Genomic DNA, 115,343 nt, shown 5'->3' on the forward strand with positions numbered 1-115,343 from the left:
TGCCCGTGCCGGATTGGGGACAGTTGACCGCACAGCGGGAGTATATCGCTCCGCGTACCCCGACAGAAGAAATCGTGGCAAACATCTGGTCACAAGTGCTTTCGGTGGAACGGGTCGGCAGCTACGACGATTTCTTCGAGCTTGGCGGACATTCACTTCTGGCAACTCAAACGGTCTCCCGCCTGAAGGAAGCGTTTGGCGTAGAGATACCGCTCCGCACCCTTTTCGAGTTTTCGACGGTAAACAAGCTTAGCGAATGGATTGCGTCGGTCAGTGAAAACAAATCGGGTCTGTCCGACATTCCGCTCGTCCCTGTTGCCCGTGACCGGAACTTGCCGCTTTCCTATGCGCAGCAACGCCTGTGGTTTTTTGACCGCTTGATGCCCAATCATGCGCTGTACAACATCCCGACCGCTGTCCAGTTGCAGGGGAAACTTGACATCGACGCGTGGGAGCGCAGTCTCAAGCTGATAATCGACCGTCACGAGAGCTTGCGCACGACGTTTACGGATCAAAACGGAGAAGCCGTTCAGGTGATTCATCCAACGAGTGACTGGCGACTGGAGCGAATCGATCTTCGCGCACTTCCCGACGATGTGCGTCACGCAGAAGGACAGCGCCTGGCAAAAGAAGAGGCGAACAAGCCGTTTGACCTCGTCACAGGTCCGCTGATCCGCGCGACGATCATCCAGACCGGGGAAGAAAATTTCATTTTCCTGCTGAACGTTCACCATATCATCGCCGACGGCTGGTCAGCGGGAATTTTGCTGCGTGAGCTGTTCACCTGCTATCAGGCTTTTGTCCAAGGGGAGACACCAAAACTTGCAGAACTGCCAATCCAGTATGCAGATTATGCGGTTTGGCAGCGTGAGTGGCTCACGAGCGACGTGTTGGAAAAGCAACTGTCCTACTGGCGGGCAAAACTGGGCGGAGCAGAGCCGCTGCTTGCCTTGCCGACAGATCGGCCCCGACCTGCGGTGCAGACGTACGAAGGCAGTAGCATCACTGTCATGTTTGACGAAGAGTTGAAAGCGAGTCTCTTTGCCCTGAGCAAAAGGGAAGGGACGACTCTTTTCATGACGCTGCTCGCCGCCTTCCAGGTGTTTTTGTACCGCTATACAGGCCAGGACGACATTCTCGTCGGCACGCCGGAAGCGGGACGCAGCCGTCAGGAGACGGAAGGGTTGATCGGCTTTTTCATCAACACGCTTGTCATGCGAACAGACTTGTCCGGCGAGCCGAGCTTTAAAGAAGTGCTGGCGCGCGTGCGGGAGACGGCCCTTGGCGCGTATGCCCATCAGGACCTGCCCTTCGAAAAGCTGGTGGACGAGCTGCAACTGGAGCGCAGCCTGAGCTACTCCCCGCTGTTCCAGGTGATGTTCGTTCTGCAAAACATTCCGGTACAGGCAGAAGCGCTGGAAGGGATTCGCATCTTGCCGCTGGAGGGCGGTCAGCAGGTGGAGACTACCAAGTTTGATCTCACCTTGACGATGGCAGAAGCGCCCAGCGGTTTGGCGGCTACGTTTGAGTACAACACAGCGCTGTTTGACCGGAGCACGGTTGAACGGATGATCGGACACTTTGGCCGATTGCTCGAAGCAGTGGCAGCGAACCCCAACCAGGCGATCACGACCTTGCCGCTGATGAGCGAAGCCGAGCAGCAGCGAGTCGTGTCGGAATGGAACAACACAGCCGTAGCGTACTCCACCGAGCATTGCGTGCATGAGCTGGTCGCCCAAATCGCCCGCAAACTGCCAGATCAGCCCGCTGTCGTCACAAAGCAGCAATCCGTGACCTACGCCGAACTGGAAGCGAAAGCGAATCAGCTTGCCCATTATTTGCAAAAGCAGGGTGTTGGCCAGGGAAGTCTCGTCGGCATTTGCGTCGAACGGTCTATCGAGATGGTCATTGGACAGCTGGCGATCATCAAGGCCGGCGGTGCCTACGTGCCGATGGACCCGGCGTATCCAAAGGATCGTCTCGCCTTCATGGTGCAAGATGCGGGTATGGCGATTGTCCTGACGCAAGAACGTCTCACCGACAAACTGCCTGCAGGCGCGAGCCGCCTGATTTGCCTGGACGCAGACTGGGACGCGATCGCCAGGGAGCAGACGACGGCTCCAGCGAGTGCGGCTTCCGTAAACGATCTGGCCTATGTCATCTACACATCAGGTTCGACAGGCACGCCAAAAGGAGTCGAGATCGAGCACGCGGCTCTGCTTAATCTGATTTTCTGGCATCAGCGAGCCTATCAGGTCACAGCAAAAGACCGAGCCTCGCAAATTGCCGGGACGGCTTTTGACGCATCGGTATGGGAAATTTGGCCTTATTTGACAAAAGGAGCCACACTTTATTTGCCGGAGGAGGAAATTCGTCTCGTACCCGAAAAACTGCGTGATTGGCTGGTGGATTGCGGGATCACGATCAGCTTTTTGCCGACGCCCTTGACGGAGAGCATGCTCGCGCTTGAGTGGCCGGACCATATCGCGCTGCGCTACATGCTGACGGGCGGCGACAAGCTGCATCACTACCCGTCGGACAAGCTGCCGTTTACGTTGGTGAACCAATACGGGCCGACAGAAAATACGGTCGTGGCAACAGCTGGCATCGTCCCGAAAGAGGCCGGACAAGCAGCCGCCCCCACAATTGGCCGTCCGATTGACAATGTGCAAGTTTACGTACTCGATGCCCACATGCAGCCTGTTCCTGTCGGAGTGTCCGGTGAGCTGTACATCGGCGGAAGCTCTCTGGCGCGCGGTTACCTGAATCGTCCCGAGCTGACACAAGAGCGTTTTGTCGCCCATCCGTTTAGCGAAGCCGAAGGGGCGCGTCTCTACCGGACAGGCGACCTGGTGCGCTATCTGCCGGATGGCAGCCTTGAGTTCATCGGTCGTACCGACGATCAGACGAGCATTCGCGGCTTCCGCGTCGAACTGGGGGAAGTGGAGACGGCGATTGTCGCTCACCCTGCGGTCAAAGAAGCAGTCGTGACGGTTTGCACGGACAAGCAGGGAACGAAGCGGCTGGCTGCCTACCTCGTTTTGGAGGAAGGAACAGCGCTTGCCACCAACGACATCCGCAAAGCGCTCAAGGAAGCGTTGCCTGACTACATGGTTCCTGCGTTTTTCATCGAGATGCCGTATTTGCCGCTCACGCCAAACGGCAAGGTAGATCGCAAAAGCTTGCCCGCCCCTGATTTTCAGCGACCAGAGCTTGCGGGAGAGTTTGTTCCGCCGTCTACGGAAAAAGAGCAACGGCTTGCCGCCATTTGGAAAGACGTGCTCGGCATCGAGCAAATCGGGATTCACGACAATTTCTTCGAGCTGGGCGGGGACTCGATTCTCAGCATCCAGATCGTGTCCCGTGCGAACCAGGCAGGACTCACGCTTACGCCAAAGCAATTGTTCGAATACCAGACCATTGCCGAACTGGCGCAGGTCGTGGAGGAAAAAGCGGCAGTACAAGCGGAGCAAGGGCCGATCACGGGCGAAGTGCCACTTTTGCCGATTCAGAAATGGTTCTTTGTGCTTCCCTTGGAAAATCGGGACCACTGGAACCAGTCCGTCCTGCTTTCCATCCGGGCTGGCATCGACCAGGAGGCGCTCAGACAAGCTGTTGGCCTACTGCTCTCCCATCATGATGCACTCCGCATGCGCTATACCCAGACAGAAAATGGCTGGCTGCAACAAATGGACGCGCCGAGCGAGACGATTCCGTTCCGTGTCGAAGATTTGTCCCAGCTTGCGCAGAAGGAACAAGCCAGAGCCGTTGAAGCCATCGCCAACCAGACGCAGGCAAATCTGAGCCTGGCAGAAGGGCGAGTGGTTCAGACCGTTTACTTCCATCTGGGGAAAGACGTGCCGGGCCGCCTGCTGATCGTCGCCCACCACCTGGCAGTAGACGGGGTATCGTGGCGCATCATCCTCGAAGACTTGCAAAACGCCTACGAGCAAATTGCCGCAGGCAGGGAAGCAAAGCTGCCAGCGAAAACCACGTCCTACAAGCAATGGGCGCATGAGCTTGCTCGCTACGCGCAGTCGGATGCCCTGGAACATGAGAAAAGGTACTGGCTGTCCAAGTCCTCCGTCGATTCGGCCCGGCTGCCTGTGGATACGCCGGATGGCGGGGAGAACACAGAAGCGACGGCGAAGTCCGTCCAGCTGTCGTTGACCGTGGAGGAAACCAGAGCGCTGCTGCAGCATGTGCCGCAACTGTATCGCACGCAGATCAATGACGTCTTGCTGACCGCTTTGGCGAAGGCGCTGGGACGCTGGACAGGCAAACGTTCCGTGTTCGTCAACGTCGAAGGCCATGGTCGGGAAGAACTGGCTGAGACAATCGACCTGTCCCGTACCGTCGGCTGGTTCACCAGTATGTATCCGGTACATCTGCAATGGGACGAAACTTTTTCGGTGAAAAAAGCGCTTTTGACCACGAAAGAAGAACTGCGCGCCATTCCGAACAAAGGGCTTGGCTACGGCGTGCTCCGCTACCTCCATGCGGATCGGGAGGTGGCCGAGGCGCTGGACCGCATGCAGGCAGAAGTGCTGTTCAACTACATGGGCAAAATCGATCAGATTGTCGGCGCCGATTCCTTGTTTGGCTCAGCGCCGGAATCCAGCGGTGCGAACCTGAGTCCAGATGCCCAGTGGCACCATCTGATCGACGTAAACAGCGTCGTCGCAGGAGAGCAACTGCATGTGACCTGGCGATTCAGCGAGAAGCTTCATCGGGAGAGCACGATTGCAGCTGTTGCAACTGACTTCATGGCTGCCCTGCGGGAGATTGTCGCCCATTGCGCCACAGAGGAAGCAGGGGGGTATTCCCCATCCGATTTCCCGCTCGCTGTACTGGATCAGAAGAGCATCGACAAGCACATTGGCTCGGATCGGCACATCGAGGATGTGTATACCCTTTCGCCGCTCCAGCAAGGCATGCTGTTCCACTCCTTGTACAGCCAGGACAGCGGAGATTACGTCGTCCAGTTTGCGGTCACGTTCCACAACCTGGATGTGTCCGTTCTGGAAAAAGCATGGCAAAAAGTGCTGGATCGCCACTCCATTTTGCGGACGTACTTCGTCTGGGAAGGGCTGAATCAGCCGCACCAGGTTGTGCGCAAAGACGTGAAAGCTGTGATCCGCGAGGAAGATTGGCGCCATTTGCCAGCAGAGGTGCAGGAAGAGAAGTTTGCCGCTTTTCTTGCCCAAGACCGCAGACAAAGCTTCGACATCACGCAGGCTCCGCTGTCGCGCTGGGTAGTCTTCCGCACAGGAGAGGCGGAATATCGCTTCGTCTGGAGCTTCCACCACGTTTTGCTGGATGGCTGGAGCGTTCCGATTGTATTGAACGAACTGCTTGCCCACTACACCGCGATCAGCGAAGGACAGGAAGAAAAACGGAGACCTTCCCAGCCATTCTCCCACTACATCGCCTGGTTGAAGCGTCAGGACATGCAAAAAGCACGGCAGTTCTGGATGGAACAACTGAAAGGCTTCCACGAGCCGACTCCGCTCGGAATGGGCAAAGCCGCTGTTGCTTCCACACAGAAGCAATACAGGGAAAAAAGCGTCCTCTTGTCGGAGGAAGCGAGCGAGCAGTTGCACAGCTTCGTACGCGAGCATCAGTTGACGCTGAACACTTTGGTGCAAGGCGCGTGGGGCTGGATTTTGGGCAGCTACAGTGGCGAGGAGGAGGTGCTGTTCGGGGCGACAGGCTCAGGGCGGCCGGCAGATCTTGCCGGGGTTGAGACGATGGTTGGCTCTTTCATCAATACACTGCCTGTACGGATTTTCCTGCGGACGGACGCGACCGTGCTCGCCTGGCTGAAAGACCTGCAACGCAGGCAGCTGGAGATCCGGGAGTACGAATATACACCGTTGTTCGACATCCAAAGCTGGAGCGAACTGCCGCGCGGGTCTGCCCTGTTTGAGTCGATTCTCGTCTTTGAGAACTATCCGACCGTGCAAGGGGCGAAACGGGAAGAGGGCAATCCGGATTCTGCTGCGTCGGGCGTTTCGCTGGAAATTCACGATGTAACAGCCGTGGAACAAACCAACTACCCGCTTACGCTGGTCGCAGCCCCAGGCAAGCAAGTAGCGATCAAGCTGAAATACGATCAGGATCGCTTCGACGACGCCATGATCGACCGGGTGCTGCAACAGATGATCCGGCTCATGGTTCAGATGAGCGAAACACCAAAGCTGCGTCTTGCCGACATTACGCTGATGGACGACGAAGAGCGCAAACGGGTGCTCGTCGATTGGAACCGCACGGAAGCGGACTATCCGCGTGAGCTGTGCATCCATCAGGCATTTGAGCGGCAAGCCGAGAAAACGCCTGAACACGCAGCGCTCGAATATAAAGGGCAAACCTTGACCTATGCCGGGCTGAACCAGCGAGCCAACCAGCTCGCCCGCCTGCTGCTTGAAAAAGGCGCAAAGCCTGACACGACTGTGGCGATTTGCACGGAGCGCTCCATGGAGATGATCGTGGGCATTCTCGGGGTGTTAAAAGCCGGAGCGGCCTATGTGCCGATTGATCCGGCCCATCCAGAAGAGCGGATCGCCTACATGCTGGAGGATTCACAGGCGGTTGCTGTGCTGACGCAAGAGGGACTTGCGGACATGTTTTCCCAAACGGCGGCTTCGGTTATTTGCCTGGATGCCGAGTCGCTCTACACGGACATGCACAGTGAAAACGTTCATACCGATGTCCAATCGACCAATCTGGCCTATGTCATTTACACATCGGGCACTACCGGACAGCCCAAAGGGGTAGCCGTCGAGCATCGCAGCGTGATGAACATGGTGCACGCCTACATCGCGTATTTCGGCTTGAACGAATCCAGCCGTGTCCTGCAATTTACGTCATTCAGCTTTGATGTCTCGGTTTCCGAAATTTTCCAGACGTTGCTCTCAGGTGGAACGCTGGTCATCGAGGACCGCGAGTCGCTGTTGCCGGGTCCGGACCTCGTCCGCACCTTGCGCGAGCGGCGCATCAGCAAAGTATCGATGGCCTCCTCCGTGCTGGCTTCGCTTCCGGTTGCCGAATATCCGGATCTGACCGTGATCGAAGTCGGGGGAGATGCCTGCAGCCGCGAACTGGTTGCCCGCTATGCGGCCGGGCGGAAGTTTTTCAACTGCTACGGCCCGACGGAAGCGACGGTCGGTACGATTATCAAGCAGTTGAGTGATGCAGACGATGCGCCGACAATCGGCCGTCCGTTCCCGAATACGAAGCTGTATGTGCTGGACCGTCAGCTTCAACCAGTGCCTGTCGGCGTACCGGGTGAGCTGTACATTGGCGGCGAGTGCCTCGCTCGCGGCTATTGGAACCGTCCCGAACTGACGAAAGAGCGCTTCATTGCCAACCCGTTCGGTCAACCGGGCGAACGGCTTTATCGGACAGGCGACCTCGTGCGCTACTTGCCGGATGGCACGGTAGACTACCTTGGCCGTCTGGACGATCAGGTAAAAATTCGCGGCTATCGCATCGAGCTGGATGAAATCGCCGAAGCGCTCAGACAGCACCAAGCAGTCAAAGAAGCCGTCGTGCTCGCACGGAAAGCAAGACCTGGAGACAAGCGCCTGGCCGCTTATCTGACCAGCCATTCCGGGCAAGAGGTGTCCGCAGACGAAATCAAGCGCTGGCTGAAAGACAAACTGCCGGAGTACATGATCCCGGCGTGCTACACATGGCTTCCGGCGATCCCGCTTACGGTCAACGGAAAAGTGGATCGCAAAGCGCTGCCTGCTCCCGATTGGGGACAGCTTGCGAGCGAGTACGTCGTGCCGCGCAATCCGTTGGAGGAAATGGTTGCCAACGTCTTCGCAGAAGTTCTTGCCGCAGAAAAAGTGGGGATCAACGACAACTTTTTCGAATTGGGCGGCCACTCTCTGCTCGCGACGCAGACCGTCTCCCGTCTGCGCGAACTCGTCGGCGTGGAATTGCAGCTTCGCACCTTGTTTGAACACCCGACAGTTGCCGAGCTTGGCGAGCAGTTGGCGCTGCTTACCGCGCAAACATCCCGGGAACTCGCGCCACCAATCGTCCAGGTATCGCGCAAGGAGCCGCTTCCGCTGTCGTTTACCCAGCAGCGGCTGTGGTTTATGGAGCAGTTCACGCAAAACGGCTCGGTCAACAATATCCCGTCGTTTTTACGCATCCAGGGCGAGCTTGACGTCGCGGCATGGGAAGCGAGCTTTAGGGCGATCATCGAGCGCCACGAAAGCTTGCGGACCAACTTCGAGGTTCGCGACGGACGCCCCGTTCAGGTGATTCGCGACCATGGCGAATGGGCGATGAACCGAATCGACCTGCGGGAGATGGAGCCTGCAGAGCGGGAAGCGGAAGTCAAGCGTCTTGCCGAACAGGCCATCCTCCAGCCGTTTGACATGGCGAAAGGGCCGCTGCTTCGCGCCAGCCTCGTGCAGCAGGGAGAAAAAGACTTCGTGTTCCTGCTGGTGATGCACCATATCGTTTCCGACGGCTGGTCGATGGGAATTTTGCTCCGTGAACTTTTGGCCAACTACAAGGCGTTCAGCCAGGGAGAAGCATCCCCGCTTCCGCAGCTGCCGATCCAGTACGCCGATTTTGCCGTCTGGCAGCGGGAATGGCTGAGCGGAGAGGTACTGGCGGAACAGCTTCACTACTGGCGCGAAAAGCTCAAGGGCAGCGAGCCGCTTCTGCAATTGCCGACAGACCGTCCGCGCCCGCCGGTCCAGACGTACGAAGGGGAGAAGCTTTCTGTCCAGTTTGACGCAGAGCTTTTGGAGCAATTGCAGGCATTGAGCCGAAAAGAAGGCGCAACTCTCTTCATGACGCTTTTGGCCGCCTTCCAAACATTGCTGTACCGCTACTCGAACCAGGAGGACATCCTCGTCGGAACGCCGATTGCCGGACGCAACAAGCAGGAGACGGAGCAGCTGATTGGCTACTTCATCAACACGCTCGTTATGCGCACGGATATGGCGGGCCAACCGAGCTTCCGCGTGCTGCTGGCACGCGTGCGGGAAACGGCACTGGAAGCGTATGCGCACCAGGATGTGCCGTTTGAAAAACTGCTGGATGAGCTGCAATTGGAGCGCAGCATGAGCTACTCGCCGCTGTTCCAAGTGATGTTTATTTTGCAAAACATTCCGGTCGCGGTCGAGCCTGCCGGCGATATTCAACTGAGCAGCTTCGACATCGACATGGGAGCCGTCACTTCCAAGTTCGATCTGACGATGACAATGGTGGAAACCGCAGACGGACTGCTCGCTACCGTGGAGTACAACAAGGCGCTGTTTGACAAAGCCACAATCGCCCGCATGGTCAACCACTTCCACAAGCTGATGGAAGAGATCGTGGCGAACCCGGATCAGTCGATCACCTTGCTTCCGCTCATGCGCGAGGAAGAGGAACAGCTTTTGATTACAGAGTGGAACCGCACGGAAGTACCGTACTCGCGGGAAAAATGCGTCCACGAAATGATCGAGGAAATGGCAGCGAAAGCGCCGGACAGCGTCGCCCTGATCGTGGGCGAGCAACGGGTGACGTACGGCGAGCTGAACAAGCAGGCGAACAAGCTGGCGCATTATTTGCGCAAACAGGGTGTAGGCCCGGAAGTGCTCGTCGGCATTTGCGCAGAGCGCACCGTCGAGATGATGATCGGACTGCTCGCAATCTTGAAGGCGGGCGGCGCCTACGTGCCAATCGACCCGGCGTATCCGGCAGAACGGATCGCCTACATCATCGAGCATTCCCGGATTCCGCTTCTATTGACGCAAGAAAAGCTGCTGCCGACCTTGCCTGCGCATGAGGCCCAGGTCATTTGCCTGGACAGCGATTGGGAAGCCGTCGCGCATGAATCTGAGCAAAATCCGGGCAAGCTTGCGACTTCGGACAATCTGATCTACGTCATCTACACATCCGGTTCTACGGGCAATCCAAAAGGAGTGGCACTTGAGCATCGCAGCGTCATCTACTTCCTCCGCTGGGCACACGATACATTCACGCCGGAGGAAATGAGCGGCGTCCTGTTCTCCACGTCGATCTGCTTTGACTTGTCTGTCTATGAAATGTTCGCCACGCTGACGATGGGCGGCAAAGTCATCATGGCGGAAAATGCGCTGCACCTGCCAACCTTGCCGGCTGCCGACGAGGTCACGCTGATTAACACCGTGCCATCCGCAGCGGCCGAGCTTGTCCGGATGAAAGGCATTCCATCTTCGGTACGCGTCGTCAACCTATGCGGCGAGCCGCTTTCCAACAAACTGGCACAGGAGCTGTACACTTTTCCTCACGTGGAAAAAGTGGTGAATCTGTACGGACCGACGGAGGACACCGTTTACTCCACCCACGCCATTGTGGAAAAAGGGGCGACGAGCGAGCCGCTGATCGGCAGACCGCAGTTCAACACCCAGGTATTCGTGTTGGACCGCCATCGCAAGCCAGTGCCAGTAGGGGTGCCGGGAGAACTGTACCTGAGCGGTTCCGGCCTGGCGCGCGGCTACTTGCACCGTCCCGACCTGACCGCAGAGCGTTTTGTGCAAAATCCGTTCCGCGAGCCGGGAGTGAAAATGTACCGGACAGGCGATCTCGTGCGCTACTTGCCGGACGGAAACCTGCAATTTGTAGGGCGCGTCGACTATCAGGTCAAAATCCGCGGCTATCGCATCGAGCTGGGCGAAATCGAATCCGTCCTGAACCGCTTCCCTGGCGTCAAGGAAGTCGTGCTGCTCGCGCGCGAAGACAGGGAAGGCGACAAGTGCCTGGTAGCGTACGTCGTGTTCGAAGCCGATTGCACGAGCAAGATTCACGACCTGAACCGCTTTTTGGCTGACAAGCTGCCAGCGTATATGCTCCCGCAGCATTACATGATCCTCGACAGCCTGCCAAGGACGCCAAACGGCAAGCTGGATCGCAAGGCGCTGCCGAAGCCGGAATATGACCGGGCGGAAGCGGATGTCGAATACGTAGCGCCGCAAACCCCGGTGGAAATCATGCTGCACGCGCACTGGGCGGCGGTACTGGAAATGGACAAAATCGGCGTACACGACAACTTTTTCGAAATTGGTGGTCACTCGCTGCTGGCTACCCAGCTCATCTTCCGAGTACGCGAGGAACTTGCGCTGGAAGTACCGCTGCGCATCCTGTTCGAAAACCCGACGATTGCGGGTATGGCCAGGACGATCGAGGAAATCATCAAGCACGGTCTTTCTTCGGTTTCCGATGAAATCGACGCCAAGGATCTTCAGGACGAGGTTGTGCTCGATCCCGCGATCCAGGCCGAACAGCCGTACAAGGACGATCCGGCCCAGTTCCAGGCAGCACTGCTGACGGGAGCTACCGGGTTTTTGGGAGCCTTCCTGCTGCGAGATTTGTTGCGGATGACAGACGCCGACATTTACTGCCTCGTGCGCGCTGCCAACGCAGAAGAAGCGATGGCCCGCCTGCGCAAAACGTTGGAGCTGTACGAGCTGTGGGACGAGTACCAGGCACAGCGGATCATTCCGGTAGTAGGTGATCTGGCCCAGCCGCGACTCGGGCTTACTGACGAGCAATTTGCCGAACTGGCTGAAAAAGTGGATGTCGTTTACCATAACGGCGCACTGGTCAACTTCGTCTACCCGTACGCCGCCTTGAAAAAGGCAAACGTCAAAGGAACAGAAGAAATTCTCCGCCTTGCTGCCACGAACAAGACGAAGCCTGTCCACTTCGTATCGACGATCTTTACGTTCGCCGCAGAGGAAGGGGAAGAATCCGTAGCCGTTCGCGAGGAAGACATGCCGGAGAACAGCCGAATCCTCACCTCCGGCTATACGCAGAGCAAATGGGTGGCCGAGCATATCGTCAACCTCGCCCGTGAGCGCGGCATTCCAACGACGATTTACCGTTGCGGCCGGATGACAGGCGACAGCGAGACAGGGGCGTGCCAAAAAGACGACCTGATGTGGAGAATAGCCGCTGGCATCATCGACTTGGGCAAAGCTCCCGACATGAGCGGCGATCTGGACATGATGTCTGTCGATTTCGCAAGCAAAGGCATCGTACACCTATCCATGACCGAGCACAGCCACAATGCAAACTTCCACCTGCTCAACCCGAATGCCACCGATTACGACGACCTGCTTGCCGCCATTGAGAAGAAAGGCTTTACGCTGGAACGAGTCTCGATGGATGAATGGGTCGAAGCGGTGCAGGAGGATGCGAAGAGCAAGGGAATGGAGGCGAACTCGGCCGCTCCGCTCGGCAACCTGTTCTCAGACGGCCACAACAGCAGAGGCAGCGTAGTTTACGTCGGCAACAAAACGACCCGTCTCTTGCGCCAGGCCGACATCGAGTGCCCGGAAATTGACGAAGAGTTTTTCGACAAGGTTCTCGATTACTTCGTCAGAAGCGGACAATTGCAACTGCCAGAAAAAGCGTTGTCTTGACAAAAGCAAAGTTCACCCACCCGCCACTACCGTTCGCGGATGACGGGTGGGAAAAAACTTAAAAAAATGATAAACTTAAAAAAAATAGAAATAATTGGAGGTATTGCTTATGCCGGATATGCAACTTATTGCCCCGCTCATTGCCATTCAATTGCTTCTGATGATTATCGCCTTGGTTGACTTGATTCGACGTGATGCAGCCAGAGTCGCTGGTGGAAAAAAATGGCCGTGGGCTCTCGGCATCATCTTTATCAACACCCTGGGACCAATCGTGTATTTCTTCGTAGGCAGAAAAGACTAACCCACGACACGAAGAAAGGGTTGACATTCTTTGCGAGTAATCGAATGCGAAAGTCTCACGAAGGAATATAAAGACCATAAAGCGCTGAAGGACGTTTCCTTTACCATCGACGGCATCGGTTGCGTCGGCTTTCTCGGAGGAAACGGTGCCGGAAAAACGACCACGATCCGCATCCTTACAGGTCTGGCGGCACCGACTGCGGGAAAGGTGAAAGTGGTCGGCTACGACGTTGTCACCGAGCGCAACAAGGTCACCAGCGAAGTCGGCTATTGCCCGCAAATTCCCGCCTTTTACAACTACATGACAGCGACAGAGTGGATGCAATGGGTAGGCAAATTGTACGGGCTGGACAAGCGTACGGTGGAGGAGCGAACCGACGAACTGCTTGAGCTTTGCGGTATCAGCGAGGCGAGAAACCGCCCGATCGGCGGCTACAGCGGTGGGATGAAGCAGCGCCTGGGAATTGCCCAGGCGCTCATCCACAACCCGAAGCTGCTCGTGCTGGACGAGCCCGTCTCCGCTCTCGATCCGATGGGCAGGCATGACGTCCTGCTGCTGATCGAAAAGCTGAAACGGCACATGACTGTCTTCATGTCGACCCACATCCTCGACGACATCGAGAGGATCGCCGACCATATCATTATCATCAAGGATGGCACCGTGCTTTTGTCATCCAGTCTCGAAGAGTTGCGGGCCAGCCATGTAGAACCGATCATCGAGTTCAAGCTCGACCAGGAGGACATCGACTTGACAGATGTACTGGACGGGCTTGCGTGGATCAGGGAGTGGACCCGGGAAGGAGGCACTTACAAAGTTTTTGCGAGCGACTTGCAAACAGCCAAGGCAAACTTGCCGCACATTCTGTTGGAGTCCGGCGGGTCGCTTGCCTACTACCGTCTGTCGACATTGTCACTTCAGGATATTTTCCTAAAGGTTGTGAACGGATGACTTCCTACCCAATGATTCGAAAAGAATTTCAGGAATTGATGAAAACGTACAAAATTCTCATCGTTCCGATTGTGTTTATCGCGTTGATGATTACACAGCCGATTACGATGAAAATGCTGCCGGAAATTTTGGCCAATTCCACCGGACTGCCGAAAGGGACGGTTATCAACATTCCCACGCCGTCCGCTCCGGAAGTGCTCTCGACCGCGATCAGCAAATTCAGCTCGCTCGGCACGTTTGTGCTGATTCTCGTCGTCATGGGTACGATTGCCGGGGAAAAAGCGTCCGGGGTCGCATCCATGGTTTTTGTCAAGCCTGTCAGCCGGGCCAAGTATTATCTGGCCAAAGCCATTACCTACTACACCTTGACAATCGGAAGCATGCTGATCGGGATGGGGATCACCGCTTACTACACAGAGCTGCTTTTCGGAAAACTCGATTGGACGCATGTGTGGCTCGGTACATGGATGTACATACCGAATCTGTTGCTTGTCGTCACCACGACCCTTTGTGCCTCCAGCTTCTTTAACAACGCCGTCGGGGCCGGGGGAGCTTCACTTGTATTCAATATCGTGGTCTTTACCGTCCCCCAATTTCTCGGCAAGTTTTTGGACATGGTCTCCCCAGGCGGATTGACGAATGCGGCGATCATGATGATCCAGGAAAACTCGACACTGGCCGAAGCTGCCATTACAGGGCTGCCGGGGCTTGTGGGCGTCTTTGCGCTCAACATCGTGTTTTTCTTCATGGGCTGGTACTTCCTGGAGCGATCTGAAATCTAGGCGGGAGGCGTAGGTGTGGAACACTTTTGGCTCATCTGGCTGGTCAGTGTGCTTTGCGCCGCCTGCATCATTCCCGTTCAGTCCAGGACCATTCGCCGGCAAGTACAACGGCAAGCGGCCATGTATCCCGCTGCCAAAGTTCCGCCTGTCTCAGTCCTGGTTGCGCTCATGATGCTCCAGACCTGCATCTTTCTTGCTTTGGGGACTGCGGCAGGCTTGTGGCTGCTGCCTTCCACCGGACTTCGGCTTTGGTTCGTGGAGCACTGGTCGCAAAAAGCGACGCTGCCTTTTTCCCTTCCGGCATTTTGGGCTGTCTCCGTTGTCTCGGGAATCGTGGCAGGGGGCGTGGTCGCGCTCGTGGATCGTTCTTTTTTCCAGCAGCAAATGACTGTGAAGCGGAGGGAAGACCCGATTTCAAACCGATTCTTCGGTCTTCTCTCGTCGTTTTACGGAGGGGTTTGCGAGGAAGTGCTCATGCGACTCGGGGTGATGACCGTTGCCGTGTTTTTGGCGCAGAAGCTCGGACTGGGAGGCATTTCCTACTGGCTGGGCATCGCTGTCGCCGCCATCGCGTTCGCCTGCGCCCATCTTCCCGGGAATTACATGACATACGGAAAAAGCAGTGTCGTCACACGTTGGACGCTGCTGCTGAACGGAATGCTGGGCATCCTGTTTGGCTGTCTCTTTTGGCAATACGGCTTGGAAGCCGCCATCATCAGTCATTTTTGCGCAGACATCGTACTGCATGTGATCTTGAATAAAAACAGAAAGTAGGGAAGCATATGCTCGTTGTGACTACAGAAAACATTCCAGGCTATCGGATCGTGGAAGTGAAAGGAACAACATTCGGGTTGATCGTCCGGGCGCGCGGAATCGGGGGAGACATCATGGCTGGCCTGCGTTCCGTTGTCGGTGGGGAAATCAAGGAATACACCGTTTTGCTGGAGGATGCGCGCAAACAGGCGCTCGACCGCATGATTAAAAACGCGAACGCCATGGGGGCAAACGCTGTCGTCATGTTCCGCTTCGACTCGGGAAGCATGGGGAACATGGGCGAAGTTGTCGCCTACGGAACAGCCGTGGTCGTCGAACCGGTATAATCGATGGTCTATTTTCTGATCTACATCGCTTTTCAGGTCGTGCTCCTGGCCGTTCTGTTGATCTTGTCCAAAATCAAGGACAGGCGACTGCACGAAGACCATGGAGAAAAAGTCCCGCCCGGATTCGAGCCGACAAATGAAGTGAACATCGACCCGGTCACGCAGGAAAGGCGGCGTGTTTACTACAATCCGGCGACAGGGGACCGCTACTACCGGATTGAAAAAGAATAGCGCTGAACGCCAAAAATCCCCTTCTTCCTTGTGGAGAGGGGGATTTTTGGCTATCACAATGTTTCTCCTTGCATCGCTTCCTGTCAGGTTTGAAACGTCAAGAAAGAGTACATGCAACAGTGATTCGCATCTGTTACGAAACTTGTTTCTCCGAGATGATCGTTTCGCCGTCCTTGCCAAAAGCGGTAATGGAAAACAGCTTGCCTTGCTTGAGCGGAAGCTGTGCGTACCACAGGCGGAACGGGAACAGCTCGTTGTCGATAATCTCCGCCTGGAGTGTTTTTCCGGTCTTTTCGCTCACGACCTGGAGGCTGTCAATTTCAGGATCGAGAATGACGCCAAACAGCATCGGGAACGGGGAATCAAACGGGTTTTCTTTGCCGTTGGGAACGTATTTCGTGGAGAAGGCAGAATCATGCAGCGGGTGTTCGGATGCGAGGGGAATGCTGCCGCCGTTTCCCCACTTCCAGCCAAGAATGGTTCTCTTGGCGAATTCGGCGTCAATCATCTGGTCATCCTCGCGCACGAGGAAAAACAAAGTGCCTTTATCGGTGCTCGCTTCATGAAAAACGGTGCCGATGTCCTCCCGCATGCGTTCGATTGCCTCAAGCGCAGTGGGAGAGGAATCGTCGGTCAGAAAATAACTGAAGGTGAAAAGGGTGAGCAAACATAAAAAGAGGGCAATTCGTGTCATAGTGAACTCTCCTGTAAGTGTTTTTCCATGACAGAAAGCTGTTGCTACAGTATTATTTTACCAACAAAACATCATATAATCCATAGCTTATATATTGAATTTACTGTGAATGGATTTACGATTTCCTTTTCAGGCCAAACCGCTTTATAATAGAAAGGAATGCTTGTACGAGGGGAAGTTTTCATGGGACACGATCAAAAATCGAACAACAAATGGGTCATCATGGGCTTTGTCGGCTGTGTGCTGGCTTGTGCCATCTCCATGGTGATTTTCATTTACGTCATGAGAAGCTGACTTGCGCTGCACGCCAAAAACCGCTCCGACCTTGCGAGCGGTTTTTTTGGTTACGGCAAGCTTTTCAGCTTTTGCTCAATCTCTGCCCACGACAGTTGATGGAAGTCGGCAAAGCCGACACCTTGCAGGGCGATTGTTTTCCCTTGATAGATCGGGTACACGCCTTGCCACAATCCGGTGAGGCTGTGCAGCGAGGAACCCTTCACCTTGCGCAAAAACAAAAGGTAGTTTCCTTCTCCAAGCGGTCCCGGATACGTGAGGTTCAGCGGACTGGATGTCTCGGGGAGCGGCTCCACCCCTGTACTGAGCAAAGTCAGCAAGCGCGGCGATGCGCCCTTGAACACTTTTTTGACGTGCAAGGTTTGCGTGTAATTGACGATTTTGCCCTGGGGGATGCTTCGCCCTGTCGGATATGCTTTATGCGCGCTGTCGATCCAGCCGATGACGATGTAGTCGCTTTGCCGGACAAGCTCTTTGGCGTTTTGGACAGAGGTGATCGGTACATGAAGACGGCCGATGTTCGTTTCGGCAAAAACAGGCAGCATGACGGCGCACAGCAGGATGGTGAGGATCAGCAGTCGGTAACGCATGGATGAGTATCCCCTCGCTCTCCGTTGTCATGCCGATAGTATGGGCGATAGAGCCAGGATTCATCCTCTGTTTCCTTTTAATCGGATTAGTCGGATGGTAATATTCCGAAAAGTCCAAATAGGTGCTATCATGGGGGCGTACTGTGGAATTTGCGCAAATCGTCAAGACTAGGATAAGGAGGGTAACATGAATCAGTTGCTTGTCTTTCGACGTGTCTGTATGTGCTTTCTGCTTTTTGCGCTTGTACTGCAATTCGCGGCGTCTCCGGCATTTGCGCGGGAAGACACCGCTGTCAGAAGCGCGCTTGCCGATTCCATCGAAAAATACTTGACGGATTTGCAGCGCGACGAGAACAGCATGGGATTGTATGCGGGAATTGCCGTCTACGACCTGACGGACAATTCGTACGCGTATCGGCACAATGCCGAACGCCACTTCATTCCCGCCTCGAACATGAAGCTGCTCACCACTGTTGCTGGACTGGATACGCTTGGGCCGGACTACCAGTGGAAGACAGAGCTTTACCTGCAAGGAAAAGTCGGTCCGGACGGCGTTTTGCAGGGCGATCTGGTGTTGAAAGGCTACGGCGACCCAACCTTGACGCCAGCCGACTTGCAGCTGATGGCCAGCGCCTTGAAGCAGGCCGGAATCAAGCGGATCAGCGGCAATCTGCTGCTGGACGAGAGCTACTTTGATGATGCGCGCCTTGGCGTCGGCTGGATGTGGGATGATGAGCCGTATGGCTACAGCGCCCAACTCAGTGCGCTTTCCGTGCATAAAAATACGGTGACGCTGACCGTTACACCGGGAAAGGCTGTACATGCGCCGCCGACACTGACGATGGAGCCGGCTACTGCATACATAAAGGTAAACAACAAGGTGCAGACCGTGGCAGGCAGAGAAACCACTATCACGCTTGAGCGGCCGCGGGGAAAAAACGAGATCGTGCTGACGGGTACGATCGGGCTTGCCGCCAAGCCGTATGAGGAACACGTCACGCTGGAAGACCCGGCGCTGTTTGTCGGGGACGTCTGGAAGCAGCAACTGCTCGCACAAGGCATCGGGCTGAATCCGGGCGCAGCAGTGAAAAAGACGGTATTGCAATCCGGCGTGCCTTTTTATACCCATCTCTCCAAGCCGCTTGGCGAGGTCATCGTAGAGTTGAACAAGGAGAGCGACAACTTTTACGCCGAAATGCTGCTCAAGACGCTTGGCGCTGCGCAAAAAGGAGCGGGGAGCTTTGCAGCCGGAAGCGAAGCAGTAGCGGATGTCATGAAGCGAGCCGGCATCGAGAGCGGCTATCGCCAGGTCGACGGTTCGGGGCTGTCCCGTTTTAACCTGATTTCTCCCGAGCAGATGGTCAGGCTGTTGGCGTTTGCCCATGAGCAGAGCTACAGCGTGCAACTGGAAAAATCGTTGCCAGTGGCGGGCGTCGACGGCACATTGAAAAGCCGGATGCTGGGAACGGCCGCAGAGAAAAAGCTGATCGCCAAAACAGGCTCGATGAGCGGCGTCAACAGCCTGTCCGGCTATGTCACGGCGCAAAACGGCCATAAGCTGGCCTTTTCCATCCTGATAAACGGCATCTACAAGTCGAAGTACGCGCGCGACCTGCAAGACTACATCGGCACACTGCTCGCGACTTACCCAGAGATTGCCCCTGTGCAAGGGTATCAGCCGGAAAAGGAAAAAACATATGCGCTCTCTGCCCTGCTCGACCCGCTGTTTGAGCAGCCGCAGGCCGTGGGCGTGACCGCCGGGGTGCTCGTCAAGTCGCTGGACAAAACGGGAGACGAAGCCATTTTCTACGAAAAAAATGCAGATGCACTGTTCACGCCCGCGTCCAATCTCAAGCTGCTGACGACCGCAGCGGCGCTTATCCGGCTGGGAGAGGACTACACCTTCAAGACGGAGCTGTACGGAGATGCGCCCGTTGCCAAAAACGGTGTACAGCAGGGCAATCTGTATGTCAAAGGCTACGGCGATCCCTCCCTGCACACCGAGAACGCTCTCAAGGTGCAGGATGGCGTTTCCATCGAAAAAATTGCTGCCTGGATCAAGCAGCAAGGGATCAAGCGGATTCAGGGGAACCTGGTGCTCGACGAAAGCTACTTCGACACGCAGCGGCTCGGTCTGGGCTGGGCCTGGGATGACGAGAGCTACGATTACAATCCGACACTTGGCGCACTGGCCGTAAATCGCGGAACGGTCATGGTCGAGTACAAGCCTGCCGCGAAAGCCGGGGAGTCCGTTTCGTTCAACCTGCTGCCGAAAACCACATATGTGCAGATTGTCAACGAGTCGGAAACGGTAGAGGCTGGGCAGGAAAATACGTTTGCCATTGTGCGCGACCGCGGGACGAATACAATTCGCCTGACCGGAAACCTCCCGCTGGACCATCCCGGAGGCTACGAGCGTGTCCCTGTGGAAGAGCCAGCCAAGTACGTCGGAACAATCCTGAAAGAAGCGCTGGAGAGCGAGGGCGTCCAATTCGCCCCGGGGAGTCAATTGCTCGTCCAGCCTGTGCCCGCTACGGCGGTCAAGTGGAAGGAATTTGCATCGGAGCCGCTTGCCGAGATCGTTCCGTACGTGAACAAGAAAAGCGATAACTTTTACGCCGAAATGCTGTTAAAAACGTTGGGCGCCGTGGAAAAAGGCGAAGGCAGTGCAGCGGCAGGAGCGCAGGTCGTCCAGGAAGCCGTAGCTGCGCTGGGCGGCAAGACGAATTTTGACATGGTGGACGGCTCCGGTCTGACGCGCTACAACCTCATCTCGGTGCGCCACATCGCGGCTGTGCTGGAGGGCATGGCGAAGCAGCCGACTTTTTCAACGTACGAGGCGTCACTGCCTGTTGCAGGCGTGGACGGTACGCTGAAAAATCGCCTGGCGAAAACGGCCGCCGCTTCCCGCCTGCACGCCAAGACCGGGTCGATGACCGGAGTGAACAGCCTGTCTGGCTATCTCACGACGGAACGCGGTGAAAAGCTGGTCGTCTCGATCATCTTCAATGGCTTCGTCGAGGACGAGGACTTTTTTGTCAAGCTTCAGGATCAGATCGTTTCCCTGATCGCGACATACGAATAAGCAGCCAGTTACAAAAAGGGAGTTCTTTTTGCCGCAAAAGCAAAAGGGCTCCTCTTTTTTTGTTTGTCCCTGTGTCTGTGACTGCACTCCGTGGCTAACGGGTCAATGCCTGTGACGGTCGCTCAGAGGGCGACATATTTATATCCAGATGCAGAGCGAAAAGACGAAACGAAAAGTTCGGGGAGGGGGAAGCCAGGTTGAACCCTACACGCTTTCATTGGAAAGGGTTGGAGCAGGTCGCAGCACAAGTGCTTTCTTGCGCGGGTGCCCGAAGAGAAGACGCGCAGCTTGTGGCCCAGTCGCTCGTCCATGCGGATTTGCGCGGAGTCGAATCCCACGGATTGTCGCGGCTGCCGATCTACGTGCAGCGGATCGAGGCGGGCTTGATCGAGCTGTCGCTGCGGCCAGCGCTCATCGTTCGGCAAGGCGCGACCGCTCTTATCGACGGCAAAAATCAGTTCGGGGCTGTCGTCGGAGTAGCGGCCCTGGACGAGGCAAAGCAACTCGCTCGCCAAAACGGCATCGGATTTGTCGGGGTGCGGCACTCCAACCACTTTGGCTCCTGCTCGTACTACGCGGAGCAGGCCGTCGCGGAGGGGTTGATTTTACTCGTCTTGTCAAATGCCCCTGCTTCGATGGCGCCAACAGGAGGAATCGAGCCGTTTTTCGGTACGAATCCCATCGCGGTCGGCATTCCTGCCGGGGAAGAGCCGCCGTTTTTGCTGGACATGGCTACGAGCGTAGCTGCGCGGGGAAAAATTGCGCTGGCAGCGAAACAAGGAACACCGATCCCCGGCGATTGGGCGATTGACGCCGACGGCTTGCCCACTCGTGATCCGACGAAAGCCTTGCTCGGCTCGCTATTGCCGATCGGGGGAGCGAAAGGCTACGGACTTGCCATGTTCATTGATATTTTTTGCGGGCTGCTCACGGGCGCGGCAGTTGGCCCCGGCGTAAAAAGCTTGTACGGCAACTGGCAACACCCGCAAGACATCGGACACGTCTTTTTGTGTATAGACGTGCAGCGTTTTTTGCCGCTCGAAACATTCAGGAAAAGCATGGATGAATACATTCGCCAAATCAAAAGCGTCCCGACCGCTTGCGGTGTAGCGGAAATCTTGATTCCGGGAGAGATTGAGCAACGGACGATGACAGCCCGCAAGAAGGACGGCATTCCTTTGCCGCAAACGGTAGTGGAGGAGCTGACCAAGCTATGCTCCGCCTACGGAACCGATCTGTCACAGGCCGTCTGTACGGCATAAGCGACACCTTGGGCTGTCCGCGGTTTCCCGGACATTCTTTCGCACATAGACTGCTGGTAGCGGTTTGAAAAGGAGGCAATATCCGATGCAACGCCACATGTGCAAGGGCAAAATCCACAGGGCGACGGTGACGCAGGCCGAGCTGGACTACGTCGGAAGCATTACGATTGATCTTGCCCTGATGAAAGCAGCCAATATCAAGCCCTACGAGATTGTGCAAATTACCAGCCTGCGCAATGCGACGCGCTGGAAAACATACGCCCTCCCGGCAGCGGAAGGAAGCGGGAAAATTTGTCTGAACGGTCCGCCTGCCCATCTGTTTTCCCCAGGTGATTTGGTCATTATTTTAAGCATGGGCATGTACGACGAGAGCGAATGCGACCGATTGGTGCCCAAGGTCGTGTTTGTGGATGAGCACAATCGCATTACCAAAATCGAAGAGCATCATCTCATTACGAATGGGGAGACACTGCCATAAAAGCGCCAAACGTAGGGAAATGGGGCAAGCATCAGCACATGGTCAAGGATGAGCTGCTGCGGGAGCACCTGCCCAAAACCCGGTTGTTTTCTCCAGAAACGCTGTGGGAGTATGCGGAAAGCTACAAACGCGTGATCCTCAAGCCGTCAGGAGGCGGCGGCGGAGCAGGAATTATCCAGCTGACCGACTTGGGGGAAGATCGCTATCTCGTCCATAGCGGTGTTGTGCGGCGGACGATCGAAGGCAAGGAAAAAACCGTGCAATACGTTCGATCGTTGTTTCGTCCCAAAATATACCTGCTCCAGCCGCGTATTCCGCTCGGTAGAATCAACGGAAAGCCTTTTGACGTGCGCGTCATGCTGCAGCGCCGCGGCAAAGGCGCGCCCTGGCTCATAACGGGCTGGGTAGCTAAGCTTGCTGGACCAGGCTATGTCGTCACGAACGTGGCGCGCAGCAGGGGAAAAGTGCTGCCGCTGCGCACGGCCATTCGCCAATCCAACGTCGCGGCTGGACCAGGCTTGCTGCGCGAGATTAGAAGCATATCGCTCGCGGTAGGCCGCTGCCTGGGCAAGGCGTACCCGACGCTTAGGGAGATCGGCTTGGACATGGGAATCGACATTCACGGGAAGCCGTGGATTATCGAAGCGAATTTTCGCCCATCGCTGTCCTTGTTTCAAAAGCTTCCGGACCAGACTTTTTACAGACGCATCCTGTCCATGCGAAAAGGATGAGCGGATAACCACTTGTCGTGCGCTCTTGCCAAAAGCGACAGGTGGTTATCCTATCCCTTTTTTGTCTGGACAAGCAAATCTCCCGTTTTACATTCGCCTGTGCAAGCTGTCGCAATGCACTTGCTATTGCGAAAAAAAGAGAAGCTCTGGCATGTTCGTACAAAAGTTGGTAGAATGCCTCTCATTATGAAGGGAGGTTGGATGTTCGAACATGTCATCAATGTCTAAAAAAGAATGGATGCTCATCAGCTTCATGCTCTTTTCCATGTTTTTTGGAGCAGGCAACCTGATTTTTCCGCCTTTTCTCGGACAGGAGGCAGGCTCGCTTGTGTGGTCTTCGTTGCTCGGCTTTGTATTGTCGGCCGTCGGCTTGCCCATCCTTGGAGTAGTGGCGGTTGCCAAAGCTGGCAGTTTTCACAGCCTGGCGAGTCGGGTCCACCCGGCGTTTGCTCTTATTTTTCCGTTTTTGATTTACGTCTCGATTGGACCAGCACTCGCGATTCCGCGTGCCGGCAGTCTTGCCTTCGAGATGGGGATGGCTCCGTTTTTGTCGGAACAGCTGGCTGCCTCCAAAATCAGCCTGTTCGTGTACACGGTCGTCTTTTTTCTGATCGTCTTCTGGCTGAGCCTGTCTCCTTCCAAGTTGGTTGATCGCTTCGGAAAGCTGCTGACACCTGCTTTGCTTGCATTGATCGCCCTGATTTTTGTGAAAAGTCTGGTGACGCCGCTTGGTCCGATGGGATCACCAACGGGAAGATACGAAACGAATCCGGTAGTGCAAGGGTTTTTGGACGGGTATTTGACGATGGATGCGCTGGCTGCCCTTGTGTTTGGCATCGTCATCGCCAATACGCTGCGCGCCAAAGGGATTACCGACACGAAGAAGCTGTCGTCGAGCATGATTCGCGCCGGGATTGGAGCAGGGCTGTTGCTGACGGCGATCTACGTCATTTTGGGGGTCATGGGGGCTTCCGCCGCTTCGCTGGGCAAAGCGGAAAACGGCGCTCAGTTGCTCGCGACCATGATGAATCAACTGTTCGGCCCGAGCGGAACATTGATTCTCGGCGTTATTTTTACCGTCGCTTGCCTGTGTGTGTCGATTGGTCTCGTAACCTCGTGCAGCCAATATTTTCACGGGCTGTTCGGCGGCTTGTCGTACAAAGGATGGGTAACTGTCCTCAGCGTCCTGAGCATGATCGTGGCGAACATGGGGCTGACGCAAATTTTGACCGTATCCGTACCTGTTCTGGGCGCGATTTACCCGGTTGCGATCATGCTCATTTTGCTGGCACTTGCAGAACGGTTCATACCGGCTACTTCGCTGGTTTACATTACAGCCGTGGGGGTCGTCGCTCTGTTTGGACTCGCCGATCTGGTCAATGTTTTGTTCCTCGACCGAAAGTGGGATGACATGCTCACTGCCTTGCCGTTTTACAAGGAGGGCGCTGGCTGGCTCCTGCCTGCCATGATCGCGGTCATGATCGGCCTGGTCTTGGATTTGATGAAAAAAGCGTTGCGTGTACGCGGGAAAAGAGCTTCCCAACCCGAATAGCATAGGAGGCTATCCTTGTCGTGCTTGTGCTGACGACGTACCAAAACGTCCGGTTGATCCGGGCGTTTTTTCTTTTTTTCGCGCGAACGGCTTTGACCAGATGTCTGCAACCACACAGGATAAAAGTGGTATGAATGGGGCAAAATTCCCTTATGCCAGTTCAAAGCCTGGTCAAGACCGGCTGCTAAGAAGTCAGGAGGTGGGGATGTGAACCGGAACGCGCGAAAATGGTGGAGAGCGCACAAACAAAGAGTACAGCAGCAGGCGGTGCCTTCCCATACGCCTTTGCACAAGGAGCTTGCCGAAAACGAACAGCAACTGCGCGCTCTTTATGACAACTGCTCGGATGTGGTTTTTCGCTCTTTTCGCATCGGCGGATCGACGCGGGCGCTTGTGGTCTACATTGATGGCTTGACGAACACAGAGGAGCTGGAGCGCAACGTCCTGTCCGTGCTGATGAAGACGAAGATGCCGAAGGATTCCGCGATTGGCAAACTGCTGGACAACGTTGTGTCTGTGTCGCAAACAAACGAGCTGGCTACCTTCGAGGACTGTCTGGAATCTGTCGCAAACGGCTTTCCGACCCTGTTGATCGATCAGCAGGAGTGCGCTCTTTCCTTTGGCCTGGCGAAATGGGAAAAAAGGCCGGTCGAAGAGCCGATGGCCGAAGGAGTCGTCCGCGGCCCGCGCGAGGGGTTTACCGAATCGATTCAGGTCAATATGGCGCTGATTCGGCGGATCATCAAGACACCGGCATTGAAAATGGAGCAGATGCAGATTGGCGGGTACACGAAAACAAAGGTCGTGCTTGCGTATATTGACGGGATCGTGGACATGGATTTGGTCACAGAAGCCCGAGCGAGGTTAAACCGGATCGACATCGACGGTGTGCTGGAGAGCGGGTATATCGAGGAGCTGATCGAGGACCATCCTGCCTCGCCATTTCCGCAAATTTTGTCCACAGAGCGTCCGGATGTCACGTGCGGCAACCTGCTGGAAGGGAGGATTGCGATCATCGTGGACGGCACGCCGTTTGTGATGATTGCTCCGGCGACGCTGTTTTCCCTGCTGCAATCCAGCGAAGACTACTACCAGCGCTCCATTGTCAGTTCTGCGATTCGCTGGCTCCGCTTTCTGTTCACGGGAATTTCCTTTTTGCTGCCTTCACTCTACGTTGCCCTGATTACGTTTCACCAGGAAATGGTGCCCACGTCTCTTTTAATCAGCATGGCGGCGTCTCGCGAGGCTGTGCCTTTCCCCGCCCTGGTCGAAGCGCTATTGATGGAGGTTACGTTTGAAGCGCTGCGGGAAGCAGGTGTCCGGCTGCCCAAGCAGATCGGTGCCGCGATCAGTATCGTGGGGGCGCTCGTCATCGGTCAGGCTTCCGTACAGGCAGGGCTGGTTTCCGCGCCGATGGTCATTGTCGTCGCCATTACCGGGATCGCTTCCTTTATGATCCCGCACTACATTGCAGGTCTTGCGATTCGGCTGCTGCGTATTCCCATGATGTTTCTTGCGGGTTCGCTCGGTTTGCTGGGAATTATGCTCGGCATCATCGTCACCGTCATTCATTTAAGTACGATTCGCTCTTTGGGGGTTCCTTACTTGACGCCGATCGGGCCGATGAAGTTCGCGGAGTGGAAAGACACTCTCGTTCGCGCACCGTGGTGGATGATGAACGCACGACCGCATCTGACTGGCGATTATCAAAAAATAAGGCAAGGGGCCAATCAGAAGCCAGGTCCGGAAAAAGGGGGAGATCCTGCTTGAAATGGGTCCAGATTGTCGCGATGAGCGTCTTAGCCTGTATCCTGTTCGCGCTGGAATGGCCGCGTCTTTCGCGCTTGCCAAAGCGGGACAAGGCGGCCTTCATTACGCTATTGTTCGTGGCCTGGGTTTTGTCCATGCTGGATTTGCCGAATCTGCCGGGGCCGACAACCTTTATCAATGCGCTTTTCAGGCCATTGGGTCAATATCTGGAGTGAAAAAGGGTGGGGCGATTGCTGGAACAGGGAAAAATTTCTTCCTCTCAAATGAGCAAAATGTTGTTCTTGGTCATCGTGGCCTCAACTGTGATTTCAGTTCCGAGCCTTACGGGCAAGTACGCGCAAAACGACTTGTGGCTATCGCCCATACTGGCATCATTGATCGGATTTTTGACAGTGTTTATCGTCTTTTCATTAAACAGGCTGTATCCGCAGCAAACGGTTATCCAATACAGCCCAGACATCATTGGCAAGGTTCCGGGAAAAATTTTCGGACTGCTTCTGCTGTTTTTTTACCTTCACATCACGGGCCTCATCGTCCGCAATTATGCCGAGTTCATCATGGGAAACTTTTTGCCGCAGACGCCGATCAGCATCGTGATTTTCACGATGATCGCTGTGTGCGTATATGGAGTAAAAGCGGGGATTGAGACGATTGGGCGGACAGCACAGGTCTTTTTCTTTTTCTTCCTGTTTCCGTTGATCCTGATGCCGTTTTTGCTGCGCGACATGCACCTCGATTTCGTTTTCCCCATGTTTGAGCACGGCTTGCTGCCGGCGTTGAAGGGGGCGATAATCCCCCAAGCCTACTTTAGCGAGATGTTCCTGATGTCGTTTTTGCTCCCGTATGTAACCGATCCCGAAAAAGGCATGCGCGCAGGAATGCTCGCCACCCTTGGGGTCGCTGTGGTACTGACCGGTGTCAATATTTTTATCCTGCTCGTCTTCGGGAGACAGTCCTCGGATTACCTGTACCCTGTCATGGCTGCCTTTCGCTACATCAGCATAGCGGATTTCATTGAAAATCTGGACTCGGTGGTCATGACGGTCTGGATTTTGGGGATGTACGTCAAAATCAGCGTGTTTTACTACGCCACTGTACTGGGGACGAGCCAGTGGCTGGAGCTGTCTGACTATCGCCCGATTGTCATTCCGATCGGGATGCTTATTGCGGCGATCAGCTTCTGGTCGATGCCGAATATCAACGCGCCAGTTATCTCGTTCCCGTTTTACAGCCCGCTCATGCAGACGATTTGCCCGTTGCTGCTGCTTGGTGTCGCCTATTTGCGCAAAAAAGGCAAGCGGCAAAGCCAAGCCCAAACCGCCGCTGCGTCTGGCAGTGTCCATTCAGAAAAGCAAGAAGGATGAGGAACCATGCTCGAAACGGGAAAAATATCAGCCTTGCAGATTGGGATGTTGATCTATCCAGTCGTCATGTCCACAGCGATGCTTAGCGGACCAAGCCTCATGGCACAGCAAGCGCAAAACGACTTGTGGCTGTCTCCGCTATGGGCTTCTCTCGGCGGTTTTTTCAGTGTATGGATCGCGATCCAACTCAACAAGCGTTTTCCCGGCATGTCCATTATCGAGCTTGCGCGAGAAATCACCGGAAAAGCTCCTGCTGCTGTCCTGGGCTTCTTGTACTTGTACGTCTTGCTGCAAGCAAACGCCGTCATCGTGCGGGAGTATGCGGATTTTATCGCTTATTTCTTGCAGGAAACCCCGCTTGTCCTCATTATGGGCGCCCTGATCCTCGTCTGTTCGCTTGCGGTAAAAGGGGGCATCGAGGTGATGGGAAGGACGGCGCAAGTGTTTTTCCCGGCGTTTATTTTGCCGCTGCTCATGATGATCGGGCTTGTTTTCCCTGCGCTGGACCCCGGCAATCTTCTTCCGATTTTGGACAAAGGGCTGCTGCCGTCCGTAAAAGGAGCGTACATACCACTGGGCTGGTTTAGCGAGATGTTTCTGATTTCCTACTTGCTGCCTTCCCTGTCCGACCGCAAGTATGCCGCGACGTCGGCCTTTTTCGCAGTAGTCGGAGCCATGCTGACGATGGTGATCGTGAACATGGTTACGCTGTTTTTGATGGGGGACGCGCTCGACAACGTCTTGTTTCCGATTATGGATACGGCCCGGTATGTGAACGTTGCCGATTTTTTTGAGAATATGGATTCTGCCGTCATGGCGGTTTGGGTGATTGGCGTCTACGTCAAAGTCTCGATGTTTTACTATGCGACAGTGCTCGGCACCGCACAATGGCTGAATCTGACATCTTACCAGCCGCTTATTTTGCCGGTCGGCATGTTGATTTTGCTATTCTGCTTTTGGGGAGTCCCAAGCGTCTACATCGTGAAGGAAGCCGCAGCAGTAGCGATTCCGGCCTTGTTCGTGCTGTTCTTTTGTTTCATTCCGGCAGGGCTTTTGCTCTGGGCGATCGTGCGCGGGAAGCGTAACCGCACAGAGGAGGCAGAATCAGGGTGAGAACGTGGGGGAGCGTTTTGATTCTTGTTGTCTGTGCGCTGCTGCTTGGCGGCTGCTGGGACCGAACGGAAATCAACGACCTCGCGATTATTACCGCGGCTGCTGTGGACAAGGCGGAAGAGAGCGAGATTGTGTTGAGCATCCAGGTGTTCATCCCGAGAGCGGTGGGGGGACCTGGGCTGGGCGGACCGACAGGGAGCTCGGAACGCGCGCTTACGACCATCCTGAGTGCAAAGGGAGAGAATATTGCCGATGCGATGTCCAAGGTCCAGAGCAAGCTTCCCCGAAAAATTTTTTGGGGGCATTGCAAAGTTTACTTGTTTGGAGAAGCAGTGGCAAAGGACGGAATTGCCGGGCATATCGATTTTCTCGTACGCCATCCAGAGCCGCGCAACCGCGCCTACTTGTACGTTTCCAAAGGAAAAGCAGGGGAGCATCTCGGAAACAATAGCCTCCTGGAGCGTTCCACGGCGGAAGCGCTGCGGGAATTGGCGAGCCTGCATCTTGGCATGGCAGTTACCTTGATTGATTTTCGAAACATGCTCAATGGAGAATCCCGGGCAGTCGTTCTTCCTTATATTGAGGCAGGAAGCAAGCTGGAAAAGCCGGCGCAAATTCAGGAAAACACGCTGCTATTGGGAAGTGCGATCTTCCGCAAGGATAAAATGATTGGCGTTCTGTCGACAAAGGCAACAAGAGGCTTGCTCTGGCTGCGAGACGAGATTATCCGCGCTTCCATCAGCGTGCAGATTCCGGCAGGGCAAGGACGGGTATCCGTCATGCCGATTCGGGGTAAGACGAAGCTGATACCGGCAATTGAGGACGGAAAGTGGTCCATTCTGGTCAAAATCGAGGCAGAGGGAGACATCGTCGAAAACGGCACGAAGCTTGATATGATGGAGATGAGCAGCAACGCTCTTGTGCAAAAAGCAGTGGAAGACGACGTCCGCTCCCGCATCGAGCTGGCCTTGTATCATTTGCAAAAGGAACTGAATGCGGATGTGACCAACTTTGCCGCCGCTTTTCACCGGAAGTATCCGCAAAAATGGCATGAAGCCAAGCAAAATTGGGACAAAATTTATCCACAGATCGAGGTCAGTACGCAGATTCATATCACAGTCCGTCGTCCGGGACTGGTCACGGATTCGGTTGGACACCCGGGAAGCCACGACAAAAGGAAGTAGCGCACGACCAGCTATGCTTGTATGAACCAAAAGAGACGGGATCAGCAAGGCGCAGGAGGTGGATGAAATGAATGGGAGATGGATGGATTTTTTAATAGGCTCCTTTGTGGGAACGCTTGTTGCAGGCATCCTGTTTGTGCTATTGGCGTTTTTCACGTTTCGTCCCATGCTGCAGTGGATGCTCGGTCGCTTCATGAAACGCTTGATGTCGGACCGCTATCCGGAAAATATTTTCGAGATGGTGTCGGCTTTGACCAAGGTGAGTCCGCGCTATGTGTTGGAGAACAGCTTGCGGGTGACGACGGGGCAGGCCATTGAACGGCCATTTGGCAGTCCGCGCAAATTTCTCAACTTCGACGGGCTGATCTTTTCTCCGGCCCAACTGGCGGTGCTGCCAGCAAACGAGGACGCCGAGGTGGATATGAAGATCACGATTGGCCCTATGGCAAAACGGCCGCTGATCCTCGATATTCCTCTCATGCCTGGGGCGATGGGCTTCGGGATTGGCATCAGTGAGCCTGTCAAGATCGCGATGGCAAAAGGGGCGGCTGCTGCGGGCACCCTGAGCAATACGGGTGAAGGGCCGCTTTTGCCGGAGGAAAGAAAATACGCCAAGCATCTCATCATTCAGTACAATTCGGGAACGTGGTCCAAGGATGAGGAAACGCTGCGGCAGGCAGACGCGATTGAAATTCATTTCGGGCAGGGTGCGACAGCGGCGGCAGCCAGCTTTATCCCTTCTGAATTCATTACGGGCAAGGCAAGCCAGCTCATGGGCGTGGAGGGTGAGGAAATGGTTGTCATACCGTCGCGCCATGCAGAGGTCAACAGCCCGGAAGATTTGCGCAAGCTGGTGGACAAGCTGCGCACGATCACAGACGGCGTTCCGATTGGCGTGAAAATATGTGCAAGCGCCATACTGGAGCAGGATTTGGAAATTGCCATCCAGGCTGGCGTTGATTTCATCAGCATCGACGGCGGACAGGCCGGTACGAAGGGCGGCCCGCCTATCTTGGAGGACGATTTCGGCTTGCCGACGATTTACGCCTTGTGCCGTGCCGTCCAGTATTTGAAGGAGAGAGGGGTCAAGGAGCGCATCACGCTATTGTCTGGCGGCGGCTATACGACTCCCGGCGAGTGTCTCAAGGCGATTGCTCTGGGCGCAGACGGCATTTTTATGGGAACGGCCCTCCTGTGGGCAATGACCCACGATCAGGTGACAAAGGCGATCCCATGGGAGCCGCCGACAGAGCTGACGAATTACCCTGGGAAGTTGAAGGACAAATTTGACGCCGAACGGGCTGCCAAGCACTTGACGAATTTTTTCCTCTCGTTTGTAGACGAAATGGAGATTGCCATCCTTGCTTTGGGAAAAACTTCACTGCGTGATGTGACAGCAGACGATCTCGTAGCCCTTGATGAGTTGACGAGCAAAGTGACGAAAGTACCGCTTGCCTTCCAGTCTTCTGAGGGAAGCTGAACAAAACCGACGGCGGGCGACATTGGGGAGGGATTCGAATGAATCAGGGAATCATTCCGATACAGGAAAAACGACAATACAAAGGCTGGAGGATGACGCAGACGTGGGAACATTTGCTGTTCGCGCACTGGGCCGTTTCGCCCAAGGCACTGCGCGGACTGATTCCGGCAGGGCTGGAACTCGATACGCATGATGGGTTTGCCTGGATCAGCGTCATTCCGTTTCTGCTCACCAGAGTCCGTCTCCGTCACCTGTTTCCGGTCCCGTATGTCACGACCTTCCCCGAAATCAATGTACGAACCTATGTAAAGGCAGGTTCGACACGAGGCGTCTACTTTTTGTCATTGGATACCTCTCATTTGCTCGTGACGGGCATAGCTAAATATTGGTATCGCCTACCCTATTATCATGCGAGGATGGATTTTCGGCCCCACGCGACCCGCATCGATTTTCAATCGGAGCGACGGCCGGAAAAGACGCCTGCGTTTTGCGGCAGCTACTGGCCGGTGTCCGAGCCTGCTCTTGCCGGCGAAAACACGTTGGAGCACTGGCTGACCGAACGCTATACCCTTTTTTGTCAATGCAAGAAAACAAAAAGACTTTACTATGCCAACGTCTACCATGAGCCGTGGATGCTGCAGAGAGCCGATGCGCATATCCAGGCAAACTCCATGCTGTCACCGTTATCCCTGACTGTCAGTGAGAAGCCTGACCTGATGGTGTACGCTCGCGGGGTAGAAAGCTACATCTGGCCGCTGGAAAGACTCTCCCTGCCTGAAGGGGAACGGAGCCAATGAAGTGGCTTGTATGCTTGCTTTGCCTGTGCGCGTGCTTGCTTGGCGGGTGTTGGGACCGCGTTGAAATCAACGATATTGCACTCGTGACCGCAGCCGCCATCGACTTGTCTACACCCGACGTCATCGAGCTGTCTGTTCAGGTGTTTATCCCGCGTTCAGTCAGTGAAGGAAATGGTTCCCAGGAAGCGATGACGATCATTCGTACGGAAAAAGGCGACAATATTGCCGATGCGATGTCAAAAGTTCAGCTGAATGTGCCAAGGAAAGTGTTTTGGGGCCATTGCAGGGTGTATATTTACGGAGAAGCGCTGGCCAGGCACGGCTTGAACGATTTCGTCGACTTTTTTGCGCGTCACCCTGAGCCGCGCAACCGCGCCTATGTATTTGTGAGCAAAGGGAAAGCGCGCGATATTCTGCAGGTAATGCCGCCACTCGAACGATACCCCGCCGAAGTCGTTCGCAAGCTGTCGGACATGCATGTCGGGATTAACGTCACGCTGTTGGATCTGCAAAAAATGTTTGCTGCAGGCACAGATTCCATCGCCTTGCCGATGGTGGAGCTCATGAAGCCGCCCAATGAAGAGCGGCCCAAGGAAACAAACCCGTATTTATCGGGGACGGCTGTCTTCCGGAACGGCAAGATGATTGGCACCCTGTCCGCCCAGACGACGAAAGGGCTTATCTGGCTGAGGGACGAAGCCTTCCGCATGACCGTGACAGGCAAGATCACGCAGGAACGGGGCTTAGTGACGTTCAGGTCGATTCGGGAAAAGACCAGGCTGAAGCCCCGGATCGAAGACGGCAGATGGAAGATGCTCGTCGAAATCGACACAGTGGGATTCATCGTGCAAAACGGAACGAGACTGACTTTGGACACACCCGAGCAGATCGCGAAGACCGAAGCGGCCATGAGCAAAGAAATCGAATCAGAAGTTCGGCTCGCGCTCCAAGAGGTGCAAAAGGAGTTACAGGTAGATATACTGAATTTCGCCCGACAGTTTCATCGCAAATACCCGAAAGAGTTTGCGGCAGTACGGGAGAACTGGAATCAGGTGTTTTCCGAAATCGAAGTGGATTTCAAAGTGAAGGTCAACGTCAGACGGACGGGCCTGATTGCTGTGCCAGCTGGCTTGCCCAACTCCGATGTAAAGCGTTGATGAGGAAGCGAGCCAACAGAAAAAGGCAAGAACACAGGCTGATGCCGCGGCTTACGGCATCAGTCTTTTGGGCATGCAGACTTGCCTGCTGCAGGACGGATCGGTAAGATAGGAGAATGACACTTTTTCGATAAAACAGGGAGGATATGGTACTTGCTATGGGGCGAAAAGAACGAATAGCAGAGCTCGACCTCATTCGTGCCTTTGCCTTTCTCGCGGTCGTCTATCAGCATGTGATCGGCGTCTTTATCAGAGAGAAGGGCTTGAGTGAACAAACTGCTATCGTATACGGAATGTTGTTTCATTTGTTAAAATTCGCCGTTCCGGCATTTATTTTCATTACCGGACTGGTCTTGTTTTACAACTATTACGAAAAAGTCAACTACCTTGCTTTTATGCGCAAGCGGGTGACGGAAATTCTGGTTCCATATGGGATCTGGTCGGCCATCTACATGTCGTTGCAGACGAAGCCTCTGGGCGAGGGCAGCGCCTTTTTGTGGACAGTCGCCAAAAAACTCGTGACGGGAACGGCGTCCTATCACTTGTGGTTTGTCGTGATGATCTTCCAGTTTTATTTGCTTTATCCGCTGTGGCAAAAGCTGTTTCGATTTTTGTATCGCCTGGTCAGTAGCCGCATCCGTTTTCTTGTGCTCGGTGCGGTTGCTGCGTGCGTGTATGCGGGTCTGATGTGGTTTTCCGCCCGCTATATTCCGGCGCACCCTGGCGATTTTGACGGAGGCTGGTTGGAAGCGTACTTTATCAAGTACCGCGACCGCAACAGCTTCTATTACTTCTTCTACTTTTTGCTCGGCGGTGTGGCTGCCGTCGCCCTGCCGGCTTTCAGGGACAGCCTGCGCAAGCGCTGGCCGCTGATCGTGACGGCGTTTTGCCTGTTGTACGTCTGGATCGGCTACGAGCTGTTCCGCGACTCCAAGAGCGGCACGATCAATTTGAATGTCGCGACCTCCTTGAAGCCGTCCATGTTTTTCTACACCGTCGCTTCGCTTTTGGGCGTGTACGCCCTGGCGCTTTGGCTCGGGAAAAAGAAAGCGGCTTGGACACACTTGCTCGGGCTTGTCGGAAAGTATTCGTACGGCGCGTATTTGCTGCACGCATTGATTCTCACCTATTTGATGAAGGGGCTGCGCGCCGTTGAGCTGTTTCACACCGGGTTCGTCGGCAGCCTGGTCGTTTTTGTCCTTTGTGCGGCTGTCTCGTTTTTGCTGTCGTACGGGCTGGGCAAGCTGCCATTTGGCGCTCTGCTCGTGGGCGCAGCCGAGAAAAAACGGGTAAGCGCGCCTGCGCCAAAGCAACTGCAAAACGCCGGGTAACGTAAAAAAGGGAAGCTGTTTTGCGGTTCGCTGCCAGCCGTTTTCACGCTTTGACGGAAAACGGGCGAGAGATTTTATCGCAGAAAAAGGAATTGGGGCGTGGCGGATGGAAAAAAGTAGGAGCAAGAAGGGAGGATAAGATCACGCATGCTCTTCGCCTACATTCAGTTGGCCCTATCAATGGCATTGGTAGGCATGAACATTTCCATCGGGAAGGAAATTGTTTCACACGTCCCCGTCTTTTTGTTTTCCGAACTGCGCTTTTTAATCGCGATCATCATTTTGCTGCCGCTTTTGGCCTTGCGCGGCGAGTGGAAGACGTCGTGGAAAAAAGAAGAGGGAAGCGTTTTGTTCTGGCAGTCGTTTTTCGGGGTGTTTCTGTTCAGTATTTGCATGCTGTACGGCGTCCAATGGACTACCGCGACGGCAGCAGGGATCATTACCAGCACAGTTCCGGCCTGCATTGCGCTTTTTTCCTTTTGGCTTTTGAAGGAAAAGCTACAGGTGAACAATGTCGCAGCAATCGTCCTCTCGGTATGCGGCATCGCCCTGATTACATTTACGGGTGGATCAGGCGTACAGACGCTTGCGAGCATGTTCGGCAACCTGCTTGTCTTTTTGGCTGTCGTGAGTGAAGCGTTGTTCACGATTTTCGCCAAGCGGTTGTCGGGCAAAATCACGCCGTTCCAAATGACCGCCGCGATCAATGTCATCAGCTTCGTCATGTTTTTGCCGTTTGCCGCCTGGGAGGGGATTCGCTTTGACTGGGGACTGGTTCCCGCCCATATTTGGTGGCTGCTCGTCTACTATGCCGTGACGGCCAGCGTCCTGTCCTTCTTTTTATGGTACAACGGAGTCGCCAAGGTCGAGGCGTCCAAGGCCGGCTTGTTTACCGGGATGATGCCGATCAGCGCGGCGCTCGTCGCTGTGCTGTTTTTAGACGAAGCGTTCACCTGGCTGCACGGCATCGGCATGCTGCTCGTGCTTGCCTCCATTTTCATCGGTACACAGCAGCCAAGGCCAAAAGGGATCACCTTGGAACGGTAATCGCCACACCATGTACCTGCGGGTTTGGTCACGCTCTTTGGAAATAAGGAGCACCAACATGTCCATAGCAAAAAAGCGCTTTGGCTTCGGGGCCAAAACGCTTTTTTCTTACGCAAATTTTTTATTTCGCCAGGGCTTTTTCCAAATCTTTCACACCGCTGTAGATCAAATCGAACAGGTCGTCGATGTTGCCTTCCTCGATGCAAGAGAAGGCGATGCGCAGATCGGTCTGGCCGAGGGCGATTGTGCCTACGCCGTATTGATCCAAAAGATGCTGTCGGAGTGTTTCCGCATCGACGGTTTTCAGCTTGAGGCACATGAAGTAGCCGGAGTTGAACGGATAGTAGCTCCAGGCGTCGTCGTACTTTCCGCTGTCGAGCAGTTTTTTCACGCGGTTGGCGCGGCTTTTCATGATTTCGTACTTTTCCTGCTTCTGCGCCTTGAACTCCGGAGAGGTGAGGGCATGCAGAACGAATGTTTGCGATGGGTGCGCTCCGCTGGAGATGGTAGCGCGGATGACGCCCAACGTTTTTTGCTCCAGGGCGGCCAACAGGTCGCTGGAAGGAGCAGCGTAAGTGATGAAGCCTACGCGGAAGCCCCAGACGTACTCTTCCTTGGTCGCTCCGTCGACCTTTACAGGGAGGATGCGCGGATGCACGTTGTAGAGGCTTGGGAACAGCGACTCGTGCAAAGAGTCCTCGAAGAACAGGCCAAAGTACGCATCGTCTGTCACCGCAACGATGTTGATGCCAGCTTCTGCGCCTTCCTTGAGCGCTGCGACGATTTGACGGCCTTCTTCCGCGCCCGGCGTGTAGCCTGTCGGGTTGTTCGGGAAGTTCAGGACGACAATCGCTTTTCCTTTATCTTTTTGCGCCAGGATCGCATCGCGCAATCCGGTGGCATTAAATTTCATCTCGTCGTTATACAATGGATAGTAGACCATTTCGGCACCACGGCGGATGGAGAAGGTCAGTTCGTAGTTTTCCCAGTTTTTGTCCGGGATAATCACGCTGTCGCCGCTGTCAGCAAACAGGTCGGCCACGATGCTGAGCCCGTGTGTCAGAGCATTGGTGACGATCGGGTTGCTGAAGGAATAGTTTGCCAGAGCAGGTTGTTCCTCAATCATTTTTTGCCGCCATGCTGCGCGCAGCTCAGGTTTTCCGGCAGGAGGAGCGTATTCATACAAATCTTTCGGCTGGAAGGCAGACAGTTTGTCTTGAATGACCTTCAGATGCATAGGTTGTCCGTTTTCCAGCGCAATGCCGATGGTGGCGTTGTATTTTTTCGCTTTTGCTTTCGCTTCAGCCGATTGGCTCAGGATGCCCTCTTTTGGAAAGTAAATCAGCTTGCCGATGTTGGACAGCATGTCAAAAACGTGTGGATTTTCCCGCTGAATCGTGTCATTCAGCTGTGATGCCAGTGAATGCATGGTAGCCTCCCTCTTCCTTTGGAACATCTGTTTAACTTCATCTAACTTCATCAATAAAGATAGCGCATCTACATGCATTTGTCATCTAGCAGGCGGGGATTTTTCAGATTTTTACGGATTGCTTTGACAAGGAACGAAAACCTTTGCTACGGTGGAAGCACATAAAGGGGCAGGGGGGGAATTACGATGGCAGAACGGACAATCGTACGACTTGGTGATCCGATTTTGCGCGAAAGGTCAAAACGAATTTCATCCATGACTCCTCATATGGAAATGATCGCGGAAGACATGAAGCATACGCTTTACGCGAAAAAAGGGCGGGCCGGACTGTCGGCCGTTCAGATCGGCGTACCGCTGAGACTGGTCGTCATTGATGACGGCAACGGCCTGATCGAGCTGATAAACCCGGAAATAGTGGAAATGAGCGGCATGCAGGTCGGCCCGGAAGCTTGCCTGTCCATCCCCGGCGTAGTAGGGATCGTCAGCCGCTCGCGCTATGTAAAAGTGAAGGCGCAAAACCGCAGGGGCGAGCCGTTCGTTCTGGAAGCGGAAGATTTTCTTGCCCGCTGTGTGCAGCACGAGATCGACCATCTCGAAGGCATTTTGTTCATCGACCACGTCGAAGCGCTGTACTCTGCCAAAACAGGAAAGCCGCTCAGGCAAAAGGAAGCCAATGCCATTCTGGCCTACAAAAGAGAGACGTACCGCAAAGCATAAAAAAGCAGCGAAATCGTTTGGCGACAGCAAGGAGAATGACAAATGAAGCGTTGGAACATCGTACTGACAGGATTCGGAACAGTAGGCAAGCAAATTGTGCGACTTCTCGCACAGCGCCAGGACAGGTACCGCACGCTGTACCAGGCAGACGTCCGGCTGGTCGGAGTGGCCAGATCCAACGGGGCGATCTACAATCCTGATGGCCTTGCAAAAGAACAACTGGAAACGCTTGCGAAGTCCAGTCTGCCAGAGCTGCCGGAATGGGACGGGGAAAAGTGGCTGTCGAGCGTAGAAGCGGATGTGCTGATCGAGGCCGGACCGTCTGATGCAAAGACAGGAGGGCCGGGCCTTCGCTACATCCGTCAGGCGCTTGCGGGCGGCATGCACGCGATTGCTGTGTCCAAAGGCGCGCTCGTCGTCGACTACAGAGGCTTGTCGGCCCTGGCGCAAGCAAACGGCGTACAGTTGAAAATCAGCGGCGCAACAGCCGCTGCATTGCCTACGATCGACTTGTTCACCTACAATCTGGCGGGCTGTGAAATCAAGCACGTTGAGGGCATTTTTACGGGAACGACCAACTTTGTGTTAACGAGCGTCATGGAGGAAGGCATCACGAGCGAGGAAGCGATTCGCCGGGCGCAAAAAATGGGCATCGCCGAACCGGACCCGACCTACGACATCGACGGCTGGGATACCGCATCAAAAATCGCCATTTTGGCCAACGCCGTATTTGACGCAAAAGTCAACCTATCCGACATTCCGCGAGCGAGCGTGCGCGACTTGTCCCTGGAACAGATCGCGGGGTGGAAACGCGCTGGTCAAGTACCAAAACTGATTGGCACGATCAGACGGACAGCAGACGGCGTAAAGGCAGCAGTTGAGCTTGTCGCAGTTGAGGCCACGCACCCTTTTGCCAGGGTAAACCAAACGACAAAAGCCATCCGGGTAGAAACAGACGTCATGGGTGAACTGCTGGTAGTGGGAGGAAAGTCGGACCCTGTTGCAGCAGCGGCAGCAGCGTTGAAAGACCTGGAGCATTTGCTAGGCAGATAGCAGGGATGTTTGCACCGCCATCTGCCGCTTCCAGCGATCGGCAGGCATGATTCGGCTTTGTTTTCGCGCATACTAGAAACGTGCCACGCACAAATAGCAGCGAGGGGGACTATACGGATGAAGCAATCGTCTGATGTCAATGCCGAACTGCAACAAGTCTCTGCCTATCCAACCAAGCAGGAGATGAACCAAAAGGACGTCGCTCTGTTTGAGGAGCAGAAAGACTGCGGCTGTACCCTCAAAGCGAAAAACGCGGCAAATACGGAGCAAGGATAGCTCCACACGAAAAAGCCGGGCCTCTTTTTCGAAAAGAGATACCCGGCTTTCGTGTACGAGGCTACGCGATGCTTGGCGCAGCCATGTTTTTATCCGATGAATTCCTGAACCCAGTAACCGTTCGTGTAGCCGACACCAATCTTGGTGAATGCCGGGTTCATGATATTTTTGCGGTGGCCTTCACTGTTCATCCACTGGGTCATCACTTCTTGCGGAGTACGCTGACCCATGGCAATATTTTCTCCTGCTGTCATGAAGGAAATGCCGAATTGCTTCATCATGTCAAACGGAGAGCCGTACGTTGGGCTGTTGTGGTCAAAGTAGTTGTTGTTTGCCATGTCCGCTGCCTTGGCGAGCGCTACTTTGGACAGGGCCGCATCCATTGTCACAGGCGCAAGTCCTGCTTTGGCGCGTTCCTGGTTCACCAGATCAGCAACCTGCTTGGCGAAGTCGCCAGCTTGTACCTGTCCTGTCTGGTTCGCTGGAACAGTCGGCGTGACGTTCTGGGCCGGTTTGGCCGGAGCTTGCGGTGTTGGTTGCGCTTGTTTTTGCACTGGCTGCTTTTGCACAGGTGCAGGATTCACGGGTGAAACAGGCTGTTGTTGCTGCGCATTTGGTGCAAAAGGAAGCTGACCCATATATGGAATCCATTGATATTGGAATTGGTATTGCGTGCCAGTTGCTGGTACCGGGCAATTTGCCGCAGCGGATGCAGATGGGGTAAATCCAGTCAAAGCCAAGCCCAATCCCAGAGTCATCGCGATGGCAGCAGCTCCAATACGTTTCATATTCACATCGTCTCCTTTTTTTGGCCTACGAGGTTAGTTGTCGGATTCGGATTGAGGAAACAACCCTACGCTCCTTCGAGCGATTCACCCCTTAGTGGGCACGTGACCCACAAAAAGATCCCCCGCACTTCCATTCGCAGGAAGTTTCGGCTTGTTGGTTTGGCATGAACCAGAATATCAGACAATCCCGCCCGAAATAAAGGAGTAATATCTGCCAAACCGCTGGAAACGCTGGAACTACTAGGCTTATTCGTCCTCGTTCTCAGGCTCGTTCCACGCTGTCAATCCACCGAGCAGCGCTTTGGCTTCATATCCGTGCTGGCGCAATAGAGCAGCCGCTTTTTGCGCCTTGTTTCCCGACGTACAGACGGTAATGATCTGCGCGTTTTTCGCCACAGAATCTGTTTCTTCATCTAAGGGCTTGTCTTGTTCAAGCATGTGCACATAAGGAACGTTTTTGGTTGCGGCAAATTCGCTTGTGAGAGTGCCTGCCTGGAATTTTGCCTCGTCGCGGACGTCAAGGATAAGCACGGGTGTACGTTTTTCCAATAGCTCGATTACTTCTTGTTTCGTCCAGGTGTCTTTTTGCATTTGTCATCCCTCCCGCTTGTATTGTAGCAGTTCCTTTTCTCGTAGAGTAGCAGGGAATGGTTGATTTTTACGTTCTGGATATGTTATAGTGAAATTGCTACTTGAGTAATGGAGCCTTATCCTTCGAGGTGAATGCTGATGGATCACGCTTTTGAATTCCCGATTCACACTGGCGCGGTCATCGGAGCCGCAAGGATGGAAGAGAGGAAGGGCTTTCGTCGTTTTAGGTTTTCAAAACGTTTTGGTTTTTGCACGGCAGTTCCGTCTTGTGATATTTTCATTTTTTCGAAGTAGATCAACTTCACATATCATCAAGGCATATCGCGCTTTGCCATGGGGTATTTCTTCATGATATGTGAACTTTATTTGCTTCGGTAAATATGACTAGCATATTCAAATTGAATTTTGGAGGTTTTCTCATGCAAGTGATCGGAACAGTAAAATGGTTTAACGCAGAAAAAGGTTACGGTTTCATTCAAGTAGAAGGCGGAGACGATGTATTCGTACATTACAGCGCAATCCAAGGTGAAGGCTTCAAAACTTTGGAAGAAGGCCAACGCGTTGAGTTCAACATTGTAACTGGCAACCGTGGTCCTCAAGCGGAGAACGTAGTAAAACTGTAAGTCTCCTTAAGAAAAAGAAACTGTCCGTCAGCGGGCAGTTTTTTTCTTTTCTCCACATTGTTTTAACCGAAACGGATGGGTAACTGGTCGTGAACCAAGATGATTGGGCTTCGGGTTGACGCGCGGAGCTTGTCATTGACGGCAACTGGACTGTCCGCTAAAATTTTGTAGACGTCGGAAAATTTTTCCTGGCGTCTTTTTTTCTACTGGATGCTGTTTACATCAAATAGAGCGGAGGAGTGAACGAGGTGGAAGAGTGGTTGTTGCCATTACAGCAAACGGTTCCGTTGTTGCAACAGGCCGAAAGCGTCGCCGAAATCAGAAAAGGACATTCAACGGATCGGAAGTATCGCGTCGACTTGGCGGAAGGCGGTTCGGTTGTCCTGCGAATGGCCCGTTACGAGCAGGCGGAGCAAAAAGAAAAGGAGTTTGCTGTATTGCAGTACATGCAGTCTTTTGGGGTCAGAGCTTCCAAGCCGCTTGACTTTGGCGTGCGCAAACAACTGGGGATTTGCTACATGATCGTCTCGTACATCGAAGGCGAGGAAGCGCGGGAGGTATTGCCGACTCTCACAGACAGCGAGCAGCAAGAGATCGGTTTCCAGGCGGGGCGTGATTTGGCCCGGATGCACCAGCTCGCAGCGCCTGCGACAATATCGGCTTGGGCTGTGCGTTGTGTGGAGAAACATCAAAGGTATGCAGAAGCATACAGGTCCTCTGCTGTGCAGTTCAAAGATGACGAACGCATTTTGGCATTCATTGAACGGCACTTGTCAGAGCTCGCGGGACGGCCGAACGGCTTTTTGCATGACGATTTTCACGTTGGAAACCTGATCGTTCACAACCACAGCTACGCGGCCGTGATCGACTTTAATCGCTACGACTGGGGCGACCCGGTGCATGAGTTCGTCAAGCTCGCTTTTTACAGCAAAGAAGCAAGTATTCCGTTTTGCAATGGGCAACTGGCAGGCTATTGGAATCAGCAAGAGATTCCCGACTCTTTCTGGACGCTTTACAACGTGTACACGGCGATGGCTATATTTTCCTCGCTCATCTGGACAGAGCGGACAATCCCCGAGCTGTTGCCGGACATGATGAAGCGGATTGAGACTATTGTTGAAGAACACGATGCGTTTACGAGACTCATCCCGCGCTGGTATAGCTGGATCAAATAAGAAAAAAAAGAACTATGGAAGCGAATCCATAGTTCTTTGTAGAGGGGAAGCGAGAATTACAGACAGCCGTCGATTTCTACAGTGAGCAGCTGGCTGGGCAGAACAGACAGACCGTTGACTTGACCACCGCCGATGGAAGTACGGCCGTATGTGGTCAGCAGTACATTTTCACGGTTGCCGTTGCGGCCGACAATCAGGCGCACTTCGTAGTGGTTCGTCGCAGTAACTGCCGCATTGAGTGCAGTCCGTGTGTTGGCGGCGAGAGTTTGGGTGACGTCAAGCAGTGTACCGAGCGGGTTTGTTTGTGTAACGGCTGTGCCCCAGTTCAGAACCTGCACACGCACTTCAACCGGTTCGTCATTGAGGTTGACCAAATCGATGTGCGCAGTGAGAGTAGTGTTAAGGTTGTTTTGCAGGATACCGGTAGTGCGGACGGTCGTTCTTCTTGGTCGTTCTCCCCCGAAATTGTTGGTGCTTTCGAACTCCATTTCAGACATCCCAGATCACTCCATTTCTTGTTGTTTAAATAGTGGGACAATACTACAATATTGAGTCTCGTCTCCATTTGAAACGGCGAACGTAATGGGACGAGGAACCATTTCTGATAGAAAGCGGTGAAATCGGATAAGCGAGGCTTCTACGACGGATTAAGCGGCTACCAGCTATCCTGCGAAGCGCAAATGGCGGTCGCCGCATTCCGGGCGGCCCATGAGCAGCTTGCACAAAAAGAGTTGAATTGTTTGGAATATTGTAACATTCTTGGACAGCATATGGCTAATGATGAAAGGGAAATGTTGAAACATGTCGAATGTGTAAACATGACAACTTGGCATGAGTCCAAAATTTTTGGTTCAGGCAGCAAAGGAGTTTAGTGGAATGGATCATTTCTCTCATCTTTCGCAGAACGATTGCCATTCATGCAGCAAATCTTCGATTCCACAAAACGATGATTCTCCCGGCATCTCTTTGAAAGGAAATCCAGAAGTTTTGGCTCAAATGAACATGATTAATTTGACGCAAAAAGACCTGGAGCTGATTGCAGAGCTTCGCCCGGTGGTAGTGGCACAAATTGAGCAGATCACAGCGTCGTTCTATGAATCGATTCTGCATGTGGATTCGTTAAAGGAAATTATTACGAGCCATACAACGGTCAACCACCTGCGTCAAACATTGTCCCACCACCTCATGGAAATGTTCAACGGGCGCATCGATGAAGCTTTTATCGAAAAACGGATGCGCATTGCCACGGTGCACAAAAAGATCGGGTTGCCCTCGAAGTGGTACATGGGCGCGTTTCAAAACCTGCTGAGCACGCTGCTTCGCATCGTCGACGGATTGCAAGGCATTCGCCCGGATTGCTCCGCTCTTGCCCAGGCTGTCACCAAGCTGCTCAGCCTTGAACAGCAGTTGGTGCTGGAAGCCTACGAGATTCAGACGCGGATGGAAGAGCAACGATCGAAAGCGATTATTGAATACCACGCGCTTCACGATGACTTGACTGGCTTGCCAAACCGGAGGATGCTGCATCAGACGCTGCAGAAGACGATTGAACAAAGCGCGGAGGATGATTCCCGTTTTGCTGTGCTCGTGGTGGACATTGATCGGTTCAAACTGATTAACGATTCGCTTGGACACACGTACGGAGATCGTTTTTTGCAAGAGGTCAGCAACCGCATTCGCAAAAGCACGGAAGGCTTTGACGTCACGATTGCGCGAATGGGCGGGGACGAGTTTACGCTGATTTGCAAAAACGTGTCCTCCGACCGGAATTTTACGGAACTGGCGGAGCAGGCCGTCAAGGAGATTGAGGTTCCGTACCGACTGCAGAGCATCGATTATTATGTCTCAGCCAGCATCGGTATAGCCATTTATCCCGATCACGGCACAACTGTCGAAGAATTGCTGAAAAATGCTGACGCAGCCATGTACGAGGTAAAGAAAAACGGCAAGAACGGCTACCAGTTGTTCTCCAACGAGCTGGACAATCAACTGCTGCTGCGCTTCGAGATGGAAAGCGACTTGCGCAAGGCGATCAAGGAGAATGAGCTCACGCTGCATTACCAGCCGCAGGTACAGGCGCTCAGCAATGAAGTAATCGGCGTGGAAGCGCTTGTTCGCTGGAATCACCCGACAAAAGGGATGCTTTCGCCCGGCCTTTTTATTCCGCTGGCGGAGGAAACCGGGCTTATCTACGACATCGGAACATGGGCACTGCGGGAAGCTTGCCGACAGATGAAAGAATGGCACGATGCAGGCGGCCCGCTCATCCCAGTATCTGTCAACTTGTCCTCGCGGCAGTTCCACCAGGCGAATCTGGTTGAATCCATTCGCGACATCCTGGAGGAAACCGGACTGGAAGCGAAATATCTGGAACTGGAAATTACCGAGAGCATGATGATGGACCCGGATCTGTCCACGGAAATTCTCAACAAGCTGAACGATTTTGGGGTAAGAATCAGTCTCGACGATTTTGGGACCGGATACAGTTCTTTGAGCTATCTCAAGCAACTGCCCATTCACAGGCTGAAAATTGATCGCTCCTTCATCACCGATATTACGCAAAATGCGAGTGACCAGGCGATTGTGGCGACGATCATCGCCATGGCGAAGCATCTGAATATGGAAGTGATCGCGGAAGGAATCGAAACACAGGGTCAGCTCGATTTCTTGACAGAAAACGCCTGCAAGGAAATTCAGGGCTATTATTTCAGCCGACCGCTGCCAGCAACAGAAGTAGAAGAGACTTTTTTTGTCCCGTACAGACAGTCCCGATCTATTCTGCGAGAGTGAGAGCGGATGTATGGAATGGAATCATCTTGCAATTCCTGATACAATAAAGAGAGTCCCTTCGGGGGCTTATTTTTCTAAGGAGGTATTTTCATTGGAAAACAAGGCGTTTATCAAACTCGTCCATGAAAAACAACTGGGGGGTGACATTTATTATGAACCATAGTGTTTTGCAAGGGACGAGAAAGCATCTGATTAACCAGCTTGTATTTTTTGATGAGCAATATTCGCTCTTTTTCGATCATTATGTCCGCGATTATGGAAGAGAGAAACAAACGATTGATGAAATGATCCAGCGCTACAAGCAGACGCTGGAACAGTTGCTTGCCCAAGACGACAGCGCTTTGCTTGCATCGCTGAAATCAGTGACTTTGCTTGGCAGCAGCGTGAAGGTGCGATTTGAAGAGGATGGCTTTGAGGAATCATTTACGGTGGTGTACCCCACTGATATTGATCCGGATAACAACAGAATTTCATTCTTGTCGCCCATCGGCAGACAACTGCTGCTGACTGCTCCGAACGATTTGCTTGATCTGGAGAGTCCGGTCGGCAGGCAGCAGGTGCAGGTGCGGGAGATAAGCTTTACATATATGGGCGATTTTTCAATGTAATCGTCATGGGAAAGGAAAAAAGGTGCTAACAGTCCGGTTAGTGCCTTTTCTTTTCCCAACAAAATGTTGGCGTGACTGGCAACCAAAAAAGACAGAGGACATCATCCTCTGTCTACTTGGCATTTTGCCCATCGCCGCAATTGAATTGCCACTCAATGCCGAACTTGTCGACGAGGCTGCCGTAGGCTTTGCTCCAGAAAGTTTCTTGCAACTCCATGCGGACCGTCCCGCCTTCTTTCAGTTTATCAAAGTAGCCTTTCAACTCGTCGTGATTGTCGCTGATGACCGCCAGGCTGAAATTCGTTCCCGCTGAATACGGCATTCCGGGAAACGCATCGGAAAACATGACCGGGCTTCCGCTGATGAGAAGCCGTGTGTGCATGACGAGATTTTTCGCTTCTTCCGGCAGCGGATAATTCGGGTCTTGCGGCGCCTCGCCATAGGTCATGATCTGCGGTGCTTCCGTCTGGAATACTTGCGCGTAAAACTGGACCGCTTCCCGGCAATTGCCGTTGAAGGTGAGGTAGGCGTGGACAGGCATGTACGTTCCTCCTTGTCGGTGATGTTTTTTGATCTCTCCTATGATGGAAATATTTCCTGGTAAATATACGTGACAGGCTGTTGAAAGGAACAGTCAGGACAAAACGCTAGGGAATGAGGTTGCCAGCCGCTTTGTAGATGCGGTACCATTCCTCACGGGTCAAGGTCAGGTCGGCCCCTTTGCAAGCGTCCTTGAGCCGATGCACATTGGTCGTTCCGAGCACCACCTGAATATTCGCCGGATGGCGGGTGATCCAGGCAACGGCGATGGCGGTGCTTGTTACTCCGTATTTTTCTGCGATGCTGTCGATCACCTTGTTCAGCTCAGGAAAATGGATCAAATCGCCGAGAAACGGGCCTTTGAACACGCCGTGCTGGAACGGCGACCACGCTTGCAGCGTGATGTCGTGCAAGCGGCAGTATTCCAGAATGCTGCTGTCGCGGTTGAGCGATTGGTCTGTTTTCATGTTCAGCGTGATGCCGGAATCGATCACGGGTGTGTGCACGATACTGAACTGGATTTGATTGATGACGAGCTTTTGCGGCAGGAACTTTTGCAGCAGCGCAATTTGCGCCGGGTTATGGTTGGACACTCCGAAATAGTTGACCTTGCCCTGTTCTTGCAATTTCTGAAAAGCCTCCGCGACTTCCTCCGGCTCCATCAACGGATCGGGGCGATGGAGCAGCAGAATATCCAAATATTCTGTTTTCAACCGTTTCAATATCCCGTCGACCGAGGCGAGAATATGCTCCTTGGAAAAATCGTAGTAGTTTTCCTTGGCGCGAATGCCGCACTTGCTCTGCAAAATCATTTTTTCGCGTATCGCAGGGCTCATTTGGATGGCTGCGGCAAAGTGCTCCTCACAGCGGCCATCCCCGTAAATATCTGCATGGTCAAACAGATTGATTCCTTCTTCAAGCGCCGTGCGAATCAATTTTTCCGCTTCCGTAAGGGAAAGCTGGGTGAGGCGCATGTTGCCCATAATCATGTTGGAAGCATGTAGTTCAGTGTTTTTGATCGAAAAATACTTCACGTCCATTCCTCCATCCACTTTTTGCTCCATGATTGTTTCGGCAATCGCGATTGTTCTCCCTGCCGCTATTTGATTCCAAGCCCGCGCTTTTTGCGCACAAGCGTCGAGATATTGACGCCGAGCTTGTCGGCACACTCCTGCATTGTGCTTGTTTCTTTCAATACGCGCTGAATGTATTCCCGCTCGAACCTTTCGACCGCTTCCTTGAGCGTGATCGGCTGCTCCAGCTTGGCCAGGTGAAGCGGAAGTGAGCTGTGCTGCGAGCTGCGAATCGAGGCGGGAAGCTGGTCGTACGTGATGCGGCCGTTTTCGCACATGTGGTAGGAACGTTCCACGACGTTTTTCAGCTCGCGGACGTTTCCCGGCCAGTCGTAGTCGACGAGTGCTTCGAGCGCGTCGGTTTCGAGCCGCATTTCCTGCTGGTATTTCCACTCCAGCTTTTTTAAATAGTAGAAAATGAGCGCCGGAATATCCTCGCGCCGTTCGCGCAGCGGCGGGATGGTCAGCGACAGCACGTTCAGCCGGTAATACAAGTCCTGACGAAACTGTTTTTGCTCGACCATCGCTTCCAGGTTGCTGTTGGTGGCGGCGATGATGCGCATGTTTACCTGGCGCGACGTTTTTCCGCCCAGCCGTCTGATTTTTCCGTCCTGCAAAACATTCAGGAGCTTGACCTGCAAAGGAAACGGCAAATCGCCAATCTCGTCGAGAAAGATCGTACCGCTGTGCGCCAGCTCAAACAAACCCTCCTTCGCCTGGCTCGCTCCGGTGAACGCGCCTTTTTCGTAGCCGAACAGTTCCGATTCCAGCAGATGATCGGGGATGGCCCCGCAGTTGATTTTGATAAACTCGCCCGAGCGCCCGCTCTGCGCGTGAATGTAATTGGCCAAAACGTCCTTGCCGACCCCGGACTCGCCGAGCAGCAAAATCGGGGAATCGTTGGCCGCAAAGCGATTGGCCAGCGAGACGATCCGGTGCATCAGGCTGCTGCGGTAGATGATCTGGCCCCCGGAGTCGATGTCGTTTTGAATCTGCTCCAGGGCGCGTTGGAAGGTTGAATTGATCTGCCGCGTTTCCTCCAGCTCCTGCTGCAGCTTGTTCAGCTCGGTAATATCGCGGACATTGCCGACGACAAACAGCAGTTCCCCGTTTTGGTCGAGCAGGGGTGTCGCCGTATTGATCGCCGTCCGGCCGTTGGCGTAATGAATCACGACGCTGTGCGTCTGCTTGGTCGCGATCGCTCTTGCGGCAGAGGAGTCGGGAACGATGTGCATTTCTTTTTGTTCAATATAGCTGAAGTTGTTCAGAATATCAGCTGGAATTCCGGTTATGCTCAAATATGCGTCGTTGTACAGGAGTACATAGCCGTTGCGATCACAGATCGCCAGGCCGTCGTGCGAGGTTTTGAAGATGGTCATAATCAGCTGGACGAGCTCCGTATTGTCGCTTCCTTGAAAAAACCTGGTCTGATACATGGTGTACCCCCTTGTTGCTTGTTTGCAAAATAATCAGAATTGAGCATCGATGCGCAAAAATGCATATGCAAAAATAATCAACGACAGCATCCGGTATGAAGAAACCGCTTTCAAGCGATTGGCACGCAGTTTGCTAATACTTATGGATAACTATGCGAAAAAGCGAGGGATGTTACATGTCTTCATTATATCAGGTATTGACTCCTGCGGGAGAGTTGACAGAGCCGATCAACGGGCGACTGGACGAATCTGTGATGATAAACATGTATGAACATATGGTGCGGGTGCGTCTGTTTGACCGCAAGTCGATTCATTTGCAGCGCCAGGGCCGGATGGGAACGTACGCTCCTTTCGAAGGACAGGAGGCTTCGCAGGTCGGCAGCGCGATGGCACTCAAGCCTGGTGACTGGCTGTTCCCCACTTACCGCGATCATGCAGCGGCGATTGTGCACGGACAATCCATGGCCCGCGTATTTTTGTACTGGATGGGCCATATGGAAGGGAGCATCAGCCCGGAAGGATTGAATATCATGCCGCCATGCGTACCGATTGCGACACAAATGGTGCATGCAGTGGGCACAGCATGGGCGAGCAAGTTGCAAAACGAAAAGCATGTCAGCCTGGCCTACTTCGGCGACGGGGCGACGTCGGAGGGCGACTTCCACGAAGCGCTCAACTTCGCAGGGGTGTTCCAGACGCCGACGATCTTCTTCTGTCAAAACAACGGCTATGCGATTAGCGTGCCTTTTTCCCAACAATCTGCTTCGAAAACGATTGCGCAACGTGCGGTCGCCTATGACATTCCGGGCGTGCGCATCGACGGCAACGATGTGTTCGCGGTCTGGCTAACCGTGAAAGAAGCGGTGGAACGGGCGTTGAACGGCCAGGGGCCAACCTTGATTGAAGCGGTGACATACCGGTACGGTGCTCATACGACCGCAGACGATCCGAAAAAGTACCGCGATCAGGAAAAACTGGCGGAAGAGTGGAGAAGCGAGCGCGATCCGATCCAGCGGCTGCACACATTCCTCGTCCGTCGCGGGCTGTGGAACGAGGCCAAGGAAGCGGAGCTGATCGCCCGGGCAAATGAACAGATCGATGCAGCACTGGTAGAAGCTGAGAGCTATCCGAAGTCCCGTCCAGAAGACATGTTCAAGCATGTGTACGCAGAGCCTGTCTGGATGGCAGTGGAGCAGGAAGGGGAGCTTGCAAAACCAGCGAAGAAGGAGGACATCCCGGCATGAGTCGCAAACTGACGATGATTCAGGCAATTACGGAAGCAATGGACCAAAAGATGGCAGAAGATTCGCGCGTCATGTTGCTCGGTGAGGACGTCGGTGTGAACGGAGGGGTTTTTCGCGCGACCGAAGATTTGATTCACAAATACGGGGCGAACCGCGTCGTCGATACGCCGCTGTCCGAGGCAGGCATCATCGGGGCAGCCATCGGGCTTGCCATGAACGGGCTGATTCCGGTTGTCGAGATTCAGTTTCTGGCCTTTATATATCCCGGCTTTGAGCAGATTGTGTCCCATGCTGCGCGGATGCGTTACCGGACACGCGGCCAGTACCATGTACCGATGGTCATTCGCACCCCATACGGAGCCGGCATTCGCGGGCCGGAACTGCACTCCGAGAGCGTCGAGACGTTTTTTGCCCACGTACCGGGGCTGAAGGTAGTCGCTCCGGGCACGCCGTATGATGCCAAAGGCTTGCTGATCGCGGCCATGGAAGATCCCGACCCGGTCATCTTTTTGGAGCCGACCAAGCTGTACCGGGCCTTCAAGGAAGAAGTTCCCGAAGAAATGTATCGCGTCCCAATCGGGAAAGCAAAAGTGGTACGGGAAGGAACGGATATTTCCATTTTTGCCTGGGGGGCCATGCTGCGCGTAGCGGAGGAAGCGGCAAAGCAGATGGAGCGTGAGCAGGGAGCAAGCTGTGAAGTCGTGGACTTGCGGACGATTTACCCGCTCGATCGCGACACGATTGTCCAATCGATCAAAAAGACCGGGCGCGCTGTCGTCGTCCACGAGGCGCACAAGACAGCAGGCATCGGAGCGGAAATCATCTCGATCATCAACGATGAGGCGCTGATTTACTTGAAGGCTCCGGTGAAACGGATTACAGGCTTTGACGTGCCTGTTCCGCAGTTTAGCATCGAGGACGATTATTTGCCGACGCCGGCACGCGTCAAGAGCGGCATTTTGGAAACGCTTACGTTTTAGCGCAAAGGAGCGAGGAACATGGTGGAGTTCAAACTCCCCGATGTGGGAGAAGGCATGCATGAAGGGGAAATCCTCAAAGTGCTGGTTCGCCCTGGCGAAAGAGTCGTCCAGGACCAGCCTGTCATTGAGGTCCAGACTGACAAAGTCAACGCAGAGCTGTCAGCTCCGGTAACCGGGGTCGTCCAGGAAATCCGCATTGCCGAGGGCGACACGGTCGAGGTGGGCACGGTACTTTTGGTGATCGACACAGGGGAAGCAAGCGGAGAGGGTGCGGAAGCAAAGCCGGCTTTTACACCTGCACCTGTGCCGGAAAAGCAATCGACCACTGCGGTACCGACTCGGCACGGGGCGCGCCGGGCCTTGGCGACGCCGTATGTGCGGCAGTTGGCGCGGGAAATGAAAATCGACATTGAACAGGTAAGCGGCACGGGGCCAGCCGGACGCGTCACGGAAGAAGATTTGCACAAGTTTGCCAGTGGTGGACAAAAGCGTGCGCTGCAAGAAGTATCAGCGACGGCTTTTGCTGCGGCTCCCGTGACCGAGCCTGCGGGTCCCGTAACGTCAGCAGCCGAACGCAAGACGGCAGAACCGGAAAAGCCAGGGCAAAAGCAAGCATCGTCCATGCCAGTAAGCGGGGGCGATCAGCTGATCGAGCGTCTGCCGCTGAAAGGCATCCGCAAAAAAATCGCGGAGCACATGGTCAAATCCGTAACGATCATCCCGCATGTTACCTCCGTCGACGAAATCGAAATGGATCAGCTTGTGGCCCTGCGGGAACAGTTGAAGCCGCATGCCGAGAAGAAGCAGGTCAAGCTGACGTTTTTGCCGTTTTTCATCAAGGCGCTGGTCATCGCCTTAAAGGAATATCCGGTCATGAACGCTTCCATCGACGATGCCACCAACGAAATTTTGCTGAAGCGCTTCTATCATATCGGGATCGCAACCGATACGCCGGACGGGCTGATTGTGCCCGTCATCAAGGATGCCGACCGCAAATCGATTTTTCAACTGGCAGCAGAGATCAAGCAGTTGTCGGAGCTTGCGCGCGAAGGCAAGCTGACACTCGATCAGATTACTGGCGGGACGTTTACGATCAGCAATGTCGGACCGATCGGCGGCCTGCAAGCGACACCCATCATCAACCATCCGGAGGTTGCGATTTTGGCCCTGCACAAAATGGAAAAGCGCTGGGTCGTGCGCGAAGACGAAGGCGTCATCCGGCAAATGATGAACATATCGCTGTCCTTTGACCACCGCCTGATCGACGGCGTGACGGCAGTGCGCTTTACCAACCGGATCAAGGAGCTGCTCGAAGATCCGAATCTATTGTTCGCGGAGATGGTCTAAATGGTAGTCGGAGAAATCGCAATCGAAACAGATGTTGTCGTCATCGGAGGCGGCCCCGGCGGATATGCAGCAGCCATTCGCCTTGGACAGTTGGGCCAATCGGTCGTCCTCGTGGAAAAAGAGGCGCTGGGCGGCGTGTGTCTCAACCGGGGCTGCATCCCCTCCAAAGCGTTGATTCATGCCGCAGGCGAGTACGAGAAGCTGGCTGGCCTTGGCAAGCTGGGGATCAGGCTGCCGGAGGGGAGCGCGGCGTTTCACATGCCGGACTGGCAGGCGTGGAAAACATCCGTCGTTACGCAATTGAGCCAGGGGGTGGAGCAGCTTTGCAAGGCAAACGGCGTGACAGTGGTCAAAGGCTCTGCCACGTTTCTGTCCGCCGACCGGATCGGTGTCGAGACGGGCGGCGATTTTGAAACGTACAAGTTCCGCCAGGCGATCATTGCCACTGGCTCCCGCCCTTTTGCGCCGAAAGCTTTGGCGCCGGACCACGAGCGTATTCTGGATTCCACGGACGTGCTGAACCTGCACGAGCTGCCGAAGTCGCTTGCGATCATCGGCGGCGGTTATATTGGGATGGAGCTGGGCATGGCGTTTGCCAAACTGGGAACGAGTGTGACTGTCGTGGAAGCAGCTCCAGGCATCCTGCCGCAGACGGCTCCACACTTGACGCAGGAAGTGCGCAAGCAGGCGAAAAAGCTGGGGATGACTATAAAAACGGCGACAAAAGTAGAGGAAATCTCGCACAACGCTGACCAGGTGGAACTGACCGTCTTCTCCGAGCCGCACGGACGCGAACAGATCACTGTTGACAAAGCATTGGTGACGATTGGCCGCGTGCCGAACACGGGCGACATCGGTCTGGGGCAGGCAGGCGTTGTGATCGATGAAAAAGGCTATATTCCTGTCGATGCCGCGTGCCGTACCAACCAGCCGCACATTTTTGCCATCGGGGATGTCACGCCCGGACCTGCACTGGCGCATCGCGCAGCGAAGCAGGGCATCGTGGCCGCCGAAGTCATCGCGGGCTTGCCAAGCAGCGTGGACTCGCCGTATGTGCCGTACGTCATTTTTACCGATCCGCCGATAGCTGGTGTCGGCCTGACGCGGGAAGAAGCGGAAGCACAGGGTTATCGGGTCATGGCGTCGTCGTTCCCGTACCGGGCAAACGGCAAGGCACTTGCCATCGACGAACGGGAAGGCTTTGCAGAAGTGATCGTCGAAGAGGAAACCCACCTCCTGCTTGGCATGCACGTAGTCGGTGCAGATGCGCCGAACCTCATCGGCGAAGGCGTACTGGCTCTGGAGCTTGCGGCCAGAGTCGAAGATTTGGCTCTTACCATCCACCCGCACCCGACCTTGAGCGAGGTGTGGCTGGAAGCAGCGGAAGCCGCACTTGGACACGCCATCCACATCGTCAATAAAAAATAAGCGTAAACCTCCTTGCTCGCGACTGGAACGCGAAAGGGGGTTTTTTCTTGTCTGTCCGAAAGTATATCTTTTCCAGCATGAAAGCAAACTAACTGGGAAATGGCACGTTCGGCTGCAACAAAGGAGAGGGAACGGTGGGAGACTGGGTGACGATCTGGATCGGAGCGAGTATCGGGACATTTCTGGCAATCGTGTTGCTTGCGACCATAGCGTTTTGCTTTTCGCGCGGATTCGTGCGCTGGGCGGTCGGCCACTTCGTCAAAATCGTGATGAACGACCGCTATCCGGAAAACATAGGGGAAATCGTCTCGGCACTGACGCGCGTCTCTCCGCAAAAGGTGCTGGAAAACAGCTTGCGCTCTGCGGAGGGCATCGCAATTGACAGGCCGTTCGGCAGCCCGCGAAAATTTTTGGATTACGACAGCCTGCTGTTTTCCCCCGCCCAATTGGCTGTGCTTCCTGCACCGGAAAGCGCGAAGGTTGAGATGCGCCTCACCATCGGTCCGATGGCAAAAAAACCGTTGACCCTGGAAATTCCGCTGTTGGCTGGCGCGATCGGTTTTGGCGTGGGGGTGACGGAAAAAGCCAAGATCGCCATTGCCAAAGGGACGGCTGCGGTCGGCACCGCCACGAATACGGGGGAAGGCGGCTTCTTGCGTGAAGAAAGAGAGAACGCAAAATATTTGATCTATCAATATCATTCCGCAGCATGGACAAAAAGCCCGGAGATTCTCAAGCAAGCCGATGCAATCGAAATCCGGATGGGACAAGGCGCAACCGCCGGTACTGCGACGTTTATCCCGCATCAGGAGCTTTGCGGCAAGGCCAGCCAAGTCATGAATGTGCCAGACCAGGAGTACATCGTCATCCCGGCCAGGCATAAGGAAGTCCAGCAGCCGGACGATCTGCGCAAGCTCGTCGACCAGCTCCGCGAGTTGACAGAGAGCGTACCGATTGGCGTCAAGATGTGCGCCAGCGCGAAGCTGGAAGCCGATCTGGAAGTGGCGATCATGGCTGGCGTCGATTTTATCAGTCTGGACGGGGGACAAGGCGGTTACAAGGGCAGCGCACCAATCCTGCAGGATGACTTCGGTTTGCCGACGATCTATGCCGTGTCACGAGCGGTGCGCTACTTGCAAAAGCGCGGAGTCAAGGAAAAAATAACGCTGCTGAGCGGAGGCGGGTACTATACGCCAGGCCATTGCCTGAAAGCGTTGGCACTGGGCGCGGATGGCGTCTATCTGGGTACAGCCATGCTCTGGGCGATGGCGCACGATCAGGTGACGAAGGCCATTCCGTGGGAGCCGCCCACCCAAATCCTGTTTTATAACGGACGCTTCACAAAAGAGTTTGACGAGCAGGAGGCAGCCAAGTGTTTGGAGCATTTTTTTCGCGCGTTCGTCCATGAAATGCGGATCGCTACGCTCGCCTTGGGAAAGACATCCATTCGCCAGGTCGGCGTCGCCGATTTGATCGCCACAGACAGCATGACCAGCAAGGTAACAAACATCCCGCTTGCTTACACCCCGCACAATCCGCAACGTCAGTCATGAGGGCAAAAAGCCGAATCGAGAAGCGAAGCTGATGTCGAGGTCTGTGAAAAAACGTTGAGACTGGAAGGACATCGGGCAATTACCTACCGAATTTAGCAGGTAAAAAATGGTGCATATCGAATTGGAAATAGGAAAGAGAGGCGCGGATGGTGAGCGCTTGGCCGGATTACATGATCCCGTATCCTTTCATCATCGTGGACAATTGCTTCTTATGTCCAATGAAAAATAGCTGTCCCGCAACCAGAAATGAGTGGGGAGCAAGAAGGAGGAACTCTGAAAGTGACGAAAGCCGAACGGCTGCAATTCTATTCAACGTATACTCCCAACACCGATCCCGGTGAATACGGCTATCTCTTTCAAGAGTTACCCCAAAACTTGCCGGAGCTGTGTCGATTAATCAAGTGCCAGCTAATCCACCCTGCGATGATAAAAAAAGGGAGGCATTTGCTGACCGACTATACGCGAAATGAGGACGAGACCTTTTACAGGATCACCGACATGCTGGAGGCGCTGGTCGAACGCAACGCGGACGGCCTCACCTACGACCGTCTGCCAAGCGAGCGGCTGCTTCTTTCCTGCCGCTTCCATTCGCTGCTGCTGATCTCCATGCTGCGTTCCCAGGGCATTCCGGTGCGCAGCCGGGTCGGCTTTGCCAGCTATTTGTCCGAGAACGGCCGGAAATATATCGATCACTGGATTTGCGAAGTGTGGGAAGAAGCCGGAAAGCGGTGGATCAGGGTCGATCCTGATCGGGAGATAGTAGATGTTCAGGGCGATGCGTTCCTGATGGCAGGGGATGCATGGCTGATGGCTCGCGACAACGAGATCAACCCGCAGTTGTTCGGCGTCAAAAAATCGTGGGGCATGCCCTATATCCGCAACAACTTGTGCTTTGACCTGAATGCCGTTCTCGGTAACGAACTGGGCTACCGGGACTTTCCGCCGCTTTGCCAAAAGGCGATGGACGAGCTGGACGTAGAAGAATGGCAACTACTCGATGAGATCGCCATTTATTTGCAGGACCCGGATGAACATTACGCGCAACTGCAAGCGCTGTTTTCGGAGCATGACTTCCTGCAATTCAAAGGATAGAACAGTGAAAAGGATCGAGCAGTTGTACGATAAAACGCGAAGCGGTCGTACGAAGATGGACCAGTACGTCAAGGAGCAGCGAACACCGATCAGCGGGAAGGAATGGAGAACGGGTGCACATTGAAGTCTACAATGCCAAGCTTCACAATCTGAAAAACATTACAACGAAAGTTCCCAAGCATCAGTTTATTGTGGTCACGGGAGTCAGCGGCTCGGGGAAGTCGAGCTTTATTTTCGATACCTTGCATCAGGAGGGACAGCGGATCTATTTGGAGGCGCTGGGGATTGCGCACGATGTCCAGCATTACGACTCGTTTGACATGATTTTGGGCCTGAGTCCGACGATTGCCGTACAGCAGCGCACCGTCAGCAATCTGAATCCACGCTCGGTCGTCGGCTCCGTCACCCGCATCCTGAACCTGCTGGCGATCATTTACGCCCAGGAGGGACAGCGGGCAGGGGAAAGCCAGCATCAACCGGACGAGTATGTACCGGGGCTGTTCATGTTCAACTCTCCACATGGTTCGTGCCCTGCTTGCGGGGGCAGGGGAAGTGTGGTCGAAGTGAACGTTGCAAAAATTTTGCCGCCGCCCAGTGAAACGATTGAACACTGGCATCAGTTCGCCTACCAATTCCCGCACGCGAAAAATGAGGAAAAAGAGTACGTGCACAAGCGTCTGGATAATTTTGTAAAACACTTTCAGGTGAGCACGGAAACGCCTTTTGCCGCATTGCCAGAGGAAGCCAGGGAAGCGTTTCTGAATTATCGGCCCAGGCGGACGCAGAGCAAAGGCCACCTGATTTTTTACGGTGTCCATGTCGTCATTGAGGAAAAGCTGAAAAAGCTGAATGTACAGCAATTCCCCGATCTCTTGACGACGCGGCTGTGCGCGCGATGTCAAGGGTTTCGTCTCGGTCCGGAAGCGCTTTCGATCACAATCGGCGACAAGCATATCGGCCAGCTTTGCCAGATGAATGTAAGCGAATTGGCGGCGTTTCTCCGCCATTACCAGACAGCGCGGCCGCACACCCCGTTTGTCGCCCATTTGCTCGCCGAGATTTTGCGCAAGCTGGACTGCCTTGAAACAGTAGGGTTGTCCTATTTGAACCTGTATCGCGAAATCCCGACGCTGAGCGGAGGGGAGACGCAGCGGCTGCACATCATGTCGCATTTGTCGGCAAAGGTAGATTCAATCATCTACATATTCGACGAGCCGACGGCCGGATTGCACGAACAGGAAAAAGAAAAAATCATCGAAAGCTTCCATCGGCTCAAGCAGCAAGGGAATACGGTGATTGTCGTGGAGCATGATGAAAGCGTCATTCGGCATGCCGATACCATCATGGACTTTGGCCCATTGGCTGGGCAGTTCGGCGGTTCCATCGTCTACCAGGGGAGCTACGCCGACTTTCTTACATCCCGCGAGTCGATCACGGCCCGGTATTTGCGCGAGAAAAAACACCCGCCAAAAAAATACGCAAGCAGGATGGGTGCGTCTTTTCCCAAGCTGTCGCTCCGAAACGCGCGAACCCATCATTTGAAAAATATCGACGTCGATCTTCCGCTTGGGGCCATCGTCGGGATCTGCGGGCTGTCTGGCAGCGGCAAAAGCTCGCTGGTAATCGATACGCTTATTCCCAAGCTCCAGTCATCGTTCAAGGCCAAAGCGGGCAAGCAAAGGCCGCTTGTCGAAGAGGAAGAAGAGCGCGAAGGCGATTCTGCCTATACACAAGCCGATGCCAGGCTGGAAGGCGCAGAAAACATTGACGGCTGTGTCGTCGTCACGCAAAAGCTGGCCCGACGCCATGAAAACTCGTGCGTCGCCACATTTTTGGGCGTATGGGACCATATCCGGTACATTTTTTCCATGCAGGAAGAGGCCATTGCCCTGCAGTTTACGCGCAGCTCTTTTTCTTTCAACTCGACAGGCTCGTGCCCGGCTTGCAACGGAAACGGACACATCAAAAGATGGCTGGGCCAGCAGACCTTTTACGACCCGTGCCCTTCCTGCCAAGGCAAGCGATTCAAGCGGGAGGTCCTGCAGGTTCGCTACAAGGAGCGCACGATCTCCGATGTTCTGGAGATGTCGGTCACGGAAGCGTGTGAATTTTTCCGCGATCACGGCAAAATCAGCAAGCTGCTGGGCACGATCGAAGAGTTGGGCATGGGCTACATCCTTCTCGGACAAAGCCTTACGACATTGAGCGGCGGAGAAGCCCAGCGGCTGAAACTGGCCCGCGAGCTGGGGAAAAACACAAAAGGGAGCTATCTGTACATATTGGATGAGCCGACTGTCGGGCTCAGCTACTATGACACCGAAAAATTGCTGATATTACTCGGCAAGCTGATCGCAAGCGGGCATTCCGTCCTGCTCATTGAACACGACCCGTATGTGCTCGCCTATTGCGACTATTTGATTGAGCTTGGGCCAGGCGCAGGCGACAAAGGCGGCGAGGTCATCGCCAAAGGAACGCCGGAAGAGATCAAGCAACAGGCCTGCTCGCTGACCGGACCATTTTTGCCGTAAACGACAGTGCTTGTCTGGAAAATTTGTCATAGCGCGAGTAGCTGCCCCAACTGGAAAAGCAAACTCGCACAGGAAAGGAACGGGAAAATGAATAGCAGCGCTCTGTTTCAGGAGTTTCCGGTATTGAAATCGGACGAATTGATCCTGCGGGAGATCGAAGAGTGTCACCTGCATGATTTGTATGAAATTTACAGCAACGAAAACGTTTTTACGTATTGCGGCATCATTCCCAGACAGAAGAAGGATACGGTCTTGAAGATGATCGGACATTTCAAACGGGATTACCTGAAAAAATCGAGAGTAAAGTGGGGCATTTTTCCCGCTCACAAGCACGAGAGCGACACATTAGTCGGCATCATCGAAGCCTTCGATTTTCATCAACGGGTGAACATGGCAACCATCGGCTACTTTTTGGCCGAAGCCCACTGGGGAAAAGGAATTGCTTCCAAGGCGGTCAATATGGTCGTCCGCTTCTTGATGGAAGAAGTCAAGCTCAACAGGATTCAGGCAGAAGTCATGCCGTCAAATGAAGCGTCCAAGCAAGTATTGCGCAAAAATGGCTTTATGATGGAAGGAACGCTCCGACAGGCCGCGCTCTGGACAGGCAAAGGAATTGTCGATCTGGAGATTTACGGTCTGTTGCAGGAAGACTATCAAAAGCTGATGAGATAACCGCCTTGTCCAACAGCCAGACGTCCCGCTGGAAACAGCTGAACAAAAAGGTTTCATCCCGGAAGCAAGCAGGGGATGAAACCTTTTTCTTGTCCTTTATGCCCAATCAATTGCTGTGAAAATACGCAATCAAGGAATCCAGCGGTACGACGTCCACCTTTTCGCCGAACGACTCTGTTTGGGCACAAGCCGTTAGTGCGTAATCGTCATCCAGCGCGTACGTCTTGAAAAACCAATCCCCTTGTTCATATTCGCGCCACCCCTCGACACTTCCCTCTTTGACAGTGGAGAAGCTGTCCAGCGGGAGGAACAGCCCCTTGCCGATTGCTTTGATATAGCTTTCCTTGGCTGTCCAGACATGGAAAAAGCGTTCCAGTCGTCGCTTGCTATCCGCTTCTTCCTCGATAAACGCGCATTCCTCTTTCGCGAAAAACTGGCTGGCAATTTGCAAATCTATCGCCTGTTTTTTTTCAATATCAATGCCGACAGGATGCTCGGCGGTGATGCAGACCACCCAGCTGCCTGCGTGGGAAAGATTGAAGTGCAAACGACTGCACGGGTCAAGCAGCGACGGTTTGCCATAGGCATTCGTGCCAAACAGGATGCTTTTTGCAGGAACCGCGAACCTTTCTGCGGCGATTTTCCGAATCAACAGATCGGCCAACAGGCCGCGGACGAGATCGTCACGGTGATAGAATGCCAAAAGCCGCTGTTTCTTTTCGGCGGTCACAATAGACAACAGGCGGGGAACGGTTTCCTCAGGAAAATCGGTGATCGAGACCGCGTAAATATGCACCATGTTGAACCTCCATTCTCGTAGTCGACAAGCTTTGCGTAGACTGGCGCAAGCGATCTTGTCCATGCGCGGGCATCGGCTGACGGCACACCCGGCGCAATCCATTCAGTTCCAGACATCAGTATGTATAGTAAAAAATTACCTGTTTATCCAGTATAAATCATGAATTGCCTGGTGAACATAGCAAAATTCTCTGTTTGAAAAATTTTAACAACAAACCGTTTCGCTGTGAAAATGGTGCGTTTGCCAACGAACGGCGATCCCCTTTATTTTGGAAAAAAGCCTTGTCCGTAAAGAGGCTGTAAAGAGCCACCCCGAATTTTTTAACAAAATGTCCCTATTTTTTTACCAATTTCCAATTTTTCTCTGCTATAATGATCTTCAACGTCAACAACCTAGTGCTTTTAGCCTGTCAATTGCTGTCGCTGGCGTTTTCCCAAAGGGTGAGGGAGAAGGGGCGCACACAGGTCAAACGAACTTTTGGCAAACGGCAAGCAGACCGATCCGCGCTGCAGCGCCTGTGTTTCCTTGTCGAATCATGATTGGTAACGTGACTTTTTTCCCAAAATCATCTCCCATAAACAGGAAATTTTCCTGATTGTTAAATTTCCCCAAATGAAGGAGAATGATGATCTGGGAATGGAGTCATCCAATTGTTTTGTGAAATGGTTTATTATTACAGTAGAGGTATTATCATCCTATTTATTCATTACATTCGGCCCTTTCTCAGCGCAAGGTATGTTCTGCACCCAAGAAAATTCGTCTTTATTCGATCCTCATTCTAACTGCCCAGCACATTGACGCAGCTGTCACTTGTTGGCCACGGTTTTGACACACTTCATGATGAGCAATAGCAATTTCGTTATCGGAGGGGACACATGTTAGCAAATCAGGCCAATCTTATCGACATCGAGTGGGAAATGAAGCACCGTCCGCAGGTTCCTTTTGCACAGGATAAGACGATTCATCAATTGTTCGAGGAGCAGGCAGAGGCTTTTTCGGACCATGTTGCTCTTGTCTATGAAAACAAAAGGCTCACTTACCGGGAACTGAACCGAAAAGCCAATCAGTTGGCGAGAGTCTTGCTGGAAAAAGGCGTGCAAACAGACAGCATCATCGGTGTGATGATGGAAAAATCCATCGAGAACATCGTCGCGATTTTGGCCGTTCTCAAAGCAGGCGGGGCGTATGTGCCCATCGACATCGAATATCCCCGCGATCGCATCCAGTACATTTTGCAGGACAGTCAAACCAAAATCGTGCTCACCCAAAAAAGCGTCAGCCAGCTCGTTCACGACGTCGGCTACAGCGGGCTCGTGGTTGCCGTTGACGAACAAAACATGGACGCTTACGAAGATACCAATCTGAACCGCCCAAGCAAGCCCACGGATCTTGCCTATGTCATTTACACCTCGGGGACGACGGGCAAACCGAAAGGCACCATGCTGGAGCATAAAGGCATCGCCAACTTGCAATCGTTTTTCAAAAACGCGTTTGGCGTCACGGAGCAAGACCGGATCGGCCTTTTTGCCAGCATGTCGTTTGACGCCTCCGTCTGGGAAATGTTCATGGCGTTGCTAAACGGCGCGAGCCTTTACATTCTTTCCCGGCAAACGATTCATGATTTCGTTACGTTTGAAAACTATTTGAGTGAAAATGAATTGTCGATCATCACGTTGCCGCCGACCTATTTGACACATCTTACTCCTGAACGCATTACTTCCCTGCGCATCATGATAACGGCAGGTTCCGCTGCCTCTGCTCCTTTGGTAAACAAATGGAAAAACAAACTCCGGTACATAAACGCATACGGCCCCACGGAAACGAGCATTTGCGCGACGATCTGGGAAGCGCCGTCCGATCAGCTCCCCGTGCAGACGGTTCCGATTGGCAAGCCGATTCAAAATACACACGTTTACATTGTCGATGAAGATTTGCAGCTGTTGCCGCCCGGCAGCGAAGGCGAACTGTGCATAGGCGGGGTCGGCCTGGCAAGAGGCTATTGGAATCGCCCTGATTTGACCGCAGAAAAATTTGTTGATAATCCGTTTGTGCCCGGTGAAAAAATGTACCGGACAGGTGATCTGGCGAAATGGTTGCCGGATGGAACCATCGAGTTTCTCGGCAGAATCGACCATCAGGTGAAAATCAGAGGCCATCGGATTGAGCTTGGCGAAATCGAGTCCGTTTTGTTGTCACATGACCAGGTCAAAGAGGCTGTCGTCATGGCCAGAGAAGACAACCAGGGCGGGCAGTACCTGTGCGCCTATTATATTTCTAGCTGCGAAGTAAATCCTGCACAGCTCAGAGACTACGCAGCCCAAAAGCTTCCGGCCTACATGCTGCCTTCCTATTTCGTCAAGTTGGACAAAATGCCGCTTACGCCCAATGACAAGATCGACCGCAAAGCTTTGCCGGAGCCCGATTTTTCGGCGAACGCAAACGGCGATTCCTACGTTCCGCCGAGAAACGAGACAGAGTCGATTCTCGCAGCGATCTGGCAGGATGTTTTGGGAATCGAGAGGATCGGGATTCGCGACAATTTTTATGCACTCGGTGGCGATTCGATCCAGGCGATCCAGGTCGTCGCGCGTCTGCATGCCTATCAACGCAAGCTAGAGACGAAAGATTTGCTGAATTACCCGACAATCGAGCAGGTCGCTCCCTATGTGAAACATACCACCAGAAAAAGCGATCAGGGCATCATCGAGGGGAACGTGCCGCTTACGCCCATTCAAAAATGGTTTTTTGAGAAAAACTTCACGAATATGGAGCATTGGAACCAATCGTATATGCTCTACCGTCCGGAAGGATTCGACCGCGCCGCCCTTCAGCGTGCCATGGACAAAATCGTGGAGCACCACGACGCGCTTCGCATGGTCTATTCGCACGAGAACGGGAATGTGCTGCAACACAACCGCGGTTTGGGTGGCAACTTATACGACTTTTTCTTCTATGATCTGACAGCGCAAGTAGATGTCGAGCAGACAATCGAAGCCGAAACGCAGCGTTTGCACAGCAGCATGAATTTGCAGGAAGGGCCGCTGGTGAAAGTCGCGTTGTTCCATACGCTGCAAGGCGATCATTTGTTTTTGGTCATTCATCATCTGGTCATGGACGGAATTTCCTGGCGGATTTTGTTTGAGGACCTGTCTACCGCCTATGGGCAGGCAATTGCCGGGCAAGAGATTCGTCTGCCGGAAAAAACGGATTCTTTCAAAAAGTGGTCAGAATGGTTGAGTGAATACGCGAACCAGGACGATTTGCTTGGCGAGATTCCGTATTGGGAGAGCCTCGAATCCAAAGCGGCAAACGTATCCCTGCCCAAAGACTATGAAACGGCGGGCTGCACACAAAAGTCTGTGCGGCACATGCGGATACGGCTGGGGGCGCAAGAGACGGAGCAGTTGCTGAAGCAGGCCAATCAAGCCTATCAAACGGAAATCAACGATTTGCTGCTGGCGGCGCTTGGCCTGGCTTTTGCCGAGTGGCGCAAGCTAGAGCAGCTCGCCATCAATCTGGAAGGACACGGGCGCGAAGAGATCATCGAGCAGGCGAACGTGGCAAGAACAGTCGGATGGTTTACGTCCCAGTATCCAGTCTTGCTCGATTTGAGACAGACGGCGCCTTTGTCCGACTATATCAAACGCACAAAAGAAGAGTTGCGGAAGATCCCGAATAAAGGCATCGGTTACGACATCCTAAAGCATCTGACTCTTCCCGGAAAACGCGGTTCCTTGACCTTCAGCGTGCAGCCGGAAGTGACGTTCAATTACCTGGGGCAGTTTGATGCCGACTTGAAAACGGAACTGTTTACCCGTTCGTCGTACAGTGGCGGCAACACACTTGGCGCAGATGGCAAGAACAATCTCAGTCCTGAATCGGAAGTGTACACCGCTTTGAATATAACGGGATTGATCGAAGACGGAGAGCTTGTCTTCACATTCTCCTACAGCGCGGAGCAGTTCAAAGAAGAGTCCATCCAGCAGTTGAGCCAAAGCTATCAAACGCAGTTGCAACAGATTATCACGCATTGCGCTGGAAAAAAAGAAGTAGAACGGACTCCCAGCGATTTTAGCGTCAAAGGCCTTGAGATGGAGGAAATGGACGATATCTTCGAAATACTGGCAAATACACTGACGTAAAGCAGCTGTTGCCGACTTTTGCCGGGTCAGCGCGCTTTCCATTCCCATTTTCCTACAGATAAAACAAAAATTGATAGTTTGAGGTGCCGCAATGAGCGTATTTAGCAAAGAACAGGTCCAGGATATGTACGTTTTAACACCGATGCAAGAGGGAATGCTGTTTCACGCCTTGCTCGACCAGGAACAAAACTCGCATCTCGTACAGATGTCCATTTCGCTGCAAGGTGAGCTTGACGTCGGTTTGTTTGCAGATAGCCTGCGTGTGCTGGTAGAGAGATATGATGTATTCCGCACGTTGTTTCTCTATGAAAAGCTGAAGCAGCCGTTGCAGGTCGTATTGAAGGGACGTCCGATCCCCATTGAAATTCACGACTTGTCTGCCTGCGACGATTCCGAGAAGCATGCCCGCTACATGCAATACAAACGGGCCGATCAGGCGAAAACTTTTCATCTGGCCAAAGACCCATTGATGCGAGTGGCCATTTTTCAAATGTCTCCGCAAGACTATCAGGTCATCTGGAGCTTTCATCACATTCTTATGGACGGCTGGTGCTTCAGCATCATTTTTGATGACCTGCTTGCCATCTATTTATCTTTGCAAAACAAGACGCCGCTCTCGCTTGAGCCGGTTCAGCCGTACAGCCGCTTTATCAAATGGCTGGAAAAACAGGATAAACAGGCCGCGCTCCGCTATTGGAAAGACTATCTGGATCACTATGAACAAAAGACAGCCTTGCCGAAAAAGCAAAAGCCTGCTGCGAACGCTTTTCAGCCAACCCAATATCGCTTTGCTTTCGACCGTACCCTGACCCAACAGCTCGGGGCGATCGCCAGTCAAAATCAGGTGACGTTATCGACGGTGATTCAAACGATCTGGGGGATTCTCCTGCAAAAGTACAACGCTGCCGATGATGTGCTGTTCGGCTCCGTTGTGTCCGGACGCCCGACAGAGATCGTCGGAATCGACAAAATGGTCGGTCTGTTTATCAATACGATTCCATTCCGCGTGCAAGCGCAAGCCGACCAGACTTTTTCCGGCCTGCTGCAGGATGTGCACAAAAAGACGCTGCAATCCCGGCCGTACGAGCACGTGCCTTTGTACGACATTCAAAACTTGACGGATTTGAAGCAAGAGCTGATCGACCATCTTATGGTCATTGAAAACTATCCGCTGGTCGAGGCGCTGCAGCAAAAAGCGCAAACGCAGCCGATTGGCTTCACCATTACCGACGTTGAAATGTTCGAGCCTACCAATTACGACCTGACCGTCATGGTAATGCCGAAGGAAGAAATCGCCTTCCGCTTTGACTACAATGCGGCCTTGTTTGAGGAAGCAGTCGTGCAAAGAATGGCAGGACACATCCGGCAGATCGCCTCTTGCGTAGCGGCCAATCCGCATGTCGAGCTTCGCCGGATTTCGATGCTGACAGAAGCGGAAACGGTGCAGCTTTTGGCAAAACGGACGGAAACAGCGGCTGACTATCCTGCCGCCACCATTCACGAGCTTTTCGCCCGGCAGGCAGAAAAAACGCCCGAGCAAGTCGCCGTTGTTTTCGGTGACCAGCACCTGACGTATCGGGAGCTGGATGAAAAGTCCAACCAGCTCGCCCGTTTTTTACGCAAAAAAGGCATTGGCGCTGACAGCCTTGTCGGCACGATGCTGGAGCGGTCGCTGGAGATGATCGTCGGAATCCTGGGCGTCCTGAAAGCAGGCGGCGCATTTGTGCCGATTGACCCGGAGCTGCCTGCGGAACGAATCGCCTACATGCTTACGCATAGCGGCGTGCAGTTGATCGTGACGCAAGATCACCTGCTGGAAAAAGTGACCACTCCTACAGAAAAACTGGACATCCAGAAACCGGCAATCTGGCAAGAGGACAGCGCCCCAGTCGAGTCGGTCAACCAGCCGCATGACTTGTTTTACATCATCTATACGTCCGGCACGACAGGCAAACCGAAAGGCGTCATGCTGGAGCATCGGAACATGGCGAACCTGCTGCAATTTACTTTTGACAAAACGAATATCGCTTTTCAGGAAAAAGTGTTGCAGTACACGACATGCAGCTTTGACGTTTGCTACCAGGAAATTTTCTCCACGCTGCTAGCCGGGGGACAGCTTTACCTCATCACGAACGAGCTGAGACGACATGTGGAAAAGCTGTTTGCGTTCATCCAGGAAAAACAGATCAGCATTTTGTCTCTCCCCGTGTCTTTCCTGAAATTTATTTTTAACGAAAAAGACTACGCGCAAAGCTTCCCGCGTTGCGTCACGCACATCATCACCGCCGGAGAACAGCTCGTCGTCACACATGAGCTGCAAAAATACCTGCGCGACCATCACGTATTTTTGCACAATCACTACGGACCGTCGGAAACGCATGTCGTGACGACCTGCACGATGGACCCGCGCATGGAGATACCTGAGCTGCCGCCAATCGGCAAACCGATCAGCAATACGGGCATTTACATTTTGGATGAAGGGCTGCAGCTGAAGCCGGAGGGGATCGTCGGGGAGCTGTACATTTCCGGGGCAAACGTCGGAAGAGGGTACTTGCACCAGCCGGAGTTGACGGGAGAGAAGTTTCTCGAAAATCCGTACCAGCCTGGCGAACGGATGTATCGAACAGGTGATCTGGCCCGCTGGTTGCCGGATGGCCAGCTCGAATTTTTGGGGCGGATCGACCATCAGGTAAAAATCAGAGGACACCGCATCGAGCTGGGCGAGATCGAATCGCGCCTGCTTAACCATCCGGCGATCAAGGAAGCGGTAGTCATCGACATCGCAGACGAGACAGGCGGAAAGTCTTTGTGCGCCTACGTCGTTTTGCAAAGCGAAATTAGCGACGAAGACATGCGGACGTACTTGGCGCGCGCCCTGCCTGAATATATGATCCCTTCCTTTTTCGTGAAGCTGGAGCGGATTCCGGTGACACCGAACGGAAAAACAGACCGGAGAGCATTGCCGAAGCCGGAGGGACGTGCAGTGACGGGAGCGGAGTACGTCGCTCCGACAACCGAGCTGGAGCAAAAGCTGGTCGCGATCTGGGAGCAAATCCTTGGCGTGACGCCGATTGGCATTCTGGATGATTTTTTCACGCTGGGAGGCCATTCGCTAAAGGCGATTCAGCTTGTTTCCCGCATGCAAAAGGAATGCAAGGCAGATGTACCGCTGCGCGTGCTGTTTGACAAGCCGACGATTCAAGCGCTCGCCGCGTATGTGGACGGGGGAGCGGAAAGCGAGTATCAGGCCATTCCACAGGCTGAGCCGCAGGCGTATTATCCCGTATCCTCTGCGCAAAAGCGGATGCTCATTTTAAATCAGCTCGACCCCGACAGCACGGTTTACAACCTGCCAGTGGTCATGATTCTCGACGGAAAGCTCGATCAGGCGCGATTGGAGCAAGCCATTTCCGGCTTGGCGGCATGCCATGAGTCGATGCGTACATCGTTTCACACGATCAACGGCGAGCCGGTTCAGCGTATCCATGCCCAATGCGAGCTGCCGATTGTCTATCTGGAAGCGGCAGAAGAGCAATTGGACGAAGTGATCCTGTCGTTCATGCGTCCGTTTGACCTGGAAAAAGCACCGCTATGCCGGGTGGGACTGGTTAAGCTCCAGGAGAACCGCCATGTGCTCGTTATCGACATGCACCACATCATCTCGGACGGCGTATCCACGCAGCTTATCCTGCATGACTTCGCCCGTCTGTATCAGGACGAAGCCTTGCCAGAGCTGCGCATTCAGTATAAAGACTTCGCCGTTTGGGAAAAAGCGCGGACACAAACGAGCGAGTACGCCAAACAGGAAGCGTATTGGCTAGAGCGATTCGCAGGCGAAATTCCGGTTCTGAACCTGCCGCTCGATTACCCGCGCCCCTCTGTTCAAAGTTTCGAGGGCGAACGTTATTCCTTCCGGGCGGAAAAACAGTTGCTGGATCGCTTGCAGCGCGCAGCGAAAGAAACGGGCGCGACGTTGTACATGGTTCTTTTGGCCGCCTATCATGTGCTGCTCAGCAAATACTCCGGGCAGGACGACATGGTGATCGGCACCGTGACTGCCGGCAGAGCGCACCCTGATACGGAGAAGATTACGGGGATGTTCGTCAACACGCTGGCGATGCGCAACCAGTCTGCGCCGACGAAAACGTTCAAGCAATTTTTGCTGGAGGTCAAAGACAATACACTCGCCGCTTTTGAGCATGGGGAATATCCGTTCGAGGAGCTGGTTGAAAAGCTGGCGATTTCCCGGAACCGGAGCCGTAACCCGCTGTTCGACACGTTGTTCATTTTGCAAAACATGGATGCCGGTCTGATCGAGCTGGACGGCGTGACCGTGACCCCGTACGTGCCACAGGGGAACATGGCCAAATTCGACCTGTCCCTGGAAGCAAGTGAAAGCGAAGCAGGACTTTCCTTCTGCTTCGAATATGGCACGAAGCTGTTCAAGCGCGAGACGATTGAGCGCATGTCGCTTCATTACTTGCAAATCCTGCAGGCAATCGGTGAAAACATGGAGCAGCAACTGGCGAAAATCGAGATGCTGACCGACCGGGAGAAGCAGCAGTTGCTCGTCGACTTCAACGACACCGCAACGGTAAATCTGTCTGAAAGCACGCTCTCGGAATTGTTTGAAGAGCAAGTGCGTAAAACGCCTGAACAGACAGCCATCATACTGGGCGACAAACGATTGACGTACCGCGAGCTGAATGAGCGGGCCAACCGGCTCGCGCACACCTTGCGGGAAAAAGGCGTGCAGGCCGAGCAAAGCGTAGCGATTATGGCGCAAAGGTCGCTGGAAATGATCGTCGGCATTATCGCCGTTCTGAAAGCGGGCGGAGCGTATGTACCGATTGATCCGGATTATCCGGCGGAGCGCATTGCGTATATGCTGGAAGATTGCGAAGCCCGGCTGGTGCTTGCGCAAAAACATTTGCGCGAAAAGCTGACCGCAAATGTGGAGCTTTTGGATCTGGACGACGAGCAAGCCTACTCGCCGCATGCTGAAAACCTGGAGCCGACGCACACTGTGTCCGATCTCGCTTACATCATCTACACGTCCGGTACGACAGGCAAGCCAAAAGGCGTCATGGTGGAGCATCGGGGGATCGTCAACAGCGTCCTTTGGAACAGGGACGAATTTGCCCTTTCTGGTAAGGACAGGGGGACACTGGCTCTCTCCTTTGCCTTTGATGCCTTTGCCCTTACCTTCTTTACCCTGATTGTATCCGGCTCCACCGTCGTCCTGATGCCAGACGAGGAAGCCAAAGACCCGATCGCGCTGCGCAACCTGATTGCCACCTGGGAATGCAGCTACGTTGTTTTCGTACCGAGCATGTTCCAGGCGATATTGGAGTGCAGCCGTCCGGATGACATCCGTTCCATTCAGGCGGTCATGCTCGGCGGCGAAAAGCTGTCGCCGAAGCTCGTGCAAATGTGCAAAGAGATGCACCCGCAAATGCTTGTCATCAACGCATACGGCCCGACGGAATGCAGCGTCATCGCTACCTACCTGCGAGATACCCGGCCGGATAAACCGATCACCATCGGCCGTCCGGTTGCCAACACCAGCATTTACATCGTCGATCAGAACCATCAGCTGCTGCCTGTCGGCGTCGTCGGAGAAATATGCATCGGCGGCCGCGGCTTGGCACGGGGTTACTGGAAAAAGCCAGAGCTTACAGCAGAAAAATTTGTTGAAAATCCTGCTGTTCCGGGAGAACGCATGTACAAAACAGGCGATCTGGGCAGATGGCTTCCGGACGGAACAATTGATTTCGTAGGGCGGATCGACGAGCAGATCAAGGTGAGAGGATACCGGATTGAAATCGGGGAGATTGAAGCGGTTCTGCTCGCCCATGAAAAGACGAATGAAGCGGTCGTCGTCGCCTATCAGGACGAGCGCGGCGATTCCTACCTGGCTGCGTATTTCACGGGGAAAGCGCCGATTGCAGAATCCGAGCTTCGCGCGCATCTGTCCCGGGAGCTTCCGGCCTACATGGTCCCTGCCTATCTCATCCAACTGGACGCTCTTCCGCTTACGCCAAACGGGAAGGTAGACCGCAAAGCACTGCCCAAGCCGGATGGCAAGCCTGCGACTGCAGGAGCGGAGTATATCGCACCGGCTACAGAAGTGGAAGCGAAGCTGGCCGCGATCTGGGAAAACGTACTCGGCATTTCCGGCGTCGGCGTGATGGATAACTTTTTTGAGCTCGGCGGCCATTCCTTGAAAGCAATGGCGGTTGTAGCGCACGTGCATCGGGAGTTTCAAACCGATCTTTTGCTAAAACAGTTCTTCGCCGAGCCGACCATCCGCGGACTGTCCCGCCTGATCGAAAACACCGAACATGCAGCCGTGGCCGCGATTCAACCGGCAGCGCCGCAAGCGTACTATCCGGTATCGTCCGCGCAGCAGCGAATGTACTTGCTCCACCAGCTCGAAGGGGCCGGAATCAGCTACAACACACCGGGCATGATTATGCTGGAAGGCAAGCTGGACCGCGAGCAATTGGCGAATGCGCTGCAAGCACTGGTGGATCGTCACGACATCTTCCGGACTTCCTTTGAGATGGTGGGAGATGAGCTGGTGCAAAAGATTCATGAGCACGTGACTGTCGACCTGCCGTACGTGACGGCAGAGGAACAGCAGATCGACGAGCTTTTCCACTCGTTTGTCCGTCCGTTCGATCTGTCGGTCCCGCCGCTTTTGCGCATGAGTCTGGTGCAACTCGCAGATGAACGTCACCTGCTGCTGTACGACATGCACCATATCGCTGCCGATGCGGCATCCGTCACCATCGTGTTCGATGAACTGGCCGAATTGTACCAGGGCAAAGATTTGCCGAAGATGCACCTGCAGTACAAAGATTTTGCGGTCTGGCAAAAAGCGTTGTTCCAGTCGGATGTGTTCCAGAAGCAAGAAGCGTATTGGCTCGACACATTCGCCGGAAACATTGCCGCTGTCGATCTGCCGACAGATTTTCCGCGTCCAGCCGTGAAAAGCTTTGAAGGCGGGCAAGTCACCCTGTCCATGGACCAGCAGCTTCTCGATGCGTTGCGCGAACTGGCCGCGAAAACGAACACGACATTGTTCATGGTCTTGCTCGCGGCGTACAACGTACTGCTTGCGAAATACTCGGGACAGGATGACATCATCGTCGGAACGCCGATCTCCGGCAGACAGCGCGCCGAGCTTGCCCCTGTCGTCGGGATGTTTGTCAATACGCTTGCGATCCGCAACAAACCGACTGCGCACAAGAGCTTCACGCAATTTTTGCAGGAGGTCAAGCAAAATGCGCTGGACGCTTACGATCACCAGGACTACCCGTTTGAAACACTGGTAGAAAAGCTGGGCATTCCGCGCGATCCGGGCCGAAATCCGCTGTTTGATACGATGTTTATTTTGCAAAAGGACGACCTGTCTGAAAAAGCGCTGGATCAGCTCGTCTATCGCCATTACGAATCCGCAGGCGCGCTTCCTGTCGCGAAATTCGACTTGTCTTTCCACCTGACAGAGCGGGAGTCCGACCTGTTCTTGCGACTGGAATACGGCACGAAGCTGTTCAAACAGGAAACGGTAGAGCGCATGGCTGGTCACTACATGCAAATTTTGCGGGCCATCACGGCAAACCCAGACAGCGAGCTGCAAGAAATTGAGATGCTGACAGAGGCAGAAAAGCACATGCTGCTGGTGACGTTCAATGAAACAGAGGGCGAATACCGGGCAGAGCAAACGATCCAACAGCTCTTTGAAGAACGGGCACAAGCAGCGCCCGAGCAAACCGCCCTCGTATTCGAAGAAAAGCGAATGTCGTACCGGGAGCTGAATGAACGAGCGAACCAGCTCGCAGCCGTTTTGCGCGAAAAAGGAGTTGGGCCAGACAGCATTGTCGCCTTGCTCACAGAACGCTCCGCGGAGATGGTCATCGCCACGCTTGCCACGTTGAAGGCTGGCGGCGCGTTTTTGCCCGTCGATCCTGATTATCCCGAAGAACGAATCAGCTACATGTTGGCGGACAGTCAGGCAAAGCTTGTGCTGACGCATGCGCACCTGCTGCACAAAGTGAGCAGTCAGGTCGAAATCGTCGATGTGGACGACTGCAACCATTATGCGCCGCAGACAGAAAACCTGCCTTGCGTAAACAAGCCGTCCGATCTGGCTTATATCATCTACACGTCCGGAACAACCGGCAAGCCAAAAGGGGTCATGCTGGAACACAAAGGGGTAGCCAATCTGCAAAGCGTATTTGCCAATCAGCTTGGCATCACTCCGCAAGACCGGGTAGGGCACTTTGCCAGCATTTCGTTTGACGCATCGGTGTGGGAAATGTTTATGGCCTTGCTGACAGGCGCGACTTTGTACGTCTTGTCCCGAGACATCATCAACGATTTTCAGCAATTTGCCAAATACGTTCGCCAAAACGCGATCACCGTTCTCACCTTGCCGCCGACGTATGCCATTTATCTTGAGCCGGAGCAACTGTCGACTTTGCGCGTACTGATAACAGCCGGATCAGCTTCCTCTGCCGCACTGGTGGACAAATGGAAAGAAAAAGTGACCTATATCAACGGATACGGCCCGACAGAAAGCACCATTTGCGCGACGCTTTGGAAAGCCGCCCCGGATGAACAAACCGAGACGATTCCGATTGGCAAACCGATTCAAAACAGCAAGCTGTACATCGTGGATGAACAATTGCGTTTGAAAGCGCCTGGTCAGATCGGCGAATTGTGCATCGGCGGCGTGTCGCTGGCAAGAGGCTACTGGAACCGTCCGGAGCTGACCGCTGAGAAATTTGTCGACAATCCGTTCGTGCCCGGAGAAAAAATGTACCGGTCAGGTGATCTGGCAAGATGGCTGCCGGACGGAAATATCGAGTATGTGGGCCGAATCGACCACCAGGTGAAAATTCGCGGCCACCGGGTGGAGCTGGGCGAAGTAGAGAGTGTGCTCTTGCGGTATGAAACGGTCAAAGAAGCAGCCGTCATCACGCATACGGATGACCGCGGCCAGGCTTACTTGTGCGCTTACTACGTCGCAGACGGGGAAGTCACGCCTGCACAGCTTCGCGCGCATCTGGAAAAAGAGTTGCCGCAATACATGGTTCCTGCCTTCTTCATCCAGCTGGAGAAGATGCCGCTGACACCAAATGACAAGATTGACCGGAAAGCACTGCCGAAGCCAAGCAAGGACGAGAAGCGGGAGGAATATACCGCGCCGCAAACCGAGCTGGAACAACTGCTGGCTGACATTTGGGCAGACGTTTTGGGCGTCGGGCAAGTAGGAACAAAAGACAACTTCTTCGAGTTGGGCGGCGATTCCATCAAAGCGATCCAGGTATCCACACGCCTGAATGCAGCAGGGTGGACGCTTGCGATGAAAGAGCTGTTCCAATACCCGACCATCGAAGAAGTCGCCGTTCACGTCGTCCCGAACATGAGAGAGAGCGAACAGGGCGTTGTAGAAGGCGAGATTGCCCTGACACCGATCCAGCGATGGTTCTTCGAGCGCAATTTCACGGATCGCCATCACTGGAATCAGGCTGTCATGCTGTACAGCGCGGATGGTTTTGAGGAAAAACTTGTCCGGCAAGCGTTCCAAAAAATCGTCGAGCATCACGATGCGCTGCGCATGGTTTACAGGCAAGAGAACGGGACGATCAAGCAAATCAATCGCGGACTGATCGAGGAGGGCTTCCGCTTCTATTCCTACGATTTGCAGCAGCATGAAAACAGCGAGGCGCACATCCTCGAGCTGGCTGACCGCATCCAAAGCAGCATCGACCTGGAACAGGGCCCACTCGTCCATCTGGCTCTTTTCTCTACAAAAGAAGGCGATCATTTGCTGATTGCGATCCACCATCTGGTCGTGGATGGCGTCTCCTGGCGCATATTGTTCGAAGACTTTGCATCGGCCTATGCCCAGGCGCAAAAGCAGCAGGAAATCGTCTTGCCGAAAAAGACGGATTCCTTCAAGGACTGGGCAGCTCAATTGCAAAGGTACGCGGACAGCGACGAGCTGCTTCGGGAAGTGCCGTACTGGCACAACCTGGAAACGACAACCGCGCCTGCGGCATTGCCAACTGACTTTGACACCGCAGATCGCAAGCAAAAACATACGCGCTTGTGGTCGTTTGAACTGACAGACTTGCAGACGGAAAACCTGTTGCGCCATGTCCACCACGCCTACCACACCGAGATGAACGACCTGTTGCTTGCAGCCCTTGGCTTGGCCGTAAAAGACTGGGCGGATACGAACAGCGTCGTCATCAATCTGGAAGGCCACGGGCGCGAAGACATCCAGAACGAGATGAACGTCACACGGACGGTTGGCTGGTTCACTTCGCAATATCCAGTGGTGCTCGACATGGAAAAGGCCGAGGACTTGTCCTACCAGATCAAGCAAGTCAAAGAAAGCTTGCGCCGGATTCCGAAAAAAGGGATCGGCTACGAGATTTTGCGCACGATGACGACACGCGAGATCCAGCCGCCACTGTGGTTTGCGCTGCGGCCGGAAATCAGCTTTAACTACTTGGGCCAATTCGAGTCGGAGGGCAAGACCGGGGGATACACGTTCTCGCCGATTGGAACGGGCCAGTTGTTCAGCCCAGAATCGGAAAGAGTGTTCCTGCTGGACATTTCCGGCTTGATCGAGGCTGGCAAGCTTCGCATCAGCATCGGTTACAACAGCCTCCAGTACAAGGAAGAAACCATTGCAAGCCTGGCAGACCGCTATCGAAATCACTTGCTTGGCATCATCGAGCATTGCATGGCAAAAGAGGATAGCGAGTACACCCCGAGCGATCTGGGGGATGACGAACTGTCCATGGAAGAACTGGAGAACATCCTGGAACTGATTTGACCAGGCGACAGAAGAAGTGCTTTTTTCCTCCAATAAAAGCCGGGCACGCTGCGCTTTTATTGGAGGCCCCCCTCTTCAAACCGATAATTCACACAGTCGAGGTGCAAAATGAAAAAGCAGGAAAACATCGCAAAAATTTACCCGCTTACCCCATTGCAAGAGGGGATGTTGTTTCACGCAGTCAAAGACTCAGGCTCAAGCGCCTATTGCCTCCAGATGTCGGCGACCATCCAGGGCGATTTTCACCTGCCTCTTTTTGAACAGAGCCTAAACAAGCTCGTGGAAAACTACGAGGTACTGCGCACGGTGTTTGTGTACCAAAACTTGCAGCGTCCTCGGCAGGTTGTTTTCAAAGAAAGAAAGGTGACTGTTCCTTTCGAGAATATTTCTCATTTGCCAACGAAGGAGCAGGACGAGTACATAAAAGCGTACACGGATCAACACCATACGTTTGATCTGACAAAAGGCAGCCTGATGAAAGCCGCGATTTTTCAAACAGGCGAGAACAAGTACCGATTTGTCTGGGCGTTTCACCACATCGTCGTGGACGGCTGGTCACTCGGCGTATTGCTCCACAAGCTTTTGACCTATTACGCAGCGCTGCGAAAAGGCGAACCGCTTCCACGGGAAGCGACGAAGCCGTACAGCGACTATATCAAATGGCTGGATAAGCAAAACAAGGACGAAGCGCTCACCTACTGGCAGAACTATCTGGCAGGGTACGATCATCAGGCGGATTTTCCAAAACGGAAACATCTGGCCGAAGCCAGCCGCTACGAACACATCGAAAACATGTTCACCATCTCGTCTGAAAAGACCCAGCAGCTCATGCAAATCGCCAATCAACACCAGGCTACGATGAGCAGCGTGTTCCAGGCGCTCTGGGGCATTTTGGCCAGCAAGTACAAAAATACGGAGGACGTCGTTTTCGGCTCGGTCGTATCTGGCCGACCGCCGCAAATCCAGGGAATCGAGAGCATGGTTGGCTTGTTCATCAACACGATTCCCACTCGCGTGCAGACCAACAAGCAGCAAACGTTCAGCGAGCTGCTCCAAGCGGTGCAAAAGCAAGCCTTGGCTTCGGCTGCCTATGATTACGCACCGCTGTACGAGATTCAAAGCACGAACGTACTGAAACAGGAATTGATCGATCATTTGGTCACGTTTGAAAATTACCCGGACAACTCGATGAAGCATCTGGAAGAGGCATTAGGGTTTCAATTCACCGTCGAAAGCGGGGAAGAACAAACTTCCTATGATTTCAACGTGGTCGTGGCTCTCGCTCCGTCGAACGAGCTGTATGTAAAGCTAAGCTATAATGCCGCCGTTTATGAGCCGTCGTTCGTAAACCGGGTGGAAGGCCATCTTCGCACGGTCATCGACCAGGTGATTGACAATCCGCAAGTGAAACTGTCCGAGATCGGCATCATCACCGAAGCGGAAAAGCAGCAATTGCTTGTCAACTACAACGACACCGCTGCCGATTATCCGCGGGACAAAACAATCGTGGAGCTGATCGCAGAGCAAGCGGCGCGGACACCGGGGAAAACAGCAGTTGTTTGCGGCGATGACAGCTTGACCTATCAGGAGCTGATGGAGCGCTCCGCCCAGCTTGCCAGAGCCTTGCAGGCGAGAGGCATTGCCAAAGGCAGCATCGTCTCGATTATGGCCGAGCATTCGCTGGAGCTGGTTGTGGCAATCATGGCTGTCCTGCAGTCGGGGGGCGCCTACTTGCCGATTGATCCGGAGTATCCGCTGGATCGCATCCAGTATTTGCTCGATGACAGCCAGACTACGATTCTTTTAACCCAGTCGCATTTGCAGCAAAACATCCGGTTTTCCGGCAGCATTCTCGATCTGAACGATCCAGCCCTGTACACAGGCGACAGCTCGTACCTCGCTCCGGAATGCCAGCCGGATGATCTGGTCTACATGATCTATACTTCCGGCTCGACTGGCAATCCAAAAGGAGCCATGATTACCCATCAAGGTCTGGTCAACTACATTTGGTGGGCGAACAAGGTGTACGTCCAGGGGGAAGCGGTAGATTTTCCGCTGTACTCTTCCATTTCGTTCGATTTGACAGTCACCTCGATCTTCACGCCGCTTTTGTCTGGCAACACCATCTATGTGTACAAAGGCGCAGACAAGGTGCAGCTCATTTTGGACATCATCAAGGACAACAAAGTCGGCATCATCAAGCTGACGCCAACACACCTGAAGCTGATCGAAGAAATCGACGGAAGAACCAGCAGCATCCGACGGTTTATCGTCGGCGGCGAGAACTTGCCGACGAAGCTGGCGCAGCGCATTTACGACAACTTCGGGCAGGACGTGCGGATTTTCAACGAATACGGACCAACGGAAACGGTTGTCGGCTGCATGATTTATTTGTACGATCCGCAAAAAACGACCCAGGAATCGGTGCCAATCGGGATACCGGCTGACAACGTGCAGATTTACTTGCTCGATGCTTCCATGCAGCCTGTGCCTGTCGGTTCAATTGGCGAAATGTACATTGCCGGAGACGGCGTAGCCAAAGGGTATTTCAACCGACCGGAGCTGACCGCAGAAAAGTTTATCGACAACCCGTTCCGTCCGGGAACCAAGATGTATCGAACAGGCGACCTGGCCAAATGGCTGTCAGACGGAAACATGGAATACGTGGGCAGAATTGACCATCAAGTCAAAATTCGCGGACACCGGATCGAGATGGGCGAAATCGAAACACGCCTGACACAGCATGAATCGGTCAAGGAAGCGGTCGTGATCGCGGAAAAAGAAGAGAGCGGCCAAAATGTGTTGTACGCCTACTTCGTGTCCGAGCAGGAACTGCCTGTGGCGGAACTGAGAGCGTTTTTGGGCAGTACGCTTCCGTCTTACATGATCCCTTCCTACTTTATCCGTCTGGCGGAAATTCCGCTGACAGCAAATGGAAAAGTGGAACGGAAGAAATTGCCGAAGCCGGACGGTGCAATCGTTACAGGAACCGCGTATGTCGCTCCGCAAAATGAAACCGAGGCGAAGCTGGCCGAGATTTGGCAGCAGGTGCTGGGCGTAAGCCGGGTCGGGGTTCACGACAATTTCTTTGACTTGGGCGGACACTCGTTGAAGGCGATGAGCGTCATTTTCCAAATCTCCAAAGCGCTGGAAGTGGACGTACCTGTCAAGGCTCTGTTCGAGCATCCAACCGTATCGGAGCTGGCCGGATTCCTTAAGCAGTCGGAGAAAAGCGAGTACAGCGCGATTAAACCGGTGGACGTGCAGGAGTATTATCCGGTTTCGTCCGCGCAAAAAAGAATGTACATCCTCCAACAGTTCGAAGGAGAGGGAATCGGCTACAACATCTCCGGTGCCATCCTGTTGGAAGGAGAGCTGGATTACGCCCGGTTTGCCAGCGCGATTCAAAAGCTGGCCGAACGACACGAAGCATTGCGCACTTCGTTCCACACCATTGACGGTGAGCCTGTGCAAAAAGTACACGACGAGGTAGAAGTGCCGCTGTTCATGCTGGAGTCCAGCGAGGACCAGGCAGAAAAAATCATGCGCGAGTTTGTCCGACCCTTTGATCTTAGCGTCGCTCCACTCTTGCGAACAGGCTTGGTCAAGCTGGGGAACGAACGCCATTTGTTCCTGCTCGACATGCACCATATCATTGCGGACGGCGTCTCTTCGCAAATTTTGCTGCGTGAATTTGCCGAGCTGTACCAGGGAGCAGAGCTTTCGCCACTTCCGCTCCAGTACAAAGATTTCGCTGTTTGGCAAAATGAAATGTTCCAGACAGAAGCGTACAAAAAGCAGGAACAGCATTGGCTCGGCACGTTTGCCGATGAAATTCCGCTTTTGAACCTGCCGACCGACTATCCACGGCCGAGCCTGCAAAGCTTTGACGGCGATCTCGTCCTTTTTGACACCGGAAAAGAATTGCTGGAGCGGCTGCAGCAAGTAGCACAAGAGACAGGAACCACCTTGTACATGGTCTTGCTTGCCGCTTACAATGTGCTTTTGTCCAAGTACACCGGACAGGAAGACATCATTGTCGGTACCCCTGTCGCTGGACGTTCCCATGCTGATGTAGAGAACATCATGGGGATCTTCGTCAACACTTTGGCACTGCGGAACCAGCCAGTTGGCAGCAAAACGTTTGCGCAATTTTTGCAAGAAGTGAAGCAGAATGCGCTCGCAGCTTACGACCATCAGGACTACCCATTCGAAGAGCTTGTGGAAAAGCTTGCAATCCAGCGCGATATAAGCCGCAACCCGCTGTTTGACACGATGTTTTCTTTGGAAAGCGAGGGTCAGCAGTCGCTTGCGATTGGCGGGCTGAAAGTGTCGCCGTATGAGCTGTTCAACAAAATTTCCAAGTTCGATCTCGCTTTGAATGCGAGTGAATCGCCAGCCAACATTCAGTTCCAGCTCACCTTCGCAACGAAGCTGTTCAAAAAAGAGACTGTCGAGCGAATGGCCGGGCATTACCTGGAAATTTTGCGCGCGATCAGTGAGCAGCCGACAGCCAGACTGGCGGACATCGACATGATGACGGAAACTGAAAAACGTTCCCTTCTCCTGAACGTCAACGATACGTTCGTCGAGCGCTCCGGTGCCATGGCGCTGCATCAACTGGTGGAGGAACAGGCAGCACGCACGCCGGATGAAGCAGCGGTTGTGTACGAGGGACAGGTGCTGACCTATCGCGAGCTGAACGCCCGGGCGAACCAACTGGCTAGCTTGCTGCGCAGTCGCGGCACCAAACCGGATACATTGATTGGGATTATGGTAGACCGTTCGCCGGGCATGGTCGTCGGGATGCTGGCCGTACTCAAGGCCGGTGGTGCATACGTGCCAATCGATCCAAGCTATCCGCAAGAACGGATTCAGTACATGCTCAGCGACAGCCAGGCTCCGATCTTGCTCACGCAGCGTCATCTGCAGGAGATCGCAGCGTATGCAGGGGAGATCATCGATGTGGAAGACGAAGCGATTTACACCGGAGACGACAGCAATCTGGACAGCATCTCCGGCAGCGACGACCTCGCCTACGTGATCTACACCTCGGGATCGACGGGAAATCCGAAAGGCGTCATGATCTCCCATCAGGCGATCTGCAATCACATGCTCTGGATGCGTGAGACGTTCCCGTTGACAACAGCGGATGCCGTCCTGCAAAAAACGCCGTTTAGCTTCGACGCATCTGTCTGGGAGTTTTACTTGCCGCTGATTACAGGCGGACGGCTGGTACTCGCCAAGCCAGACGGACATCGTGACATCGCGTACATGACGCGCACGATTCGCGAACAAAAGATTACGACGTTGCAAATGGTTCCGTCCTTGCTCGACCTGACCATGACCGATCCGGGATGGAGCGCATGCACGAGCTTGCAGCGCGTGTTCTGCGGCGGAGAAGCATTGACGCCTGCACTTGTTTCGCGTTTTTACGCGACCCAACAAGCCCAGCTGATTAACCTGTACGGGCCTACCGAGACAACCATTGATGCGACCTACTGGATGTGCCCGCGCCAGCAGGAATACAGCGTCATTCCGATTGGCAAGCCGATTGACAACATCCGTCTGTACGTCGTCAATGCGAACAACCAGCTTCAGCCGGTTGGCGTTGCAGGGGAGCTGTGCATTGCCGGAGATGGCCTGGCCCGCGGCTACTGGAATCGCGAGGAGCTGACGCAGGCAAGCTTCGTCGATAACCCGTTTGAGCCGGGCGGCAGAATGTACCGCACCGGAGATTTGGTCCGGTATTTGCCCGATGGCCATATCGAGTACCTGGGCCGCATCGACCATCAGGTAAAAATCCGGGGGCACCGCATCGAGCTGGGAGAAATCGAAGCGAGACTGTTGCAGCATGAAGCGATCAAGGCAGCCGTCGTCACGGCCAGCCAGGATGACAAAGGGCAAAACAGCCTGTATGCCTATGTCGTGACAAAGCAGGACGTTCAAGCATCCGATCTGCGAGCATACCTTGGCTCCACGTTGCCAGCGTACATGGTGCCATCCGCTTTTGTTTTCATGGAACAATTGCCGCTTTCGGCAAATGGCAAAGTGGATCGCAAAGCCCTGCCAAAACCGGAGGCAACAGCAACAACCGCTGCCGCATATGTAGCGCCGCGCAACGAGGTAGAAGCAAAGCTCGCAGAGATTTGGGAAAGTGTGCTTGGCATCGAACAGATTGGCGTTTTCGACCATTTCTTTGAGCTTGGTGGACATTCCTTGAAGGCGATGAACGTCATTGCTTTGATCCAGCGCAGCTTCCAGGTGGAAGTGCCGCTGAAAGCGTTGTTTGAATCGCCGACCATCGCGGATTTTGCGCCGCATGTGGCAGCTGCACGTACAGGCAAATACACCGCCATCCAGCCTGTCGAAAAACAGGAGTATTATCCGGTTTCCGCAGCGCAAAAGAGAATGTACATTCTCCAGCAAATGGAAGGGGCAGGCATCAGCTACAACATGCCAGGCTTCATGTATCTCAACGGCAAGCTGGATACAGAGCGGCTGACGCAGGCGCTAAACAGGCTGGTGCAGCGCCACGAATCGTTGCGCACCTCGTTCCACACCGTGCAAGGCGAGACTGTTCAGCGCGTTCACGAAGATGTCGAGCTGTCCATCTCCTTTGCCGAAGCGACAGAGGAAGAGGTCCAGCAAATAGCCGAGCAGTTTATCCAGCCGTTCGATCTGGGCACAGCCCCGCTGATGCGTGCCGGATTAATCAAGCTGGCGCCGGAACGCCACCTGTTCATGCTCGATATGCACCATATTGTCGTAGACGGCGTCTCCATCGGGCTTTTGATCGAGGAATTTGCCCGCTTCTATCAAGGGGATGAGCTGCCAGAGCTGCGCATTCAGTACAAAGATTTTGCCCACTGGCAAAATGAATGGCTCCAGACGGATGAGTTTGCACGGCAGGAAGCCTACTGGGTCAACGCCTTTACGGGAGAAATCCCCGTTCTGAACATGCCGACGGACTATCCAAGACCGTCTGTGAAAAGCTTCGAGGGCGACCGCTTCGTCTTTGACTCCGGTACCGCTTTGCCAACCGCCTTGCATCAGCTCGCACAAGAGACGGGCGCGACGCTCTACATGGTGCTTTTGGCGGCGTACAATGTGCTGCTGGCCAAATACTCCGGCCAGGAAGACATCATCGTCGGAGCACCGACTGCCGGCAGGTCGCATGCCGAAACGGAGCCGATTGTCGGGATGTTTGTCAACACACTGGCTTTGCGCAACAAGCCAGCCGGGGACAAAACCTTCCATGACTTTTTGGCCGAAGTGAAAAACAATACGCTGCAGGCGTTTGAGCATCAAGACTATCCACTCGATGAGCTCGTTGACAAGCTGAACATGCCGCGTGACCTGGGTCGCAATCCTTTGTTTGACACGGTTTTCATTTTGCAAAATATGGAACAAAAGCCGTTTGAAATGGAGCAGTTGACCGTTACTCCTTATTTGGCTGAGGTGAAGCAGGCCAAGTTTGACCTGTCCCTGGAGGCGTACGAAGAAAACGGACAGATCGTCTTTACCCTCGATTATTGCACCAAGCTGTTTGCACGGGAGACGATCGAACAACTGGCGACTCATTTCATCCAGGTCTTGCGGGAAGTTGCAACAAACCCGCACATGAAGCTGTCTGAAATCAACATGCTTTCCGCAGAGGAAAAACAACGCCTGTTGGTTGCGTTCAACGATACGCATAAAGACTTCCCAGAGGACAAAACAATTCATGCGCTATTCGAAGAGCAAGTGGCAAAAACGCCGCAAGCGACTGCTATTGAAATCGGCGATTTGCATTTGTCCTACCAGGAGTTGAATGAGCGGGCCAATCAGCTGGCTGCTACGCTGCGGGAGCGCGGCGTAAAGCCTGACCAGACGGTCGGAATCATGGCAGCCCGTTCATTGGAGATGGTTGTCGGGATCATGGCCATTCTCAAAGCGGGCGGCGCGTATGTGCCAATCGATCCGGAATATCCAGAAGAACGTGTCGCTTACATGCTGGCAGATTGCGAAGCGCATCTGGTGCTTACACAAAAACATCTGGCACACAAGCTCGAGTCCGGCGTGAACGCACAGTGCCTGTACCTGGACGATGAGAGCAACTATTCTGAGCATCGTGCGAATCTGGAGCCCATCCATACCGCCTCCAATCTGGCCTATGTCATCTATACATCGGGAACAACCGGCAAGCCGAAAGGGGTTATGGTTGAGCATCAGAGCATTGTCAACAGCCTGCTATGGAAAAAAGAGGAGCATAGGCTAACTGTCGGCGACAGGAACATGCTGACTCTGTCCTTTGCCTTCGATGCTTTTGTACTGTCATTCTTTTCGTCGGTTATTTCCGGCGGAACGGTCGTACTGGCGACAGACGGGGAAGCCAAGGACCCTGTCGCGATCAAGAAGCGGATCGCCGCTTCGCGTTGCACGATCATGACCTGCGTTCCGAGCTTGTTCCAGGCCATCCTCGAATGCAGCACAAAAGCGGACATCCAGACGCTGCAAGTTGTCACGCTCGGGGGCGAAAAAATAACGCCGCAGCTCATCGCAAAGAGCAAGGAGCTGAATTCCAGCCTGCTTATCGTCAACGAGTACGGTCCGACGGAAAGCAGTGTCGTCGCATCCTACTTGCGCATCCCGGAACTTGATACAGCGATTACCATCGGACGACCGATTGCCAATACCAGCCTGTACATCGTGGACAAATTCCACCAGCTACAGCCAATCGGCGTAGTCGGGGAAATTTGCATCGGCGGCCGCGGTTTGGCACGGGGCTATCGGAACAAGCCTGCGCTTACAGCCGAGAAATTTGTTCCCCATCCATTTGTGCCTGGCGAACGCCTGTACAAAACTGGCGACCTTGGCAGATGGCTCCCGGACGGAACGATTGAGTTCATCGGGCGGATCGACGAACAGGTCAAAGTACGCGGCTATCGGATTGAAATCGGCGAGATCGAGTCGGCGCTGCTCGCTTATGAAAAGCTGACCGCCGCTGTCGTGGTCGTCCATGAAGATGAGTTTGGTCAATCGTCTCTGTGCGCGTATTTCACTGGCGAAGAACAGCTTGATCTCGCCAAGCTGTGGTCGCATATGGCAAAAAGATTGCCGTCGTACATGATTCCGACGTACTTTGTCCAGTTGGAGCAGCTTCCGCTTACACCAAACGGAAAAGTCGACAAAAAAGCATTGCCGAAACCGGAGGGCAAACCTGTAACCGGAGCGGAATACGAAGCGCCTACGAACCCTGTGGAAAGAAAGCTGGTCGAAATCTGGGAGCGCGTGCTCGGTGTGAGCGGCATCGGTATCCTCGACAACTTTTTCCAGATGGGCGGTCATTCCCTGAAAGCGATGAATGTCGCAGCACAAGTGCATCGGGAATACCAGGTGGAGTTGCCGCTGCAGGTGCTCTTTTCCCAGCCGACCATCAAGGAGCTGGCCCAGTATGTTGCAACGAGCGGAAAAGATACGTATGCGCCGATCCAGCCTGCACCACTGCAAGCGTACTATCCGGTTTCCTCTGCACAGAAAAGAATGTACGTCTTGCGGCAGTTCACAGACACAGGCACTGTCTACAACATGCCGAGCGCGTTGTACATCGAAGGCGATCTGGACGTCGAGCGGTTTGAAGCTGCGATCCACAAGCTGATCCAGCGTCACGAATCGCTGCGGACCTCGTTCCATACTGTACAGGCCGAACCTGTGCAGCGCGTACACGAGCACGTCGAACTGAATGTGCGCTACGAGGAATTGACGGAAGACCAGGTGGAGTCTGCCATCGAGTCGTTCGTGCAATCGTTTGATCTGACGCAAGCTCCGCTCTTGCGGGTTGGACTTTTCAAGCTTGCAGAAAAACGCCATCTGTTCCTGATGGATATGCACCACATCATCTCGGACGGTGTGTCGGCCGGGATCATCATGGAAGAATTCTCGAAGCTGTATCGCAACGAGGAGTTGCCTGCGCTTGCCGTACAATACAAAGACTTCGCTGTCTGGCAGTCGGAGCTGTTCCAATCAGATGTTTATGCGAAGCAGGAAGCGTACTGGTTAGACGCGTTTTCCGGCGACATTCCGGTGCTGAACCTGCCAGCCGATTTTTCCCGACCACTGGTGCAAAGCTTTGAAGGGGATTGCGTATCGTTCCAGGCTGACAAATCGCTGCTGGAGGATTTAACCAAACTGGCACAGGAGAACCAATCGACGCTGTTCATGGTTTTGCTCGCTGCATACAACGTGCTGCTTGCCAAATACAGCGGACAGGAAGACATCGTCGTAGGTACGCCGATTGCGGGCAGATCGCACGCTGACGTCGAGAAAGTGTTGGGAATGTTTGTCAATACGCTCGCGTTGCGTAACTATCCAGCCAAAGCGAAACCGTTCCAGGCGTTTTTGGAAGAGGTCAAGCAAAATACGCTGCAGGCATACGCGCATCAGGATTATCCGTTTGAAGCGCTGGTCGAAAAGCTGGAAATCAAGCGCGATCTGAGCCGCAATCCGCTGTTCGACACGATGTTCATTTTGCAAAACCTGGACAAAAAAGCGTATGAGCTGGATGGGCTGAAGCTGGAAGCATACCCTGCACAGGCGGGCAACGCCAAGTTCGATCTTACGCTGGAAGCGACAGAGGACGAAAGCGGCATTCATTTCGCGCTCGTCTACTCCACGAAACTGTTCCGCAGAGAAACCATCGAGAGGATGGCGGGGCATTTCCTGCAAGTGTTGCGGGCCATTACGAAGAACCAGGCAGCAGCCCTGCATGAGATCAGCCTGCTGAGCGAGGAAGAAAGACATCTGGTGACGGTTGCCTTCAACCAGACATTTGTCGAATATCCGCGCGACAGCAACATTGTGGAACTGTTTGAGGAACAGGTTGCAAAAACGCCTGAGCATACGGCTGTCGTGATGGATGGTCGTAGCCTAACGTATCGGGAGCTGAACGAAAAAGCGAACCAGATCGCCCATGTCCTGCGCAAAAACGGCATCGGAAAAGACAGCATCGTAGGATTGCTCGCAGACCGTTCGCTGGAAATGATTGCAGGCATCATGGGGATTCTCAAGGCGGGAGGCGCCTACCTGGGGCTGGATCCGGAACACCCGTCCGAACGCCACTCCTACATGCTCGAAGACGGTGACGTAAAAGTTGTCCTTGTCCAGGAACATTTGCTGCCACTCGTCAGCAAAGACCTGAAAACAATCGTGTTGGACGGAGAGGGTCTGCATCAGGAAGATACAGCAAATCCGGAGCTTATCAACGGCCCGCGCGATCTGGCTTATGTGATGTACACCTCAGGCTCCACAGGCAAGCCAAAAGGAGTCATGGTCGAGCATCGCAACGTCATCCGTCTGGTGAAACATACGAATTACGTGCAAGTACGCGAGACAGACCGGATGATTCAAACGGGCGCGATTGGCTTTGACGCCATGACGTTTGAGATTTTCGGCGCGCTGCTGCACGGTGCCAGCCTGTATTTGGTGAGCAAGGATGTGCTGCTGGATGCCGAGAAGCTGGGCAGCTTCCTGCGGGCGAATCAGATTACGACCATGTGGCTGACCTCGCCGCTCTTTAACCAGCTTTCCCAAGACAATCCGGCGATGTTTGCCAGCTTGCGTGCCTTGATCGTCGGTGGCGAAGCGCTGTCGCCGAAGCACATCAACAAGGTAAGAAACGCGCTACCTGAACTGGAAATCTGGAACGGGTACGGCCCAACGGAAAACACGACTTTCTCGACATGCTATTTGATCGACAAGCATTTCGAAGAGCAGATTCCGATTGGCAAACCGATTGCCAACTCCACGGCGTATATTTTGGATGCCAGCAATCAGCCGCAGCCGATTGGCGTACCGGGAGAATTGTGCGTCGGCGGCGACGGGGTTGCCAGAGGATATTTGAACAAGCCGGACTTGACCGCCGAGAAGTTTGTGCCCAATCCGTTCGTGCCGGGTGAAATGATGTACCGCACCGGAGATTTGGCGAGATGGCTGGCGGATGGAACGATTGAATATTTGGGACGGATTGACCAGCAAGTGAAAATCCGCGGCTACCGGATTGAGCTTGGCGAAATCGAGTCCGTTTTATCCCATCTGGAACATGTAAAAGAGGCCGTCGTTGCCGTGATCCGAGAAGCAAACGGACAAAATGCTCTTTGCGCGTACTTTGTTTCCGAGCAGGAAGTAGACGTTGCCGAACTGAGAGAGGCCGTGTCCAGACAATTACCTGCCTACATGGTCCCTGCCTACTACATGCAGATGGAAAAACTGCCGTTGACCGCAAATGGCAAGGTCGACCGCCGCGCATTGCCGCAACCATCCGGCGAACGGACGACAGGAAACACCTATGTCGCGCCGCAAACCGAAACCGAAGCGAAGCTGGCCCAAATTTGGCAGGACGTTCTGGGGCTGCCGGCGATTGGCATCCACGACAATTTCTTTGAGATTGGCGGACATTCCTTAAAGGCGATGAACGTCATCACACAGGTGCACAAGACCTTCCAGGTGGAGTTGCCGTTAAAAGTGCTGTTTGCGTCTCCGACGATCCAGGAAATGGCCGCTTTTATCGCCAAGAGTGCACACGAGCAGTTCGAGACGATTCAGCCTGTCGAGCCAGCCGAGTATTATCCGGTGTCGTTTGCGCAAAAACGAATGTACATCCTGCATCAGTTTGAAGGAAGCGGAGTCAGCTACAACGTTCCGAACGTGCTGGTGCTGGAAGGCAAGCTGGATTACGGCCGCTTTACCGCTGCCATCCAGACACTCGTCAAGCGACACGAAGCTTTGCGCACTTCGTTCCATTCGGTAAACGGCGAACCGCAGCAACGGGTGCACGCCGATGTCGAGGTGCCAGTCAGCATCATCGAGGCGACAGACGAGCAGGCAGAAGCGCTCATTCAGCAGTTGATCCAGCCATTTGATCTGGAAACTGCGCCGCTATTCAGGGCAAGCCTGATTAAGCTTGGTGAAGAGCGACACTTGTTCTTCATGGATATGCACCACATCATTTCCGATGGTGTATCGCTTGCGGTCATCGTCGAGGAAATCACGAATTTGTATGAAGGCAAACAGCTTGCTGAGCTGCGTATCCAGTACAAAGATTTTGCCGTTTGGCAGGCTGGCATGGCCCAGTCTGAACGCTTCCAGAAGCAGGAAGAATTCTGGGCGCAGACGTTTGCCGGCGAGATTCCGTTGCTGAATCTGCCTACGGACTACCCAAGACCGTCCGTGCAGAGCTTCGACGGTGACATGGTCGCGATGGGCACCGGACATGAACTGCTGGAACAACTGCGCAAGCTTGCTGCCGATACAGGCACGACCTTGTTCATGGTGCTGCTGGCTGCCTACCATGTGCTGCTTTCCAAGTATGCAGGACAGGAAGAGATCGTCATCGGCACACCGATTGCAGGCCGTTCGCACGCAGATGTGGAGCGCATCGTCGGGATGTTTGTCAACACGCTCGCCTTGAAAAACACAGCGTCTGGCAACTTGAGCTTCCGCGCGTTTTTGCAAGACGTAAAGCAAAATGCGCTGAATGCCTTCGAGCATCAGGATTATCCGTTCGAGCAGCTGGTCGAGAAGCTGCAAGTACGGCGCGATCTGAGCAGAAACCCGCTGTTTGATACGATGTTCAGCCTGGGACTCGCCGAATCGGCCGGGGGCGAAATGGCAGGACTTACGCTGTCGCCATATCCGGTGAACGGCAACATCGCGAAATTCGATCTTACGTTGGATGCGATGGAAACACAGAACGAACTGCTGGTTCAATTCAGCTATTGCACGAAGTTGTTTGCCAAAGAAACGATGAACCGTCTGGCAAGCCATTACGTCCACCTCCTGCGGACAATCACCGCCGATCCGGACATCAGGCTGTCCCAGATCAGCGTCTTGCCGGAGCAAGAGAAGGAGCAGATGCTGCACAGCTTCACGGCGACCGCTCGCGCATATCCAACGGACAAAACGTTCCAGGAGCTGTTCGAGGAGCAAGTGGAAAAAACGCCGAACCAGATTGCGGTTCTCGCAGGAAACGAACAGCTGACCTATCAGGAACTGAACGAAAAAGCCAACCAGCTCGCCCGCGTCTTGCGGAAAAAAGGCGTCAAGCCGGAAAGCACCGTCGGCATCCTGGTAGACCGCTCGCCTTACATGGTCGTGGGTATGCTTGCCGTCTTGAAAGCAGGGGGAGCGTACGTTCCGATTGATCCGGACTATCCGCTGGAGCGTCAAGCTTTCATGCTCGAAGACAGCGGGGCGAAATTGCTGCTCACCTTGCCAAACATGAGCGATCAGCTTGCCTTCCCGTACGAAACGCTCTATCTGGATGCGAAGGAGCTTTCCGAGGAGGAAACAGGCAATCTGGAGCATGTCGCTCGTCCGGAGCATGCAGCCTACATCATTTACACATCGGGTACAACCGGAAAGCCAAAAGGCGTCGTGATCGAGCACCACAGCTATGCCAACGTCGCATTTGCCTGGAAAGATGAGTATCATCTGGACAGCTTCCCGGTACGCTTGCTGCAAATGGCAAGCTTTGCCTTCGACGTATCGACTGGCGACTTTGCGCGGGCACTGCTGACTGGTGGACAACTCTTCATTTGCCCGAACGAAGTCAAAATGGACCCAGCTTCGCTGTACGAGATCATCCATCGCTACCAGATCACGATCTTTGAAGCGACTCCGGCGCTGATCGTACCGTTGATGCACTACATTTACGAAAACAAGCTGGACATCAGCCAGATGAAGCTGCTGATTCTCGGTGCGGACAGTTGCCCGGCAGAAGACTTCAAAACGCTGCTGGCTCGCTTCGGTGACAAGATGCGGATCATCAACAGCTACGGCGTAACAGAGGCGTGCATCGATTCCAGCTACTACGAAGAAGCAGACATTAGCGCCATCGGTTCGGGAACCGTGCCAATCGGCAAACCACTTCCGAACATGACGATGTATGTCGTCGATGAGCAATTGAATCTGCAGCCTGTTGGCGTCGTAGGTGAATTGTGCATCGGGGGAGCGGGCGTTGCACGCGGTTATTTGAACAGACCGGATCTTACCGAAGAGAAGTTCGTTGTGAATCCGTTTGCCCCAGGTGAACGCTTGTACCGCACAGGTGATCTGGCGAAGTGGCGTCCGGATGGCAATGTCGAATTCCTCGGCCGCAACGACCACCAGGTAAAAATCAGAGGGGTCCGCATCGAGCTGGGTGAAATCGAGACACAACTGCGCAAGCTGGACGGAATTACAGAAGCAGTCGTGGTTGCACGAGAAGACCACAACCAGGAAAAGTATTTGTGCGCTTATATTGTGGCGGACCGCGAGTTCGACAGCGCGGATTTGCGGGCACATCTGCTGCAGGAACTGCCGCAGACGATGATCCCATCGTATTTTGTCTCCCTGGAGTCAATGCCGTTGACTGCCAATGGCAAAGTAGACAGACGTTCCTTGCCGGCACCGGATGTATCCATGCTCAGAACGACAGAATACGTGGCACCGCGCACTGTATGGGAAGCACGGTTGGCCAGCGTATGGGAGCAGGTGCTCCATGTTCCGCAAGTGGGCGTACTGGACGACTTCTTCGCACTCGGCGGACACTCCCTGCGTGCGATGCGGGTCATTACGAGCATGCACAACGAATATCAGGTCGATATTCCGCTCCGCATTCTGTTCGAAAAACCGACGATCCAGGAATTGGCGGCGTATATCGAAGAGACAGCAAAAGGGAATGTCGTCTCCATCGAACCAGCGCGCGAGCAAGCGTATTACCCGGTTTCCTCGGCGCAAAAACGGATGTATATCCTCAATCAATTTGAGGGAGTCGGCATCAGCTACAACATGCCTTCAACCATGCTGATCGAAGGAAAGCTGGACCGAAACCGTGTGGAAGCAGCGTTCAAGGGTCTGATTGCACGACATGAAAGCCTGCGCACTTCGTTTGCCGTCGTCAACGGAGAGCCGGTGCAAAAGATCCACGCAGACGTGCCTTTTGCAATGGCCTATTTCGAAGTCACAGAAGACGAGGCGCGCCATCTCGTTTCCAGTCTCGTGCAGCCGTTCGATCTGGAAGTCGCACCGCTTATTCGCGTCGCGCTTCTGAAAATCGGCGAAGATCGACACGTACTCTTTACCGATATGCATCACAGCATTTCCGATGGGGTATCATCCGGCATTCTGCTTGCAGATTGGGTGCAGCTCTACCAGGGAGAAGTTTTGCCAAACCTGCGCATCCAGTACAAAGACTTCGCTGTCTGGCAGCAGGCGTTCTCGCAATCGGCTGCCTTCCAGCAGCAGGAAGCGTATTGGCTCCAGACGTTTGCCGACGATATTCCAGTGCTGAACCTGCCGACCGATTTCACCCGTCCAAGCATCCAGAGCTTTGCCGGGGATCACTACAATATCGGCGCGGGCAAATCGCTCACGGAGGGCTTGAACCAGCTGGCGCAGGAGACAGGAACGACCCTGTACATGGTTCTGCTTGCAGCGTACAACGTGCTGCTGGCCAAGTACACCGGGCAGGAGGACATCATCGTCGGTACGCCGATTACAGGCAGATCGCATGCCGATCTGGAACCGATTGTCGGCATGTTTGTAAACACCCTGGCGATGCGGAACAAGCCTGCGCGTGAAAAGACCTTTGTCGAGTTTTTGCAGGAAGTCAAACAAAATGCGCTGGATGCATACAGCCACCAGGATTACCCGTTTGAAGAGCTGGTCGAAAAACTGGCGATCCCGCGCGACTTGAGCAGAAATCCGCTGTTTGACACCGTGTTTACGTTCCAGAACGGCACAGAAGAAACGATCGTGCTGCCAGATTGCACCCTTGTGCCGTACATGACCGAAGAAACAGGCAAACACGCCAAGTTCGACTTGACGTTGGTTGCCACAGAAGAAAAAGACGAGATTACGCTCGGAGTGGAGTACAGCACAAGCCTGTTTGCGCGAGAAACGATTGAACGGCTTGGCCGCCACCTTTTGGCGATTGCCAGCATCATCGTGCAAAATCCGCACATCCGCCTGGGTGAGATCGACATGCTCTCCCTTGAGGAAAGACAGCAGATTTTACACGAGTTCAACGATACGGCCGTCAACTACGCGCTGGATAAAACGCTGCACCAGCTTTTCGAGGAACAGGTCGGCAAAACGCCGGATCAAGCAGCGCTGTACTTCGACGGACAGACACTCACGTACCGCGAGCTGAACGCAAGAGCGAACCAACTGGCAAACGTTCTGCGCACAAAAGGAGTCGGGCCAGATCGACTTGTCGCCATCATGGCGGAGCGTTCCCCAGAAATGGTCATCGGAATTCTCGGCATTATGAAGGCAGGCGGAGCCTATGTACCAGTCGATCCAGCCTATCCGCAGGATCGGATCCAGTATTTGCTCGAAGACAGCGGGGCATCCCTCTTGCTCAGTCAGGCACATCTGATGCCGCTGCTGAGCAGCTTGTCAGACAAACTGCCGGAGTGCCTTGATCTGAACGCCACATGGGATGCGAAGCTCGACAGATCCAATCTGCCTGTGGTCAATCAACCGAGCGACCTTGCCTATGTCATCTATACATCCGGTACGACCGGGAAGCCGAAGGGTGTCATGATCCCGCATCAAGGTATCGTCAACTGCATGCAGTGGCGCAGGGATGAATACGGCTTTAGACCAGGGGACAAGGCGCTGCAAGTATTCTCCTTCGCCTTCGACGGTTTTGTGGCCAGCCTGTTCGCACCGCTGCTCGGTGGGGCCACATGCGTACTGCCGCGAGAGGAAGAAGCGAAAGATCCGGTGGCGCTGAAAAAGCTGATGGCTACAACGGCTGTCACTCATTACTATGGCGTGCCGAGTCTGTTCCAGGCGATTGTGGATTGCTCGACGCCAACAGACTTCGCTCACCTGCGCTGCGCCACACTGGGAGGCGAAAAGCTGCCGGAGCAGCTTGTCCGCAAGACAAAAGAAAAACATCCATCCGTCGAGATCAACAATGAGTACGGTCCGACGGAAAACAGTGTCGTGACGACCATCTCCCGTTCGATTGAACCGGGGCAAACGATCACGATTGGCCGACCGCTAGCAAACGTCCAAGTTTACATCGTGGATGAGGGTCACAACCTGCAGCCGGTTGGCGTAGTCGGAGAGCTGTGCATCGGCGGAGCCGGGCTTGCCAGAGGCTATCTGAACAGACCTGATCTGACTGCTGAGAAGTTCGTCGAAAATCCGTTCCAGCCAGGCGAAAGCATGTACAAAACAGGCGATCTGGTGAAATGGCGCACAGATGGCACGATCGAATACGTCGGCCGGGCAGACGAACAAGTCAAGGTAAGAGGATACCGCATCGAGATCGGGGAGATCGAGAGTGCCGTACTGGCATACAAAGGCATTGAGCAAGCGGTTGTTGTGGCCCGCGAAGATGACGCCGCTTCTGGCCCATACCTTTGCGCCTATTTTGTCCCGGCAGCAGAAGTGTCTGTAGCGGACCTGCGTAGCCATTTGGCGAAAGAACTGCCCGCCTACATGGTTCCAAGCTATTTCGTCAAACTGGCGCAACTGCCGCTCTCTGCCAATGGAAAAGTGGACCGCAAAGCATTGCCGAAGCCGCAACCGTCCGATGCGACCACACGCGAGTACGTCGCACCGAGAAATGCGACCGAGCAGCAACTCGTATCCATTTGGCAAGAAGTATTGGGAATGGAGCCAATCGGGATTACCGACCATTTCTTTGAACTGGGCGGCCATTCCTTAAAAGCGACGCTTTTGATCGCCAAAGTGTATGAGTACATGCAGGTCGAGCTGCCGCTGAACCTTATCTTCCAGCATCCTACGGTAGAAAAGGTAGCTGACTTTATCACGCACAAGCGCTTTGAGAGTCAGTACGGCAAAGCCATTTTGCTGAATGAAAAGACAGAAAGAAACGTATTCTGCTTCACACCAATCGGTGCGCAAAGCGTCTACTACCAAAAGCTTGCTGCGGAAATTCAAGGCATTTCCCTGTACAGCTTCGACTTTATCCAGGACGACAACCGGATGGAGCAGTATATCGAGGCGATTACCGCAATCGATCCGAACGGCCCGTACACGCTGATGGGCTACTCCTCGGGCGGAAACCTTGCCTTCGAAGTAGCGAAAGAACTGGAACAGCGCGGTTATGCCGTAACCGACATCATCCTGTTCGACTCGTACTGGAAAGACAAGGTAATCGAGCGGACCGTCGCGGAAACCGAGAACGACATTGCCCGGTTGTTCGCCGAGATTGGGGAAAACACCGAGATGTTCAACATGACCCGGGAAGATTTCGAGCTGTACGCGGCCAATGAGTTCGTCAAACAAAGCTTCGTTCGCAAAACGGTCGGCTATGTGATGTACCATAACCAACTGGTCAACACAGGAACGACCAATGCCGCCATCCACCTCATCAAATCGGAGCTGGAAGCCGAAGAGGACGCTGCGGCGGCAGCCGAATGGAACGAGTCGGCATGGGCGACCGCAACAAAACGACTGCTGACATACGACGGCTACGGAATCCACTCGCACATGCTGTCCGGTCCATACGTGTCGCAAAATGCTTCGATCTTCCGCAACATCCTGCAAGAGCTGTTCATCGCGAAGTAAAACGGCAACTGCATGAGGATTCCCCCTTGGGAAAAAGCGACCCCGGGGGGAATCCATCCCTAACATCCATGGAGAGGAGCCGCACATGATTTTTACGAAGCAAGATTCCCACACAAGAAGCAACTCCGTGTTTGGCTGGGTGCTGTCGTTTGTAAAGCCTTACCGAATTTGGGTATTCATTTGCATCCTTGCTTCGGTACTCGTAGCGGTGGCAGACATCTGGATGGGGGTACTGATTCAAAGCATGGTTGAATACACCAGCGACTTCGACAAGCTGGTCAGGATCGCCCTCATCATTTTGTGTCTCACCATCGTCGGATTTTTCTCGAAATATTTCATTACGTACTCGGCAGCCAGATTCAGCGCAAGAGCAATGCGGGATTTGAAAAACAAAATGGCGGCACATCTCGAACAAGTCCCCATGTCCACCATGGATAAATACCACTCGGGCGATCTCGTTTCTCGTCTGACGAGTGATGCGCAAATTTTGCAGAGCTTTTTGCAGCAGCATTTTTACCAGTTGTTTTATTTGCCAGTCGTTTTCGTTGGAGCACTGGCCCTGCTGCTGTCGATCAACTGGAAGCTCATCCTGTTCAGTGTCGCGATCCTGCCCGTTGCGATTGCCGTCACAGGGGCGATGAGCAGACCGTTGCAAACGTACGCCGCGCGCATGCAGGATCATTTGGGACAAGCCAACGCCATTGCCCAGGACACGTTGTCCGGGATTCACATGGTAAAAGCGTTCCGACTGGAAGACGTGATGTACCGCAAATACGAAGCAGGCATGCAACAAGTGCTGAAAAACGGGATACTGGCCGAGAAAAAACGAGCTTTCATGACCGCTCCCGGAATTTTGCTGTTTTCTGCTCCCATTCTGTTTTTTGTCGCCTACGGCGGCTACTTGATCCAGACAGGGGAACTGACCTTGGGCAGCCTGGTCATTTTCAGCTATTTGCTTCACTTTATTATCGAGCCGTTGTCACTTGCCCCCGTACTGTTTGCCCAGGTCCAGGAAACTTCCGGGGCAGCCAAGCGTCTGCAGGAAATATGTTTGCAGCCTGTGGAGCAAAACGATCTGCCTGCGATTTCTGTTGATCCAAAAGCGGTTCCGGTACAGTTTGAAAACGTCACGTTTGCCTACGACCAGACGAAGATCCTGGACGCCATAAGCTTTGCCCTGCCCAAAAACAAAACCGTTGCGTTGGTCGGAGCAAGCGGCAGCGGAAAAAGCACCATCCTGAAATTGTTGTGCGGGTTTTACCAGATCGAACCAGGCGAGGGGTGCATCAAAGTGTTCGGGCATTCTCTGGATCACTGGAACCTGGCAGCGCTGCGCAGCCATCTGTCATTGGTATCGCAGGATACGACGCTTTTTCCGGTATCGATTGCCGAAAATATCTCCTACGGTCGCCTTGACGCCACGCGCGACGAGATTATTGCCGCAGCCAAAGCGGCCAATGCGCATGATTTCATCATGGAGCTTCCCGAAGGCTATGAAACAAGAGTGGGGGAACGAGGCTCCCGGCTGTCTGGCGGACAAAAACAGCGCATTGCCATCGCCAGGGCGATTTTGAAGGATGCCCCGATTTTGTTGCTCGATGAACCGACATCCGCCCTCGATACCGAATCGGAAGCACTCGTGCAGGAAGCGCTGGAAAATGTGATGCGCGACCGCACGGTGCTGGTTATTGCCCATCGGCTTTCCACGATTAAGGACGCGGATGAAGTGCTTGTCCTGGAGCAAGGACAAATCGTCGAAAGAGGCACACACTTCGACTTGCTCGCCAAAGGCGGCGTGTACACCCGCCTGTATCAAAAACAGTTTGCCACAGAGGAGCAAGGTGTGCTGGCAGCAGAGGGGGTATAGCGATGTTCATCCAGAAGTTGATGCAGGAGCTTTCGCAACTGCTGTCGCTGATGAAAGCAAAAAAGCGAGCGTATTTTTTGGGGTTGTTGGGCGATGGAATCGGGCAGGCTTCTGTTTTGATCGCCTTGCCGTTCGTTTTTAAAGACCTGACGGATTTTGCAAACACAAAAGACCCGGCTTTGCTCACACGAGCGATTGTGACCATGGCTGCGATGTTCCTTCTGTTCAGCCTTCTGTCACCCTTTTTCAGCTATATGTACCGTCGATGCGTCCGCGAAGTGATTGCCAACATTCGGCTGCTCGTCTTTCAGCGTCTGAGTCGTTTGCCTTTTGCCTACTACGAACAGCACCATTCGGGCGATACGATGTCGCGGCTCGGCAACGACGTCCAGCTGATGGAGCGGGCTTATGCCGAACAACTGAAAACGTTGTGCATCATTTTGCTGTCCCTGATCGGCTCAATCGCCGGGATGTTTGCTTTGGACTGGAAAATTGCCATCGTCCTGCTTTTCGTGAGCACACTGACCTTGTATGTGAATACGCAGTTTGCCAAGTCCGTGCGGCGGATTGGCGATCAGTTGCAGCAGCAGCTGGGGGTGGGGACCGAACGACTGAGCGATTTTTTGTCGGGCCTGCCCGTAATCAAAATGTTTCACTTACAGAAGGTTGTGACGGCACGCTACACAGAAGCCAATGAGGAAGTAACCGCCTCTGCCATCAAGCAGGGCCATAGGCATGCGCTGCTGGAAGGGACCAACTTTTTCATCCAGTTTGTAAGCTTCGGGGGCATGCTCGTATTAGGAATCATGCTGGTCGCCAAACAAGTGATCGGGCTCGGCGTACTCGTCGCCCTGGTGCAGCAGCAAATGCTGGTGACGCTGGCCTTCTTGCAGCTTGGTCAGGTTATCACGACGCTGCAAGGATCGCTTGCAGGCGCCTCGCGCATTGTCGGGTTCCTGCAGGAGCCGCTTGAACCAAACCAGTACCAGCTGGACTCCACTGAGAGTCGGGAAGACGACAGCATGCTGAAAATGGAGCAGGTCGTCTTTGGCTACACCGCCGATTCAAACGTGCTCGACGAAGTGTCGCTGCAAGTCGGCCGAGGCCAAATGGCGGCGCTGGTAGGGACGAGTGGCGGCGGAAAAAGCACGGTCATGAAGCTGCTGCTCGGCTATTACCCGCCTGCTCACGGTTCCATTTCCTTGCAAGGAAAGCCGCTCGGACAGTATTCGATTGCTGAGCTGAGAAGCCTGATCGCCTACGTGCCCCAGGATGCCTTTTTGTTCGAGGGAACGATTGAAGAAAATATCCGCTACGGTTGTCTGGATGCGACGGATGAAGATGTTGTGAGGGCGAGCAAGGCAGCTTACGCGCACGATTTCATCATGGAGCTGCCGGACGGCTATCAGACGCGGACGGGTGAGCGAGGGGCGAAGCTGTCAGGAGGACAGCGGCAACGTATTGCGATTGCCAGAGCAATTTTGAAAAATGCACCGATTCTGTTGCTCGATGAAGCGACCTCTGCGCTCGATGCGGAGTCGGAATTTTGGGTGCAGCGGGCGTTGACTGCGCTCATGCGGGAAAAAACGGTTCTGGTCATCGCCCATCGTCTGTCGACTGTCGAACATGCAGACATGATTTACGTCTTGCACGAAGGAAAAGTCAGGGAACAGGGACGACATGCCGAATTGCTGGCCAAAAACGGCCTGTACGCCAGCATGTATGAAGTGCAGCAGAAAAAGGACAGACCTGCTCTCGAACTGGCAAAAAGCAGCGCGGGCCTTGCCTGACCGTGTTTTGCCTCTATCCATCAAAAACGATTGGGGGAAAAAGATGAAGCTGTTTTGCTTTCCATACGCGGGCGGACTTCCAGGCATCTATTACAGTTGGAAGTCGCGATTTCCGCCGACCTTTTTGGACATATACCCATTCGAGGTGCGCCCACGCGCGCTGCAGCAGAATGAGGCGGTGCCCCTCCCCAGCAGCTTTTATGAGCTGCTGGAGGATGTATACAGCAGGATCACGCCCGAACTGGACGGATCGCCATTTGCCTTCTTTGGCCACAGCATGGGCGGTCTGGTCGCATTTGAACTGACGCGAAAGCTGATGCAGAAGGGCGAACCGTTGCCGCAGCATTTGTTTTTGTCCGCTTCCCGTGTACCGCATGCGTATCACAAGCTGGCAAAGACGTACCATCTGCCGCATGACGAATTTGTCGAAGAATTGCGCAGGCTTGGCGGCACTCCTGACGATGTGCTGGACAATCCGGAACTATTGGATCTGTTTTTGCCCATCCTGCGCGCCGATTTTCAAGCCGTGCAGACGTACGAAATGGACCAGAGCCTGCCTCGCCAGATACCTGTGAACATGTCTGTGCTGTACGGAACGAAAGATTCCATCGCGCTCGAGGACATTTTGGCGTGGCGCGACTACTGCAAGGGCGCGTGCAAGTTTTACCCGGTGACTGGCGGTCATTTCTTCATTCATCATCAGATCGAACCGATTCTCCAAATCATTTCGCATGTTTTGCAAGCAGAAACGGTGGTGCCAATCCATGCCCCTTACTAGCTAAGGGGTATGGCACAATAAATCCTATCTTGAAAAGGTTGGTGTTACGATGAAGAAACAAAAATCTTTGTCCCGCATGCTGGCAGCCGTCACGCTGACGACGGCACTGATCTCCCCCAATGTCGCAAGCGCGGCAGCTCCTGCTCCGGTGCTGCATGACGACAACCCGAATGGCAACTTCGGCGACTGGTACACGGGGGCTGTCCCGCCCAATTCCTCCAACAAGCCGGTGATTCTCTTCGTCCAAGGCTTGCACTCCAACTACAAAACCTGGTACACGACAGACGGATTTTATGATGCAGCCTATAACGCCGGGTATCGCACCGCTTTCGTCCAACTGAAAGACGCCGATGGTACCGGCGGCAACATGTGGACAAACGGAGCCAAGCTCGCCGAAGTCATCAAAAAGGTAGCGAAGCATTACGGCGTCTCCAAAATCAACATCATTGCGCATTCCAAAGGCGGCATTGATACGCAAACCGCGCTTGTCCACTACGGCGCCTATCCGTATGTCAACGTCGTTCATCAACTGTCTACCCCGAATAAAGGTTCAGAATTGGCAGACTTGGCATACAGCAATTGGGCAGGGTGGCTCGCCGATATTCTCGGGAAAAAAGACGATGCCGTGTACTCCTTGCAAACATCCTACATGGCCAATTTCCGTTCCCAGACCGACCACCGCAGCGAAAATGGCTACACGACTACCTACATGTCTGCCGGAACAGGCGACGATGGCATGTTTAGCGCAACCTGGTTCGCCCATGCGGTTCTTCCCGGTGAAGACGACGGCGCTGTTTCCGTAGATTCTGCTTTTGGCTTGCCATACGGGATCAGAAGCTTTACGAAAAACATTTCCCACGGACAAATGGCAAAAGCCTCCCAAACGTGGAATCTGGTCGAGCCTAAGTTGAAAAAAGCAACCGCGGCACTTCGGGAGCAGCCGAACCAGGTAAGAAAAGACAAGGAAAAAGCTTCTACTACGGAAGAAAGCTCCTTCATTTTGCGCGGCGGCGAAGTAGAGGACAGGGTATCGGAAACGTTCTTCCTGGAGAGCGGCATTGACAAACTGAATCTTGACACGATGACGTCGTCGAAAGATACAAAAGTGACATTAATCAGCCCGTCCGGCAAAGAATACGAGGCAGACTTGAGCAAAAAGAACAGAGCAGAGGACGAGCCCCCGATTTTCATGGACGCCGTGCATCATTTCATTCAAGTCGACGAGCCTGAAGCGGGCGAGTGGACGCTTGAAGTAGAGGGAGAAGACGATGCCTTCTTCATGGTTGCCCAGATTGAAGGGGGCGAACAGGCGAAGGTAAAGGCCAACAAAAAGGTATTCCAGCAGGGCGACAAGGCGAAAATTTCCGTCGAGCTGGGAAATAGCGAGATTGATGCTTCCATGCTGCAAAAAGCAAATGTAACGCGCTCGCTCAACGGCAAAAAGGCCAGTGTGCTCGATCAGGTGAAGTTTTCCATCAAAGGCGATGAGCTGACTGGCAATTTTGCCGTCCCCACCAAGCCAGGAGTGTACAATCTTTCTTTTGACGTGACAGGCATCAATGAAGACGGCGAGCCATTTACGCGCTCGGTCAACTACAACTTTGCCGTAACCGATGAGGATGGAGAATTGGAGAAATAAGCGACGATAAACGATGGACGACCCTTTTTGCGGGGTCGTTTTTTCTTTTCAGGGAGAAAAAGCATGTCCTCTTTGACTATGCACGCACAAGGAATGGTACAATGGAGGGATGAGCAAAAAAACGAACAGTAGCGGGAGGGTGTTAGGCATGAGCGAACCGAATCAGGAGTATATCGTCATCTCGGGGGCACGGGAAAACAATCTCAAAAACGTATCACTGCGCATTCCCAAACGGAAGATCACGATTTTCACCGGGGTATCCGGGTCCGGCAAATCTTCCATCGTCTTTGATACGATTGCCGCAGAATCGACGCGCTTGCTAAATGAGAACTTCAGCATGTTCGTGCGCAATTTCCTGCCGCGTTATCCGCAGCCGGATGCGGATGCGATTGAAAACTTGAGCATGGCTGTCATCGTCGACCAGAAGCGGCTGGGCGGCGGTTCGCATTCCACAATGGGCACGATTACCGATATTTCTCCCATTCTCCGCCTGCTTTTTTCGCGAGCAGGGCAACCGCATGTGGGCCCAGCGCACATGTTTTCGTTTAACGATCCGCAAGGGATGTGCCCGGAGTGCAACGGGCTCGGCCGCAAATTGGGCATCGATATGGACAAGGCGATTGATATGTCCAAGTCGTTGAACGAAGGGGCGATCATGCTGCCGGACTACAAAGTAGACAGCTGGGATTGGACGTTGGTCGTGCAGTCAGGCTCGTTTGACCCGGACAAAAAGCTGTGCGATTACGCAGCGGAGGAACTGGAGCTACTGCTGCACGGCAAAGCGAGGAAAGTGAAGCTCGACTTCGCCGGAAAGGCGACGAACGTTACCGTGGAAGGCGTCATTGAAAAGTTCACCAACAAGTACATCAAGCAGGACGTAAAAACGAAGTCGGAACGCACCCAAAAAGCGGTCGCCCCGTACCTTATCGAAGGGCCATGTCCAAGCTGCCACGGTGCGAGGCTCAACCAGGCGGCGCTCCGCTGCAAAATCAACGGGCGCAACATCGCGGACATGTCTGCAATGGAGGTCGGTCAGCTTATTCACGTCATCCGGGAGATTGACGAACCCACCGTCGCCCCAATCGTCAAGTCGCTGACCGAACGGTTGCAGCATCTGGTCGACATCGGGCTGGACTACCTGACACTGGACCGGGAGACCGATACGCTGTCCGGCGGCGAGTCGCAGCGCGTCAAGATGGTCAAGCACCTGAGCGGCAGTTTGGTCGATGTCACCTACATTTTCGATGAGCCGAGCGTTGGCTTGCACCCGCGCGATGTCCATCGGCTAAACGCCTTGCTGCAAAAGCTGCGCGACAAAGGCAATACCGTCATCGTCGTCGAGCACGATCCGGATGTCATCAAGGTGGCGGACCATATCGTCGACGTCGGGCCACACGCGGGCAGTCACGGCGGCACCATCGTGTACGAAGGCAGCTACGAGGGACTGCTGGAGTCAGGCACACTGACAGGCATGCACATGAAGCGGCCGCTGCAGTTGAAGCAAGCGTGCAGACAGCCGTCCGGCAAGCTTTCCATAAAAAATGCGACGTTGCACAATTTGCAAAACGTGAGTGTGGACATTCCCACCGGCGTGCTGACAGTTGTAACGGGTGTCGCCGGATCGGGAAAAAGTACGCTCATCAACGAAGTGTTCCTTCGCCAGCACCCGGACGCAATCGTCATCGACCAGTCGGCAGTAGGCGTGTCAACGCGCTCGAACCCCGCCACCTACACAGGGATCATGGACGATGTGCGCAAGGCGTTTGCTTCCGCGAACAAGGTCAACCAAAGCTTGTTCAGCTTCAACTCCAAAGGGGCCTGCGAGAACTGCCAGGGTCTCGGGGTCGTGTACACAGACCTGGCCTTCCTTGAGAGCGTGAAGCTCCCGTGTGAGGTATGCGGCGGCAAGCGGTTCAAGGAAGAGGTGCTCGACTACAAGCTGAATGGCAAGTCAATTGCAGACGTACTGGCCATGACAGTGGAGCAGGCGTTGGACTTTTTCGAGCTGAAAGAAGTCGTTCGCAAGCTGCAGGCATTGAGCGACGTGGGACTGAACTACATTACCCTCGGCCAGCCGCTCAGCACGCTCTCGGGCGGGGAATGCCAGCGCATCAAGCTGGCCAGCGAGCTGCATAAAAAAGGCAGCATCTACGTCATGGACGAGCCGACGACTGGTTTGCACATGTCCGATATTGGACACCTGTTGCAGATCATGAACCGCCTCGTAAATGCCGGCAACACAGTGATCGTCATCGAGCACAACCTCGAAGTCATCAGTCAGGCAGACTGGATCATCGACTTGGGGCCGGACGGCGGCAGCAAAGGCGGCCGGGTTGTGTTTGAGGGCACACCGTCGCAGATCGTTCAGGCGGAGCAGTCGATTACGGGGAAGTATTTGCGGTAAATCGGGGATGAGGGAGTCTTCATCCATCGCAAAAAACTGGCTTGGATAGCGACTTGTAACTAATTGGCTCTCTGGCGGTAACGAACTCGCTGGAGAGCTGTTGTTTTTATCGGCTGCTTTCGTTTTTTCGTTGCATCGCTTTCCGTATACCATCGTACAAATTTGTTATCACTGCTACTGCTAGTAAAGCCCATATGGTTAGATCGGCCAAGTCGTAGTAGATTTGGTAAACCAACAGACCGAATATGTAATATTATTGCTATTCTGGAATACAAGCTTCTTTCATCACCCTCCTTGCAGCAGTTACTAGGCTAGCCTGAGAATATTCCAGGAACAAGTCTTTTTATTTATTTTTATGGTACAGGCTAAGCATATTACGTTTGAACGATATAACGATTATTATTTTCGAAATATCGGAGGTGGATGATTTGAGACGTCAGAGAGGGTTTGTCCAATTGGCCATCCTGCATTTGCTTAAACTTAAAGAGGTTTGAAAACGATAGAAAATGCGGATCTGATCCTAGTCATTCACAGAGGGGAGATCATTGAGTCGAGGACTCGTGAGGAGCTTCTGTGGAAAAAAGGGGTTCTATTTCGAGAGGTATTGAGGTATTACAGTCAGTTTGCTTATCTGCAAAATGTGCCAGTTCAGTAAGCAGCGGATTTTGGTGTTCATATGCTAGAGGATAAGAAAGTTATCTTATTCGCATATCAGTTCATGAAAACGCCATTTCATGAACTGATATATTTTTAGCTAGAATGAACAAAAAAGGGCGTTTACCTCACATATCGCTATTTCAGGCATTCTAGGCTCATTTTAAATTTATTATATTAGATGTTTCCTCAAGATCAATTTATCGCTGGTATGTTATCATTCAATACCTCACGACCATACCTGGCACAAAAATTTTATCAGCAGACAACGGCCAACCAGCTCTAACCAAGGAAGCTTCATTAAAGTTGCATTAATTAATTGAACTAACTACTTGCTAATGAATTCACTTCTGAATTCACTTCGCAAAACATGAGTAATATTTACGTCACAGACAATAACATATAAACCAGCATATAAACCATACCCATATGCCTTTCTTGCTCTTTTCATAAGTTTACATAATATATATTATCGGACTCAAAATAAAATACAAAGAGTAGCCGTGAAGAGTGCCCTCCTATTGCCCGTATGCCAAACAAGAGCCACATAAGCAACAAAACGTTCCGGTAATCCTCAAATGTTTATCTATCAACGCATCCATATCCATCCGATAACCGAAATTATCACCATCGTCAAATGCCGCGCGAATGTCAACGATCAGAACTCTTATACATGCTCAAAGCTCAGTTCTAAACAGCCAGCATCCAAACACCAGCAACGATAACGATAACGAACCAACTCAAGTCTCATAAATCAACAATCAACAAAATAAAATGCAATATTGAGCAACTGTCAGCGTCCATTTATCTATTATCAGTGCAGACTAATATCAATACAGACTAGCAGTACAAACCCAAAACTGACACGAACTAGAAAAAGTCACTAACTAAAAAAATTTAAGTTTTTTTAAAAAAGTCTATTTACATTTACTGGAATTTAATTTATATTATAATCAGGATCAATACAACTAAAAATCACAATCACCCACCTGGAGGTCCCGACATGACAAAAGTAAAAACAAAATCGCCGGAAACCACCACTCTCTCCAAAAAACGCTCTTATGAAGACACCTTGAACAACCTGGCCCACTACCTGAACAGAAAAACACAGAAAAAATAAACTGAAAAAGAGTGCCCCAAATAGCGGCACTCTGTTTTGGCGTTTAGCGAATTCCATGCACTTTTCCCCAAATTCCTAAATCCTTCCCTTCCCTGCCCCGGCAAAGCCTCCAAAACCCTTTGACTCGCCTCACTCTCCTTCTGGCGCTTCCATCCAATCCACCAGGTAAAAATCCGTCAGCAACCGCACGATTTGCCCATCTGCATCGTAGCCGATATAGCTCGCGTAGCTGCCGTCGCCCCAGCCGCTGGAAAACATCGCGACATTGCACCCATTCCCCATGTCTTTGACCAGCCAGCTTCGCGTGTGCTTGTACGTCTGATCCATTTCCTCGATCAGCGCATCGAAAAACGTCTCATCCTGCTCCAAACGGCTCTCCAGCAGCTTGCACGCCTTTTCATCCATAAAGAAAGGAACCTGTGCCGGCATCCACGCCGTAGCCGAAAAACTCATTGGCGGCGAGCTGCGTCACATCCGAATTTTCCCAGACGGCCATCTTCCAGCTGACGACCGGCTTGTCGGCAAATACGATCCGGGCCAAGGCAACACGCTCATCCGGTTCCATCTCGCCTCCTGTCTCTCCAGTAGCATCCAAAGGCGTAACCTGTGCGATGGCAAGCTGCACCGGGAACGTGCCGGTTGGGAACGTCTCGGTAAACGGTTCCATCTCAAATATGTCCAGCGGATCTTTGGCGACGATTTTCCCCGTCTGCACATGCAGTTGGCCAATTTCCTTGCAAAACAGGCGGTACTCGTAGTTGTGCTGCTCTGTACGGAAGCCTTCTTCCGTGAACGCTGTTTCAAAAAAATCCGGATCATGCTCTTGCATGCTTCATTCCTCTGGAAAAGTGAAATTGTGAGCGACATAATGAAGCAACCCACTGTCACAGGTTGCCAGCGGGTTGTCAGTCTTTGCAATTATTTGGTTAGGGCTATTTCGTTAGGGCTGCGTCCAGCGCTACTTCGATCATTTCGTTGAAAGTCGTCTGGCGCTCCTCTGCCGTTGTTTCTTCCCCAGTGAGGATATGGTCGCTCACCGTCAGGATGGACAAGGCATTGCGCTTGTACTTCGCTGCGAGCGTATAGAGCGCGGAAGACTCCATTTCCACAGCGAGCACCTGGTAGGCCGCCAGCTTTTTGTACAGGTCAAAATTTTCACGGTAAAAACTGTCGCTTGTGAAAATATTGCCGACCTTCACAGGCAGGTTGCGCTCGGAAGCGACCTGATAAGCTTTGTGCAGCAGGTCGAAGCTTGCTGTCGGAGCAAAGTCAATCTGGTTGAACAGCAGGCGGTTGACTTGCGAGTCAGAAGAGGCGCTCATCGCGATGATGACGTCGCGCACCTTGATGTCCTCCTGGATCGCGCCGCATGTGCCGACGCGAATCAGGTTTTGCACGCCGTACGACTCCATCAGCTCGTTGACGTAGATCGAGATGGAAGGCACCCCCATGCCTGTCCCTTGTACGGATACCCGCTTTCCTTTGTATGTACCTGTAAATCCGAGCATGCCGCGTACTTCATTGTAGCATTCGGCCCCTTCCAGGAAGGTCTCGGCAATGTATTTCGCCCGCAGCGGATCACCTGGCAGCAAAATCGTTTCGGCAATCTGGCCTTGTTTGGCTCCGATATGTACACTCATATTCATTTGCTCCTTCGCGTTCAAAAAATTTCCTACTTGCTTATCGTACTACAAAAACGAAACGCTGCAAAATGAAAAAATAGAGAGCGATACTCGTCGCAGCATCGCTTGTGCAAGCTTTTTCACTTCGCCTCCCTTTGCCAGAGGGAGAACGCTTCCAGATGGTCGCCCAGGTCTGTCAGAGCCTTTGTGCCGGCGCGGGCCCGCTCTGCTGCTTTCGCCTCTCTGGCAGCACTCCGCTTCTGCCTCGTGCGCACGTGTGCTACCCGCAGCTCTTTTTGCAGGGCGATCAGATGGGCTGCTGCCGGAACGAACAGATGATGGGTGCCAATCGACACAGCGGCCTCGCGAGTCATGGCAAACGGCAAATCGTCCATGGACGAACTGCCCAGCTCGCCGCGTTCCAGCAGGCTATTGAGAAAACACTTTGCCAACTGTACAGAATCTTGTCCGCTGTTTTTCCTCCCAAAAAAAGGATGCGATTGCCGCAGCGCAATATCTGTCCCGCGATAGCACAAGCGGACAAAAGGCTGCAACTGTTGTGCGGCGATGATTTGCTTCCCTTCCAGAAACAGCCACACATCGCCAGCCGCTTCCTGCGCCCCGATTGCCCGCCAGACATCTTCCCCCAGCGCATACGGGTAGGCGTAGACGCGCATGGCGGATGTCGGCGCGTAAGTCAACACCTGCTCCAGTGACCGATCACGGCTGCCGTGCACCACGACGACAATTTCCAGTGGACACAGCTTTTCTGCCTGTCTGAGCACCTTGACAATCGTGTTTTCATCCTGCTCCACCCCGATGATAATGCTTAGTCTGCCCTGATTCTCCAATTTGTCCCCAGCGCTAATGCGAGCGTTTTTGGCGGCTCTGCACCCTTTTGCGGGCTCTTTTGGACCTTTCCTTCCGTTTGGCACCCCATCCATCCCCCTCCTTTTCGCGGGATTGCTGATAGAACACAGAACGCAAATGCAAAAGTCCAGGTACTTGCACCAATATTCGATGACGCTCGCCGTCCGGCAAGGCACCGCGAACGTTTTGATCCTGCAGGAGCAGTTGGATCGCTTTGGCATGCTCTTGAAGGACCAAGGATTTCGCTTTCGCCACGCCCTGATTTGCCGCTGAACTTTTCCGCTCTCTGGACACAGGCGCCACAGTGGTTATCGCCAGCCCCTTTTGCACGGCACTCACGAGCGCAGTCGCCGGAACCTGCAATTTGTGCGGCCCAATGGCTTCCAGCGCTGTGCGGGTAAGGGAAAAGGGAGCCGTTTCCAGGGAAGCGCTTCCCAACTGCTTTTGCCCAAGCAGATCGTTCAACAGCGCGCAGGCGCAACGTACGGTGGACAGTCTGCCTTTTGTCAACATGCGGCCGCCTGCCGACAGGACGAGGTCGTAATCTCGCTGCAACGGCGCGATGTACTTGCGTAACGAGGCAGGCGGGAAAATGCCCTCTTCCGGCAAAAACAACAGCACGTTTCCGGTGGCGTGCTGCGCCCCGATGGCGTGACACTCGCTGGCAGTTGCGTGCTTGCCCGCCGCAACCACTTTCGCCTCCGCTACGCATCCGATGTCTGCTGGTTGGGAACACAACGATGCGTAGACGATAATCACTTCGGTAGCCGGGGCGATCTGTTTGGCCATGTGAGCCAGTCGCTCTGCATTCCTGGCCCCATGGGTGGGGATAATGACGGACACGAGGTTTTGCCCACAGGTTGGAGAGTCCATTTCCCTTGCCCCCTCGCCAGATAGTAACGCTATACCGACAGTGTACGTGATGCACGATTGTTTGGACACGGCTACTTGCCCACATTGCTCATACAAATGCGCATGCCAAAAAACAGGACGGAGAACGAAGCCCGTCCTGTTTTTGCCAGTCTCCAACTAATTAATGCGGCGCTGCCAATCGCGCTGCCTGACTCGCCGCTTTCTGCGCGAGCGGGCAAGCGTATAGCCGATCAAAAACAGATTCATGGCCAGCCAGGCTATCAAAAGTCCGTAACGCGCGTACGTATGGTCGCTGTCAGGCGTGTCCATGGCGATGCTGGCTGCTTGCACGCGCTGACCAGGCGGCTCGTGACGCTCCAGCGGATACGTCACTTCCAGCTCTCCGGCCGTCACCGAAAGCTGTCCATCTGCAGTTAGCTGCACGATCGGCTCACTGCCTGCCGGAACGGTGGCGTACAAGTCTTCCTTCGCCGTATAGCTCACCTGGCTGGTGTCGCCTGGAGCGGCAACGGCGGAGTAGCGCTCGCCTTTTTTGGCGATCCGTTTCGTTTCGAATCCGTTCAGGCCGTAATTGAGCAGTTTGGTCACGTCTTTGTAGGCGTAGTTGCTCGAAGCCGCTTTCATCGTAACGGCGATCATTTCCGTGTCGCCGCGCTTGGCAGAGCCGACCAGCGTGTGCATCGCCTGATCGGTAAAGCCGTTTTTAATCCCGGTAGCGCCAGGGTAATCGCGCAACAGCTTGTTATGATTGACAAGCTCCGACTTCCATTCCTTTCCGTCCCAGGGAAGGCGGTTCGTCCCGACGATCTCGCGGAAGATCGGATTTTTCATCGCGTATTGCGCAATTTTCGCCATATCGGCAGCCGTCGTATAGTGCTCCGGGTCGTGCAACCCGTGCGCATTGGCAAAATGCGTCTCGGTCACACCTGTCTTTTCGGCCAGATAGGCGTTCAAATCGCGGGCAAATTGCTCGACAGACCCGCTCATATGCTCCGCAATTGCCGTCGCTGCGTCGTTGCCGGAGTGCATGAGCAGGCCGTACTCCAGCTTGCGCAGCGAGACCTGCTCCCCTTCGCCCAAATAGACACGGGTGCCTTCCTCATATCTGGCTTTTTTGGAAACGGTGACGATGTCGTCCGGATTCCCTTTTTCGATGGCGTAAATGCCTGTAGCAATTTTCGTAATGCTTGCAGGGTACAGCTTCGCATGAGGGTTCTTTTCAAACAGAACTTGTCCCGTTGTCGCATCAATGAGGATGGCCGATTCCCCAAACAGCTCGTCTGGTGTAATCGCTGCCGATCCCTCCGCAAAAGCCACAGGTACGTCAAGGTTGAAGATCACCGTGACCACAACGAGAAGGTACGTGAGTAGTAGACGCATGGTAGTCTAAATCCTTTCCTTTGCCTTGCTTGTCGGGTGTTAACGTATGGCTTTTGGCTCCAGGAAGCATTGTAAGTATGTTATTTTTTCAACCTTTTTCCGAGCAAATCGTGAATCATTTTAAATTTCGGATTGTCTGCAAACGCCTCTTCAAAGCCGCTGACGTGCTCACGGTACAAGGCTGCGGCGGACTCCACATCTTGTTTGACGTACAGCGAGAAAATTTCCTCCAGCTTTTCTTCCAGGTTAGAATCCACCTCGGGCGGCGTAAGAATCTCATGGCGCAAGTTGTTCATCAGCACGTCCAGCTGATGCGTAATCACCGAAGCCTCATGCAACTGCTGCATCACGTCGGTTGGAATGTTGCCGGCGTATTTGTAGCGCAGCTCATGCTCGTTCGTTGCCCAAAAGTTCATGCCGAGCGTACGAATCTGGATCTCACAAAACAGGGTACGCTTTTCGCTCCCGTGATATACCGTATAGGAGACGATCATATGGATGCTGCGGTAGCCGGACTCTTTTGGCGTGGTGATATAGTCCTTGATGTCATGGATGACGATGTCCTCCCGCTCCTGAAGCAGCTGCTGAACCTCTCTGACATCGTCGACGTAGCGGCAGACGACACGCAAGCCGGCAATATCCTGGACTTCCCTTGCCACTTCGTCCTGCCAGCTGGCTTGCTGAAAATCGATCCCTTTCTCATTGGCTTTCTTGATGAGACTGTCCACTTTTTTGACCCGTCCCACCACGAATTCAATGGGCGAATAGCGACCGCTTTTCAGAAAGCCGTACTTGATTCCTTTCAGTTTCAGCTTCAATTCCTCTACTGCCTGTTCATACGGTGCCAAGAAATGGACCATATTGTTCAAGACTTTGCTTGGCACATGGGTAACTCTCATGAAAACACCTCCAATTACTTCCAGAGGAAAGGTGACGCATCAAAAAACGGCTGTGGATTTACGTACGTATTGCCGATCAACATGCCGTAATGAAGGTGAGGGCCTGTGGAAAAACCTGTGGTGCCCATAAGCCCGATCACCTGTCCCTGTTTCACTTCCTGCCCGGTTGCAACCGCAAGCTTGGACAGATGCGCATAGATTGAAAAGACATTCAGACCGTGATCGATAATAATCGTGTTTCCGGTCAAATAAAGCGAATCGGCCAAAACAACCTTGCCGTGGTTGCTCGCCCAGATCGGCGTTCCTGTTTTGTTCGCAATATCAATCGCAGCGTGCCGGTTGGCGGGCACACCGTTTACGACGCGCTGATAGCCGTATGGCGTCGTTAAGGTTCCGTTGGCCGGCATCGTAAACGGTTCGCTAAAGTACGGAGTCGGCCGCGAGCTTGCACGTGCGGCGTTGATTTTCTGCTGATCCGCATTGATCCGGGCCGTGTCCTGCCGCATCGCATTCATTTGCTTGCTAACTGTCAGCTTGTCCACGGCGAATGACTTGGGCAGAATCGTCAACGTGGCCGTGAACTTTTTATCCGCAGATTGCACGTTGTAATCTCCCGGTTTCACATCAAATGGAATCGGGATAAATCGGGCATACTCATTAGAAGAAGGCTGCAAACGGTACGATCGCGAGAAGAGCGTGACCGTTTGAGGCTGTTTGCTGCGCACCAAAATAACATCACCGGGATACGTCCTGGCTGGTGTCACGCTAATCGATGGTTGCTGTTTCTCTACGGTCGCGTAAACGCCTTCCAGTACATGGCTATAGGCAGTCGTTCCCGTGAGCGTCAGGGCAACGACCGTCATCAAACTGACCATCGATTGAAACATAGGCATGCTCCCTCCCATTTTCTAGTATAGCAAAACAGGCTTTGAAAGGAAAAAGAAAAAGAAGGCTATCCGACTAGCCTTCCCCATCTGTAAGTGTACCTTACAGTTTTTTTGTGTAATTGGCCATCATGTCCATGATGGACTGTACGCCTGTCAGCATTTCGCTGGCTCGTTTTGTTTTTTGCGAGATGTTGTCAAAATCAAGGCGTCCTCTTTTGCGGTCATTCCAACGCTTGAAAAATTGTTCGGTCAGGCTGGGGTTGCTGCGGATGGCCCGAACGCGCATGGAGTCTTCCGCGATCCACGCTTCGAATTCAGGATTTTCCTTCAGAAGCTTTTTCACTTCTTTTTTCCTCATCGTCGAAAACCTCACTCCTTTCGCGTGTACAACCAATATGGAGAGCTGTTCGTTACACCATATGACTAGTCCGCGATTGTGCTTGTGTGTTTGCACCCTGTCTGCAAGAAAGGGCGTACAACCATAACAAGAAAGGCCCCGTGAAAAGGGACCTTTCTTCATCCAGCTATTTACTTGTCCAAAGGCTATGCTTAGCGGCCTGCCAATTGTTGCTCAGCAAAGCTTACCAGACGCTTGGTGATTTCGCCACCAACAGAACCGTTTTGACGAGAAGTAGTGTCAGGGCCGAGATTTACACCGAACTCGGCTGCAATCTCATACTTCAGTTGATCCAGAGCTTGGTTCGCTTGAGGAACTACCAGGTTGTTGCTGCTTCCGTTGTTGTTAGCCATGATTGATTCCTCCTGACGCGTTTTTTTCTCCCGGGACGGATTTGAACCGCCAGCTTGCTTGCCTCTCACCGACTGAGACCGGAAGATGTTACGGGGGTCCAAGAGGCGGTTGTTCAACCTCTTGTGCTACTATCATCCCACGAGAACAAAAGTCCATGCACGATCCGGCAATGTAAAATCTGTCAAGGTTGTCCGCAAGCATTGTGCTATAATGGGGCGTATAGTTTGGAACTGAGAGGGGTCACAGTTTGTGAGTGAAACAGGAAAAGTATTGCTCATCGACGGCATGAGCTTTTTATTTCGCGCCTTTTACGGGTCTGCCTGGGGCGGCACTTACCGGCAAACGTCCACGGGCGTCTACACGAACGCCGTGTACGGATTTACGAAAATGATGCTGGATTACGTCGAACTGGTTCGCCCTACGCACCTGATGGTCGGCTGGGATGTCGCCTCCCGCGAGTCGCTTGTGCGCAGCCAGTGGTTTGACGGCTACAAATCCAATCGCACGGCACCGCCGGACGAGCTGATCCCGCAATTCGATCTGGTCAAGGAAATCACCACGGCTTTTTCCGTACCGAATCTGGGCTGTCCGGGTTACGAAGGCGACGACGTGTTGGGTACGCTGTCCACACGTCTCGCTGCAGAAGGCCATGAGATCGTGATCGCAACAGGCGACTACGACAGCTTGCAGCTAGTCGATGAAAAAGTCAGCGTCAAAATCTTGAAAAACGGCGGCAAGCACGAGCATTACGATCCGGCCAGTCTGCGCGCTTTGCGCGGCATTTCTCCGGAACAGGTTGTAGATGTCAAAGCGCTCATGGGCGACACTTCCGACTGTATCCCAGGCTGTCCAGGCATCGGGGAAAAGACGGCGACCAAGCTGATTGTCGAGCACGGCAATCTCGACAACCTGTACGCCAATTTGCCGAGTTGCACGCCGAAGATGCGCAGCAAGCTGGAAGAGCATCGCGACCAGGTGTACCTGAGCCAGAAGCTGGCGACCATTATCCGCGATGTGCCTGTGGAATTTTCCCTGAAGGAAGCCGAATGGGAGTACGATCCGGCAACCGTCCTGAACAAATTTGACGAACTGGAATTTGGCCGCAGTCTGGCGAAACGGGTTGGTTAACGCTGGGGCAATAAAACAAGCATCCCGTCCCACTTTTCGAACATGAAAGGGAGACGGGATGTTTGTTGTCTAATGGAGCACGGCTTTCATCTTGGTTTCGCTCTCGGAATGTTTTCTGCCCGCTGGTGCCAAAGTGCCAAAGACGTCGAGCAAAAGCCCCGTGTTTTCGCTCCCTTCCGGTTCCCAGCTTGTCGCAAAGCGCACGCGGTGAGAGACCCCAAGCAGGTCATACGTTTGCACGAGATGCTGCCGGGCCGAGCCGACGATCAGGCTGTGCAGGCGGAGCTGCTTCTTTTGCCCGAGCGCCGCAAGCTTTTCCTGCACATAGGGCGAGATGCCCCCTACGCCGTCAGTCACCATGACCAGATCGGCCCCTTGCCACGCTTTTTCTGTCTCGACAAGTTCCATCGCCCGCTTCATCGGCGCATCAAAATGCGTCCCGCCGCCAAACGACATTTGCGCCAGGCTGTAAAACGCGCCCCAGTCAGGCTTTTTATGATACAAGGGCTGCTCTCTCAGCTCTCCTTTTGCGCCGAACAAAAGCAGCACGAAATCGCGCTTTTCCAGCATCGACAGCGCCGCAAACGTCATGAGGAAAATCTGCGCCAGCCGCAGCTTTGCCCCGCGCATGGAGTGCGAAGTGTCCAGCATGCAAATGACAGGGCCTTTTGGCGGTTCCTCTACAAAGCCGGACGTATCGTACGTCATCAGCTTTTGCTCCAGCCATTTGAGCATGAAGTAATGTTCGTAGTCCGGGTCGGCGAGCAGCACCGCCTCGCCTGGCAGCATGTGCGCAATATCGCCTGACTGCCGCAAATCGTAGTATTCCTCCGGCAATTGGCGGGAACGAATCTCCTTGCGCCGCACGCGAAACCGATGCACCTGACGGCCAACCTCGTCCAAAAAGGCAACCAGGTCGGGATGGCGCTTTAGTTTTTCCACCCATTTCAAATACTGCTCGAAGCTTTGTCTGCGCAGCTTGCCCAGGTCGTGGCCCCAGCTGCGGTTGGCAAAGCGCTGACTGGCGGCAAACACCTCATCCACAAACAGCGTATCTACATCCTCTTGGGCAAGCGTCCCCTTCAACGACTGCTCCAGCCACTGTCCCAGCTCTTTTTCCAACGCCTCTATCACTTCTTTTTCCTGCTTTTGCAGACGATCAAGCTGTTTTTCCCGCTGGGCCAGCTCTTCTTCGAGCTTCTTGATTTTTTGCAACAGCTTCGTCCGTTTCGTAAACTGCACACTCATTTCTTCGCGCAGCTCCCGGATTTTCGTTTGCAGCATGACGATTTCCGCGCGCACAAGCGGCTTTTTGTCGAGTGCTTCCTGCTTGTCCTCTACCACGCGCTTGCCTTGCTGCAGCGTATAGCCGACCAGCTCCAGCTTCGCTTTTTGCTTTTCGGTGAGCAACTCGGCCAGTTGAGCCTCTTTTGCGCCCTCCTGTCCTTGCTGCTCGCGCAAGCCCGCCAGAAGCGGCGAGAGACTGCGATCCTTTTGCCGCTGTTTTACTTCTTCGGCGAACGTCTCCGTGAGCCACAAAAGCGCCTTGATTGCCGTCTTGAAAGCCGCACTCTCATTGCCGACCGTGCGGGGATGAATCATCCGCGTAAAATACTGCTTCATCAGCGTGCGAATCATCCAGTGATGGAACGGAGTCGCTTCC

General features: G+C 53.7%; 67 protein-coding genes and 1 riboswitch (2 of these 68 cut by a window edge). Of the genes, 46 read left to right on the forward strand and 21 right to left on the reverse strand.

Annotated features, from left to right (window positions below):
• The 7 genes from EDM57_RS05490 to EDM57_RS05520 all read left to right on the forward strand — a co-directional run.
• Positions 1-12,416: the 3' portion of a non-ribosomal peptide synthetase gene (locus EDM57_RS05490; RefSeq protein WP_122903926.1), read on the forward strand. Its footprint begins 2,842 nt before the window's first position; only the last 12,416 of its 15,258 coding nucleotides appear in the window; its start codon lies off the left edge, out of view; its stop codon occupies positions 12,414-12,416.
• Positions 12,417-12,525: 109 nt separating this feature from the next.
• The gene (locus EDM57_RS05495) at positions 12,526-12,717 is read left to right on the forward strand and encodes a PLD nuclease N-terminal domain-containing protein (protein ID WP_122903769.1); all 192 of its coding nucleotides are present in this window, start codon (positions 12,526-12,528) and stop codon (positions 12,715-12,717) included.
• A 30-nt stretch (positions 12,718-12,747) separates the two neighbouring features.
• Positions 12,748-13,665, forward strand: a complete 918-nt coding sequence (locus EDM57_RS05500) for an ABC transporter ATP-binding protein (protein ID WP_122903770.1) — start codon at positions 12,748-12,750, stop codon at positions 13,663-13,665.
• A complete protein-coding gene (locus EDM57_RS05505; protein WP_122903771.1) occupies positions 13,662-14,447 on the forward strand; it encodes an ABC transporter permease in 786 nt (261 codons plus the stop codon). The genes EDM57_RS05500 and EDM57_RS05505 overlap by 4 nt, the downstream gene beginning before the upstream one ends.
• A 15-nt stretch (positions 14,448-14,462) precedes the next feature.
• Positions 14,463-15,221, forward strand: a complete 759-nt coding sequence (locus EDM57_RS05510; protein ID WP_122903772.1) for a CPBP family glutamic-type intramembrane protease — start codon at positions 14,463-14,465, stop codon at positions 15,219-15,221.
• A gap of 8 nt (positions 15,222-15,229) precedes the next feature.
• Positions 15,230-15,547, forward strand: coding sequence for a heavy metal-binding domain-containing protein (locus tag EDM57_RS05515; protein WP_122903773.1), 318 nt, complete (start codon positions 15,230-15,232; stop codon positions 15,545-15,547).
• A gap of 3 nt (positions 15,548-15,550) precedes the next feature.
• Complete coding sequence (locus tag EDM57_RS05520) at positions 15,551-15,778, forward strand: hypothetical protein (protein WP_122903774.1); 228 nt, start codon at positions 15,551-15,553, stop codon at positions 15,776-15,778.
• A gap of 133 nt (positions 15,779-15,911) precedes the next feature.
• On the opposite strand, the gene EDM57_RS05525 is transcribed toward EDM57_RS05520, so the two are convergent.
• Both EDM57_RS05525 and EDM57_RS05530 read right to left on the reverse strand, forming a co-directional pair.
• Complete coding sequence (locus EDM57_RS05525; protein WP_122903775.1) at positions 15,912-16,472, reverse strand: hypothetical protein; 561 nt, start codon at positions 16,470-16,472, stop codon at positions 15,912-15,914.
• A 344-nt stretch (positions 16,473-16,816) separates the two neighbouring features.
• The gene (locus tag EDM57_RS05530) at positions 16,817-17,356 is read right to left on the reverse strand and encodes a hypothetical protein (RefSeq protein WP_122903776.1); all 540 of its coding nucleotides are present in this window, start codon (positions 17,354-17,356) and stop codon (positions 16,817-16,819) included.
• A gap of 187 nt (positions 17,357-17,543) precedes the next feature.
• Here EDM57_RS05530 and dacB point away from each other — a divergent pair, with 187 nt between their 5' ends.
• The 15 genes from dacB to EDM57_RS05605 all read left to right on the forward strand — a co-directional run bounded on the left by dacB (position 17,544) and on the right by EDM57_RS05605 (position 35,707).
• Positions 17,544-20,441, forward strand: coding sequence for a D-alanyl-D-alanine carboxypeptidase/D-alanyl-D-alanine endopeptidase (gene dacB / locus EDM57_RS05535; RefSeq protein ID WP_122903777.1), 2,898 nt, complete (start codon positions 17,544-17,546; stop codon positions 20,439-20,441).
• A 197-nt stretch (positions 20,442-20,638) separates the two neighbouring features.
• Entirely contained in the window at positions 20,639-21,703 is a 1,065-nt protein-coding gene (locus tag EDM57_RS05540) for an Ldh family oxidoreductase (RefSeq protein WP_122903778.1), read from the forward strand.
• Between the two features lie 85 nt (positions 21,704-21,788).
• Positions 21,789-22,181, forward strand: a complete 393-nt coding sequence (panD, locus tag EDM57_RS05545) for an aspartate 1-decarboxylase (RefSeq protein WP_122903779.1) — start codon at positions 21,789-21,791, stop codon at positions 22,179-22,181.
• On the forward strand, positions 22,178-22,912 hold the full coding sequence (locus EDM57_RS05550) for a YheC/YheD family protein (protein ID WP_281274224.1): 735 nt from the start codon (positions 22,178-22,180) through the stop codon (positions 22,910-22,912). Before panD ends, EDM57_RS05550 begins: the two co-directional genes overlap by 4 nt.
• A 211-nt stretch (positions 22,913-23,123) precedes the next feature.
• Positions 23,124-24,464, forward strand: coding sequence for a branched-chain amino acid transport system II carrier protein (brnQ, locus tag EDM57_RS05555; protein WP_122903781.1), 1,341 nt, complete (start codon positions 23,124-23,126; stop codon positions 24,462-24,464).
• Between the two features lie 207 nt (positions 24,465-24,671).
• Positions 24,672-26,234, forward strand: coding sequence for a spore germination protein (locus tag EDM57_RS05560; RefSeq protein WP_122903782.1), 1,563 nt, complete (start codon positions 24,672-24,674; stop codon positions 26,232-26,234).
• A complete protein-coding gene (locus tag EDM57_RS05565) occupies positions 26,231-26,449 on the forward strand; it encodes a hypothetical protein (protein WP_122903783.1) in 219 nt (72 codons plus the stop codon). The genes EDM57_RS05560 and EDM57_RS05565 overlap by 4 nt, the downstream gene beginning before the upstream one ends.
• 6 nt (positions 26,450-26,455) lie before the next feature.
• Positions 26,456-27,598: a GerAB/ArcD/ProY family transporter gene (locus EDM57_RS05570; RefSeq protein WP_122903784.1), complete on the forward strand. Its 1,143-nt coding sequence runs from the start codon at positions 26,456-26,458 to the stop codon at positions 27,596-27,598.
• A gap of 6 nt (positions 27,599-27,604) precedes the next feature.
• The gene (locus EDM57_RS05575) at positions 27,605-28,711 is read left to right on the forward strand and encodes a GerAB/ArcD/ProY family transporter (protein WP_122903785.1); all 1,107 of its coding nucleotides are present in this window, start codon (positions 27,605-27,607) and stop codon (positions 28,709-28,711) included.
• Entirely contained in the window at positions 28,708-29,895 is a 1,188-nt protein-coding gene (locus EDM57_RS05580) for a Ger(x)C family spore germination protein (RefSeq protein WP_122903786.1), read from the forward strand. Before EDM57_RS05575 ends, EDM57_RS05580 begins: the two co-directional genes overlap by 4 nt.
• 67 nt (positions 29,896-29,962) lie before the next feature.
• The gene (locus EDM57_RS05585; RefSeq protein ID WP_122903787.1) at positions 29,963-31,375 is read left to right on the forward strand and encodes an FMN-binding glutamate synthase family protein; all 1,413 of its coding nucleotides are present in this window, start codon (positions 29,963-29,965) and stop codon (positions 31,373-31,375) included.
• Positions 31,376-31,413: 38 nt separating this feature from the next.
• Entirely contained in the window at positions 31,414-32,172 is a 759-nt protein-coding gene (locus tag EDM57_RS05590) for a YqjF family protein (protein WP_122903788.1), read from the forward strand.
• On the forward strand, positions 32,169-33,329 hold the full coding sequence (locus tag EDM57_RS05595) for a Ger(x)C family spore germination protein (protein WP_122903789.1): 1,161 nt from the start codon (positions 32,169-32,171) through the stop codon (positions 33,327-33,329). The genes EDM57_RS05590 and EDM57_RS05595 overlap by 4 nt, the downstream gene beginning before the upstream one ends.
• A 146-nt stretch (positions 33,330-33,475) precedes the next feature.
• Complete coding sequence (locus EDM57_RS05600; RefSeq protein WP_246005745.1) at positions 33,476-34,660, forward strand: acyltransferase; 1,185 nt, start codon at positions 33,476-33,478, stop codon at positions 34,658-34,660.
• Between the two features lie 147 nt (positions 34,661-34,807).
• Positions 34,808-35,707 (forward strand): DMT family transporter, encoded by a 900-nt coding sequence (locus tag EDM57_RS05605; protein WP_122903791.1) that lies wholly within the window; start codon positions 34,808-34,810, stop codon positions 35,705-35,707.
• Between the two features lie 121 nt (positions 35,708-35,828).
• On the opposite strand, the gene EDM57_RS05610 is transcribed toward EDM57_RS05605, so the two are convergent.
• The gene (locus EDM57_RS05610; RefSeq protein WP_122903792.1) at positions 35,829-37,136 is read right to left on the reverse strand and encodes an aminotransferase class I/II-fold pyridoxal phosphate-dependent enzyme; all 1,308 of its coding nucleotides are present in this window, start codon (positions 37,134-37,136) and stop codon (positions 35,829-35,831) included.
• 186 nt (positions 37,137-37,322) lie between these two features.
• On the opposite strand from EDM57_RS05610, the gene def reads away from it, so the two are divergent.
• The 3 genes from def to EDM57_RS23215 all read left to right on the forward strand — a co-directional run bounded on the left by def (position 37,323) and on the right by EDM57_RS23215 (position 39,182).
• The gene (gene def, locus EDM57_RS05615; RefSeq protein ID WP_122903793.1) at positions 37,323-37,853 is read left to right on the forward strand and encodes a peptide deformylase; all 531 of its coding nucleotides are present in this window, start codon (positions 37,323-37,325) and stop codon (positions 37,851-37,853) included.
• 42 nt (positions 37,854-37,895) lie between these two features.
• Positions 37,896-38,906 carry a homoserine dehydrogenase gene (locus EDM57_RS05620; protein WP_122903794.1) on the forward strand — a complete coding sequence of 337 codons (1,011 nt, stop codon included), beginning with the start codon at positions 37,896-37,898 and terminating at the stop codon, positions 38,904-38,906.
• A gap of 117 nt (positions 38,907-39,023) precedes the next feature.
• On the forward strand, positions 39,024-39,182 hold the full coding sequence (locus EDM57_RS23215) for a hypothetical protein (RefSeq protein WP_170163397.1): 159 nt from the start codon (positions 39,024-39,026) through the stop codon (positions 39,180-39,182).
• A gap of 89 nt (positions 39,183-39,271) precedes the next feature.
• On the opposite strand, the gene EDM57_RS05625 is transcribed toward EDM57_RS23215, so the two are convergent.
• Together EDM57_RS05625 and EDM57_RS05630 are read right to left on the reverse strand one after the other, a co-directional pair.
• Positions 39,272-39,970 (reverse strand): CAP domain-containing protein, encoded by a 699-nt coding sequence (locus tag EDM57_RS05625; protein WP_122903795.1) that lies wholly within the window; start codon positions 39,968-39,970, stop codon positions 39,272-39,274.
• A gap of 7 nt (positions 39,971-39,977) precedes the next feature.
• Positions 39,978-40,132: riboswitch (cyclic di-AMP (ydaO/yuaA leader) on the reverse strand.
• 84 nt (positions 40,133-40,216) lie between these two features.
• A complete protein-coding gene (locus EDM57_RS05630) occupies positions 40,217-40,561 on the reverse strand; it encodes a rhodanese-like domain-containing protein (protein ID WP_122903796.1) in 345 nt (114 codons plus the stop codon).
• Between the two features lie 419 nt (positions 40,562-40,980).
• On the opposite strand from EDM57_RS05630, the gene EDM57_RS05635 reads away from it, so the two are divergent.
• A complete protein-coding gene (locus EDM57_RS05635) occupies positions 40,981-41,184 on the forward strand; it encodes a cold-shock protein (protein WP_122903797.1) in 204 nt (67 codons plus the stop codon).
• 248 nt (positions 41,185-41,432) lie between these two features.
• The gene (locus tag EDM57_RS05640) at positions 41,433-42,359 is read left to right on the forward strand and encodes a phosphotransferase family protein (RefSeq protein ID WP_122903798.1); all 927 of its coding nucleotides are present in this window, start codon (positions 41,433-41,435) and stop codon (positions 42,357-42,359) included.
• 56 nt (positions 42,360-42,415) lie between these two features.
• Here EDM57_RS05640 and EDM57_RS05645 read toward each other — a convergent pair whose 3' ends face one another.
• Positions 42,416-42,847: a hypothetical protein gene (locus EDM57_RS05645; RefSeq protein WP_246005746.1), complete on the reverse strand. Its 432-nt coding sequence runs from the start codon at positions 42,845-42,847 to the stop codon at positions 42,416-42,418.
• Positions 42,848-43,235: 388 nt separating this feature from the next.
• On the opposite strand from EDM57_RS05645, the gene EDM57_RS05655 reads away from it, so the two are divergent.
• Entirely contained in the window at positions 43,236-45,149 is a 1,914-nt protein-coding gene (locus EDM57_RS05655; protein WP_170163398.1) for a putative bifunctional diguanylate cyclase/phosphodiesterase, read from the forward strand.
• A gap of 152 nt (positions 45,150-45,301) precedes the next feature.
• The gene (locus tag EDM57_RS05660; protein ID WP_122903801.1) at positions 45,302-45,757 is read left to right on the forward strand and encodes a GreA/GreB family elongation factor; all 456 of its coding nucleotides are present in this window, start codon (positions 45,302-45,304) and stop codon (positions 45,755-45,757) included.
• Between the two features lie 112 nt (positions 45,758-45,869).
• On the opposite strand, the gene EDM57_RS05665 is transcribed toward EDM57_RS05660, so the two are convergent.
• From EDM57_RS05665 to EDM57_RS05675, 3 genes are all read right to left on the reverse strand, one after another.
• Positions 45,870-46,298 (reverse strand): VOC family protein, encoded by a 429-nt coding sequence (locus tag EDM57_RS05665; RefSeq protein ID WP_122903802.1) that lies wholly within the window; start codon positions 46,296-46,298, stop codon positions 45,870-45,872.
• 106 nt (positions 46,299-46,404) lie between these two features.
• Positions 46,405-47,331: an aldo/keto reductase gene (locus EDM57_RS05670; RefSeq protein WP_122903928.1), complete on the reverse strand. Its 927-nt coding sequence runs from the start codon at positions 47,329-47,331 to the stop codon at positions 46,405-46,407.
• Between the two features lie 65 nt (positions 47,332-47,396).
• On the reverse strand, positions 47,397-48,806 hold the full coding sequence (locus tag EDM57_RS05675) for a sigma-54 interaction domain-containing protein (RefSeq protein ID WP_122903803.1): 1,410 nt from the start codon (positions 48,804-48,806) through the stop codon (positions 47,397-47,399).
• Between the two features lie 176 nt (positions 48,807-48,982).
• Here EDM57_RS05675 and pdhA point away from each other — a divergent pair, with 176 nt between their 5' ends.
• The 8 genes from pdhA (at position 48,983) to EDM57_RS05715 (ending at position 59,650) form a co-directional block, all read left to right on the forward strand.
• Positions 48,983-50,050, forward strand: a complete 1,068-nt coding sequence (gene pdhA, locus EDM57_RS05680) for a pyruvate dehydrogenase (acetyl-transferring) E1 component subunit alpha (protein ID WP_122903804.1) — start codon at positions 48,983-48,985, stop codon at positions 50,048-50,050.
• Positions 50,047-51,030, forward strand: a complete 984-nt coding sequence (locus tag EDM57_RS05685) for an alpha-ketoacid dehydrogenase subunit beta (RefSeq protein ID WP_122903805.1) — start codon at positions 50,047-50,049, stop codon at positions 51,028-51,030. Before pdhA ends, EDM57_RS05685 begins: the two co-directional genes overlap by 4 nt.
• Positions 51,031-51,048: 18 nt before the next feature.
• A complete protein-coding gene (locus EDM57_RS05690; protein ID WP_122903806.1) occupies positions 51,049-52,377 on the forward strand; it encodes a dihydrolipoamide acetyltransferase family protein in 1,329 nt (442 codons plus the stop codon).
• A complete protein-coding gene (gene lpdA / locus EDM57_RS05695; protein ID WP_122903807.1) occupies positions 52,378-53,805 on the forward strand; it encodes a dihydrolipoyl dehydrogenase in 1,428 nt (475 codons plus the stop codon).
• Positions 53,806-53,939: 134 nt separating this feature from the next.
• Positions 53,940-55,358: an FMN-binding glutamate synthase family protein gene (locus EDM57_RS05700; RefSeq protein WP_122903808.1), complete on the forward strand. Its 1,419-nt coding sequence runs from the start codon at positions 53,940-53,942 to the stop codon at positions 55,356-55,358.
• A 279-nt stretch (positions 55,359-55,637) separates the two neighbouring features.
• The gene (locus EDM57_RS05705; RefSeq protein ID WP_122903809.1) at positions 55,638-56,450 is read left to right on the forward strand and encodes a transglutaminase domain-containing protein; all 813 of its coding nucleotides are present in this window, start codon (positions 55,638-55,640) and stop codon (positions 56,448-56,450) included.
• A 113-nt stretch (positions 56,451-56,563) separates the two neighbouring features.
• Positions 56,564-58,978: an excinuclease ABC subunit UvrA gene (locus tag EDM57_RS05710; protein WP_122903810.1), complete on the forward strand. Its 2,415-nt coding sequence runs from the start codon at positions 56,564-56,566 to the stop codon at positions 58,976-58,978.
• A gap of 87 nt (positions 58,979-59,065) precedes the next feature.
• Positions 59,066-59,650 carry a GNAT family N-acetyltransferase gene (locus EDM57_RS05715; RefSeq protein ID WP_122903811.1) on the forward strand — a complete coding sequence of 195 codons (585 nt, stop codon included), beginning with the start codon at positions 59,066-59,068 and terminating at the stop codon, positions 59,648-59,650.
• Positions 59,651-59,756: 106 nt separating this feature from the next.
• On the opposite strand, the gene EDM57_RS05720 is transcribed toward EDM57_RS05715, so the two are convergent.
• Positions 59,757-60,449, reverse strand: coding sequence for a 4'-phosphopantetheinyl transferase family protein (locus EDM57_RS05720; RefSeq protein ID WP_170163399.1), 693 nt, complete (start codon positions 60,447-60,449; stop codon positions 59,757-59,759).
• A gap of 875 nt (positions 60,450-61,324) precedes the next feature.
• On the opposite strand from EDM57_RS05720, the gene EDM57_RS05725 reads away from it, so the two are divergent.
• From EDM57_RS05725 to EDM57_RS05760, 8 genes are all read left to right on the forward strand, one after another.
• Positions 61,325-64,591, forward strand: coding sequence for a non-ribosomal peptide synthetase (locus EDM57_RS05725; protein ID WP_122903813.1), 3,267 nt, complete (start codon positions 61,325-61,327; stop codon positions 64,589-64,591).
• Between the two features lie 91 nt (positions 64,592-64,682).
• The gene (locus tag EDM57_RS05730; protein ID WP_122903814.1) at positions 64,683-75,449 is read left to right on the forward strand and encodes a non-ribosomal peptide synthetase; all 10,767 of its coding nucleotides are present in this window, start codon (positions 64,683-64,685) and stop codon (positions 75,447-75,449) included.
• Between the two features lie 108 nt (positions 75,450-75,557).
• Positions 75,558-95,018, forward strand: coding sequence for a non-ribosomal peptide synthase/polyketide synthase (locus tag EDM57_RS05735; protein WP_122903815.1), 19,461 nt, complete (start codon positions 75,558-75,560; stop codon positions 95,016-95,018).
• Between the two features lie 85 nt (positions 95,019-95,103).
• The gene (locus EDM57_RS05740; RefSeq protein ID WP_122903816.1) at positions 95,104-96,885 is read left to right on the forward strand and encodes an ABC transporter ATP-binding protein; all 1,782 of its coding nucleotides are present in this window, start codon (positions 95,104-95,106) and stop codon (positions 96,883-96,885) included.
• Positions 96,886-96,887: 2 nt separating this feature from the next.
• Positions 96,888-98,675, forward strand: coding sequence for an ABC transporter ATP-binding protein (locus EDM57_RS05745; RefSeq protein ID WP_122903817.1), 1,788 nt, complete (start codon positions 96,888-96,890; stop codon positions 98,673-98,675).
• A gap of 43 nt (positions 98,676-98,718) precedes the next feature.
• Entirely contained in the window at positions 98,719-99,453 is a 735-nt protein-coding gene (locus EDM57_RS05750) for a thioesterase II family protein (protein WP_122903818.1), read from the forward strand.
• A gap of 49 nt (positions 99,454-99,502) precedes the next feature.
• Positions 99,503-101,092, forward strand: a complete 1,590-nt coding sequence (locus tag EDM57_RS05755) for an alpha/beta hydrolase (RefSeq protein ID WP_122903819.1) — start codon at positions 99,503-99,505, stop codon at positions 101,090-101,092.
• A gap of 148 nt (positions 101,093-101,240) precedes the next feature.
• Complete coding sequence (locus EDM57_RS05760) at positions 101,241-103,496, forward strand: ATP-binding cassette domain-containing protein (protein WP_122903820.1); 2,256 nt, start codon at positions 101,241-101,243, stop codon at positions 103,494-103,496.
• Positions 103,497-105,399: 1,903 nt separating this feature from the next.
• Here EDM57_RS05760 and EDM57_RS23675 read toward each other — a convergent pair.
• From EDM57_RS23675 to EDM57_RS05810, 10 genes are all read right to left on the reverse strand, one after another.
• Positions 105,400-105,675: a DUF4241 domain-containing protein gene (locus tag EDM57_RS23675; protein WP_246005747.1), complete on the reverse strand. Its 276-nt coding sequence runs from the start codon at positions 105,673-105,675 to the stop codon at positions 105,400-105,402.
• The gene (locus EDM57_RS23680) at positions 105,668-106,099 is read right to left on the reverse strand and encodes a DUF4241 domain-containing protein (protein ID WP_246005748.1); all 432 of its coding nucleotides are present in this window, start codon (positions 106,097-106,099) and stop codon (positions 105,668-105,670) included. The genes EDM57_RS23675 and EDM57_RS23680 overlap by 8 nt, the downstream gene beginning before the upstream one ends.
• A 103-nt stretch (positions 106,100-106,202) precedes the next feature.
• The gene (deoD, locus tag EDM57_RS05775; protein ID WP_122903821.1) at positions 106,203-106,910 is read right to left on the reverse strand and encodes a purine-nucleoside phosphorylase; all 708 of its coding nucleotides are present in this window, start codon (positions 106,908-106,910) and stop codon (positions 106,203-106,205) included.
• A gap of 122 nt (positions 106,911-107,032) precedes the next feature.
• Positions 107,033-107,836, reverse strand: coding sequence for a glycosyltransferase family 2 protein (locus EDM57_RS05780; protein WP_246005749.1), 804 nt, complete (start codon positions 107,834-107,836; stop codon positions 107,033-107,035).
• The gene (locus EDM57_RS05785; RefSeq protein ID WP_122903823.1) at positions 107,757-108,635 is read right to left on the reverse strand and encodes a glycosyltransferase family protein; all 879 of its coding nucleotides are present in this window, start codon (positions 108,633-108,635) and stop codon (positions 107,757-107,759) included. Before EDM57_RS05785 ends, EDM57_RS05780 begins: the two co-directional genes overlap by 80 nt.
• Positions 108,636-108,791: 156 nt before the next feature.
• Positions 108,792-110,015 carry a D-alanyl-D-alanine carboxypeptidase family protein gene (locus EDM57_RS05790; RefSeq protein ID WP_122903824.1) on the reverse strand — a complete coding sequence of 408 codons (1,224 nt, stop codon included), beginning with the start codon at positions 110,013-110,015 and terminating at the stop codon, positions 108,792-108,794.
• An 80-nt stretch (positions 110,016-110,095) separates the two neighbouring features.
• A complete protein-coding gene (locus EDM57_RS05795; protein WP_122903825.1) occupies positions 110,096-110,914 on the reverse strand; it encodes a GTP pyrophosphokinase in 819 nt (272 codons plus the stop codon).
• 14 nt (positions 110,915-110,928) lie between these two features.
• Entirely contained in the window at positions 110,929-111,801 is an 873-nt protein-coding gene (locus EDM57_RS05800) for a M23 family metallopeptidase (protein ID WP_122903826.1), read from the reverse strand.
• 100 nt (positions 111,802-111,901) lie between these two features.
• On the reverse strand, positions 111,902-112,159 hold the full coding sequence (locus EDM57_RS05805; protein ID WP_122903827.1) for a hypothetical protein: 258 nt from the start codon (positions 112,157-112,159) through the stop codon (positions 111,902-111,904).
• A gap of 191 nt (positions 112,160-112,350) precedes the next feature.
• Entirely contained in the window at positions 112,351-112,551 is a 201-nt protein-coding gene (locus EDM57_RS05810; RefSeq protein ID WP_122903828.1) for an alpha/beta-type small acid-soluble spore protein, read from the reverse strand.
• Between the two features lie 250 nt (positions 112,552-112,801).
• Here EDM57_RS05810 and EDM57_RS05815 point away from each other — a divergent pair, with 250 nt between their 5' ends.
• Positions 112,802-113,680, forward strand: a complete 879-nt coding sequence (locus EDM57_RS05815) for a 5'-3' exonuclease (protein ID WP_122903829.1) — start codon at positions 112,802-112,804, stop codon at positions 113,678-113,680.
• A gap of 69 nt (positions 113,681-113,749) precedes the next feature.
• On the opposite strand, the gene EDM57_RS05820 is transcribed toward EDM57_RS05815, so the two are convergent.
• On the reverse strand, positions 113,750-115,343 hold the 3' portion of the coding sequence (locus EDM57_RS05820) for a VWA domain-containing protein (RefSeq protein ID WP_246005750.1). It continues 179 nt past the right edge of the window; only the last 1,594 of its 1,773 coding nucleotides appear in the window; its start codon lies off the right edge, out of view; it ends in the stop codon at positions 113,750-113,752.

The organism is Brevibacillus gelatini (assembly GCF_003710935.1).
GTDB classification, from domain to species: domain Bacteria; phylum Bacillota; class Bacilli; order Brevibacillales; family Brevibacillaceae; genus Brevibacillus; species Brevibacillus gelatini.

Bases quoted from the DNA above. Each gene is read 5' to 3' on its own strand.
- EDM57_RS05495 (WP_122903769.1), top strand. From the start codon at position 12,526: ATGCCGGATATGCAACTTATTGCCCCGCTCATTGCCATTCAATTGCTT.
- EDM57_RS05505 (WP_122903771.1), top strand. From the start codon at position 13,662: ATGACTTCCTACCCAATGATTCGAAAAGAATTTCAGGAATTGATGAAA.
- EDM57_RS05515 (WP_122903773.1), top strand. From the start codon at position 15,230: ATGCTCGTTGTGACTACAGAAAACATTCCAGGCTATCGGATCGTGGAA.
- EDM57_RS05520 (WP_122903774.1), top strand. From the start codon at position 15,551: ATGGTCTATTTTCTGATCTACATCGCTTTTCAGGTCGTGCTCCTGGCC.
- EDM57_RS05525 (WP_122903775.1), bottom strand. From the start codon at position 16,472: ATGACACGAATTGCCCTCTTTTTATGTTTGCTCACCCTTTTCACCTTC.
- EDM57_RS05530 (WP_122903776.1), bottom strand. From the start codon at position 17,356: ATGCGTTACCGACTGCTGATCCTCACCATCCTGCTGTGCGCCGTCATG.
- dacB (WP_122903777.1), top strand. From the start codon at position 17,544: ATGAATCAGTTGCTTGTCTTTCGACGTGTCTGTATGTGCTTTCTGCTT.
- panD (WP_122903779.1), top strand. From the start codon at position 21,789: ATGCAACGCCACATGTGCAAGGGCAAAATCCACAGGGCGACGGTGACG.
- brnQ (WP_122903781.1), top strand. From the start codon at position 23,124: ATGTCATCAATGTCTAAAAAAGAATGGATGCTCATCAGCTTCATGCTC.
- EDM57_RS05575 (WP_122903785.1), top strand. From the start codon at position 27,605: ATGCTCGAAACGGGAAAAATATCAGCCTTGCAGATTGGGATGTTGATC.
- EDM57_RS05585 (WP_122903787.1), top strand. From the start codon at position 29,963: ATGAATGGGAGATGGATGGATTTTTTAATAGGCTCCTTTGTGGGAACG.
- EDM57_RS05590 (WP_122903788.1), top strand. From the start codon at position 31,414: ATGAATCAGGGAATCATTCCGATACAGGAAAAACGACAATACAAAGGC.
- EDM57_RS05595 (WP_122903789.1), top strand. From the start codon at position 32,169: ATGAAGTGGCTTGTATGCTTGCTTTGCCTGTGCGCGTGCTTGCTTGGC.
- EDM57_RS05600 (WP_246005745.1), top strand. From the start codon at position 33,476: ATGGTACTTGCTATGGGGCGAAAAGAACGAATAGCAGAGCTCGACCTC.
- EDM57_RS05605 (WP_122903791.1), top strand. From the start codon at position 34,808: ATGCTCTTCGCCTACATTCAGTTGGCCCTATCAATGGCATTGGTAGGC.
- EDM57_RS05610 (WP_122903792.1), bottom strand. From the start codon at position 37,136: ATGCATTCACTGGCATCACAGCTGAATGACACGATTCAGCGGGAAAAT.
- def (WP_122903793.1), top strand. From the start codon at position 37,323: ATGGCAGAACGGACAATCGTACGACTTGGTGATCCGATTTTGCGCGAA.
- EDM57_RS05620 (WP_122903794.1), top strand. From the start codon at position 37,896: ATGAAGCGTTGGAACATCGTACTGACAGGATTCGGAACAGTAGGCAAG.
- EDM57_RS23215 (WP_170163397.1), top strand. From the start codon at position 39,024: ATGAAGCAATCGTCTGATGTCAATGCCGAACTGCAACAAGTCTCTGCC.
- EDM57_RS05625 (WP_122903795.1), bottom strand. From the start codon at position 39,970: ATGAAACGTATTGGAGCTGCTGCCATCGCGATGACTCTGGGATTGGGC.
- EDM57_RS05630 (WP_122903796.1), bottom strand. From the start codon at position 40,561: ATGCAAAAAGACACCTGGACGAAACAAGAAGTAATCGAGCTATTGGAA.
- EDM57_RS05635 (WP_122903797.1), top strand. From the start codon at position 40,981: ATGCAAGTGATCGGAACAGTAAAATGGTTTAACGCAGAAAAAGGTTAC.
- EDM57_RS05645 (WP_246005746.1), bottom strand. From the start codon at position 42,847: ATGGAGTTCGAAAGCACCAACAATTTCGGGGGAGAACGACCAAGAAGA.
- EDM57_RS05655 (WP_170163398.1), top strand. From the start codon at position 43,236: ATGGATCATTTCTCTCATCTTTCGCAGAACGATTGCCATTCATGCAGC.
- EDM57_RS05660 (WP_122903801.1), top strand. From the start codon at position 45,302: ATGAACCATAGTGTTTTGCAAGGGACGAGAAAGCATCTGATTAACCAG.
- EDM57_RS05665 (WP_122903802.1), bottom strand. From the start codon at position 46,298: ATGCCTGTCCACGCCTACCTCACCTTCAACGGCAATTGCCGGGAAGCG.
- EDM57_RS05675 (WP_122903803.1), bottom strand. From the start codon at position 48,806: ATGTATCAGACCAGGTTTTTTCAAGGAAGCGACAATACGGAGCTCGTC.
- pdhA (WP_122903804.1), top strand. From the start codon at position 48,983: ATGTCTTCATTATATCAGGTATTGACTCCTGCGGGAGAGTTGACAGAG.
- EDM57_RS05685 (WP_122903805.1), top strand. From the start codon at position 50,047: ATGAGTCGCAAACTGACGATGATTCAGGCAATTACGGAAGCAATGGAC.
- EDM57_RS05690 (WP_122903806.1), top strand. From the start codon at position 51,049: ATGGTGGAGTTCAAACTCCCCGATGTGGGAGAAGGCATGCATGAAGGG.
- lpdA (WP_122903807.1), top strand. From the start codon at position 52,378: ATGGTAGTCGGAGAAATCGCAATCGAAACAGATGTTGTCGTCATCGGA.
- EDM57_RS05715 (WP_122903811.1), top strand. From the start codon at position 59,066: ATGAATAGCAGCGCTCTGTTTCAGGAGTTTCCGGTATTGAAATCGGAC.
- EDM57_RS05720 (WP_170163399.1), bottom strand. From the start codon at position 60,449: ATGGTGCATATTTACGCGGTCTCGATCACCGATTTTCCTGAGGAAACC.
- EDM57_RS05725 (WP_122903813.1), top strand. From the start codon at position 61,325: ATGTTAGCAAATCAGGCCAATCTTATCGACATCGAGTGGGAAATGAAG.
- EDM57_RS05730 (WP_122903814.1), top strand. From the start codon at position 64,683: ATGAGCGTATTTAGCAAAGAACAGGTCCAGGATATGTACGTTTTAACA.
- EDM57_RS05735 (WP_122903815.1), top strand. From the start codon at position 75,558: ATGAAAAAGCAGGAAAACATCGCAAAAATTTACCCGCTTACCCCATTG.
- EDM57_RS05740 (WP_122903816.1), top strand. From the start codon at position 95,104: ATGATTTTTACGAAGCAAGATTCCCACACAAGAAGCAACTCCGTGTTT.
- EDM57_RS05745 (WP_122903817.1), top strand. From the start codon at position 96,888: ATGTTCATCCAGAAGTTGATGCAGGAGCTTTCGCAACTGCTGTCGCTG.
- EDM57_RS05750 (WP_122903818.1), top strand. From the start codon at position 98,719: ATGAAGCTGTTTTGCTTTCCATACGCGGGCGGACTTCCAGGCATCTAT.
- EDM57_RS05755 (WP_122903819.1), top strand. From the start codon at position 99,503: ATGAAGAAACAAAAATCTTTGTCCCGCATGCTGGCAGCCGTCACGCTG.
- EDM57_RS05760 (WP_122903820.1), top strand. From the start codon at position 101,241: ATGAGCGAACCGAATCAGGAGTATATCGTCATCTCGGGGGCACGGGAA.
- EDM57_RS23675 (WP_246005747.1), bottom strand. From the start codon at position 105,675: ATGGATGAAAAGGCGTGCAAGCTGCTGGAGAGCCGTTTGGAGCAGGAT.
- EDM57_RS23680 (WP_246005748.1), bottom strand. From the start codon at position 106,099: ATGCAAGAGCATGATCCGGATTTTTTTGAAACAGCGTTCACGGAAGAA.
- deoD (WP_122903821.1), bottom strand. From the start codon at position 106,910: ATGAGTGTACATATCGGAGCCAAACAAGGCCAGATTGCCGAAACGATT.
- EDM57_RS05780 (WP_246005749.1), bottom strand. From the start codon at position 107,836: ATGGATGGGGTGCCAAACGGAAGGAAAGGTCCAAAAGAGCCCGCAAAA.
- EDM57_RS05785 (WP_122903823.1), bottom strand. From the start codon at position 108,635: ATGGACTCTCCAACCTGTGGGCAAAACCTCGTGTCCGTCATTATCCCC.
- EDM57_RS05790 (WP_122903824.1), bottom strand. From the start codon at position 110,015: ATGCGTCTACTACTCACGTACCTTCTCGTTGTGGTCACGGTGATCTTC.
- EDM57_RS05795 (WP_122903825.1), bottom strand. From the start codon at position 110,914: ATGAGAGTTACCCATGTGCCAAGCAAAGTCTTGAACAATATGGTCCAT.
- EDM57_RS05800 (WP_122903826.1), bottom strand. From the start codon at position 111,801: ATGTTTCAATCGATGGTCAGTTTGATGACGGTCGTTGCCCTGACGCTC.
- EDM57_RS05805 (WP_122903827.1), bottom strand. From the start codon at position 112,159: ATGAGGAAAAAAGAAGTGAAAAAGCTTCTGAAGGAAAATCCTGAATTC.
- EDM57_RS05810 (WP_122903828.1), bottom strand. From the start codon at position 112,551: ATGGCTAACAACAACGGAAGCAGCAACAACCTGGTAGTTCCTCAAGCG.